118 protein-coding genes, 2 tRNA genes, 1 pseudogene and 2 riboswitches (2 of these 123 running past the window's edge) are annotated in these 111,807 nt (G+C 56.9%); of the genes and pseudogenes, 58 read left to right on the top strand and 63 right to left on the bottom strand.

Translation table 11 applies throughout. The annotated features are described in order from the left end of the window. The 3 genes from Q0802_RS09055 to Q0802_RS09045 all read left to right on the top strand — a co-directional run. On the top strand, positions 1–884 hold the 3' portion of the coding sequence (locus Q0802_RS09055) for an integrase family protein (protein ID WP_298916737.1). 208 nt of this gene lie to the left of the window's left edge; 884 of the gene's 1,092 nt are visible here — the last part of the coding sequence; its start codon lies beyond the left edge, outside the window; the stop codon is at positions 882–884. Between the two features lie 150 nt (positions 885–1,034). After that, complete coding sequence (locus Q0802_RS09050; RefSeq protein ID WP_298916734.1) at positions 1,035–1,295, top strand: hypothetical protein; 261 nt, start codon at positions 1,035–1,037, stop codon at positions 1,293–1,295. 149 nt (positions 1,296–1,444) lie between these two features. Further along, on the top strand, positions 1,445–4,531 hold the full coding sequence (locus Q0802_RS09045; protein ID WP_298916731.1) for a hypothetical protein: 3,087 nt from the start codon (positions 1,445–1,447) through the stop codon (positions 4,529–4,531). Between the two features lie 379 nt (positions 4,532–4,910). On the opposite strand, the gene Q0802_RS09040 is transcribed toward Q0802_RS09045, so the two are convergent. Continuing rightward, entirely contained in the window at positions 4,911–5,573 is a 663-nt protein-coding gene (locus Q0802_RS09040) for a hypothetical protein (RefSeq protein ID WP_298916728.1), read from the bottom strand. A 279-nt stretch (positions 5,574–5,852) separates the two neighbouring features. Here Q0802_RS09040 and Q0802_RS09035 point away from each other — a divergent pair, with 279 nt between their 5' ends. The 9 genes from Q0802_RS09035 (at position 5,853) to Q0802_RS08995 (ending at position 13,337) form a co-directional block, all read left to right on the top strand. Beyond that, positions 5,853–6,119 carry a hypothetical protein gene (locus Q0802_RS09035; protein ID WP_298916725.1) on the top strand — a complete coding sequence of 89 codons (267 nt, stop codon included), beginning with the start codon at positions 5,853–5,855 and terminating at the stop codon, positions 6,117–6,119. Beyond that, positions 6,116–7,468 (top strand): DUF4055 domain-containing protein, encoded by a 1,353-nt coding sequence (locus Q0802_RS09030; protein WP_298916722.1) that lies wholly within the window; start codon positions 6,116–6,118, stop codon positions 7,466–7,468. The genes Q0802_RS09035 and Q0802_RS09030 overlap by 4 nt, the downstream gene beginning before the upstream one ends. 2 nt (positions 7,469–7,470) lie before the next feature. Beyond that, positions 7,471–8,073, top strand: coding sequence for a hypothetical protein (locus tag Q0802_RS09025; protein WP_298916720.1), 603 nt, complete (start codon positions 7,471–7,473; stop codon positions 8,071–8,073). 153 nt (positions 8,074–8,226) lie between these two features. Then, positions 8,227–8,610 (top strand): hypothetical protein, encoded by a 384-nt coding sequence (locus tag Q0802_RS09020; RefSeq protein ID WP_298916717.1) that lies wholly within the window; start codon positions 8,227–8,229, stop codon positions 8,608–8,610. Then, complete coding sequence (locus Q0802_RS09015) at positions 8,603–8,857, top strand: hypothetical protein (protein ID WP_298916714.1); 255 nt, start codon at positions 8,603–8,605, stop codon at positions 8,855–8,857. The genes Q0802_RS09020 and Q0802_RS09015 overlap by 8 nt, the downstream gene beginning before the upstream one ends. Then, positions 8,854–9,465 (top strand): hypothetical protein, encoded by a 612-nt coding sequence (locus tag Q0802_RS09010; protein WP_298916711.1) that lies wholly within the window; start codon positions 8,854–8,856, stop codon positions 9,463–9,465. The genes Q0802_RS09015 and Q0802_RS09010 overlap by 4 nt, the downstream gene beginning before the upstream one ends. Further along, positions 9,455–10,249, top strand: a complete 795-nt coding sequence (locus tag Q0802_RS09005; RefSeq protein ID WP_298916708.1) for a terminase large subunit — start codon at positions 9,455–9,457, stop codon at positions 10,247–10,249. The genes Q0802_RS09010 and Q0802_RS09005 overlap by 11 nt, the downstream gene beginning before the upstream one ends. Continuing rightward, positions 10,233–10,946: a hypothetical protein gene (locus Q0802_RS09000; RefSeq protein ID WP_298916705.1), complete on the top strand. Its 714-nt coding sequence runs from the start codon at positions 10,233–10,235 to the stop codon at positions 10,944–10,946. Before Q0802_RS09005 ends, Q0802_RS09000 begins: the two co-directional genes overlap by 17 nt. A 396-nt stretch (positions 10,947–11,342) precedes the next feature. Next, positions 11,343–13,337 (top strand): ATP-binding protein, encoded by a 1,995-nt coding sequence (locus tag Q0802_RS08995; protein WP_298916701.1) that lies wholly within the window; start codon positions 11,343–11,345, stop codon positions 13,335–13,337. Positions 13,338–13,354: 17 nt separating this feature from the next. On the opposite strand, the gene Q0802_RS08990 is transcribed toward Q0802_RS08995, so the two are convergent. Then, positions 13,355–13,894 carry a hypothetical protein gene (locus Q0802_RS08990; protein WP_298916698.1) on the bottom strand — a complete coding sequence of 180 codons (540 nt, stop codon included), beginning with the start codon at positions 13,892–13,894 and terminating at the stop codon, positions 13,355–13,357. 78 nt (positions 13,895–13,972) lie between these two features. On the opposite strand from Q0802_RS08990, the gene Q0802_RS08985 reads away from it, so the two are divergent. Both Q0802_RS08985 and Q0802_RS08980 read left to right on the top strand, forming a co-directional pair. Further along, on the top strand, positions 13,973–14,254 hold the full coding sequence (locus tag Q0802_RS08985) for a hypothetical protein (protein WP_298916695.1): 282 nt from the start codon (positions 13,973–13,975) through the stop codon (positions 14,252–14,254). Continuing rightward, positions 14,251–14,469 carry a hypothetical protein gene (locus tag Q0802_RS08980; protein WP_298916692.1) on the top strand — a complete coding sequence of 73 codons (219 nt, stop codon included), beginning with the start codon at positions 14,251–14,253 and terminating at the stop codon, positions 14,467–14,469. The genes Q0802_RS08985 and Q0802_RS08980 overlap by 4 nt, the downstream gene beginning before the upstream one ends. 99 nt (positions 14,470–14,568) lie before the next feature. Here the strand turns inward: Q0802_RS08980 and Q0802_RS08975 are convergent. Further along, positions 14,569–14,644: transfer RNA gene (locus Q0802_RS08975), tRNA-Lys, on the bottom strand. A gap of 106 nt (positions 14,645–14,750) precedes the next feature. Between Q0802_RS08975 and dapF the strand changes: the two genes are divergently transcribed. The 5 genes from dapF (at position 14,751) to Q0802_RS08950 (ending at position 18,384) form a co-directional block, all read left to right on the top strand. Then, positions 14,751–15,584 (top strand): diaminopimelate epimerase, encoded by an 834-nt coding sequence (gene dapF / locus Q0802_RS08970; RefSeq protein ID WP_298916835.1) that lies wholly within the window; start codon positions 14,751–14,753, stop codon positions 15,582–15,584. Beyond that, positions 15,581–16,834: a tRNA (N(6)-L-threonylcarbamoyladenosine(37)-C(2))-methylthiotransferase MtaB gene (gene mtaB, locus Q0802_RS08965; RefSeq protein ID WP_298916689.1), complete on the top strand. Its 1,254-nt coding sequence runs from the start codon at positions 15,581–15,583 to the stop codon at positions 16,832–16,834. The genes dapF and mtaB overlap by 4 nt, the downstream gene beginning before the upstream one ends. A gap of 91 nt (positions 16,835–16,925) precedes the next feature. Then, positions 16,926–17,285, top strand: a complete 360-nt coding sequence (locus Q0802_RS08960; RefSeq protein ID WP_298916686.1) for an antibiotic biosynthesis monooxygenase — start codon at positions 16,926–16,928, stop codon at positions 17,283–17,285. Between the two features lie 148 nt (positions 17,286–17,433). Continuing rightward, positions 17,434–18,108, top strand: a complete 675-nt coding sequence (locus Q0802_RS08955) for a Crp/Fnr family transcriptional regulator (protein WP_298916683.1) — start codon at positions 17,434–17,436, stop codon at positions 18,106–18,108. Between the two features lie 126 nt (positions 18,109–18,234). Further along, positions 18,235–18,384, top strand: coding sequence for a hypothetical protein (locus Q0802_RS08950; protein WP_298916681.1), 150 nt, complete (start codon positions 18,235–18,237; stop codon positions 18,382–18,384). A 434-nt stretch (positions 18,385–18,818) separates the two neighbouring features. On the opposite strand, the gene Q0802_RS08945 is transcribed toward Q0802_RS08950, so the two are convergent. The 5 genes from Q0802_RS08945 to Q0802_RS08925 all read right to left on the bottom strand — a co-directional run bounded on the left by Q0802_RS08945 (position 18,819) and on the right by Q0802_RS08925 (position 23,004). Beyond that, positions 18,819–19,604 (bottom strand): cytochrome c1, encoded by a 786-nt coding sequence (locus tag Q0802_RS08945; RefSeq protein WP_298916678.1) that lies wholly within the window; start codon positions 19,602–19,604, stop codon positions 18,819–18,821. A 14-nt stretch (positions 19,605–19,618) separates the two neighbouring features. Further along, positions 19,619–20,947 (bottom strand): cytochrome b, encoded by a 1,329-nt coding sequence (gene petB / locus Q0802_RS08940; protein WP_298916673.1) that lies wholly within the window; start codon positions 20,945–20,947, stop codon positions 19,619–19,621. A 12-nt stretch (positions 20,948–20,959) separates the two neighbouring features. Next, positions 20,960–21,520 carry a ubiquinol-cytochrome c reductase iron-sulfur subunit gene (petA, locus tag Q0802_RS08935; RefSeq protein WP_298916670.1) on the bottom strand — a complete coding sequence of 187 codons (561 nt, stop codon included), beginning with the start codon at positions 21,518–21,520 and terminating at the stop codon, positions 20,960–20,962. A gap of 199 nt (positions 21,521–21,719) precedes the next feature. Next, a complete protein-coding gene (locus Q0802_RS08930; RefSeq protein ID WP_298916667.1) occupies positions 21,720–22,331 on the bottom strand; it encodes a glutathione S-transferase in 612 nt (203 codons plus the stop codon). A 40-nt stretch (positions 22,332–22,371) separates the two neighbouring features. Then, positions 22,372–23,004: an FMN-binding negative transcriptional regulator gene (locus Q0802_RS08925; protein WP_298916665.1), complete on the bottom strand. Its 633-nt coding sequence runs from the start codon at positions 23,002–23,004 to the stop codon at positions 22,372–22,374. A 63-nt stretch (positions 23,005–23,067) separates the two neighbouring features. Continuing rightward, positions 23,068–23,212: riboswitch (FMN riboswitch) on the top strand. Here Q0802_RS08925 and Q0802_RS08920 point away from each other — a divergent pair. Continuing rightward, positions 23,207–23,734, top strand: a complete 528-nt coding sequence (locus tag Q0802_RS08920; protein WP_298916662.1) for a 6,7-dimethyl-8-ribityllumazine synthase — start codon at positions 23,207–23,209, stop codon at positions 23,732–23,734. It overlaps the preceding riboswitch by 6 nt. Here Q0802_RS08920 and thiQ read toward each other — a convergent pair. Genes thiQ through Q0802_RS08905 form a run of 3 tightly spaced genes read right to left on the bottom strand, consistent with a single transcriptional unit; the run spans position 23,731 to position 26,922 of the window. Continuing rightward, positions 23,731–24,423 carry a thiamine ABC transporter ATP-binding protein gene (gene thiQ, locus Q0802_RS08915; protein ID WP_298916659.1) on the bottom strand — a complete coding sequence of 231 codons (693 nt, stop codon included), beginning with the start codon at positions 24,421–24,423 and terminating at the stop codon, positions 23,731–23,733. The two genes, Q0802_RS08920 and thiQ, sit on opposite strands and share 4 nt — an antisense overlap. Then, positions 24,410–25,966 carry a thiamine/thiamine pyrophosphate ABC transporter permease ThiP gene (locus Q0802_RS08910; protein WP_298916656.1) on the bottom strand — a complete coding sequence of 519 codons (1,557 nt, stop codon included), beginning with the start codon at positions 25,964–25,966 and terminating at the stop codon, positions 24,410–24,412. The genes thiQ and Q0802_RS08910 overlap by 14 nt, the downstream gene beginning before the upstream one ends. Further along, a complete protein-coding gene (locus tag Q0802_RS08905) occupies positions 25,942–26,922 on the bottom strand; it encodes a thiamine ABC transporter substrate binding subunit (RefSeq protein WP_298916653.1) in 981 nt (326 codons plus the stop codon). Before Q0802_RS08905 ends, Q0802_RS08910 begins: the two co-directional genes overlap by 25 nt. Positions 26,923–26,957: 35 nt before the next feature. Beyond that, positions 26,958–27,059, bottom strand: a riboswitch (TPP riboswitch). A gap of 91 nt (positions 27,060–27,150) precedes the next feature. On the opposite strand from Q0802_RS08905, the gene aroC reads away from it, so the two are divergent. Next, a complete protein-coding gene (gene aroC, locus Q0802_RS08900; protein ID WP_298916650.1) occupies positions 27,151–28,251 on the top strand; it encodes a chorismate synthase in 1,101 nt (366 codons plus the stop codon). Here aroC and Q0802_RS08895 read toward each other — a convergent pair. After that, complete coding sequence (locus tag Q0802_RS08895; RefSeq protein WP_298916647.1) at positions 28,248–28,841, bottom strand: TetR/AcrR family transcriptional regulator; 594 nt, start codon at positions 28,839–28,841, stop codon at positions 28,248–28,250. The genes aroC and Q0802_RS08895 overlap by 4 nt on opposite strands. A 145-nt stretch (positions 28,842–28,986) precedes the next feature. Between Q0802_RS08895 and Q0802_RS08890 the strand changes: the two genes are divergently transcribed. The 3 genes from Q0802_RS08890 to cobO all read left to right on the top strand — a co-directional run bounded on the left by Q0802_RS08890 (position 28,987) and on the right by cobO (position 31,029). Beyond that, on the top strand, positions 28,987–29,367 hold the full coding sequence (locus Q0802_RS08890) for a DM13 domain-containing protein (protein WP_298916645.1): 381 nt from the start codon (positions 28,987–28,989) through the stop codon (positions 29,365–29,367). Between the two features lie 72 nt (positions 29,368–29,439). Continuing rightward, a complete protein-coding gene (locus tag Q0802_RS08885; RefSeq protein WP_298916642.1) occupies positions 29,440–30,414 on the top strand; it encodes a DMT family transporter in 975 nt (324 codons plus the stop codon). Positions 30,415–30,429: 15 nt separating this feature from the next. After that, complete coding sequence (gene cobO / locus Q0802_RS08880; RefSeq protein WP_298916639.1) at positions 30,430–31,029, top strand: cob(I)yrinic acid a,c-diamide adenosyltransferase; 600 nt, start codon at positions 30,430–30,432, stop codon at positions 31,027–31,029. A gap of 49 nt (positions 31,030–31,078) precedes the next feature. Here the strand turns inward: cobO and Q0802_RS08875 are convergent, their stop codons facing one another. After that, positions 31,079–31,948, bottom strand: a complete 870-nt coding sequence (locus Q0802_RS08875) for a branched-chain amino acid aminotransferase (RefSeq protein ID WP_298916636.1) — start codon at positions 31,946–31,948, stop codon at positions 31,079–31,081. Positions 31,949–32,119: 171 nt separating this feature from the next. On the opposite strand from Q0802_RS08875, the gene Q0802_RS08870 reads away from it, so the two are divergent. The 5 genes from Q0802_RS08870 to dxs all read left to right on the top strand — a co-directional run bounded on the left by Q0802_RS08870 (position 32,120) and on the right by dxs (position 36,470). Next, positions 32,120–32,632, top strand: coding sequence for a MarR family transcriptional regulator (locus tag Q0802_RS08870; RefSeq protein ID WP_298916633.1), 513 nt, complete (start codon positions 32,120–32,122; stop codon positions 32,630–32,632). Then, positions 32,629–33,330 (top strand): response regulator, encoded by a 702-nt coding sequence (locus Q0802_RS08865; RefSeq protein ID WP_298916630.1) that lies wholly within the window; start codon positions 32,629–32,631, stop codon positions 33,328–33,330. The genes Q0802_RS08870 and Q0802_RS08865 overlap by 4 nt, the downstream gene beginning before the upstream one ends. A gap of 83 nt (positions 33,331–33,413) precedes the next feature. Next, complete coding sequence (locus tag Q0802_RS08860) at positions 33,414–33,656, top strand: exodeoxyribonuclease VII small subunit (protein WP_298916627.1); 243 nt, start codon at positions 33,414–33,416, stop codon at positions 33,654–33,656. A gap of 2 nt (positions 33,657–33,658) precedes the next feature. Further along, positions 33,659–34,528 carry a polyprenyl synthetase family protein gene (locus Q0802_RS08855; RefSeq protein WP_298916624.1) on the top strand — a complete coding sequence of 290 codons (870 nt, stop codon included), beginning with the start codon at positions 33,659–33,661 and terminating at the stop codon, positions 34,526–34,528. A 10-nt stretch (positions 34,529–34,538) separates the two neighbouring features. Further along, entirely contained in the window at positions 34,539–36,470 is a 1,932-nt protein-coding gene (gene dxs / locus Q0802_RS08850; protein ID WP_298916621.1) for a 1-deoxy-D-xylulose-5-phosphate synthase, read from the top strand. 3 nt (positions 36,471–36,473) lie between these two features. Here dxs and Q0802_RS08845 read toward each other — a convergent pair whose 3' ends face one another. The 7 genes from Q0802_RS08845 to Q0802_RS08815 all read right to left on the bottom strand — a co-directional run bounded on the left by Q0802_RS08845 (position 36,474) and on the right by Q0802_RS08815 (position 43,836). After that, the gene (locus Q0802_RS08845; protein WP_298916618.1) at positions 36,474–37,034 is read right to left on the bottom strand and encodes an exopolysaccharide biosynthesis protein; all 561 of its coding nucleotides are present in this window, start codon (positions 37,032–37,034) and stop codon (positions 36,474–36,476) included. A gap of 19 nt (positions 37,035–37,053) precedes the next feature. Next, a complete protein-coding gene (locus tag Q0802_RS08840) occupies positions 37,054–37,932 on the bottom strand; it encodes an SDR family oxidoreductase (RefSeq protein ID WP_298916615.1) in 879 nt (292 codons plus the stop codon). Between the two features lie 47 nt (positions 37,933–37,979). After that, entirely contained in the window at positions 37,980–38,759 is a 780-nt protein-coding gene (locus Q0802_RS08835; protein ID WP_298916612.1) for a carnitinyl-CoA dehydratase, read from the bottom strand. Continuing rightward, positions 38,746–40,797 carry an acetate--CoA ligase family protein gene (locus Q0802_RS08830; protein ID WP_298916609.1) on the bottom strand — a complete coding sequence of 684 codons (2,052 nt, stop codon included), beginning with the start codon at positions 40,795–40,797 and terminating at the stop codon, positions 38,746–38,748. The genes Q0802_RS08835 and Q0802_RS08830 overlap by 14 nt, the downstream gene beginning before the upstream one ends. Before the next feature lie 7 nt (positions 40,798–40,804). Beyond that, positions 40,805–41,968: an acyl-CoA dehydrogenase family protein gene (locus tag Q0802_RS08825; RefSeq protein WP_298916608.1), complete on the bottom strand. Its 1,164-nt coding sequence runs from the start codon at positions 41,966–41,968 to the stop codon at positions 40,805–40,807. 106 nt (positions 41,969–42,074) lie between these two features. Further along, the gene (locus tag Q0802_RS08820) at positions 42,075–43,091 is read right to left on the bottom strand and encodes a sterol desaturase family protein (RefSeq protein ID WP_298916606.1); all 1,017 of its coding nucleotides are present in this window, start codon (positions 43,089–43,091) and stop codon (positions 42,075–42,077) included. Continuing rightward, positions 43,081–43,836 carry a class II aldolase and adducin N-terminal domain-containing protein gene (locus Q0802_RS08815; protein WP_298916603.1) on the bottom strand — a complete coding sequence of 252 codons (756 nt, stop codon included), beginning with the start codon at positions 43,834–43,836 and terminating at the stop codon, positions 43,081–43,083. Before Q0802_RS08815 ends, Q0802_RS08820 begins: the two co-directional genes overlap by 11 nt. A gap of 106 nt (positions 43,837–43,942) precedes the next feature. Between Q0802_RS08815 and Q0802_RS08810 the strand changes: the two genes are divergently transcribed. After that, the gene (locus Q0802_RS08810; protein WP_366523310.1) at positions 43,943–44,833 is read left to right on the top strand and encodes a LysR substrate-binding domain-containing protein; all 891 of its coding nucleotides are present in this window, start codon (positions 43,943–43,945) and stop codon (positions 44,831–44,833) included. Here Q0802_RS08810 and Q0802_RS08805 read toward each other — a convergent pair. After that, positions 44,803–45,222, bottom strand: coding sequence for a glyoxalase (locus Q0802_RS08805; RefSeq protein ID WP_298916597.1), 420 nt, complete (start codon positions 45,220–45,222; stop codon positions 44,803–44,805). The genes Q0802_RS08810 and Q0802_RS08805 overlap by 31 nt on opposite strands. 50 nt (positions 45,223–45,272) lie before the next feature. Here Q0802_RS08805 and ade point away from each other — a divergent pair, with 50 nt between their 5' ends. The 3 genes from ade (at position 45,273) to Q0802_RS08790 (ending at position 48,963) form a co-directional block, all read left to right on the top strand. Beyond that, positions 45,273–47,075, top strand: coding sequence for an adenine deaminase (gene ade / locus Q0802_RS08800; protein WP_298916595.1), 1,803 nt, complete (start codon positions 45,273–45,275; stop codon positions 47,073–47,075). Next, a complete protein-coding gene (locus tag Q0802_RS08795; RefSeq protein ID WP_298916593.1) occupies positions 47,072–48,535 on the top strand; it encodes an AMP nucleosidase in 1,464 nt (487 codons plus the stop codon). The genes ade and Q0802_RS08795 overlap by 4 nt, the downstream gene beginning before the upstream one ends. A 140-nt stretch (positions 48,536–48,675) precedes the next feature. After that, positions 48,676–48,963 carry an HU family DNA-binding protein gene (locus Q0802_RS08790; RefSeq protein ID WP_298916590.1) on the top strand — a complete coding sequence of 96 codons (288 nt, stop codon included), beginning with the start codon at positions 48,676–48,678 and terminating at the stop codon, positions 48,961–48,963. A gap of 102 nt (positions 48,964–49,065) precedes the next feature. Here Q0802_RS08790 and Q0802_RS08785 read toward each other — a convergent pair whose 3' ends face one another. Continuing rightward, the gene (locus tag Q0802_RS08785) at positions 49,066–49,659 is read right to left on the bottom strand and encodes an ATP-dependent Clp protease proteolytic subunit (RefSeq protein ID WP_298916587.1); all 594 of its coding nucleotides are present in this window, start codon (positions 49,657–49,659) and stop codon (positions 49,066–49,068) included. A gap of 162 nt (positions 49,660–49,821) precedes the next feature. Between Q0802_RS08785 and Q0802_RS08780 the strand changes: the two genes are divergently transcribed. From Q0802_RS08780 to Q0802_RS08765, 4 genes are all read left to right on the top strand, one after another. Next, positions 49,822–50,691 carry a DMT family transporter gene (locus tag Q0802_RS08780; protein ID WP_298916832.1) on the top strand — a complete coding sequence of 290 codons (870 nt, stop codon included), beginning with the start codon at positions 49,822–49,824 and terminating at the stop codon, positions 50,689–50,691. A 77-nt stretch (positions 50,692–50,768) separates the two neighbouring features. After that, positions 50,769–51,458 carry an AraC family transcriptional regulator gene (locus Q0802_RS08775; protein ID WP_298916584.1) on the top strand — a complete coding sequence of 230 codons (690 nt, stop codon included), beginning with the start codon at positions 50,769–50,771 and terminating at the stop codon, positions 51,456–51,458. Then, positions 51,442–51,750, top strand: coding sequence for a helix-turn-helix domain-containing protein (locus Q0802_RS08770; RefSeq protein ID WP_298916581.1), 309 nt, complete (start codon positions 51,442–51,444; stop codon positions 51,748–51,750). Before Q0802_RS08775 ends, Q0802_RS08770 begins: the two co-directional genes overlap by 17 nt. Before the next feature lie 41 nt (positions 51,751–51,791). Continuing rightward, positions 51,792–52,271 (top strand): hypothetical protein, encoded by a 480-nt coding sequence (locus Q0802_RS08765; protein WP_298916579.1) that lies wholly within the window; start codon positions 51,792–51,794, stop codon positions 52,269–52,271. A gap of 10 nt (positions 52,272–52,281) precedes the next feature. Here the strand turns inward: Q0802_RS08765 and Q0802_RS08760 are convergent, their stop codons facing one another. Then, positions 52,282–52,911 carry a class I SAM-dependent methyltransferase gene (locus tag Q0802_RS08760; protein ID WP_298916577.1) on the bottom strand — a complete coding sequence of 210 codons (630 nt, stop codon included), beginning with the start codon at positions 52,909–52,911 and terminating at the stop codon, positions 52,282–52,284. A gap of 39 nt (positions 52,912–52,950) precedes the next feature. Further along, a complete protein-coding gene (locus tag Q0802_RS08755; RefSeq protein ID WP_298916830.1) occupies positions 52,951–53,439 on the bottom strand; it encodes a glutathione peroxidase in 489 nt (162 codons plus the stop codon). 170 nt (positions 53,440–53,609) lie between these two features. Here Q0802_RS08755 and msrB point away from each other — a divergent pair, with 170 nt between their 5' ends. The 3 genes from msrB (at position 53,610) to Q0802_RS08740 (ending at position 56,766) form a co-directional block, all read left to right on the top strand. Further along, positions 53,610–54,059, top strand: coding sequence for a peptide-methionine (R)-S-oxide reductase MsrB (gene msrB / locus Q0802_RS08750; RefSeq protein WP_298916575.1), 450 nt, complete (start codon positions 53,610–53,612; stop codon positions 54,057–54,059). Further along, positions 54,056–54,577 (top strand): peptide-methionine (S)-S-oxide reductase MsrA, encoded by a 522-nt coding sequence (msrA, locus tag Q0802_RS08745; RefSeq protein ID WP_298916573.1) that lies wholly within the window; start codon positions 54,056–54,058, stop codon positions 54,575–54,577. The genes msrB and msrA overlap by 4 nt, the downstream gene beginning before the upstream one ends. A 107-nt stretch (positions 54,578–54,684) precedes the next feature. Continuing rightward, positions 54,685–56,766 (top strand): PAS domain S-box protein, encoded by a 2,082-nt coding sequence (locus Q0802_RS08740; RefSeq protein ID WP_298916571.1) that lies wholly within the window; start codon positions 54,685–54,687, stop codon positions 56,764–56,766. Positions 56,767–56,786: 20 nt separating this feature from the next. Here Q0802_RS08740 and Q0802_RS08735 read toward each other — a convergent pair whose 3' ends face one another. The 10 genes from Q0802_RS08735 to Q0802_RS08690 all read right to left on the bottom strand — a co-directional run bounded on the left by Q0802_RS08735 (position 56,787) and on the right by Q0802_RS08690 (position 69,786). After that, positions 56,787–58,793 carry a hydantoinase/oxoprolinase family protein gene (locus tag Q0802_RS08735; protein WP_298916568.1) on the bottom strand — a complete coding sequence of 669 codons (2,007 nt, stop codon included), beginning with the start codon at positions 58,791–58,793 and terminating at the stop codon, positions 56,787–56,789. A 57-nt stretch (positions 58,794–58,850) separates the two neighbouring features. Beyond that, positions 58,851–59,897, bottom strand: a complete 1,047-nt coding sequence (gene queG, locus Q0802_RS08730) for a tRNA epoxyqueuosine(34) reductase QueG (protein WP_298916565.1) — start codon at positions 59,895–59,897, stop codon at positions 58,851–58,853. Between the two features lie 39 nt (positions 59,898–59,936). Then, entirely contained in the window at positions 59,937–60,602 is a 666-nt protein-coding gene (locus Q0802_RS08725) for a glutathione S-transferase family protein (protein WP_298916563.1), read from the bottom strand. A 55-nt stretch (positions 60,603–60,657) separates the two neighbouring features. After that, a complete protein-coding gene (mtgA, locus tag Q0802_RS08720; protein WP_298916562.1) occupies positions 60,658–61,386 on the bottom strand; it encodes a monofunctional biosynthetic peptidoglycan transglycosylase in 729 nt (242 codons plus the stop codon). Positions 61,387–61,469: 83 nt separating this feature from the next. Beyond that, positions 61,470–66,002, bottom strand: a complete 4,533-nt coding sequence (gene gltB / locus Q0802_RS08715) for a glutamate synthase large subunit (protein WP_298916560.1) — start codon at positions 66,000–66,002, stop codon at positions 61,470–61,472. Between the two features lie 13 nt (positions 66,003–66,015). Continuing rightward, positions 66,016–66,699: a hypothetical protein gene (locus Q0802_RS08710; protein WP_298916557.1), complete on the bottom strand. Its 684-nt coding sequence runs from the start codon at positions 66,697–66,699 to the stop codon at positions 66,016–66,018. Further along, complete coding sequence (locus tag Q0802_RS08705; RefSeq protein WP_298916554.1) at positions 66,696–67,130, bottom strand: GFA family protein; 435 nt, start codon at positions 67,128–67,130, stop codon at positions 66,696–66,698. The genes Q0802_RS08710 and Q0802_RS08705 overlap by 4 nt, the downstream gene beginning before the upstream one ends. Next, positions 67,127–67,576 carry a GFA family protein gene (locus Q0802_RS08700; RefSeq protein WP_298916550.1) on the bottom strand — a complete coding sequence of 150 codons (450 nt, stop codon included), beginning with the start codon at positions 67,574–67,576 and terminating at the stop codon, positions 67,127–67,129. Before Q0802_RS08700 ends, Q0802_RS08705 begins: the two co-directional genes overlap by 4 nt. Then, positions 67,569–68,267: a hypothetical protein gene (locus Q0802_RS08695; RefSeq protein WP_298916547.1), complete on the bottom strand. Its 699-nt coding sequence runs from the start codon at positions 68,265–68,267 to the stop codon at positions 67,569–67,571. Before Q0802_RS08695 ends, Q0802_RS08700 begins: the two co-directional genes overlap by 8 nt. A gap of 85 nt (positions 68,268–68,352) precedes the next feature. After that, a complete protein-coding gene (locus Q0802_RS08690; protein WP_298916540.1) occupies positions 68,353–69,786 on the bottom strand; it encodes an NAD(P)-dependent oxidoreductase in 1,434 nt (477 codons plus the stop codon). Between the two features lie 222 nt (positions 69,787–70,008). Between Q0802_RS08690 and Q0802_RS08685 the strand changes: the two genes are divergently transcribed. Continuing rightward, a complete protein-coding gene (locus Q0802_RS08685; protein ID WP_298916537.1) occupies positions 70,009–70,812 on the top strand; it encodes an undecaprenyl-diphosphate phosphatase in 804 nt (267 codons plus the stop codon). Here the strand turns inward: Q0802_RS08685 and Q0802_RS08680 are convergent. Further along, positions 70,809–71,792 (bottom strand): complex I NDUFA9 subunit family protein, encoded by a 984-nt coding sequence (locus tag Q0802_RS08680; RefSeq protein ID WP_298916534.1) that lies wholly within the window; start codon positions 71,790–71,792, stop codon positions 70,809–70,811. The two genes, Q0802_RS08685 and Q0802_RS08680, sit on opposite strands and share 4 nt — an antisense overlap. A 228-nt stretch (positions 71,793–72,020) precedes the next feature. On the opposite strand from Q0802_RS08680, the gene Q0802_RS08675 reads away from it, so the two are divergent. The 3 genes and pseudogenes from Q0802_RS08675 to Q0802_RS08670 all read left to right on the top strand — a co-directional run. Further along, positions 72,021–72,106, top strand: a tRNA-Leu gene (locus tag Q0802_RS08675). A gap of 246 nt (positions 72,107–72,352) precedes the next feature. Next, the gene (locus tag Q0802_RS24730) at positions 72,353–72,460 is read left to right on the top strand and encodes an Arm DNA-binding domain-containing protein (protein ID WP_366523309.1); all 108 of its coding nucleotides are present in this window, start codon (positions 72,353–72,355) and stop codon (positions 72,458–72,460) included. Between the two features lie 835 nt (positions 72,461–73,295). Next, positions 73,296–73,460 (top strand): annotated as a pseudogene (locus Q0802_RS08670) (integrase core domain-containing protein); the annotation flags it as partial. A gap of 140 nt (positions 73,461–73,600) precedes the next feature. On the opposite strand, the gene Q0802_RS08665 reads toward Q0802_RS08670, so the two are convergent. The 9 genes from Q0802_RS08665 to Q0802_RS08625 are packed head-to-tail and all read right to left on the bottom strand — an operon-like array spanning position 73,601 to position 78,300. Further along, positions 73,601–74,122, bottom strand: a complete 522-nt coding sequence (locus Q0802_RS08665; RefSeq protein WP_298916531.1) for a flagellar basal body-associated FliL family protein — start codon at positions 74,120–74,122, stop codon at positions 73,601–73,603. A gap of 12 nt (positions 74,123–74,134) precedes the next feature. Beyond that, entirely contained in the window at positions 74,135–74,866 is a 732-nt protein-coding gene (gene flgH / locus Q0802_RS08660) for a flagellar basal body L-ring protein FlgH (protein ID WP_298916528.1), read from the bottom strand. A 9-nt stretch (positions 74,867–74,875) separates the two neighbouring features. Beyond that, the gene (flgA, locus tag Q0802_RS08655) at positions 74,876–75,298 is read right to left on the bottom strand and encodes a flagellar basal body P-ring formation chaperone FlgA (protein WP_298916525.1); all 423 of its coding nucleotides are present in this window, start codon (positions 75,296–75,298) and stop codon (positions 74,876–74,878) included. Further along, positions 75,295–76,080, bottom strand: a complete 786-nt coding sequence (flgG, locus tag Q0802_RS08650) for a flagellar basal-body rod protein FlgG (RefSeq protein WP_298916522.1) — start codon at positions 76,078–76,080, stop codon at positions 75,295–75,297. The genes flgA and flgG overlap by 4 nt, the downstream gene beginning before the upstream one ends. A 22-nt stretch (positions 76,081–76,102) precedes the next feature. Continuing rightward, on the bottom strand, positions 76,103–76,816 hold the full coding sequence (locus Q0802_RS08645; protein ID WP_298916519.1) for a flagellar hook-basal body complex protein: 714 nt from the start codon (positions 76,814–76,816) through the stop codon (positions 76,103–76,105). 1 nt (position 76,817) lies between these two features. Continuing rightward, positions 76,818–77,087 (bottom strand): flagellar biosynthetic protein FliQ, encoded by a 270-nt coding sequence (locus Q0802_RS08640; protein WP_298916516.1) that lies wholly within the window; start codon positions 77,085–77,087, stop codon positions 76,818–76,820. A gap of 1 nt (position 77,088) precedes the next feature. Next, the gene (gene fliE / locus Q0802_RS08635) at positions 77,089–77,418 is read right to left on the bottom strand and encodes a flagellar hook-basal body complex protein FliE (protein ID WP_298916514.1); all 330 of its coding nucleotides are present in this window, start codon (positions 77,416–77,418) and stop codon (positions 77,089–77,091) included. 49 nt (positions 77,419–77,467) lie between these two features. Beyond that, positions 77,468–77,860, bottom strand: a complete 393-nt coding sequence (gene flgC / locus Q0802_RS08630) for a flagellar basal body rod protein FlgC (protein ID WP_298916512.1) — start codon at positions 77,858–77,860, stop codon at positions 77,468–77,470. A 14-nt stretch (positions 77,861–77,874) separates the two neighbouring features. After that, positions 77,875–78,300, bottom strand: coding sequence for a FlgB family protein (locus tag Q0802_RS08625; protein WP_298916510.1), 426 nt, complete (start codon positions 78,298–78,300; stop codon positions 77,875–77,877). 54 nt (positions 78,301–78,354) lie between these two features. Here Q0802_RS08625 and Q0802_RS08620 point away from each other — a divergent pair, with 54 nt between their 5' ends. Continuing rightward, a complete protein-coding gene (locus Q0802_RS08620) occupies positions 78,355–79,731 on the top strand; it encodes a FliI/YscN family ATPase (protein ID WP_298916829.1) in 1,377 nt (458 codons plus the stop codon). An 8-nt stretch (positions 79,732–79,739) separates the two neighbouring features. Here Q0802_RS08620 and Q0802_RS08615 read toward each other — a convergent pair whose 3' ends face one another. From Q0802_RS08615 to Q0802_RS08590, 6 genes are all read right to left on the bottom strand, one after another. Further along, on the bottom strand, positions 79,740–80,528 hold the full coding sequence (locus tag Q0802_RS08615; protein ID WP_298916508.1) for a DUF1217 domain-containing protein: 789 nt from the start codon (positions 80,526–80,528) through the stop codon (positions 79,740–79,742). Continuing rightward, positions 80,528–80,932 carry a flagellar biosynthesis repressor FlbT gene (flbT, locus tag Q0802_RS08610; RefSeq protein ID WP_219499313.1) on the bottom strand — a complete coding sequence of 135 codons (405 nt, stop codon included), beginning with the start codon at positions 80,930–80,932 and terminating at the stop codon, positions 80,528–80,530. Before flbT ends, Q0802_RS08615 begins: the two co-directional genes overlap by 1 nt. After that, positions 80,929–81,300: a flagellar biosynthesis regulator FlaF gene (gene flaF / locus Q0802_RS08605; protein ID WP_298916503.1), complete on the bottom strand. Its 372-nt coding sequence runs from the start codon at positions 81,298–81,300 to the stop codon at positions 80,929–80,931. The genes flbT and flaF overlap by 4 nt, the downstream gene beginning before the upstream one ends. Before the next feature lie 72 nt (positions 81,301–81,372). Beyond that, a complete protein-coding gene (locus Q0802_RS08600; RefSeq protein WP_298916500.1) occupies positions 81,373–82,629 on the bottom strand; it encodes a flagellin in 1,257 nt (418 codons plus the stop codon). Positions 82,630–82,838: 209 nt separating this feature from the next. Beyond that, positions 82,839–83,198 (bottom strand): flagellar biosynthesis protein FlgN, encoded by a 360-nt coding sequence (locus tag Q0802_RS08595; RefSeq protein WP_298916497.1) that lies wholly within the window; start codon positions 83,196–83,198, stop codon positions 82,839–82,841. Beyond that, positions 83,188–83,469: a rod-binding protein gene (locus Q0802_RS08590; protein ID WP_298916494.1), complete on the bottom strand. Its 282-nt coding sequence runs from the start codon at positions 83,467–83,469 to the stop codon at positions 83,188–83,190. Before Q0802_RS08590 ends, Q0802_RS08595 begins: the two co-directional genes overlap by 11 nt. Positions 83,470–83,599: 130 nt before the next feature. On the opposite strand from Q0802_RS08590, the gene Q0802_RS08585 reads away from it, so the two are divergent. Both Q0802_RS08585 and Q0802_RS08580 read left to right on the top strand, forming a co-directional pair. After that, the gene (locus tag Q0802_RS08585; protein ID WP_298916491.1) at positions 83,600–84,949 is read left to right on the top strand and encodes a flagellar hook-length control protein FliK; all 1,350 of its coding nucleotides are present in this window, start codon (positions 83,600–83,602) and stop codon (positions 84,947–84,949) included. Positions 84,950–84,959: 10 nt separating this feature from the next. Then, positions 84,960–85,622: a flagellar hook capping FlgD N-terminal domain-containing protein gene (locus Q0802_RS08580; RefSeq protein ID WP_298916488.1), complete on the top strand. Its 663-nt coding sequence runs from the start codon at positions 84,960–84,962 to the stop codon at positions 85,620–85,622. 17 nt (positions 85,623–85,639) lie between these two features. Here Q0802_RS08580 and Q0802_RS08575 read toward each other — a convergent pair whose 3' ends face one another. The 5 genes from Q0802_RS08575 to Q0802_RS08555 form a co-directional block, all read right to left on the bottom strand. Continuing rightward, positions 85,640–86,965, bottom strand: a complete 1,326-nt coding sequence (locus Q0802_RS08575) for an FAD-binding oxidoreductase (RefSeq protein ID WP_298916485.1) — start codon at positions 86,963–86,965, stop codon at positions 85,640–85,642. After that, complete coding sequence (locus Q0802_RS08570; protein ID WP_298916482.1) at positions 86,962–87,780, bottom strand: ABC transporter permease subunit; 819 nt, start codon at positions 87,778–87,780, stop codon at positions 86,962–86,964. Before Q0802_RS08570 ends, Q0802_RS08575 begins: the two co-directional genes overlap by 4 nt. Next, entirely contained in the window at positions 87,777–88,652 is an 876-nt protein-coding gene (locus Q0802_RS08565) for an ABC transporter permease subunit (RefSeq protein ID WP_298916479.1), read from the bottom strand. Before Q0802_RS08565 ends, Q0802_RS08570 begins: the two co-directional genes overlap by 4 nt. 28 nt (positions 88,653–88,680) lie before the next feature. Continuing rightward, positions 88,681–89,808, bottom strand: coding sequence for an ABC transporter ATP-binding protein (locus Q0802_RS08560; RefSeq protein WP_298916476.1), 1,128 nt, complete (start codon positions 89,806–89,808; stop codon positions 88,681–88,683). 81 nt (positions 89,809–89,889) lie between these two features. After that, positions 89,890–90,972: a polyamine ABC transporter substrate-binding protein gene (locus tag Q0802_RS08555; protein ID WP_298916473.1), complete on the bottom strand. Its 1,083-nt coding sequence runs from the start codon at positions 90,970–90,972 to the stop codon at positions 89,890–89,892. Positions 90,973–91,125: 153 nt separating this feature from the next. On the opposite strand from Q0802_RS08555, the gene Q0802_RS08550 reads away from it, so the two are divergent. The 7 genes from Q0802_RS08550 (at position 91,126) to Q0802_RS08520 (ending at position 99,044) form a co-directional block, all read left to right on the top strand. Beyond that, on the top strand, positions 91,126–91,830 hold the full coding sequence (locus Q0802_RS08550; RefSeq protein WP_298916470.1) for a GntR family transcriptional regulator: 705 nt from the start codon (positions 91,126–91,128) through the stop codon (positions 91,828–91,830). Positions 91,831–91,898: 68 nt separating this feature from the next. Further along, the gene (locus Q0802_RS08545; protein ID WP_298916467.1) at positions 91,899–93,296 is read left to right on the top strand and encodes an aspartate aminotransferase family protein; all 1,398 of its coding nucleotides are present in this window, start codon (positions 91,899–91,901) and stop codon (positions 93,294–93,296) included. A gap of 237 nt (positions 93,297–93,533) precedes the next feature. Continuing rightward, a complete protein-coding gene (locus tag Q0802_RS08540; protein WP_298916464.1) occupies positions 93,534–94,634 on the top strand; it encodes an ABC transporter ATP-binding protein in 1,101 nt (366 codons plus the stop codon). A gap of 120 nt (positions 94,635–94,754) precedes the next feature. Continuing rightward, positions 94,755–95,861: an extracellular solute-binding protein gene (locus Q0802_RS08535; protein WP_298916461.1), complete on the top strand. Its 1,107-nt coding sequence runs from the start codon at positions 94,755–94,757 to the stop codon at positions 95,859–95,861. A 71-nt stretch (positions 95,862–95,932) separates the two neighbouring features. Continuing rightward, positions 95,933–96,220 (top strand): DUF1330 domain-containing protein, encoded by a 288-nt coding sequence (locus Q0802_RS08530; protein WP_298916458.1) that lies wholly within the window; start codon positions 95,933–95,935, stop codon positions 96,218–96,220. Next, complete coding sequence (locus Q0802_RS08525; protein ID WP_298916455.1) at positions 96,221–97,861, top strand: ABC transporter permease; 1,641 nt, start codon at positions 96,221–96,223, stop codon at positions 97,859–97,861. A 4-nt stretch (positions 97,862–97,865) separates the two neighbouring features. Next, the gene (locus Q0802_RS08520) at positions 97,866–99,044 is read left to right on the top strand and encodes an ABC transporter permease (RefSeq protein ID WP_298916452.1); all 1,179 of its coding nucleotides are present in this window, start codon (positions 97,866–97,868) and stop codon (positions 99,042–99,044) included. A gap of 72 nt (positions 99,045–99,116) precedes the next feature. Here the strand turns inward: Q0802_RS08520 and Q0802_RS08515 are convergent, their stop codons facing one another. Both Q0802_RS08515 and Q0802_RS08510 read right to left on the bottom strand, forming a co-directional pair. Further along, a complete protein-coding gene (locus Q0802_RS08515; protein WP_298916827.1) occupies positions 99,117–100,415 on the bottom strand; it encodes a lytic murein transglycosylase in 1,299 nt (432 codons plus the stop codon). 114 nt (positions 100,416–100,529) lie between these two features. Next, positions 100,530–101,249, bottom strand: a complete 720-nt coding sequence (locus tag Q0802_RS08510; RefSeq protein ID WP_298916449.1) for a YafY family protein — start codon at positions 101,247–101,249, stop codon at positions 100,530–100,532. 79 nt (positions 101,250–101,328) lie between these two features. On the opposite strand from Q0802_RS08510, the gene Q0802_RS08505 reads away from it, so the two are divergent. Beyond that, positions 101,329–102,021 carry a glutathione S-transferase family protein gene (locus Q0802_RS08505; RefSeq protein ID WP_298916447.1) on the top strand — a complete coding sequence of 231 codons (693 nt, stop codon included), beginning with the start codon at positions 101,329–101,331 and terminating at the stop codon, positions 102,019–102,021. Here the strand turns inward: Q0802_RS08505 and rnr are convergent. From rnr to dapE, 3 genes are all read right to left on the bottom strand, one after another. Next, a complete protein-coding gene (gene rnr, locus Q0802_RS08500) occupies positions 102,018–104,273 on the bottom strand; it encodes a ribonuclease R (RefSeq protein WP_298916444.1) in 2,256 nt (751 codons plus the stop codon). The genes Q0802_RS08505 and rnr overlap by 4 nt on opposite strands. 5 nt (positions 104,274–104,278) lie before the next feature. Continuing rightward, positions 104,279–104,878 carry a TIGR04282 family arsenosugar biosynthesis glycosyltransferase gene (locus Q0802_RS08495; RefSeq protein WP_298916440.1) on the bottom strand — a complete coding sequence of 200 codons (600 nt, stop codon included), beginning with the start codon at positions 104,876–104,878 and terminating at the stop codon, positions 104,279–104,281. Between the two features lie 196 nt (positions 104,879–105,074). Then, the gene (gene dapE, locus Q0802_RS08490; protein WP_298916437.1) at positions 105,075–106,220 is read right to left on the bottom strand and encodes a succinyl-diaminopimelate desuccinylase; all 1,146 of its coding nucleotides are present in this window, start codon (positions 106,218–106,220) and stop codon (positions 105,075–105,077) included. A gap of 263 nt (positions 106,221–106,483) precedes the next feature. Here dapE and Q0802_RS08485 point away from each other — a divergent pair, with 263 nt between their 5' ends. Both Q0802_RS08485 and Q0802_RS08480 read left to right on the top strand, forming a co-directional pair. Continuing rightward, positions 106,484–108,067, top strand: coding sequence for a Hint domain-containing protein (locus tag Q0802_RS08485; RefSeq protein ID WP_298916434.1), 1,584 nt, complete (start codon positions 106,484–106,486; stop codon positions 108,065–108,067). 1 nt (position 108,068) lies between these two features. Further along, the gene (locus Q0802_RS08480; RefSeq protein ID WP_298916431.1) at positions 108,069–109,163 is read left to right on the top strand and encodes a Hint domain-containing protein; all 1,095 of its coding nucleotides are present in this window, start codon (positions 108,069–108,071) and stop codon (positions 109,161–109,163) included. Here the strand turns inward: Q0802_RS08480 and Q0802_RS08475 are convergent. The 3 genes from Q0802_RS08475 to dapD all read right to left on the bottom strand — a co-directional run bounded on the left by Q0802_RS08475 (position 109,160) and on the right by dapD (position 111,362). Next, positions 109,160–109,513: a hypothetical protein gene (locus Q0802_RS08475; protein WP_298916428.1), complete on the bottom strand. Its 354-nt coding sequence runs from the start codon at positions 109,511–109,513 to the stop codon at positions 109,160–109,162. The two genes, Q0802_RS08480 and Q0802_RS08475, sit on opposite strands and share 4 nt — an antisense overlap. Before the next feature lie 10 nt (positions 109,514–109,523). Further along, a complete protein-coding gene (locus Q0802_RS08470; RefSeq protein WP_298916425.1) occupies positions 109,524–110,390 on the bottom strand; it encodes a hypothetical protein in 867 nt (288 codons plus the stop codon). Between the two features lie 144 nt (positions 110,391–110,534). After that, positions 110,535–111,362 (bottom strand): 2,3,4,5-tetrahydropyridine-2,6-dicarboxylate N-succinyltransferase, encoded by an 828-nt coding sequence (gene dapD, locus Q0802_RS08465; RefSeq protein ID WP_298916423.1) that lies wholly within the window; start codon positions 111,360–111,362, stop codon positions 110,535–110,537. A gap of 170 nt (positions 111,363–111,532) precedes the next feature. Here dapD and Q0802_RS08460 point away from each other — a divergent pair, with 170 nt between their 5' ends. Then, positions 111,533–111,807: the beginning of a TIGR00730 family Rossman fold protein gene (locus Q0802_RS08460; RefSeq protein ID WP_298916420.1), read on the top strand. Its footprint extends 568 nt past the window's final position; the window shows 275 of its 843 coding nt (coding positions 1–275); it begins with the start codon at positions 111,533–111,535; its stop codon lies off the right edge, out of view.

The following is a 111,807-nucleotide window of genomic DNA, read 5'->3' as shown; positions in this document are numbered from 1 at the left end:
ATGCTGCATCGACAGGCATCCACACGCTGGGGGATGCGCTGGAGTCCCACATCAAACGCTCCAACGCCTCCGAAAGAACAAAAAGTGAATATCGAGCGCAGGTGCGCAACAACATGGCTGACCTGTTCAGGATGAAAATCGAAGACATCACCCTTGATCATCTTGAGGAAGTCGTGATGCGCCACAAAGGCACGGCAACCCGAAAGCACCTCGCCCAGATCATCCGAACGTCTTTTAAACGGGCCGCTGCCGTCCGCCGCTGCTTCAATGTCGCGAATGATTTGAAAGTCGATACCAAGACCTACCAGCCCGACAACTCGGTTAAGTTTGACCCGGATGAAAAATGGCCTGCGCTGGACCTTATCGAAGCAAAGCGCACCTACAATCAAATCATCGCCGCAGCCTTCGAACTGATGCTATTCACCGGCCTCCGTGCAGGCAATGTGATAACCCTCCGCTGGGAGGATATTGACCTAGAAGCGGGCAAGCTCCGGGTCGCACGTTTGAAGAACGGGCGCTTAGGTGTGTTCCCATTGGCTGACCGCGCTATCGCCTTGTTGAAGGCGCTGCCGCAGCACAGCGAATGGGTATTCCCGCAGCATGATCCGGCCAAGCACATCTACCACCCGGAACGCCTGTCCAATGGCAAGGACATTCTAAGACCCCACGATTGCCGCCGATTGTTCACAACCGCTGCCCGCCGCGCTGATCTGCCCGCCTACATCATCGACCAATTGCGCGGTGATGTGGAGAAAGGTGTTCAGGGCATCTACGATCAGGGTTCTGCATCGCATCGACATGCGAACGCAATTGCGAACCAAATTGAGATGGATTGCGGGGCAGTACCTTGTTCGAATGTTGTTCAGCTCGGCAGCAGGCGATAACGTCGTTCCGTGTCGGTGTCGCTGTGCGGCAGAACCTACTGACATGACCTTATTGCGTTTCATCAGGGGCTGGTGCCGGATCGCATGAGGGCACCCACCAGCATCATCAACAGGCCCGTGTCTTATTTGAACGTGAGATTGGAGCCGACGATGGAAAACCTCACAGAAGAAATCCGCGCTTTGCGCGACGAATTGCGGACGTTGCAGGTCAAGCAGACCTTGCCTGACTTGATGACGCCCGCCCAATGCGCCGAATACCTGAACCGTTCCGAGGAAGTGCTTTATCTTTGGCGCAAGGAACGCAACGCCGGACAGGACAGCGGCCCGCCATTCCTGCACATTTCAAGCCGGACCATTTTGTATGATCGGGAGGACGTTCTCGCCTGGGCGCGTTCTCATCGCGTTAACTGAAAAAGAGGGACGAAGCCGCTAATACCTCGTCCCTCAGTCGTTTTCATCACGAGCAAGCGAAACTATCGCATCCACAACTCGCTTATAAGTCACGCTTTGATGGAATTCGACCAGAAAACAAGGTAATAGCGTCTGTGTGAAAGAAGCAGATGCAAGTATTTACAGCGACATGCACAGGGACTGAACTCCGAAAAGTCTGGCGGAAAGGCTCTAAAGGCCCAGAGCAAGATGAAAACGCCGAAGGCTTTCGGCGTGCCAAGCAATTTGTCTATAAGAGCCATTCATTTGACGATCTCGAAAGTCTGCGAGACCTGCTTAACCGGCTCGCGGACATCCCTAACGCAGCGCTTGTTCTTGGTGAGCCGTTAATCGAAAGCGGCGGTCGAACCGGCCTAGACTTTACGGATGTGAAAACTGAGATTTGCATCGTCGATCTCGACTCGCTCGAATATGATGGAACAGCAGAAGAAGCTATACGATTTGCCCTGCCGTTCCTTCACGACCGTCAGTTTGTTTATGCGTTTTCCCAATCATCGGGATTTAAATCCGGCCATCGCCTTCGTGTTGCGTTTGAAGTCGAACCAATGGACTTAACCGAGCAACAAATCCACGCGGAACATTGGAACTCAGAACTTTCCCAGCGTCTGGGCGTTGATCGCAAATTCATTGACTATGGTATCTATAAGCCCAACGGCTTCGTTTTCACCGCAAGACCTGATCTTCGCGGTCTCGATGATCCACACCCCATTCGGGCTTTCTTTGTTGACGGTATCGCTGGTCCCGTCGATGTTCCGAAACTGCCCGACATGATCGAAATCGAAGTAGCACCTGCTGTTGCACTCGGTCAGTTGCCGACGCTCCGCTGGGATGCGAGCAATCGCCACGACTCGGTACGGAAATTCATGACCGCTTATCGCACCGCATTCCCAGAAAGCGTCTTCACGGAGTGCTGGGCCTCTTTGTCAGAGGAATATGAGCGGCTTGGCGTTCGAGTGGCAGATAGGCACGAGTTTGGTGAGCGATACATCAAAAGCCGCTTCCACAATATTCGCGGGGCGCGGCGAAAGCGGAAAGCGTTTCCCACGACGAGAGAAGAGATACCTCTCGCGCAGGCAAGTCAGACACTCAGTGACGAGATCAAGGCTTTTGTTCAGACCCGCGAGCCGGGTGTGAAAGTGATCGAGGCAGAGGCCGGTCTTGGCAAGACGCACTGGGCGCTGCACTGGCTTGGCGTAGAAACTCGGTATGAGGCCGACATCAACGGCATGTTCTTCACCGACCTATATGTGCCCAACCACAACCTATCGTCGCAGATCGAAGCTGACGCCCGCTCGCACGGTATGACCGCCTATACGGAGCTTGGTCGCGGCCAAGAATTGAACGGTCGGCCGGTCTGCACCAAGCATGAAGCCATCTCGAAGGTGCAAGGAATAGTCAAAGAGACACGCCAGACTTTTTGCGGGAACGAAATGGCGCAGTGTTCGGATCGACCTGGCTGCATATGGTGGGATCAACTGGACAAGTCGCTGACCCACGATCTGCGCATCCGCACCCATGCCCACCTTCCGTTGCAGATTGCCAAAGAACATGGGAGAAGCCGCGTTCCGAATTTCGTTGTGATCGACGAGAACTTTCTCGGCGCGCTGATCAAGCAGGGGTATGTCGAGGTCAAAGACCTGTGCGACGTGATGCGGCACGACATGGGCGAATGGCTGCTCAAGTTGGCTCAGGTCATCAAAGCGGGCATGACACTTGACCGACTGCGCGAGGCTGGTTTCACAGTTGAAGTCTGTAAGGAGTTGATCAAGACCGAAACCGCTCTTGCACCGAACGTGGAAATCACGCCCGACATGTCGGCAACCGAGGCCTTGAAAGCAGCGGGGGACTATGACGGGTTGTGGCATCGTTATGCTTCGTTCTGGCGTCGCCTGCGCGATGCTCTCGAAACTGGATCGCTCAATCGGCTCCGTGTCACACCGAACAAGAAAGGCGTCTACCTAAACTGGCGGCAGAAGATTGCGGGCATCCCTTGGGACAACCAGACAGACCGCCCGCGCGTACCGGTCTTAGTCCTTTCGGCTACTATCAAACGCTCCATGATCGAAGCCGTTCTTCCAGTTGATGAATGGGTTTCTATTGAGGTTGAGAAACACCAAGACGCAAAGGTCACGCAAATCCCGATCAACGCGTCGAAGAAATCACTGCTTTACGGCACGGGCGACCGAGTCGAGGAGTGGGATGAGACGGACAAGAAGGAAACAGCGCGGGCTGAGCAGTTCCGGGCAGATGTTGCACGCGTCTCCGAAGGACGCTATCTTTTTTCCTATAAGGCACTTAATGACGAAAACATGATGCTTGCGGGCTGGTTCAACGCTGTTGAGGGGTTGAACGATTGGGCCGGTGGCAGGATCGACATTGTGGGCCGGCCATTGCCTGCGCCGCAGGATATTGAGGATATGGCGCGCGCTATCCATCAAGACGGCGATCCAATTGTTTCCGTTACTCAGTGGTATCCCAAACGTCCGATTGCGATGGTCGGAGGTGCTGGCATGGCTTGGTGTGAACGTCATACCGATGCGCGCGTTGAGGATGTGCGTTGGGTCGTCTGCGAAGGCGCGATGATGCAGGCAGCGGCGCGGGCGAGACATGTGCGGCAAGGATGCGAGATCAGGTTGTTCACCAACATGGTGCTGCCCGTGAAGGTGGACGAGGTGCAGCGGTTCGACGATCTGCTGCCGGAGGAAATGGAATATGCCCGTGCGCCGGTTCGTGTCGCCACGCCGAAGATGGCGCAGATGCTGTTTCGCAAGTTTGAGGATATGTCACCAAACGGGATCAAACAGAGTCTCGGCGACCTGTTCGGCTGGGCTATGGAGCATCAAGCCGAGTTCATTGAGGTCAGGATGCGTGGTGACAATCACTGGCGGCGCGTCTGGATCGGTGATGGCGGTTGGCGCTACTTATGTAACCGACTTGAGATCGTCGATTGGCGAGAACCTGTTTTGAGGAAGGACGACAATGCAGCAAGGTTTGACGCCATGCAGGAAGCATCGCGGCACATGCAAGAGGTGCGTGAGTTGCAGGAATCGTTCGAACGTGAGCCGTGGCTGGATGACGACGGCGCGGTGTTCACGGGAACGGTGACGACGGCAGAAGGTTGGGAGATCGACGCCGATGCTCTTGCGGCAGAAACGCAGCCAGCAGCATGGCCGTGGCATGGCGCGCAGTATCGGTGAAACGCAGATGCGACTTGGTCGCAGTCATACCGTCACTCCTCTTAATAGTATGTATCTCTATTAACGGCAGTGACGGTATAAACTGCTGATTGCATTGCCACGATGTGGACGTGCTGAAACTGTCACTCGCGGCGGTCTATCCGTGATATGTCAACAATGCTGATATACTTTGCGTATGACCAATTGATTGGCGATCAATCGCACTGGTGAATTTACATTGTACATCAAGTGGTTGGATGGGTTCTACAACAATGCTGCAACAGTCAGTTGCGACCAAGTCGCAGATACAGATCGGCACCTTTTGGAACCCCCTTCCGCTGATACGGAAACCCGCCCCCACACTCGGAAATGTCTCAGCAAAAATCTGTGACCGCCCCGGTCAGCCCATCTTCAAAGGCCCAAACATTCCGCTTTCGACCATGGCCATGTAGGCGCGCTTCATTGCCAGTGCTGTTTCTTGGTCTACGAATAGTGATGATCTGCTGCCATGCGGCTCGCCCAAAAGATAAGGCCGCATTGTCTCCCATCTTTCGGCACGGCTTGACCAACGCCAACAGGGTAACTCCTGCTCCAGCATCAGTGGAACGGCGAGTTTTTTAGGGATCAACTTCCCGGGCAGCAGCGGTTCCGGCCACTCGCATTTAACCACAATGGGCTTTGCACCTTCTGTGTAGAATGAAACATCCAGTTCTTCGGCTGTGATGCCCGCACAATGGTGATTGATGGCAAAGGCCGAGTCGATGACCTTATCAACGCCGCCATAGGGACAAGTGATAAAGCCATGAGCGAAATAGCGAGTATGGTCCACCCCTTGATACCCAGTGCGTTCACTCGGCGTTGTCTCAGGCTGACGCTCACTATGCTTTGACACCAAAGGATGCCAAGACGGGTAACCTTCGACAACTGGGCCTAGTTCATCAACTAAGTCGAGCAACGCTTCTTCACTCTCCTTGCGCACCTCCGGCTCAAACGTCACGGGGATGAGGTATTTCTTTACACGTTCGTATCCGCTGGATGCGGCTTCATCTGCACGAAAGGCCATTGGGCTCTCCTCAGGTTGGGACTTCATGAATTTATGCTATTACGCATGAAATGACAATATCATGCGTGAAGTGAATAAATCGTGATTTTCCCGAACGCTGGAAGAGTGCATGAATGGCACGAGGTTGATCCTCAAAACAACCTCACTCCACCTGCTTTTCCGGTAACACCAGCACCCATGTTCTTCTTATGTTCGACCTGCGCGTCTCGGCTCATCGAACGGCCATCTACGCGCGTAATTCCTTTTGGGATGGCCGTTCACCCAAACGAAAGAAGAACAATGCGCATCACATTGAAAGACGACGGGATCGAAGCCTGCGTGCTGACAGAAACCAGTATTTCCTCATCGGCCAGCTTCCCAATCCCAACACCCAAAAGCACTTTGCAGACTGGCTTGCGCGAAATGCTGCGCGCGCCCGACAAATCCGATGTCACGGTCGAGAACGTTATGATCAGCCGCTATGGGGACGGTTTGTATGTCCATTCGGGCAACGGGCGATTTGCAATTCCATATCGTCACGTCTTCTCGTTGGTCCTGACGCAATGACACGGCGCACGCGATGGGATCGCCTGCAATCCCAGTATCACTTGATCCGAGACAGCCTTGAGGGCGAAGACGCTATCAAGGATCAGGGGCAGCTTTATGTGCCAAAGCCGGAGGGCATGTCGGCGCAGAACTACGCCCATTATCTTGATCGCGGCTGCTTCTACGGTGCACCGGAAATGACCCTTCGCGCCCTTGTCGGTCTTGCTCTGCGTAAAGACCCCGTTGTGTCGCTGCCGCCGCGAATTGAGCCGATGCGTTTAAACGCAACCAACGAAGCCGCGCCCATGTCGATCCTGATCGAGGATGCGGTGCGCGAAGTTATGTCTATGGGCCGCTTTGGTATACTGCTCGACTTCCCCGCCGAGGGGAACACGGCCAATACGGTTCCGCATCTTTCGACCTTCAAAGCCGAGACCATCGAAGACTTCGACACGGGATTTGTCGATGGCAAGAAAATGCTGACACGGGTGCATCTGGCTTCTGATCAAGACTTTGAAGGCGCGGACGTCATCTACGAACTGATCCTTGAAGATACGATCTACAAGTTCCGGCGGTTTATCCGGGATCAGCACAAGAACCGGGTTGATGTAGGCGACGAGATCATTCCCACTGTCAATGGTCGCGCTCTCGATTTTATCCCGTTTGTAATGGTCAGCCACGAAGGGCTGCGACCAGAGCATGTGACGCCGCCGTTCTTGTCGCTGTGCCAAGTCGCCTTGAGCCATTTCAAGAATTCCTGTGACCGGGAACACGCGATCTACCTGACAGCCAGCCCGACGCCTTGGGTTGCGGGGTCAATCTCAGCCGACAAGGTTCCAACGCAGATTGGTGCTGGCGCTATCTGGACCTTGCCCGAAGGCACGGAAGTCGGGATGCTCGAATTCCAAGGCGCAGGTGTCGCGGCCCAAAAAGAGTTGATGGGCGAGAAAATCGACACGATGGCAACGCTAGGTGCGCGCATGTTGTCGGTCACGATGAACCGGAACGAGACAATCGACACAGCGACGCAGCGTACTCGGTCAGAACTGGCGCTCTTGCATGGCGTGGTTGTTTCCGTCGAGACCGCATTGAACCGCCTTCTGCGCCTTGCTGCTGAATGGGTCGGGGATAATCCCGACGAAGCCGCTGTTACGCTGTCGCGGGACTTCATCGAAAGCAGCATGGAACCCAAGATGATCGAGCAGCAGATGAAGCTCTATCTGTCTGGGATCATCAGCCGCGCCACTCTGCATGAAAATCTGCAAAAGGGCGAGATTGTCCGCGCAGATCGGTCATGGGAAGATGAAAAGGATATGATCGAAGAAGATGGCGGGGATATTTCAGCCATCATCGGCACGCGGGATGAATAAGTGTGTTGCTCGACCCTGAATTTGGAGGTCATGCAGGCGCATCCCCGGAACACGCCCTGATCTGCGCTGTCATTCTTCGCGCCTTGTATGACCTCTTTGGGCCAGCGTTCAGTTGCTCGAACGGCGACAATGTAGACGTGACCCGCCGGGACGCACTTGCATTTTTGACGGATGCCAAAGGTGGCTGGGCGCGGCGACGCAATGAGCTGTGTGGCCTCGTTGAGCTTGATGGCGATAAACTCCGCAGACTGACCATAGATGTGCTTGAAGGCCGTGACTTTGACCCGGAGACATTCACCGGGCGCAACCCGTTCTCGCATGTCGAAAATGCTCGGAAACTTTGGACGGCGGAAGCGCATGTTCAAACCATGCGCCACAAGCAGGCCAAGCCCTCAAAACCATGCAATGTAAAAGCCAGTTATTCCTCTGTTCGCCAGACTGTCTTGCCCCTGCTCAAAGAGCCTCGCCAGTTTAAGGAGTTGATTGTCGCGACCGATGGCGATTGCAGCGATCATATGATCCGAAAGGTTCTCTCGAATGCCGTGGCGAAAGGCGAAGTCATTCGCGACAACGAGCGCAACACCTATGTTTTGGCCGCGGCATAGGAACAAGACCTTCTTCTCCGGTTTGTTGAGCTTTCACAGGCACTTATTGTGTTTCTGCATGGCCGGGAGTCGCGCTTTTCTTCACGTTCGATGAAGGGCAGGCCTCCCCTGGGCCTGCTCTTTTTCTTTGTGCGAACGTGAAAGGAGCACGAAATGTCAGAAGACCAGAATGATAAGCTGATGGAGCAGTTTATCGAACGCGCCACGCCAAAGCTGTTGGACGCGATGCAAGAGTCCCTTACGAAGCAAATCGAGGACTCCATCGGCGGACTGAAAAGTAACGCCGAAAAGCTGCTGGATGAAGTCAAAGATGCAAAACGCGAGCGTGATGCCCGCGAAAAGCAACAGGCGGAAGAATTCACACAGCTTAAAACCCTGTTGGAACGCGGCGGTTCCCCAGCCGACATTCGGGCGAACCTTGCGCCTGAACCAATCCAGCTGACCCGCGCGCAAGCCAGAGATACATCCGTATATCGCCGCGCCAAAACCCAAGCCGAAAAAGCTGGCACGACTTTGGAGATCATTTCGAATGACTGATCTCAACGAAGCTGCTGATTCCACAGCCCGTGATTTTTTGGCGGGCGTCTATCGCACGGTACGCGAGTTCGATGTGACCCTTGCGCGGAATGCCATTCTTGATTGCCTTTTCTCAGCGGAAGAACCCGACTTCATCCGCCGGGTTGGTGACCATCCGATCTATGCAGCGGACGCGCGCCGCGTGATTGGTCGGATGGCACCGCATATGGTTGAACTGGCTGGGCGCACATTGCGGGCAGCGGCATGACGATCAACTATGATCGCATCAAAGAGGCGTTGCCTGTGGAAACGGGCAAGGGCCGACGCTCCACCATCCGCGCCCGTTCGGATGTGGTCGAGGTTGTGCTTGATTGCGTTCTGCGCCGCCGCCAGTTCAAGGAGATCGCGCAACGGTGCTGTGTCGATCTGGAAAGCCTGACCCGGTTCCGCAAGCGGTTCATCACGCCAGAGGTCGAGAAGATCGTTCTGGTGGAGGCGAACAAGCTCGACTCGGATGCGCTCGACCATGAAGTCAACGCAGCCCAAGACAAGATCGAAGGCGGCATTGAAGGCATCCTCAAAGAGCAGCGGCGGCTATATCGCACCCTCAACGACATGGTCGAAGGCGACAACCTGATGGATGTGCTGGCCCCCATGATGCAGTTGCTCCGTGACCAGAACAAAAGCTACGAAAACCTGCTCAAGGTCTATTCCAATCTTCGGGACAAAACGACGATTGTGCTGGGCCTGAACGAACACCCGGACGTTCAAAAACTGATGGATGTGCTGTGGGTGGTGTTCCAAGCGCATCCCGACGCATTCGAGACTTTCCGGCAGGTGGTTCAAGAACGGCGGATTCCGCTCGATGTCGAATGATCTGGGCCTTTTCCTCCGCACTCTGCATGAGCGAGTAAAACCGGAACTTCTGCTTGAGAGGGTTGTCGGTGGCCCGCCTGATGACTGGCAGCGCAGGCTGATGAATTCCGTATCAGACATCATAATGGTGTTGGCGTCGCGGCGTATTGGCAAATCGACGACTGTGGGCGTGATGGCGGGGCAGGAATTGTTCAAGCCCGAGCATCAGGTGATCATCCTGTCGAAGACATTGGCGCAGTCCCAACTTCTGTTTTCCAAGATCGCCTACACTTGGGAACGCATGGCGCTGCCCATTGAAGCTAAGCGGCGCACGATGACTGAATTGCACCTCAAGAACGGATCGTCTGTGGTCTGTGTCCCAGCAGGGCAAGACGGTGAGCAAGCCCGTGGTTATGGCGTCAAGAATGGGCTTCTGATCTACGACGAAGCCGCCTTCATCCCGGATGCTGTCTATGGCTCAACACTCAGCATCGCGGAGGACAACGCCAAGACGATCTTGATCACCACCCCCGGCGGCAAATCGGGCAAGGCCTATGAGATGTGGAGCGACTGGGAGATGTATCCCGAAGTCGAACGCATCCGCGCCTGCTCACTCGATATACCGCGCATGGCGAAGCTGGTCGCGCGTCAGCGAAAGGTGCTGTCCAAGTTCGAATTCGACGTTGAACACGGTTTGAACTGGATGGGCCGGGGCCAGCAGTTTTTCGACTCGGCGGCGATTGCCGCTGCCTTCACAGACACCCCACAACTCAAGCTAGGAGACCTTTATGCAGGCCTTGGTTGAACAGGGCGAGGACTTGATCCTGCCCAACCCTGATCCGGCGGTCGAGATCGTCAAAGGCTATCGCAGGTTCCTCGTGGGCCTCGATATTGCGCAGGCGCAGGACCGCAACGCCTATTCCATCCTGCTCGACGAGCGGGTGCCTTACTACGATGCAAACGGGCGGCAGGAACTGACCAAGCGCCGCCGCGAGATCGTGCGGGCGGACCATCTGCCCGCCATGTCATACGCGGACCTCGCCATCGTCACCCGAAACCTGATGCTTGATCCTTCCATCGCGGGTCGAGCCTATCTCGTCGTGGATTCTTCCGGCGTCGGGCGGGCCTTCTGCGATCTGCTCGACGCGAAGTCGGTTCAGCACACCCGCGTTCAGATGGTGGCCGGTGAGAACGAGACCGAGACCAACGAACGCGGGCGCACCTTCAACAATGTGGGGCGCACCCGGCTTTTGTCGGCGTTGAACTCAGCCATCCACACAGGCGACCTGACCATCGGTAATTTCGAGGCCCGCGACCTCATGAGGCAGGAGCTTGAAAGCTTCGAAGCGGATGTAGGGGCAAGCGGGCGCGTCAAGATCGAAGGTGGCACAAAGTTCGGCCACGCGGACCTTGCCGTTTCTGCCGCGCTCGCGCTCTGGCTGTCAGATCATCGGACGATTGGCGCGTATGTGGGCGAAAGCCCCCTGCGTGGATTTTGGTAATTTTGTCAGCACGGAAAGGGCAACAGCATGGCATCCTATGAGATCGTAACAACCGAAACACCCAAGTATGACCCGTCCCGCACCACTGGCGACCAGTCAGACAAGACATCACTGATCGTCGAATGGACAGACGAACCATCAGACCGGGAGCTACGCCGCTTCGCGGACCAATACCCGCCGCACCTGTATGAAGTGTTCCACTACTGCGAAGGCTTGGGGCAAGTGCCTCGTGAGGACTGTTGGTAATGAGCCAGCACTGCCTGTGTCGCGGGCGCAGGTCGGTTCCGCTCAGGATAAGGGTAGGCAAAAGCTGAGAACCAACGAAGCGATGCAGGATTCGGCTGGACTAACGGATGCGAAAATCAGAAGAATGGGGTCAATTGTGAGGTGTAGAATTTGGAAGATTTTGATCACATTGCGACTGAGGCGGATGCCTTGATCAAGCCGGACATGCTGGCAGTTCTTGAGCGCACCAATTTGTCGGTAAATGTGCAAGGCTTTCTGCTACCAGTATTCGAGGCCCTTTCGAACTCAATGGATGGCATCGAACAGCGTTTTGATGACCAAGCCTCTCGGAAAGGGAAAATTCTCGTTAAATTCGAAAACCTAAACGATCCGGACAAAGTGCTGATCAGTGTCACTGATAATGGCGTAGGTTTGAATGACGAAAACTATAAGTCGTTTCGGACTCCTTTCAGCGGATACAAACTCAGCAAACGCGGACGCGGATTTGGTCGCTTCATAGCGTTCAAGGTGTTTTCGCGTATTCACTACTCCAGCAGGTTTGAAACATCTGCTGCCGAGGCGGCAAAGACCTTCCGCTTTGACATTTCGCAAGACGAGGAAATCATTTTTCACGACGGTGAGCCTGATTTTTCCGGTTGCGGTTTGTGTGTCGAGTTGGATGAGCCACTGGCTGATTGGTTCGAGCTTATCGGCGGACTGTCGAAGCAGGATGTAAAGGATCAAATTGGATCGCACTTTTTACCGTATTTCTTGTATCGTGGATTGCCTGAAATTCATCTGCAATTCGACGATGAAGAACCAGAGAACATCACCAGCTATTTCAAGGCAGTATTCGTTGAACATGCCGCGGGCCAGATCGACACCTCCATCGACGGCGCAACCTGCGCCCTGAATTACACGCTGACCAAGATACCCAAGACGCGACAGTTCAAAAGCCATTGCCTTCTTTTCGCTGCGGCGGACCGGATTGTTGGACACCCCCGCGACCTGTCAAACAAGTTAGGTGCCACGCACTTCGTGGATGAGGACGACAGCAAATTTATCATTGTTGCTGTCGTGCGAGGCGATGCCTTTGAGACCCGCCTGAACGACTCGCGCACCAGCTTGGACCTGCCGCCAAAGGCAGTTGAAGAAATTGTGGGCGCTGTCTGTGAGAAGATTCAAGATCGTGAGCAACAGCAGATCGAGAAGATCAAGACGGGTCAAGCCGCAGAGCTAAACCTGGCGCTCCATGAGAACCCAATACTGCGTCTGGGTTTGGGCGGGCAAACCCTCTCTGAATACGTCCAACGCAAGCCCAATAATTGGGGGGCGGAGGAATTCGTCAAAGACCTTGCCTTGCTCCGATATAGAAACACTGGCGATCTCTTGAAGCAGATTACAGAAGCCGCCAATAACCCAGACTCTTACATAGAAAATATTCAGGAACTGGCCAGTCGGATTGACGCAGGCAAGAAAGAGGCTTTGGCCGAGTATGTTTTGCATCGCAAAAGCATCATTGAATTGATCGACGCTGCTCGGAGGTTCGACGACAGCGACCGCAGAGGCTCCGAAGACGATGTTCACTCCCTGATTTTTCGTCGCTTCAGCGATAGCACCGACGTTGAATACTTCCAGCACAACCTTTGGCTCATTGACGACGCATTGGCTTTCTTGCCCTACGTTTCTAGTGATCGCACGATGCATGGCGGCGGGCGCAAGAAAGGTGACAAGGTAACGGACCTCCTGTTCTATGACGACACAATGGTGCTCGGCGATGAAGACGGTACCAGCCTGACTATCGTAGAGTTTAAGAAACCGAGTCGAAATGATTATCGGTTTGGACCGGCCAAGACCGACCCGGTTACCCAAGTGATCGAGACGCTAGAAAAGGCAATTGCGGCGGGTGGAATAACGCGAACAGACGGGCAGCACATGTCATTTGGTAATGTGGCCCGACGCCAAGCCTATATCATCGCAGATTTGACTTCGAGTTTAGTTGAAGTGCTGCGAAAACACGACTTTTCAAATGACTACAATCCCAAGATTTGGACACGCTATCGCCGGGACGGTTCGATTTTCATTCAGGCCTTCGGATATGACACCCTCGTCGAGATGGCCAAGAAGCGAAATCAGGCTTTCACCGCTGTTCTGTTAGATGAGTGACGCAAAATTAAGGTTATTCAACCCAACTTCTTTGCAGCCTTCTGTCCCTTGCGATACCATTCAATCACGGTGTCAACGCGGGCATTGGGATCGTTCTTCATGTATTTTTCGATATAGCGCACAGCGCCAGCTTTACGCCCGCTGACCAACGGGCCGCCCGGTCGATCCGGGTCGATCCATGCACTGATGATCGAATAGACCGAATCTGGGTGATGCGATGGCCATTGTTCACCGACCATGCCAATTGCTGCATGGGCAGAAGCGGGTGACAAGCTGCCCAGCGGTCCAAGATCTGTGAGTACCCTGCCAGCCACATCGCGTAGGTAAGCCGACACCCAAGTCGGTAATGGCTTTGCCGGATCGTGCCTTTCGAGGTATTCCCATGCCCGAAACGCGACCTCCCGTGAGTATCGCTTGCCGCTCGGCGCGCCTGTGGCATCGTCACTGTCCATGGGCTTTTCTGGCTGGAAGTCTTCGAGTTCCTTTTGGAAAGCTACGCTTTCTTGGGGCGTCAGCTTGTTAGGTTCACGCCCCTGTCCGCCCATATTCAACTCCATTCTGATTTGCGAATTTGTCTGCAAGCTAAAGTTCAACGATGACTTAGCGAAACAAATGGCAAAACGAAAGGAAACGCCATGATCCACAATACCGATAAAAACCTTACCCGCACTCTTGCGATACTCTCAACCCACCCTGATGAAATCGACATAGGTTTCCAAGCAAGGGAAATGCTGGTTGCAGGACACAAGCTGTGCATTCAGAACGAAGATGATCGGGAAGTTCTTTCGATCCTAATGGCAAGCAAAGAGTTTGGCTTTGCCGTCACAGCAATCGAGCAGATGGCAAAGAAGTTGCGCGAAATGCAGGCGCGATATGAAGGCCTTGCTCAAGTTGTTGCGAAGGAGATGGCAGCATGAACTGCGATCAGATACGTGCAACGACGAAGCTACAACAGCACCTGAGAGCAACGCTGAGTGACCGAGATGCCTTCTATGGCAAGCCGACACAACGTCTTGCTGCTCAGATTGCAGCGCAATTGATCGACAAGGAGCGCCAGTCACCGTGGGCGCTCTGCCAAACCATCGACCAGATCGACATTTTACGCAGCCGCCTTGTCGCAGCGAAGGTGTAAACTGCCTATTGTTGTAGAATTGTTGCAGAACCCGGAAAGGCAAGAGGATGGCCGCCCAGTAGGGCGGCCTTCATCGTCTTGATCTCTTTGGAGAAACAGTGGTGAGCCGTACAGGATTCGAACCTGTGACCCACTGATTAAAAGTCAGTTGCTCTACCAACTGAGCTAACGGCCCACTAGGCGGCTTACTTAGAAAGGTGCAGGGGGAGGGTCAAGCCCTTAATTGTTGTTTTTCAACAGACATACTGGATAGTTTTGCCGCGGCAGCTTATATGGCCGAAATGCGTAGTGATCATCAGCTCGGATTACCCTTCATGAAGATGCATGGGTTGGGAAACGACTTCGTCGTGCTGGACGCGCGCGCCCAAAATATTGATGTGACACCTGCGCTTGCACAAGCGCTTGGCGATCGCCACAGAGGCGTTGGATTTGATCAGCTTGCCGTCATTACCAACGGTGCCGAAGACCTGCATTTGACGTTCTATAACGCAGACGGATCGCTTTCTGCGACCTGTGGAAATGCAACGCGATGTATTGCACGTTTTGTCATGCACGAGACGGGACAATCGACACTCAAACTCAGTACAGATCGCGGCCCTTTGTCTGCATGTGATGCGGGCGATGGGATGACCGCCGTGAACATGGGTCAACCTCAGCTTGATTGGTCTGAGATTCCACTTGCCTCTGCAATGGATACGCTGACGCTTCCAATCACGGGATCTCCTGTCGCAACGGGTATGGGCAACCCGCATTGCACGTTTTTTGTGGATGACGTGGCAGCTGTCGATCTGGCCAGTTTTGGCAAAGCGCACGAGCACCACCCGCTTTATCCCCAGCGCACCAATGTTCAGATCGCGCAGATCATAGGCCCCGACCATATTCGAATGCGTGTTTGGGAACGGGGCGTCGGGATCACCCTGGCGTCCGGGTCATCGAGCTGTGCCACGGGCGTTGCGGCAGCGCGCAAAGGGCTTACCGGTCGCAAGGTCAGGATCGACCTGGATGGAGGCACGATCCATATTGACTGGAGAGACGACGGCGTCTGGATGACCGGACCCACGACCCATGTATTCGACGGCACTCTGACCGCCGCCTTTCTGGATGAGATTTCATGAACGCCCCCGTTTTCTCAACGATGGGCTGCCGTCTGAACGCCTATGAGACCGAGGCGATGAAGGAGCTTGCCGAAGCTGCCGGCCTCAGGAACGCGGTGATCGTGAATACCTGTGCCGTGACCGCCGAGGCCGTGCGCAAAGCCCGTCAGGATATTCGCAAACTACGCCGCACGCATCCTGATGCACGCCTGATCGTCACTGGCTGCGCCGCCCAGACAGAGCCTGAAACCTTTGCCCAAATGGAAGAAGTAGACGCGGTGATCGGCAACACCGAGAAGATGCAGAATTCAACCTGGCAAGGGCTGGCAACCGATTTCATAGGTCAAACCGAGGCCGTTCAGGTGGATGACATCATGTCTGTTACCGAGACAGCCGGTCATCTTATCGATGGGTTCGGCACCCGCAGCCGCGCGTATGTACAGGTGCAAAATGGGTGCGATCATAGGTGCACCTTCTGTATCATTCCCTACGGGCGTGGAAATTCGCGATCAGTTCCTGCTGGCGTTGTGGTCGATCAGATCAAGCGGCTGGTCGACAAAGGCTATAACGAGGTTGTCCTGACCGGCGTCGATTTGACAAGCTGGGGAGCGGACCTGCCGGCAGAACCCAAACTCGGTGATCTGGTGATGCGCATTCTGCGATTGGTGCCAGACCTTCAGAGGTTGCGCATCAGTTCCATTGACAGCATCGAAGTTGATGAAAACCTGATGCAGGCCATCGCCACGGAACCCCGGCTAATGCCGCATTTGCATTTATCGCTGCAGCACGGGGATGACTTGATCCTCAAACGCATGAAACGGCGTCACCTTCGCGACGATGCGATCAGATTTTCACAAGAGGCGCGCAAGCTGCGCCCCGATATGACCTTTGGTGCAGATATAATCGCCGGTTTCCCGACCGAGACTGAAGCGATGTTTGAGAACTCGCTGGCCCTGGTGAAAGAATGTGATCTCACATGGCTGCATGTGTTCCCCTATTCGCCTCGTCCCGGCACTCCAGCAGCGCGAATGCCTGCCGTAGAGGGCAAGGCGATCAAGGAGCGTGCTGCCCGGTTGCGAGCGGCAGGTACCACGCAGGTGGAGCAACATGTTACGGCCCAGTTGGGACGCTCTCATAAAATCCTCATGGAAGCGCCCCATATGGGACGTACAGAACAGTTTTGCGAAGTCCGTGTTTCAGAGCCACAGCCGACAGGACAGATCGTTGATCTGACGATCACAGGCGGTCGCGACAACGTTCTTCTGGCATGAACGCACGGTCTTGTGTAGCTGATCCCTAGAAATGACGTGACAATCGAAGGCGTTGATCGTTACTCTGAAAGCACCTTGTGGGAGAGGTGACTTGGAAGATCACATAGAATGGGTTCTGGAAATGAATATCCAGGACGGTAAAGGGGATGCAGTCCAGCCCCTGGTTGAAGAGATGGTTGCGGCCACTCGTGAAACTGAACCGGGCGCTTTGACTTACGAGTACTACGTGAATGCCGACAAAACGCGCTGCACCGTGCTGGAGCGCTATGCTGACAATGCGGCCGTCATGGTTCATCTGGGCAATTTCGGCGAAAAATTCGCAGATCGGTTTTTTGCGACCTTTGAGGCGGTGCGGTTCACTGTCTATGGACCTTCAAATGATGAGGTTCGCGCCGCTCTGGCCGGATTGGGTGCCACATTTGATGCGCGGATCAGCGGGTTTCATCGCTGACCTTTTTTCGATGCCTTCTGGTTTCTCTCCTCCAACAAATGCGCCATCAGAATTAACGGTGATGCCCGTTATGATTGAAACTGGCGCATGCGCAGGCTACGCTTGCCCGTCTTGACAGTCGGGTGACCGGAATTGGGAAAGGTCCGAAATGGATACAGTTACATTGCCGAACACGGGATTTCTTGCCCACGCATCCAAGAATCTGTCCGAACTCCTCGCATCGGTCGCCACAGAGGTCGCGCTGGACGAAGGAGAAGTGCTCTTCGAGCAGGGAGACATTGGAGATACGCTCTACGCAATTGTATCAGGTTCTTTGGAGTTCAGCGTGCTGTCTCGGGAAGGGCGCAAGCTTTCATTGGACGTGATGCGCCCTGGTGCATTGTTCGGGGAAATAGCGCTTTTCGATCCTGGGACGCGCACCGCAACTGTCACGGCAATCGAGAAGTCCCGTCTCAGAGGCGTCAAAAACGCTGATATGCTGCGCGCCATCCGCGAAGCCCCGGACCTGGGCATTGACATGATCCAATTGGCCGGAGAGCGCATGCGCTGGATGAGCAGCCAGTTGAATGAGCAGGTCTTCCTGCCAATGCCTGCGCGATTGGCGCGCAAGATACTCTACCTCACGGTAGATGGCTCGGACCATCTTTCGACGCTGACCCTGTCACAATCCGAGCTTGCGGAATTTGTCGGCGCAACGCGGGAGGCGGTGTCCAAGACCCTGTCACTTTGGAAACGCGCAGGGGTCATTGAATCCACGCGCGGCGGGGTTCAGGTGCTCGACCGCGACGCCCTGCAGGTCATGGCAGATTTACACCAGATTTAATTGCGGCATGTGACCCGTTTCACAGACGTTGATTCGTTTTTGCGCCATGTTGGGAGCATCAGAGGTATAGGGCTCTGATCCAACACCCCCGGCGATTTCCGGGAAAGGCACAAAAGGGATATTAAAATGGAACGGCCTAACAAGACACCAATCGACGCAACCCGCAAACCGCCAAAACCGTCTCCGGTCAAGGCGATGATTGCGTGGCTGGTAGAGACTGACCGCGAATTTCGCGTGGCTCAGTCAATGGTCGACAAAACCCACAAACGTTTCTGAAAGAAGGATTTGGCAGGTGGCTGTTCAACTCACAATCCGTATTGGAACTGTTGTGTCTCAGTTCAATTTGGGCACGATTTGCACCGCTTCACGTCATGAAAAAATCGCACGAAATTCCCACAATGTGATCCAGTTCACATACAGGGATCGCCCGTCAAGGTATTGTTAATTTATTAGCGGTGACCGGTAACGAGTATTCGCCTTGAATATCAAGGCCAGCAAGTTGGTAACGAAAAACGAATTTAACGGTATGGGACAGGGATGAGATCACGGCGAAAGAGCTTTTAGCTGCCAACTAACCGTGAAGCCTCCAACCACCCGATTCTGACTCTCCCCAGGGTCTGTCATTAGCCTTCCTTGAGAAGGTGCAGACGGAAAACCCCCCGCGCAGCAAATGCACGGGGGGTTTTTTTAATTCAGAATTTCCGAGGCGTTCAGGACGTTTCTTTGCCCTTCACAGGCGCCCAGATGCGCTTGTTGGTCAGGTAAAGCAGAACGGAGAGCAGCGTCAGGAACAAAACACCTACAAAACCGGCCTGCTTGCGCGCCATCATTTTCGGCTCTGCTGTCCACATCAGGAAGGCCGAGACATCTTCGGCGATGTGATGAAGGTCGTTCTCATGGCCATCGGCAAACTCGACGTCCTCGCCATAAAGCGGGGGCGCCATGGAAATCCAGCCTCCGGGGAAAGCCTTGTTCTCATAGAGCGTCACACCCGCTTCTTCTTTTTCCTCACCAGTATATTCGGTCAGCAGCGAGGCAATGTACTCCGCGCCACCAATGCCCTTGAAGAACTGATTGATGCCGAGACCGTAGGGGCCATGAAAACCCGCCCGCGCCTTGGCCATCAGGCTCAGATCGGGAGCGTTCTCAAGACCTGATTCCGGAAAGTGATCAGCTGGCAGCGCCGGACGGAAATCGTCAAGTTCGGCATCGAAAACCTCGAAATTCGCGGCATAGGCCCGCACCTGATCTTCAGGCAGATGGGGTCCACCTTCTTCAGCCAACGAGCGGATGGGTACGAACTTGAGGCCGTGGCAGGCGGAGCAGATTTCGGTGTAGACCTGAAGCCCGCGTTGCAACTGGTTCTGATCGTAGGTGCCAAAGGGCCCCTCAAAGGAAAAATCGAAGTCCTCGACGTGACCTTCACCACCCGCTGCCAGACCGGACGTGGCCAGCCCGAAAGCCGCCACGACACTAAGCGTAAATGTTCTGAACATGATCTTGTGTTCCTTTATTCTGCAGGCGTGGCGTCAGAGGACTTGGGATAGTGTGCCGCAAAGTCTTCTTCGATGGTTTCCGGACGGGCGAGCGGTTTTTCCATCACACCCAGCAACGGCAGGATCACGAGGAAGTAGGCGAACCAATAGGCCGATGCGATCAGAGAGAAGGTCGCATAGGGTTCTTCTGCCGGCATCGCACCCAGCCACATCAGGGCGAAGAAGTCGATAACCAGCAGCGCAAACCACCATTTGAACATCGGGCGATAACGACCCGAGCGGACGGAAGAGGTGTCAAGCCAGGGTGCCAGCGCCATAACGGCAATCGCACCAAACATCGCCAGAACACCAAAGAACTTCGCGTCGATGATACCACCGGTGAAGAAGGAGGCGATCTGCACCACCCAGACCTCGCCGGTGAAGGCACGCAGGATCGCGTAAAATGGCAGGAAGTACCATTCAGGCACAATGTGTGCAGGTGTCGCCAGCGCATTGGCCTCAATGTAGTTATCGGGGTGTCCCAGGTAGTTCGGCATGAAGCCGACAACGGCGAAGAACACGGCCAGAATAACCGCCAGGGCAAAGAGATCCTTGATCACGAAGTAAGGCCAGAAGGGCAGCGTGTCTTTTTCCGCTTCTTCCTTCGATGTGCGGCGCACTTCGACGCCGGTCGGGTTGTTGTTGCCCGTAGTGTGGAAGGCCCAGATGTGCACGATCACGAGACCTGCAATCACGAAGGGCAGAAGATAGTGCAGCGAGAAGAAGCGGTTCAGCGTAGCGTTATCCACCGCTGGTCCACCCAGAAGCCAAGTCTGCAATGCTTCACCAATGAAGGGGATTGCGCCAAAGAGGCCGGTGATAACTGTCGCGCCCCAGAAAGACATCTGACCCCATGGCAGCACGTAGCCCATGAAGGCAGTGCCCATCATCATCAGGTAAATCAGCATGCCGATGATCCATGTGATCTCGCGCGGGGCCTTGTAGGACCCGTAGTAGAGACCACGGAAAATATGGGCATAAACCGCGATAAAGAACAGCGAAGCGCCGTTTGCGTGCATATACCGCAGCATGTAGCCGCCATTCACGTTGCGCATGATGTGCTCGACCGACGAAAACGCATGATCGACGTGCGGCGTGTAGTGCATCACCAGCACGATGCCGGTGACGATCTGCAGCGCAAGACAGAAGGTTAGCACAATGCCCCAAATCCACATCCAGTTGAGGTTCTTGGGGGTTGGGATCATCAACGTATCGTAGAGAAGACCAACTACGGGCAGGCGCGAGGCCAGCCACTTTTCACCGTTTGACTTCGGCTCATAATGGTCGTGAGGAATTCCAGCCATCTGATGTCTCCCTTAACCGAGTTTGATCGTGGTTTCGTCCACGAATTCTGCGACAGGCACCGGCAGGTTCGTCGGTGCAGGCCCTTTGCGAATACGACCGGATGTGTCGTAATGCGATCCGTGGCACGGGCAGAACCAGCCGCCAAAATCGCCTGCATCTCCCAAAGGTACGCAGCCCAGATGCGTGCAAACACCCATCATCACCAGCCATTCGCCGGTCTCGTCGAGAGCGCGGTTTTCGTCAGACGCATCAGCGTCACCGCTCAGGTTCGCGTTTTCCGCTTTCTGGTCGGGAAGATCACTCAATTCGACATCGCGCGCGGCAGAGATTTCTTCCTCGGTGCGGCGGCGAATGAACACCGGCTTGCCCAGCCATTTCACGGTCAACTGCGTGCCGGGCTCGACATCGCCAACGTCCACACGGATCGAGGCAAGGGCGCGCACGTCCGCGGAAGGGTTCATTTGGTGGACCAAGGGCCAAACGGCCGCTCCGGCGGTGACGGCACCGGCTCCGGCGGTCGCATAATAAAGGAAATCCCTCCGGGTGCCTTCGTGATCTTCTGCGTGGGACACGGGTTTACTCCATTTCCAGGGCCAATGATCGGCCAAAAGTCAAACTGGCCGCGAAAAACGCAGCCTTACTCATGCGGGTATGTAGCGTTGTGCTGACGCGCCGTCCAGTGACCAAACACGCGCAAACCGTCGCAGGCATGCCCAGAATTCGCGAATTCCATGCGTATGTTGCGTTGAAATCATCATTCGCCGCGCGAGTCTATCCCACAGGGGGCAATGTCGCCTGCATCGACGCCCGCGAATCGAAGTTTTCGTGCCATTTGGCCAGAGCGTCGTTGCCCGCCCGCCAGTTCCGCGCGCCATGCCGAAAATCGACGTACGAAAGCGCGCAGGCTACCGAGATGTGACCCATGTCTATAGGACCCGACAGGTGGCTCATCCAGCGTGCGTTCAAAACGGAGATCGCACGCGACACCTTGGTCCACTGCGCCTCGATCCAGTCGCCATATTGCATTTCTTCAGGACGCAATCGCGCCTCATAGGCCATTGAAACCGCGGAATCCATGATACCGTCTCCCGTTGCCTCCAACGTGAGGGTCTCCCACCGCGATGTGCCGGTCGGATACATCCTGCCGCCGTAAAGATCGTTGAGAAAAGCGGTGATCACCCGGCTGTCATAAAGTGTCGTGCCGTTGTCGCGCACCAGCGCCGGGATACGGGCCAGCGGATTGCTCGCCGCCAGCCCTTCATCCGTTGCGAAAGCGGTCGAAGTCACATCCGAGATTTCAACCTCATCTGCCCTGTCCAACTCATGGAGCAAAACGACAACTTTTCGCACGAATGGCGACGCAGGGGAGTGGAAGAGTTTCATCGGCATTTCCTTTCGCGGGTTTCAGGCGACCCTAGCAGAGCTATTGGCCCTGTCCATTGGCGGCCCGCATCAGGGCTGCCAGAACGGCAATGTCGGTACCTTGACCATAGGCTTCCACATGATCGGCAGCACGTTCGCGGACGTCATCGGGCTTGTTCTGGTTGAGTTTCCAGGTGCCATCAACACCCGTGACCTTCATACGGCAGGGCACAATCGCCCGCATCATCCGGTCCATGACGCCGTCTGACATCTTCGATGTGGTCCATGGCGCTTTAGGCAAAAGACGTTCTTCGAAAAAAGCCGTCTGGCGATCGAGCAGATTATGCAGTTCGTCCTGCGGGCGCAACGCCAGCATTCCAGTCAGATGCACGGCCACATAATTCCACGTCGGCACCTGATCAATCACGCCGTACCAATCGGGTGACACGTAGCTGTCAGGCCCGGATACCGCGATGCGCGCGGGCAAATCGGCCTCTTTCAAGGCCCGCGCAATCGGATTCGAGCGCAGCAAATGCAACCAAACCGTCTCCCCATCCTCGTCCAGCAGAAACGGAATATGCGACAGCCATGGCCCCTCTGCCCCGCTGACCGCCAGCACACCAAAGGCGCGTTCGCGCGCGTATTCAAGGTTGGCGGCATCGTCATGAGTGTGGAAAACGGAGTTCGGGTGCATCGACCTGCCTTTGATTTGTGTTGCATTTTCTCTTGCAGGCTTTGGCGCGGCTTGGCAAGTTACGGTCATTCTCAGGGCGGGGCGAAATTCCCCACCGGCGGTATGCAGCAACAGGCTGCGAGCCCGCGAGCGGCCTCTTGCGAGGTGACAAGCAGATCTGGTGAGATGCCAGAGCCGACGGTCATAGTCCGGATGAAAGAGAATGCGAAAACGCCGGGCCAGTGTGCCTTGTGTGATCGTGATCGCCTTGGGTGGACGTGTCTGGACCAAAAAGGAGATCATGATCATGACACACACCCGTTTCGCCTTCGTCAAAGCGCAGTGGCACGCGGATATCGTGGACCGCGCCTATGATGGATTTACCCAGGAAATACCTGCCTCACAGGTCGAGGTTTTTGACGTACCGGGGGCGTTCGAGATGCCCTTGATGGCCCGCGATCTGGCCGCCACCGGTCACTATGACGCCGTGATCTGTGCCGCGTTTGTGGTTGATGGCGGCATCTACCGGCATGATTTTGTGGCACAGTCCGTCGTGGACGGGTTGATGAGGGTCGGTCTGGATACAGGCATGCCGGTTTTATCCGTTTCACTGACACCGCATCATTATCAGGAAACTAATCACCACAACGCGATCTATCGCGCCCATTTTGTGACCAAGGGCAAAGAGGCCGCATCAGCGGTACTCGGGATTTTGAAAGCACGCGCGTCATTGCGCGCCAAGGCGGCCTAGCCGAGGTAGGCGCGCAGGGCTGGCGGCGGGTTCTCAAGCAGCGCCGCCGCCGGTTGCGGCGCTTCAGCCCGCCCGCCTTCGACAAAAATCACGTCATCGGCAATGCGCCGCACATCCTGCGGGTCATGGGTTACCATCAACAGGGTGGCACCTGTCTCATTGCTCAGATCATGCACAAGATCGAGCATTTCATGCCGCAGGGCGGGCCCCAAGGCCGCAAAGGGCTCATCCAGCAGGATCACTGGCCGATTTTGAACCAGCACGCGGGCCAAAGCGGCACGGCTTTGCTGGCCGCCCGAAAGTTCCCCCGGTTTTCGGTCTACCATCTCGCGCAGGCCCACTCTCTCCAGCGCCTTACCGATGCGGTCCTGATCGCTTGCCGACAATTTCAGGTCCGGCCGAATGCCAAGCCCGATGTTTCTGGCGATGCTGAGATGCGGGAACAGGTTGTTATCCTGAAACAGCATCGCAATCGGACGTTCGCCCGGCGCAGCATGGGTGATGTTTCGCTTCTGCCACCATAGTTTGCCACCGCGTAGCGGCAAAAACCCTCCAATCGCACCAAGCAGGGTGGACTTTCCGGCACCCGAAGGTCCGATCACGGCGGTTTTACGTCCCGGCTCGACGCTGAAATCGGCCTTCAGGGCAAAATTCCCCTGAGACATCACGACATCTTCAAGCTTCAGCACGCCAGCGGCCTCCCTTGTCGCAGAGCCAGAAAAGCCCCAATGCCATCGCGAGCAGCAGCAACGCCGCGCCGGCGGCGGCCTCGGTACGATACGCGCCCATCAAGCGGTACATCTGCAACGGCAGTGTTGCCCGGTCCGGGTCTGCGAAAAGGGCGATGACGCCAAGATCCCCGACCGATAACGCGCCGGTCAGACCCGCAGCAAAACCGATTTGGGCGCGCAACCGCGGCAGCACCAACCACCGCCAGGCGGACCAACCGCGCAGGCCCAAAGAGCGCGACAGACGGTCGAAGGTAACCAGCGTGTCCCGCATCGGCGGCACAAGTATCCGCAGGGCAAAAGGCAGCGCCATCATCGCATTGATCAGCGCCGTCACCGGCAGGGCCAGAGGTACCGGATCGGCAATCGGATTGATCAGAATGAACCAGCCGGTACCGATCATCAGGGGCGAGGCGGAAAGACCGATCAGCCCGATGGCTTCGGCGCCACCTGCCCTGCGCGTACTGATCCATCCGGCCATCGGCAGTGCAATGATCAGCAGGGTAAGGATACTGAGCACCGCAACACCAAGCGAATTCCCCGCCGTTTTCCACACAACCGCAGGCATTTCCGGCAGACCTTGCAATCCGGCCAGAACAATCGCCAGAAGCGGCAGCAGCAGGAACGCGCTGCCCAATGCGATGACAATTGCGTCCAGAACCTGTTGCAGGCCCGACCGCGCATCCCAGCGTTGCAGGGTGCGATCCAGACCGGCGCCAAGCGGGAAATTCGGGATAATCCACAGCGCGATCAACGCAGCCCCCCCGGCAAGAAAAAGTTGAATAAGCGACAGCAATGCCGCGCGGGCGAGGTCAAAATCAAACCGGAACGCCTGATAGATGGCCAGTTCGATGGTTGTCGCACGCGGCCCGCCGCCCAGCGTGAGGGCCACGGCAAAACTGGTCAAACAGATGACGAACACCAGCGCTGCCGCACCGGGCACGATTTGCACGAGCAACGGGTATTCTAGGGTGCGCCGGATCATCCGCGGCGGTAAGTTGAGCTGGGCGGCCAACCGAAACCGCTCGGCTGGGATGCTCTGCCAGCCTTGCAGCAGGAGCCGCGTTGCCAGTGGCAGATTGAAAAAAACATGGGCCAGAACCACGCCGTGCAGCCCGTAAATTGAAAGCGGGGGTACCCCAAAATAGCCCAAAGCGGCATTTGCCCAGCCTGATCGGCCAAAGACAGTCAGGAGCCCCAGCACCGCGACAATCACAGGCAGGATGAACGGGGCTCCCAACAGGGTGATCAGAAAACCGCGCCCGATGAACCGTCGCCGGGCCAGCGCCCGGGCCAAGGGAATGGCGCAGAGCACCGAAATCAGCGCCGACAGGAGTGCCTGCACCACCGTAAAGCGGATCGCGGCCCATTCGGCAGGTCCGATGCCGCGACCAACCTCGGCACGTAAGCCAATGCCCAGAAAGGACAACAGGACCGCCACGACGACAAAGCCGCCCGCGACGATCCCGGTAGTGCCGATTACTGGCTGAGCGCGCTGCGCCATGTCTCAATCGCTTCAGCCTGCAGGCTGGCTGCTTCTTCTTCCGAATAGAAGAGGACCTTTTCCGGCAGGGCCAGTTGCGCCCAGCCTTCGGGCCACTGGTCCTTGGGCAGCGCTGACGGCAGGGACCAATTGGCTGTTGGGATCATCTGCTGGAAATCCTGCGACAACACATAGGCCATGAAGGCGTCGGCCAGTTCCGGCTGGTCGGTCTGGGCGATCTTGCCCACGGTCTCAACCATAAAATAGTGACCTTCGGGGAAGATCGCGGCCTTCTTGGTGAAATCCTCTTCGGCGAACATGTGGTAGGCGGGCGAAGTCGTGTAGCTCAACACCATGTCAACCTCACCATCGGTGAACATGCCGTAGCTGGCGGACCAGTCTTTCGTCACTGTGAGGATTTTAGGGGCAAGTTTTGTCCAGACATCCGCGGCTTTTTCGCCGTAAACGGCCTGAACCCAGAGCACCAGCGCCAGACCGGAGATGGACGTGCGCGGGTCCTGGATGACCAGTTTCACGTCATCAGACATCTCCAGAAGCGCGTCGAAACTCGCGGGCGGCGCATCCATCGTTGTCTCATTGTAGATGAACGCCGTGTGGCCGTAGTTGAAGGGCAGGAATGTGTTATCCGTCCATTCGATCGGCAATGTCAGAGCGCCGTTGTCCTGACCGTGTGGCGCAAACAACCCCGTCGCGCGGGCCTTTGCGGTCACGTCGGAGGTCAGGCCAATGACGACATCCGCCTTGGTGCGCTCTCCTTCGAGTAGCAGGCGCGGCAGCAGATCGCCGGTGGCAAATTGCAGTTCGCAGTTGCAGGTTTGCTCGAACCCGGCTTCGATCTTGGGGCCGGGACCCCATTCGGAGGTGAAATAATCACCCGCATAAACGGTCAGCACCGGGGTGTCGGCCCCGGCTTGAGTGGCCAGCAACAGGCTGGTGACAAGAAGAGTTCTTCGCATGATCAGTCCTTTCAAATGCGTCGAACGGCGAAAGAGGATGATCAGCTCACCTTCCCTCCGCCGGTCTTAACCGGTTCAGGTTCTACGGGTCCGCGCATATGCACATCTCAGCCGGAAAGGCCCCCCGAGGTAGGGCGACAGGTAGTGCGGTTGCGCGGGATTGGCAAGCGATAAGCTCTTGAGGCGACCCGCCTGCCCCGCTAAGCACCGGGATCAAAGGAGCGTTTCATGTCGATCAACAGCTTTGGCCACCTATTCCGCGTCACCACATGGGGTGAAAGTCACGGACCTGCGCTGGGGGCGACCGTGGATGGATGCCCGCCGGGTATCGCCATTGATGAGGCAATGATCCAGCAGTGGATGGACAAACGCAAACCCGGCCAGAACAAATACACCACGCAGCGGCGTGAAGCGGATGAGGTCAAAATCCTGTCCGGCGTTTTTGAGGGTCAGACCACAGGCACGCCGGTGCAACTGTTGATCGAGAACACCGATCAGCGATCCAAAGATTACGGCGACATCAAGGAGAAGTTCCGCCCGGGTCATGCAGACATCACGTATTTTCAGAAATACGGGCTGCGCGACTATCGCGGCGGTGGGCGCTCCAGCGCGCGCGAAACGGCAGCGCGGGTTGCGGCCGGGGGGCTTGCGCGCGCAGCGATGGCAGCGATGGCACCAAACGTTGAAATCAAGGGGTACATGACCCAGATGGGTCCGCATCAGATCGACCGGGCGCGATTTGACTGGAACCAGATCGACCAGAACCCCTTTTGGGTCCCGGATGCGCAGGCCGCCGCGGATTGGGCCGACTATCTGGACAAGCTGCGCAAGTCAGGAAGTTCCGTCGGCGCGATCATAGAGGTTGTGGCACGCGGTGTGCCCGCCGGGCTGGGCGCGCCGGTCTATGGTAAGCTAGACACGGATCTGGCAGCGGCAATGATGAGCATCAATGCGGTCAAGGGCGTCGAGATTGGTGAAGGCATGTCCGCCGCGATGCTCACCGGTGAGCTGAACGCCGATGAGATCACAATGGGTCCGGATGGGCCTGAATATAGCTCCAACCACGCGGGCGGTATTCTGGGTGGTATCAGCACAGGTCAGGACATTGTCGTGCGCTTTGCGGTCAAACCAACATCCAGCATTCTGACCACGCGCCGCACGATCACCAAGTTGGGCGAAGAGACCGAGATCATCACCAAGGGTCGGCATGATCCATGCGTGGGTATCCGCGCTGTTCCGGTTGGCGAAGCGATGATGGCCTGTGTTCTGCTCGACCATATGCTGCTGCATCGCGGTCAGATCGGCGAGAACCGCGGACACATTGGTTAGGCGCCATCCATTTCCAACAGGCGTCTGATGCTGTCAACGCTTTGCTCGACGATGCCCAGCGGCATGCGGGAACGAGCCAGCACGCGCAGCCCGATGTATTGGGTCAACAGGACATTGGCGATGGCGCGACGCTCGACGTCCGGTATTCCTGCGTGCAGGGGAGAATCGTTCATAGCCGCTTCCAAACCTTCGCGAATGCCACTCATGCCCTTTTCGACCGCTGCCGCGATATCCGGATCAGACATTTCATAGCCCGCGGCCGCAGAGCACAACAAACACCCGCGCGTATCGCCTGCTGCCACTGCCGCGCAAAGAGCGGCGAAAAGGCTGAGAATTCTATCACGACCATCCGGCACGGAGCTATCCGTGAGACAGGCTTTGGCCGCACCGACAGCTTCGTCCTCGTAATGGGCAAGCACCAGAAGAAAAAGCGTTTTCTTATCCTTGAAGGCTTTGTAGAGGCTGCCGCGCGTCAACCCCATGCCATCGAGCAAGTCAGGCAGTGACGCTTCCAGATAGCCTTTTTCCCAAAAGACATTGGCGGCCTTTTTGATCGCGTCATCTGTCTTGAACTCTCGAGGCCGTGCCATTTTTTACTCCTGTGCGCCAGCATCAATATAGTTCGGAACCAATCGTTACACAATTCACGCAAACGTGTATTGTACTAAATGGTTCCAAATCCTAACTTGCCGCTATCACAAACCGCAACAGCCTGAAAATAGAAAGACTGGTTCCATGAAAATCATCCTCAACGCGTTCCTTGCTCTCGGCCTTACTGTCCTTGCAGCCTTTGGTGCCGCTGCTGAAACTTCCGGCAGTTTCATCGGTAAAAGCGACCACATTACAACCGGCGGTGTAACGGTCGTGAAAAACGCCGATGGTACCGCAACGGTGACTCTGGACGAAAAATTCTCGCTGGATGGCGCGCCTGACCCACGCGTGGCCTTCGGTAAGGATGGCAGCTATGCACCAGAAGCAGATCTGGGCGTGCTGCAAAATCTGAACGGCAAACAGGTCTACACCGTGCCTGCTTCCGTAAATGTAGATGACTACAATGAAATCTACATCTGGTGCCTGAAATTCTCGGTTCCGCTTGGCGTCGCAGCCCTGAACTGAGAATAAAGGAGGATCAAGCGTGGCATCCCTTGCGCGCTTGATCTTTCACCACCACGGGCGCAAGAGAGGCCCATGGCCCAAGACCTCACTCAAAATCGCCCCGGCCGCGCTATTGCTTTAAAGCTCTGCGCGGTTTTTCTGTTCATGGTGATGGCGGCCATCATCAAAGGTGTTTCAGGCGAAGTGCCGCCCGGTGAGGCGGTGTTTTTCCGGTCCTTGTGCGCCATGCCCATCATTGCGATATGGCTCTGGCAGCGCGGTCAGCTCCGTGAAGGATTGATCCCTTCCAACCTCATGGGCCACGTCTGGCGCGGGGTTTTCGGGACCACCGCCATGGGCCTGACCTTTGCCGGGCTTGGTCTTCTGCCGTTACCTGAAGTCACGGCAATCGGATATGCGTCGCCCATGTTCACAGTGCTTTTCGCGGCTGTATTGCTGGGCGAGAAGGTCCGGATATTTCGCCTGTCTGCGGTCGGCCTCGGGCTTGTCGGCGTCATGATCGTCATGGCACCACGCCTGAGTGTCGGATCTGATGATCTGTCACAAGCCGCGACACTGGGGGCCATCATGGTTCTGGTGGCCTCGATCTTGCGGGCCCTCGTGCAAATCCACGTCAGACGGCTGGTCAAGACCGACCACACGGCGGCGATTGTCTTTTACTTCTCCGCCACGGCAACTTGCCTTGCCCTGTTCTCCGCGCCCATCGGGTGGGTTGTCGATCACCCATCTTTTGTCTGGGTCTGGCCGGACAGATCGGTATTTATTTGGCTGGTAACTGCAGGGCTCGTGGGCGGGGTTGCGCAAATCATGGTCACCTCGTCCTATCGTTTTGGCGGCGCTTCCATGCTGGCACCTTTTGATTATGCCTCGATGATCTTTGCCAGCATCATCGGTTATGTGGCGTTTAGCGAAGTCCCCACCGGTCCGATCATCCTCGGTGCCACCCTTGTCATCGCGGGCGGCGTGCTGATCATTTGGCGAGAACGTCAATTGGGGCTGGACCGCAGCAAATCCAAGCCCAATATGCCACCTTCAGGTGCCCCCTAACCAGAGGATCAGGAAATGAGCGACCCAGAGACCCACAAGGAAAAGATGAAAGAAGTGCAGGCCAAGCACCGCGCAAAGGTTGCCGAGTTACAGGACCCGGAAAAGGGGCTGGTGCTGGTACATACGGGCAACGGCAAGGGAAAGTCTTCCAGCGCTTTTGGTGTGGTCATCCGCGCGCTTGGATGGAAGCAGAAAGTGGGCGTTGTCCAGTTTATCAAAGGCAAGTGGATAACCGGAGAACGGCGGTTTTTCGACCAGTTGGGCGATGTGACCTGGCATACGATGGGCGAAGGGTTCACCTGGGATACGCAAGACCGGGAGCGCGATATTGCGGCGGCCCAGGCCGCATTTGGCAAGGCTGTCCAGATGATGGAGAGCGGGGATTATGACCTGATCGTGCTGGACGAGATCAACATCGCCCTGCGTTACGACTATCTCGACGTGGCACAGGTCATCGAAAGCCTGAAAGGCCGTGACAAGCGCACCGGCGTCATCCTGACTGGTCGCAATGCGAAGCCTGAGCTGATGGAATTTGCCGATCTGGTCACCGAAATGACCGAGGTCAAACACCCTTACAAGGCCGGGATCAAAGCGCAGCGCGGCGTCGATTTCTGACCCCGGTCAAGGACTTCGGCAGGCGGCATTGCCACCCGCCAATGAACTTTCAGGCACGTACCAGTTTTTCGTAGCTTTGGGCGATTTCGCGGGTGATGCTGCCGACCTCGAAGTTATAGTCGCCAATCTGACCCACGGGAGTGACTTCTGCCGCCGTACCCGTCAGCCAGCATTGCTCGAACCCTTCCAGTTCTTCGGGCATGATGTGCCGCTCATGCACCTTGATCTGACGATCCTTTAGCATGCCCACAACGGTCTGGCGGGTGATCCCATTGAGGAAACAGTCGGGGTCCGGCGTGTGAACTTCACCGTCCTTGACGAAGAAAATATTCGCCCCCGTGGCTTCGGCAACATAACCGCGATAGTCGAACATCATCGCATCAGAGCACCCTTTCGCCTCCGCCGCGTGTTTTGACATGGTGCAGATCATGTAAAGACCGGCGGCCTTGGCATGGCTGGGGATCGTCTCGGGGCTGGGGCGCTTCCATTTGGAGATGTCGAGCTTGGCGCCCTTCATCTTGGCATCCCCGTAATACGCACCCCATTCCCAGGCAGCGATCGCCAGTTGCACCGGATTGCGCGCGGAGGCTACCCCCATGTCTTCACCAGCCCCGCGCCACGCGATGGCGCGCACATAGGCGTCCTGCAGCCCACTTGCGGCCAGAACTTCGACCTTTGCGGCTTCGATTTCGTCCACCGTGTAGGGGATTTCGAAATCTATCATCTGTGCTGATCGGATCAGGCGTTCGGAATGTTCACGGCTTTTAAAAATCTTGCCGTTGTAGGCGCGCTCACCCTCAAAGACGGACGAAGCATAGTGCATTGCGTGCGTCAGAATATGGACATTGGCCTCGCGCCATTCGATCATTTGGCCATTCATCCAGATCTTGCCGTCGCGGTCATTGTAAGCGCCTGCCATCGTCTTTCCTTCCCTAGGTTTGCCGCCAGATTTGCATTTATTGCGCCAGATACGTCCGATACGGACATAATATTGCGCAAAAGATGCGATTCGATAGCCGTTCACTCTTGGAATGTCAACAACACTGACATATACTGGCTCAAGTTGATTATTGTATTTTGAGGCAAACCGATGGCAGACGGGCGATCAACAACAGCCCAAAGCGGTGAAAACCTTCTGTTTTTGACCGACGAGCAGCTACGGCAGGGTATTGAGGCAATGTTTTTTGCCTACCGCGGATTTACGGCTGATCCAGACCGTATCCTCAGCGATCTGGCCTATGGTCGTGCGCATCATCGCGCCGTGCACTTCATCAACCGCGCGCCGGGCACGACGGTTAATAACCTGCTTAATATACTCGGCGTGACCAAACAGTCGCTCAACCGCGTCCTTCGTACGCTCATCGAAGATGGACTGGTTGAAAGCAAGGTCGGTAAAGTGGATAAACGCGAAAGGCATCTGTTTCTGACCGAGGATGGTCAGGCGTTGGAGCAGAAGCTGTCAGACGCCCAACGCGCGCGGATGCGGATGGCATTCAGAGATGCCGGACCCGAAGCCGTCGCAGGGTTTCGAACGGTGTTGGAGGCGATGATGGACCGGGAAATGCGTTTTGCGTACACGCGGCTGAGGGACAGCGGCACATGAGTGATATGGACGCCCATCTGCTGATTGTAGATGATGATGAGCGCATTCGGACATTGCTGCAAAAGTTTCTGATGCGGAACGGGTTTCTGGTCACGGCAGCACGCGACGCGGAACACGCACGGCGCATTCTGTCCGGTCTGGATTTCGATCTGATCGTTCTGGATGTGATGATGCCGGGCGAAGACGGGCTGACCCTGACCAAATCTCTGCGAGAATCCCGTGCCGTGCCGATCCTGTTGCTGACGGCAAAAGGTGAAACCGGCAATCGGATCGAAGGATTGGAAGCGGGTGCGGATGATTACCTCGCCAAGCCCTTCGAGCCAAAGGAGCTGTTACTGCGCATCAATGCAATCCTGCGCCGGATGCCCGAAGCGCCCGCCGATCAGATTGCGCCCAAGGTGCTGTCGCTTGGGGCCATTCGCTACGATATGGAGCGTGGCGAGATGTGGCAGGGCGAAGAACTTGTGCGGCTGACCGCCACAGAGATGCAGTTGATGAAAATCTTCTCTGCCAGTTGCAACGAACCGATCAGCCGCGCCAAACTGGTCGAGGAACTGGGGCGCGATCGCGGACAAGCGCAGGAACGCGCCGTAGACGTTCAGATTACCCGGCTGCGGCGCAAGATCGAGGAAGACCCCAAGCAACCGCGCTATCTGCAAACCGTGCGGGGTGCAGGATACATGCTGGCACCCGAATAACCCGACATTGTTGACCGGACGGACTGGCAACGCCCGCACTTGGGCGCTATGGTCTGCAACGACTTTGGAACAGGAAAGCGGCAATGACGGACACGCCCGTAGGTGAAATGAGTTTCGAACAAGCGATGGCCGAGCTGGAAAAGGTTCTGGGCCAGCTCGAACGTGGCGATGTGGCCCTGGATGAGAGCATCGCCCTTTATGAACGTGGCGCGGCGCTGAAGGCCCGCTGTGAAACCAAGCTCAAGGAAGCTGAGGAAAAGGTTGCCGCCATCACATTGGATGGTGACGGAAACGCGGCAGGCACGACACCGGTCGAAGGGCTCTGAGCATGTTTGCCGACCGTCTGAGCGCGTCTGCTCAGGCCATCCAAAAGCATTTCGACCTTGTTCTGGCAGCCCTGGACAATGTGCCTGTGGTGGACGCCATGGCCCATGCGACCCATGGCGGTAAGCGGTTGCGTGGTTTTCTGGTACTTGAAAGCGCCCGCCTGCATGGCATTGACGCGACCCATGCCATCTGGCCTGCCACCGCCATTGAAGCGTTGCACGCCTATTCGCTGGTGCATGATGATCTGCCGTGCATGGACGATGATGACATGCGACGGGGGCGTCCGACCGTGCATAAGAAATGGGATGAAGCCACGGCCGTTCTGGCAGGGGATGCACTTCAAACCCTCGCCTTTGAACTCGTGAGCCGCGCCGAGACCAGCGCCAAACCATCGGTGCGCGCAGATCTGGTGTTGCGTCTGGCGCGCGCCAGCGGTGTGCAGGGTATGGTCTTGGGCCAGGCATTGGACATTGCGGCGGAAACAGCAGCAGAGCCTCTGACCCTGGCCGAGATCACGACACTCCAGCAGGGCAAGACCGGTGCCTTGATCGAATGGTCGGCGACGGCTGGTGCCGCAATGGCGGAGGCCGATACAACCCCTCTGCAATCCTATGCACGCGCTCTGGGGTTGGCGTTTCAGATCGCAGATGACGTGTTGGATGTCACCGGAGACAGTGCAACCGTGGGCAAGGCGGTGGGCAAAGACGCCAGTGCCGGCAAAGCCACCTTTGTTTCGCTCCTGGGGCTGGATACCGCACGTCAAAGGGCCGCTGACCTGATTGATGAAGCCTGCGACAGCCTGGCGGGTTACGGAAATGATGCCAACACACTAAAAGAGGCTGCGCGTTTCGTTGTAACGCGCGCGCATTGAGAGCTTTGCTATGACGTCAGACAGACCGGACACACCTTTGCTGGACACGATCAATCGACCGGCTGACATGAAACAACTGTCGGATCGGCAGTTGACACAACTGGCCCGTGAATTGCGGTCGGAAACTGTCTCGGCGGTATCCGTCACCGGCGGGCATCTGGGGGCAGGCCTGGGCGTGGTGGAACTGACCGTTGCGCTGCATGCTGTCTTTGACACGCCACGCGACAAGATCATCTGGGATGTCGGCCACCAATGTTATCCGCACAAAATCCTGACCGAGCGGCGCGACCGCATTCGTACGCTGCGCATGAAGGATGGCCTCAGCGGTTTTACCAAGCGCAAGGAATCTCCCTACGATCCTTTTGGGGCGGCACATAGCTCCACCTCGATTTCTGCCGCTCTGGGCTTTGCCGTTGCCCGCGATCTGGGTGGCGTTGTGCCCGAAGGTCTGGGTGATGCGATCGCCGTGATCGGTGATGGGTCGATGAGCGCTGGCATGGCCTATGAAGCGATGAACAACGCGGGCCACCTGAAAAAACGGCTGATCGTCATTCTGAACGATAATGAAATGTCCATCGCGCCGCCCGTGGGGGCGATGTCCACCTACCTCAGCCGACTTTATGCCGAAGAACCCTTTCAGGACTTTAAGGCTGCTGCCAAGGGGGCGGTGAGCCTGTTGCCCGAACCCTTCAGAGAAGGGGCCAAACGCGCCAAGGATATCCTCAAAGGCATGGCCGTTGGGGGCACGCTCTTTGAACAACTGGGGTTTTCCTACCTAGGCCCCATTGATGGGCACGATATGGATCAGCTGCTGCCGGTGTTGCGCACCGTGAAGGCGCGGGCGACCGGACCCATCCTGATCCATGTATTGACCAAGAAAGGCAAAGGCTACGAGCCCGCCGAGACCGCGCGTGACAAGGGGCATGCGACCGCCAAATTCGACGTGATCACAGGCGAGCAGAAAAAAACTCCCTCCAACGCGCCAAGCTACACGCGCGTTTTTGCCGACAGCCTGCTACAGGAAGCCGCCGAGGATGACAGGGTTTGTGCCATCACGGCTGCCATGCCCGATGGCACCGGCCTGAACCTTTTTGCCGAAAGATATCCCAGCCGATGCTTTGATGTGGGCATCGCGGAGCAGCACGGCGTGACTTTTTCTGCCGGGCTGGCGGCGGGCGGCATGAAACCGTTCTGCGCGCTTTATTCGACCTTTCTACAGCGCGGGTACGATCAGGTGGTGCATGACGTGGCCATTCAACGCCTGCCTGTGCGCTTTGCCATTGACCGTGCCGGATTGGTCGGGGCGGACGGGGCCACCCATGCCGGTGCCTTTGACGTCGCCTACCTCGCCAATCTGCCGGGTTTTGTGGTGATGGCCGCCGCCGATGAGGCGGAGCTGAAACATATGGTGGCGACCGCCGCCGCCTATGATGACGGGCCCATCGCCTTTCGCTTTCCCCGCGGTGAAGGTCAGGGCGTGGAGATGCCAGAGCGCGGCACACCGCTTGAGATTGGCAAGGGGCGGATCATCTCTGCGGGCGCACGCGTTGCACTCTTGTCTTTTGGCACCCGTCTGGCGGAAGTCGAGAAGGCAGCAGAAGCCCTGAGGACGCGAGGGATCACACCGACCGTCGCAGACGCCCGTTTTGCCAAACCGCTCGACCGGGAGTTGATCCTGAATCTGGCCGCAGAACATGAAGCGCTGATCACCATCGAAGAAGGCGCGGTGGGCGGTTTCGGCAGCCATGTGGCGCAGTTGCTTGCCGAAGAAGGCGTCTTTGACACCGGTCTGAAATATCGCTCCATGGTGCTGCCGGACATCTTCATTGATCAGGCCAGCCCGGCGGACATGTACGCCGTCGCCAAACTGAACGCTTCGGATATTGAGAGCAAGGTCCTAGACGTTCTGGGAGTGGCTCAGATCGGTGAAGCGCGGGCCTGAGCTTCACCCCATCGCTGCACTCACCAGCAATACCGCCCCCAGCGGCACGGCAACCATGCCGATATAGCCAGCAATGACGAAGTATCCGTCGCGAGCAAAAAGGCCAAATGCGAAAAGCCCGATTGTCGCAGCCGCCAGCGATGTGACCCCGGGCACCAGTTCCAACGCGGGCCAGCCCAGCGGAATGACAGCGCATTGCGCAAGGATCAGCATACGCATAGGTCCGCGGGTCAGGTACTGGAGCCTGGGGTGGGAGTTTCGGTCAATCCAGCTGGCAGGCCCGCGCAACCATTGCACGGCGCGCTCCAGAGCAGATCTTGATATCTGCATCGCCATGACCTTCTCAGGCAACCAAAGCTGGTACCCCATCAGCGCCTGAAGCGCGAGCATGACGATGATCGCGGCACAGATCGTCGGAATACCGGGCACACCGGAAAGAGGTGAGACAAGAAAAAGTGCGACCACCAGAATGACTGGCGTAATGGTACGGTCCCCGATCTCAGACACGATTTCCTGCACCGCCACCTTCTCATCTGTCGCGGCGTTATCCACCGCATCCAGCAAATGGGTCAGCGGCCAGTCATCATATGTCCGAAACGTCCCGATCTTGCAGTTCCTCTTGCAGCAAAGCGTTCAGCCCAACCCGGTAGGTCGGGTAAAGCAGTTGAACACCCAACGCCTGTTTGATCCGATCGTTCCGCACTTTTTTGCTCTCCGCGTAGAAGCTGCGCGCCATCGGGGTCATCTCCGCGGTCTCGAAATCCACTGCGGGCGGCAGCGGCAGGCCAAGCAATTCGGCAGCATAGGCAATCACGTCTTCCGGCGGGGCCGGGTCATCATCGCAAAGGTTGTAGATCGCGCCGGGATCGGGTTTCGCCAGTGAGGCCTCCAACACCTGCGCGATGTCCTCAACATGGATGCGCGAAAACACCTGACCTTTCTTGATGATGCGCCGCGCCGTGCCTTTACGGACCTTCGCAAAGGGGCCGCGTCCGGGGCCGTAAATCCCCGCAAGCCGGAAAATATGCAGCTTGAGATCGGGGATTGCCTGCCATGCAGCTTCAGCCTCGACACGGGCCTGACCGCGCTTGGTCGATGGTGTCAGGGCCGAGGTTTCATCGACCCATCCCCCCTGATGGTCGCCGTAAACACCGGTTGTCGAAAGATACCCGACCCAATCCAGATGCGCGGCGGCGGTCGCAATGTCGGATCGCATTTCTGCAAGTGTCGGATCACCCTGCGGTCCCGGTCCGGCAGAAACCAGCAGCGCATCCGCCTGCGCCAGCATGGGGCCAATATCAGTGCCGGGCCAGATCACCGGGTCAACACCTGTGGCGGCGATCTCAGACGCTTTGGCATCGCTGCGCGTGGTGCCGATGATACGCCAGCCCTGCGGGATCAGACGCGCAGCCAGGGCGCGGGCGCTGAAGCCGTGACCAATTGAAAGAAGTGTCTTTGTCATATGCCCAAGGTGGACGTCCCGGCCACAAGGTTCAAGCACTCAGCGCGTTAACGGCCTTTCCAAACGGGATCACGCTTCTCAGCAAAGGCGCGCGCACCTTCCATCTGATCCTCAGAAGCGTACAGCCGATCCACCGTTGGCAACTGGCGTTTGGTAATGCGATTCATGCTGTCCTGAAACTTGGAGTCCTCAGCGTCGCGCACGATCTCCTTGATGGCCGCGTAGACCAGCGGCGGACCCGAGGCGAGAAGTTCCGCCAGCGCCCAGGCGCGCGCCATCAGATCCGCGGCAGGCACGATCTCGTTGATCAGGCCCCAACCCTTGGCCTCCTCGGCATCAAACCAGCGCCCGGTCAGCAGCAGTTCCATCGCAATGTGGTAGGGGATGCGCTTGGGCAGCTTGACCGAGGCCGCATCGGCCACCGTGCCGGAGCGGATTTCGGGCAGCGCGAAAGTGGCATGATCCGCCGCCAGGATCATATCCGCGCTCAGCGCCAGTTCCAGCCCACCGCCGCAGGCGATCCCGTTCACCGCCGCAATGACGGGTTTGTTCATGTCGCGCAATTCTTGCAACCCGCCGAAGCCGCCCACGCCGTAATCCCCGTCAACAGCGTCCCCTTCTGCCGCCGCTTTCAGATCCCATCCGGGGCAAAAGAACTTTTCGCCGCCGCCGGTCAGAATGCACACGCGCAGCTCTGCATCATCGCGAAAATCGGCGAAAACCTCGCCCATGATGCGGGAGGTTCTCAGATCAATCGCATTCGCCTTTGGCCGGTCGAGCGTCACCTGCAAAATTGCCCCTTTTCGGGTTGTCTTAATCGGCTCCATCAGGCTCTCCTTGCGCGTTTGTGTCAGGGGTCATGGTGATCAGCGCATCCGCAACCACGGCGCGGTCAGCAGTGCAGATAAGTGGGTTGATCTCAGCCTCACCGATCCGTTCGGCATGTGCAATAACGAAGCTTTGCAGGGCCATCACGGCCCGCGTGATCGCGGTCAGATCGGCAGCGGGCCTGCCACGAAACCCAGTCAGCAACGGGTAGGTTTTCAACCGGGTCAGGGCCGCCGTCACATCGTCTTCGGTCACCGGCAAAAGCAGCGACGTCGTGTCCTGCCAAAGCTCGGTCATCACACCGCCCGCGCCGAGGGTCAGCACAAACCCGTGTGCTGCATCGCGTGTCACCCCGATCAGCAATTCGGCAACACCGCCTTGCACCATTTCCTCGATCAGAAAACTTTGGGCCTTCATGCGCTGCGCCGTGACGGCAAGCGCATCGTGAGTGAGGTTCAACATCACGGCACCGGCTTCTGATTTATGGGCGATGCCTTGCCCTTTCAGCACCAGGGGTGCCGCCAGATCAGAGGCTACCGCCACGTCGCCGGCACCATGCACAGCGACCGCGCGCGGCGTGTCGGCCCCGAACCCGCGCAACAGCTCTTTTGCGTCGGCTTCACTTAAAGGGGCGACGGTCCGATCATGCCCTGGCACAAGCGGCGGCATCCGGTGCGGCGCGCGCATCTGGGCCGCGGCTTCAGCCGCATTCATCGCCTCGCGCAGACCACATAAGGGCGTAACGCCCGCCGCCATCAAGTCGCGGGCAACCTCGCGCGGCATCAGTTCCGGCAGCGTTGCCACCACGGCGACGGGCTGGCCACCGCGCTTTCGGACGGCGATTGCGGCCTGGGTGGCACTTTGCCAATCGCTCGCATCCGTATGGGGATAGTCGATAACGATCAGGGTCAATCCCACATGCCTCGCGGCCATCGGCAGCCAGGCGGCGGTCATCTTGTCAACATCCCCCCAGACATATGTGTGATAGTCCAAGGGGTTGGATAGGGAAACCATCGGCCCAAGAGCCTCTAAGAGGGCAGATTCCTGATCATTGGTCAGGGCCGGGAATGTGAGGGCAGAATGCGCGGCGGTATCGGCGGCCAGACTGGCCTCACCCCCGGAACAACTGATGCAGGAGAGCGCATTTGAGGTCAGCGGCCCGTTGCAATGCAAGAGCTTCAGCGTCTCCAGAAAGCTGGGCAAGTCATGCAGGCGCGCGATCCCCAACCGGTCCAACAAGGCCTGCGCGCCTGCGTCACTACCCGCAAGAGAGGCCGTATGCGATATCGTGGCGTTGCGTGCCTGGTCGGACGCGCCGACCTTGAGCGCGATGAGTGGTACGGATTTTTCCTGCGCCTTCATCGCCAGATCATGCCACTGCCCCGTGTCACCAAAACCTTCGATGTGCAGCCCGATGGCGGTGATGCGTGGATCGTCCAGCAGGGCCATGGCAATTTCCGCCTGACGGGTCTGCGCCATGTTCCCGCAGGTCACCATGCAGGCAATGGGCAGAGCCCGGCGCTGCATGGTCAGGTTGATCGCAATGTTGGAACTTTGGGTCAGTATGGCGACACCGCGCGGGACAGGGTCGCAGCCATGCTGATCCGGCCAGAGCAGTGCGCCGTCCAGCGCATTGATGAACCCATAACAATTGGGCCCGAGGATCGGCATGTCCCCGGCGGCATCAACCAGTTGCCGTTGCAGCGTGGTGGCGTTTCCGTCTTCTGCGGCGGCTTCGGAAAAGCCCGAGGCAAAGCACACCGCCCCGCCCGCGCCCATGGCCGAAAGGGCCGTCACTGCCTCAACGGTTGCCTGCCTATTGACGCCGATAAACACCGCATCCGGCACATCAGGCAGGTCGCTGATCTTGGCAACCGCCTTGACCCCTTCGATTTCGATCTCGCGCGGATGCACCAGATGCAGCCCGCCATCGAAGCTCATTTTTTGAGCCTGCAAAATGACCTGCCGACACCACGCGCCCCCGCCAATCACGGCGATGCTGCGCGGGCGCAACAGGCGCGTCAAATCCTTCGCCATTGTGCTCTCAGGCCCCAAGCGCGCGCAGCAGATCGCGGCTTATGATATGGCGCTGAATTTCCGAGGTTCCGTCCCAGATTCGCTCCACCCGCGCGTCACGCCAGAACCGTTCCAGCGGGTAGTCGTCCATCAGCCCCATGCCGCCATGAATCTGGATGGCCGCATCCGTGACCCGCGCCAGCATTTCGGAGGCATAAAGCTTCGCACTGGCAATCTCGCGGTTCGCGGGCAAACCTTTGTCCAGCCGATCCGCCGCGGCGAGTGTCAGCAAATCCGCCGCATCAATCTCGGTAATCATATCGGCAAGCTGAAAGCTGACGCCCTGAAACTTGCCGATCTTCTGGCCGAACTGTTCGCGCTCCGCAGCATAGGTCAGCGCATAGTCAAAGACCCGCCGCGCACGCCCCACCGACATGGTCGCCACGGTGATCCGGGTCGCATAAAGCCAGGTGTTCATCACCTCGAACCCGCCATCGACCGCGCCCAGCACTTGGGTGTCCGGCAGACGGCAATCGTCAAAGTCGAGGATCATGTTCTTGTACCCCCGGTGACTGACCGATTTGTAGCCCTCGCGAATGGTAAAGCCCGGCGTGTCGCGATCCACCAGAAAGGCGGTGATGCGTTTCTTGGGGCCCTTGCGGGTCTGATCCTCACCGGTGGCGATGAAAACGATGATGAAATCGGCGTGATCCGCACCGGAAATGAAATGCTTGGTGCCGTTCACAACCCAATCGCCGCCCTCTCGCACGGCGGCACATTTCATTCCCCGCACATCCGATCCGGCCCCGGGTTCGGTCATCGCCAGCGCGTCCATCCGCTCGCCGCGCACGGCGGGCATGAGGTAGCGCTCGACCTGTTCGCCCTCGCAGGCCATCAGGATGTTCTGCGGGCGGCCAAAAAAATGGTTGAGCGCCATGGACCCGCGCCCCAACTCCCGCTCCACCAGCGCAAATTCCAGATGGTTGAGCCCTGCGCAGCCCACCGTTTCAGGGAAGTTGCAGGCGTAAAATCCAAGCTCGATGGTCTTGCGCTTGATCTCCTGCGCAATCTCCTGCGGCACCTCACCGGTGCGCTCGACCAGCGCTTCATGAGGATAAATTTCGTTCTCCACAAATGACCGGACCGTATCCGCAATCATCTGGTGTTCATCGGTCAGACCGTAGTTTGTCATGGGGATTCTCGTGTGGTGTCAGGGAAAAGCGGCGATCTGCCCGCCTATCTTCCCAACCGGCGCGTGCTTGTCCAGCGCGTCAGATCATCCACAAAACGGCAGAGCATCACGTGTACATCTGCTTTTTGCGCGCGCGGGTTTCATCAGTGGCCTGCGCTGATCCATCGTGATAGCTGCCGAACCAGCGGTCCCACGGCATCTCTACAGTGCCATAATTGCATTCGAAATAACGGTGATGCAGCTGGTGGAAAAACACGCCTGCCTTGGCCTGTCGTTTGTCACCAACGATGATCTCCTCAAAGCCGGAGTGCGAAAAGACAGGATGCGTGGATTGCACATAGCCATGAAACAGCACATGCAGCGGATGGCTGGGCACCACGAAATGGATCGCGAAATTCGTATAGAACAACAGATGTTCGATGGGATGCATCGAAATGCCGGACCAGGGGCCCACGTTGACGTTGCGGTGGTGCAGCGCATGCGCCGCCTTGTAAAGCGGCGGCCAGTGCAAGAGCCGGTGCACCCAGTAGAAATGAAAGCTCGACCAGATCGGCAGCAGCACGAAAAACGCCACAAACCAGACCGGATTGCCGGGAAAAAGCATCACAGGCGCATAGCCATTGGCCATCGCCCAGAACACCAGCACCTGCGCGGCGGTCCAGAGCGTGATGCCGCTGGCGATGTGCCAGAACATATTGTCATGAACCTGATTGCCGAAGGTGAAGGTGCCGTTGTTGCGCGCCTGATCGCGCGGGTCGTATTTGGTCTTTTCCCCCTGACCTTTGCGCATGATCAGCCAGTAATGCAGGGTGCCTGCGCAGATCACCTGCGGGACCAGATTGGCCAGCCAGACCTTGATCACCCCCCCCCAAGCCAGCACCTGCATCTCGGCCAGTTCGGGTAGAATCACGAAATATGCGGCGAGCGCCAACACGAAACACAGCGTGGTGGTGGAAATCTCCAGCCAGAAAGCGGCGTACCAACGGAAAATCGCGGCCGGTCTGGGGGGCCATTGAAACAGCGGGTTTTGCGCCAGCGGTACCTGCGGGCGGAAGTTCCAGCGACCTGCCTCCCGTGTTTCGGCGCTGTCGGGAAGGCCAGCGGTTCGGGCATCATTGAGCATAGCTTGACCCTTCTTCGTCCAGGATGGCTTTGAGTTCGGCCAGATGGCGCGCGTCCTGTTCGGGATAGTCCTCCAGTTCCCGCGCGGTCTTTTCGGCGATATCATCCGGCAGCACCCGCAGCGGCTGGCCGGTTTGCAGCGCCATGATGTAGGTCATGCAGGCCCGTTCGAAATAGTAGAGCCGGTTGAAGGTGTCGGCCACCGTATCACCGATGATCATGATCCCGTGGTTGCCCATGATCATGACTTTTTTCTTCGGGTCATCAAAGAGTTGCGCACAGCGCTCGCCTTCTTCTTCAAAGGCCAAACCACCATAGTTTTCATCAATCACGTAGCGGTTGAAGAAGGTGCAGGCGTTTTGGTCGACGGGCGGCAGGCGGCTGTCGGCCAGTGCGGCCAGCGCCGTGGCATAGGGCGAATGCACATGCATGGCGCAACGCGCATGGGCGCAGTGCCGGTGCAACCCGCCATGTAACCCCCAGGCCGTTGGGTCCGGAGCATCCGGCCCTTCCATGCTTGCCGGGTCATTGGCATCCACCACGATCAGATCAGAGGCCTTGATCCGCGAAAAATGCATCTGATTGGGGTTCATCAAGAACCGGGTGCCGTCTTCGTTGATCGCAAGGCTGAAATGATTGGCCACGGCTTCATGCATGTTCAGCCGCACCGTCCAGCGAAAGGCGGCGGCGAGATCCACGCGTTCCTGCCAATGATCCATATTGGCGCGCAATTCGGTGACAGACATAAGGGTCCTCCGGGGTCGTTCGATGGTATCACAACACCCAACCGGCTTGCTTGACCAACGAAAAAATCGTAGCTCACGCATAAGTAAAGCTACTGAATGGGTTATGATGGCCGATTTACCGCCTTTGAACTGGCTCCGCGCCTTTGAAGCTTCCGCCCGGAACCTAAGTTTCACCGGGGCCGCGCGCGATCTCAACATGACGCAAAGCGCTGTGAGCCAGCAGATCAAATCGCTCGAAGGCTTTCTGGGTCGACCGCTCTTTCACCGCCGGGCGCGGGCCTTGGAACTCACGCAAACGGGGGTCAGCTATCTGCCGGTGGTCCGGGACGCTTTTCGCACGCTAGCGCATGGCACCCGCGCGCTGACCCGCAACGAAGGCGATGCGTTGCAAATCCAGTGCAACCTCACCTTTGCCATTCAATGGCTGGCCCCGCGGCTGGCACGGTTTCGGCAGGCACATCCGGAGGTGCAGATCAACATCTCCACCGAGCTTTGGGAAGCACGGGACATGGCCGAAGGGGCGGATGTCGAAATCCGCTACTCGCTGCGCCCGTCGGATCAAGTGCATGCAGAGCTTCTGGCGACTGACCACTATTACCCCGTTTGCACGCCGGGCTATCCCGTCACGTTGGCAACGCTGGCGGACCAGCCGCTTTACGATTGCTCCAACATGATGGGCACCTGGGCTGTCTGGGCTGAGGAGCAATCGCTCGATTGGCCGGACCCGCCGGTCACCTATGCAACCACCTATTCCGTCCCACTTTCAGTGGCCATAACGGGGGGCGGCATGGCGCTTGGTCACGACGCCATTGTCGCGGGTCTGATGGAGGCCGGACATCTGATCGCGCCTTTTGCGCACCGCGCCGAAATGCAGGAAGCCTACTATCTGATCCGTGCCCCACGTGCTCAGGCGATGCCTGCAGCCGAAGCCTTCACAAGCTGGCTGAAGGCAGAACTGGCCACGTTCTACAAGGGGCGGCTCGGCACCCAGGCGTAACCATCGTCACACAGGATATAGGCTTCGCGCAGCCCGTGCGGTTTGTCCGTCGCCTCTTGAAGGATCATCGCGCCCAGCGCATGCGCCCGGGCAACCGCCTCGTCGGGGTCGGTGTCGTAGAATCGGATTTCAACGCCAGCACCGCGCGGCGGGTTCTCCGGCAGGATGTTCAGCAGCGGATTGGCGCTGTAGGTGCCGTCGCTGTGCAGCTGAAAAACCTCGTCACCATAGGTGATGATGGCGAAATCATTGCTCAGACGGTGCACCCCGACGTCGAATATCGTTTGCAGAAAGGCAGAAGCGGCGCGGACATCGCGCACCAGCAGGTTCAGACCGATCCCGCGCAGGCTTTTGCCGAAATCCTCGGCGGATACGGTTTCATAGTCCATCAATGCAGCTCCCCGCTTGAACATCCCCAAATCCCGTGGCACCTAGGGACATGACGCATGCTCCTTTTCCTTCATGGCCCGATACCGCAGCACAGCTCATTGAGGTGGCGACCGGGCGTACCCCTGCTGACACCGTGATAAAAGGCGGTGTGTGGGTCAATGTCCATACGCGCGAAATTCTGCCCGGTTACGACATTGCCGTGGCGTCAGGGCGTATTGCCTGCGTTGTGCCGGATGCTGCGCATTGCACCGGCCCCGAGACGCAGATCATCGAGGCACAGGGCCGCTACATGATCCCCGGTCTATGCGACGGGCATATGCATATCGAAAGCGGCATGTTGACCCCGGCGGAATTTGCGCGCGCCGTGATCCCACATGGGACCACGTCGATGTTCACTGATCCGCACGAGATCGCCAATGTTCTGGGTCTGGAAGGCGTGCGCATGATGCATGACGAGGCGCTGATGCAGCCGGTGAATATCTTCACCCAGATGCCCTCCTGCGCACCGTCCGCGCCGGGGATGGAGACCACAGGGTTCGAGATTACGGCAGAGGATGTGGCAGAAGCCATGCAATGGCCGGGGATCATCGGATTGGGCGAGATGATGAATTTCCCCGGCGTGTCGAACGCTGATCCGAAGATGCTGGCGGAAATCGCCGCCACCCAGAACGCAGGCAAAACAGTGGGCGGACATTATGCCTCGCCCGATCTGGGGCCTGCCTTTGCGGGCTATGTGGCGGGCGGTCCGGCGGATGATCATGAAGGAACCTGCCAGGCTGACGCGATCGCGCGCATGCGGCAGGGGATGCGGTCGATGATCCGACTGGGCTCAGCCTGGTATGACGTCGAAACCCAGATCACCGCAATCACCGAAAAGGGCCTCGATCCACGCAACATGATCCTGTGCACCGATGACAGTCATTCCGGCACTTTGGTGAATGACGGGCATATGAACCGCGTCGTGCGCCATGCAATCGACTGCGGCTGCGACCCGATCGTCGCGTTGCAGATGGCCACGATCAATACCGCCACGCATTTTGGTCTGGAACGCGAGATCGGCTCGTTGACGCCCGGCAGGCGCGCGGATGTGATCCTGACGTCGGACCTGAAAACGCTGCCCATTGAAACCGTGATCGCGCGCGGTCAGATCGTGGCCGAAAACGGCGCCTGTCTTGTCGATTGCCCGCACTACAATTGGCCTGACACCGCGCGGCAGACCGTGCGCATGGGCAAGATGCTTGCGGCGGATGATTTCGCCATTCCCGCGCCAACCGGGGCGAATGCCGTGCGGGCCAACGTCATCGGTGTGGTCGAAAATCAGGCGCCCACCAAAGCCCTGCAATTTGAACTGCCGGTGACGGAAGGCCGGGTACAAGCCACTGGCGAGGTCTGCCAGATCGCCCTGGTCGAGCGCCACCGCGCCACCGGGTCGGTCACAAACGCCTTTGTGTCCGGTTTCGGCTACGACGGCCCCATGGCGATGGCCTCGACCGTGGCCCACGACAGCCACCATATGATCGTGGTCGGTACAGATGCCGATCACATGGCCATGGCGGCCAACCGGCTGGGAGAGGTTGGCGGCGGCATCGTGATCTTCAAGGACGGCATTGAGCTCGCCCTTGTCGAACTGCCCATCGCTGGCCTGATGTCCGACAGCCCCGCCACGGAGGTGGCCGCCAAAGCCGACCAGATGATGCGGGCCATGCGCGACTGTGGCTGCTCCCTCAACAATGCCTACATGCAGCACTCGCTGCTCGCCCTTGTGGTGATCCCCGAGCTGCGCATCTCTGATCTTGGATTGGTCGATGTGCGCAGCTTTGAATTCATTCCAGTAATTGAGCCCCTTTCATGACAGATATCCTGACGCCAGACGTCCCCGAAACAGAAGAATTCCGCGATGCAAAAGCTGCCGTTGCAAGGCTTGAAGAGCTTTACAATCAGGCCACCGAATTCCTATGCAAACACTTCATCAAAGCTATGGCCGAAGGCGCGCCCGCGTCTCGTGTTCGCGCCTTTTATCCCGAGGTGCTGTTCAAAACATCAAGCTACGCGCAAGTCGATACGCGCCTCAGTTACGGGCATGTCTCCGCGCCCGGCAGCTTCCGCGCCACCATCACCCGGCCTGATCTCTTTCGGCACTATCTGGTGCAGCAGATTGGCCTTTTGATCGAAAACCATGACCAGCCGGTCAGCATCGGGGCGTCGACCACACCGATCCCGGTGCACTTCGCTGTTGCCAACGACAGCAGCATCACGGTGCCACAGGAAGGTGCCGCGGAATTTACCTTGCGCGATATCTTTGACGTACCGGATCTGAGCACCACCAATGATGACATCGTGAACGGCACCTATGTCTCACCCGATGGCATCGGGCCACTGGCACCCTTTACCGCCCAACGGGTCGATTATTCGCTGGCCCGTCTGGCGCATTACACCGCAACCGATCCGGTGCATTTCCAGAACCATGTGCTCTTCACCAACTACCAGTTCTATGTCTCCGAATTCGAGGCCTATGCGCGCGAACAACTGGATGATCCATCCTCCGGCTATACCGCATTTGTCTCAACAGACAATGCCACCATCACGGGTGGCGATCAGCCCCTTGCAGCCGCCATCAAGACACCGCAGATGCCCACCTATCACCTCAAGCGCGCTGACGGGTCGGGCATCACGCTGGTCAACATCGGGGTTGGCCCCTCGAATGCCAAAACTGCCACGGATCACATCGCGGTGCTGCGGCCCCATGCGTGGTTGATGGTCGGACATTGCGCCGGGCTGCGGAATTCGCAGGCACTGGGTGATTTCGTGCTGGCCCATGCGTATTTGCGCGAAGATCACGTGCTGGACGACGATCTGCCCGTCTGGGTGCCGATCCCGGCGCTGGCCGAAATCCAGATCGCGCTGGAACAGGCCGTAGCTCAGGTGACTGCACTCGAAGGCTATGAGCTCAAGCGCATCATGCGCACGGGTACGGTGGCCACCATCGACAACCGCAACTGGGAGTTGCGCGACCAGTCCGGCCCGGTGCAACGCCTCAGCCAATCGCGCGCTGTCGCTCTGGACATGGAAAGTGCGACGATCGCCGCCAATGGCTACCGGTTCCGGGTGCCCTATGGCACGCTGTTATGCGTCTCCGACAAACCGCTGCACGGTGAGTTGAAGCTGCCGGGCATGGCCTCGGATTTCTATAAGACACAGGTGGCGCGCCATTTGATGATCGGGATTCACGCAATGGAACGGTTGCGCACAATGCCGCTGGAACGTATCCATAGCCGGAAATTGCGCTCCTTTGAGGAGACTGCCTTCCTCTGACGCCCGAAAACCCCACAAAATAGGTTAATTTTGCATGTTTTTCCTTGCATTGCTCTACTAATCGTTGTGTTCATACACAACATCCGGGTAGATTTCGGAAATGAGGCCCAACTGTTCGGGCAGCGAAGGAGAATAAGAACATGGCAAAACCAATGACAAAGACGCAACTCGTCGCGGCACTGGCCGAAGAGATGGGCGCGGACAAGAAATCTGCAGGTGCGGCCCTTGAAGCCGTATGCAACCTGATCACACGTGAAGTTTCAGGCGGTGGTGCCGTTACCCTGCCTGGCGTCGGCAAAATCTACTGCCGCGAACGCCCTGAGCGCATGGTGCGTAACCCTGCCACCGGCGAGCAATTCAAAAAAGACGCGGACAAGGTGGTCAAGATGACCATCGCCAAAGCGCTTAAAGACAGCGTGAACGGCTAATCGCCAATCACGCTTGACTACAGGGGGTCGCGCGAGTCGCGGCCCTTTTTTATGCGGGGTGTCCAAGCGAGGGACATCGTAGCCCCTCGCCTGGTACCACCGTTATCTCAGTTCGTTGATCGACGAGATCACCTTGCCTACCAGCCCGTAATCCAAGGCTTCCTGCGTGGTCAGCCAGAAATCGCGGCGGATGTCCTCTGCGATCTTTTCCGGCGTCTGACCCGTGGCTGCGGCAAAGAGCGCATAAAACCGTTCCGTCATGATCCGGATCTGCTCGGCCTGGATCATCATGTCGGTGGCCTGCCCGCCAATCCCGCCGCGTGGTTGATGCAGCAGGAACCGCGTATTGGGCAGGCAGTACCGGTTTTCCGGGGCCGCACCGATAAAGATCAGCGCCCCCGCGCTGGCCACCCAGCCGGACCCGATGGTGCGAACGGTGGGGCGGATGAATTTGATCACGTCATGCACCATGTCGCCGCTCTCCACATGGCCACCGGGCGAAGAGATATAGACGTTGATCGGATCGTCGCTTTCCTCCGCCAGCGCCAGCAGGTGGGTCACGGTGCGCTGCGCGAGCTTGTCATCGATCTCACCGGTGATGATCACATTTCGGCTTTTGAAAAACAGCGCCTCGATCCGGCCATCACCGGATTTGTCGGGCTGCTTGCTGGTATCATCGAGCATCTTTTCGGACATGGGGTCTCTCCGCAAATTAAACCTATGCGGGAAGTGTAGCGGGGCAGGCCGGATTGTCCATCGCGCTCGGGTCATTGATAAAAACGCCCCGCCAGCACCTTGCCCTCGTTGGAGAATTGCGAAATGTTCGCCCCGGCAGGCAAAGGCGTCGGAAAGGCCCCCATGGATATTCGCGCGATTCTGGCTGGGCTTGCCTTTGCCCTGATGTGGTCTTCGGCCTTCACCTCCGCGCGGATCATCGTCGCCGACGCCTCTCCGCTGGCGGCACTGACCCTGCGCTACCTTGTGTCGGGGCTGCTGGGTGTCGCCATTGCCCGCGCTTTGGGTCAGTCGTGGCATCTGACACCTGCGCAATGGCGCGCCACGATCATCTTTGGCATCTTGCAAAACGCCGTCTATCTGGGGCTGAATTTCGTGGCGATGCAGACCATTCAGGCCTCCGTCGCGGCCATTATCGCCTCGACCATGCCGCTTCTCGTGGCGCTGGCGGGCTGGGCCTTTCTGGGCGAACGCCTCAAACCCCTGGCGGCCGCCGGGCTGGTTGCAGGGACCCTTGGCGTCGGATTGATCATGGGGTCGCGCATCACCGGAGGTGTCGATCTGATGGGCCTGCTGCTTTGTGGGATCGGTGTGATCGCCCTGACCATCGCAACGCTCGCGGTACGAGGGGCGACATCGGGGGGTAATTTTCTGATGATCGTGGGTCTGCAGATGCTCGTGGGCTGCGCGGCGCTTGCCCTCGCAACCGCAGTTTTCGAGACACCACAGGTGACCCCCAGCTGGCCCCTTGCCGCCGCCTTCCTTTATACCACGCTCGTACCGGGGCTGGCGGCCACCTTCGTGTGGTTCTGGCTGGTCAACCGCATTGGGGCCACACGCGCAGCGACCTTCCATTTCCTCAATCCTTTCTTTGGCGTGGCCATTGCGGCCCTTCTGCTGGGCGAGGCATTGGGCGCGCAGGACGTATTGGGCGTGGCCATCATCACTCTGGGGATTCTGGCGGTTCAGCTATCGCGGCAGAGCAAACGGTGATTTTCGGCTATCCAGCGCCGGATTTTTGTGGCTAGCCTGCATATCAGACCCAACATGGCCAGAAATGCAAAGCCCAGATGACCTCGCCAGACACACCTCAATCCTATGCTTTCGTTCTGGTTCCCGGCTATTCGCAACTGGGGTTTGCCTGCGCCCTCGAAGCCCTCAGCCTTGCCAACCGTCATCCCGACGGGCGGACCTATTACAGATGGCGTCTGCTCAGCGAGACCGGCGAGGCGGTGCGCGCCTATAACGGGGTCACAACGGCGGTGGACGGCCCGCTGACCGAGTTGGCGCGTGATGAAACCATTGTCATTTGCGCTGGCGAAGACGTCGGCAACAGCGCCAGCAAAAAACTGATCAACTGGCTGCGCCGCGAGGTGCGCCGCGGCATGGATTTCGGCGCTTTGTCCTCCGGCACCTATGTGCTGGCACTGGCCGGTCTGGTGGCGGGCAAACGGGTGACAACCCATTGGGAATATCGCGCGGCTCTGACGGAAATCCTGCCGGATGTGATCATGGAAGACGCGATATTTTCCATCGACGGTCGGGTTTTTACCACTGCGGGTGGGGCCGCGTCGATGGACATGATGCTGGAGCGGATCAAGGCCGATTACGGGACCGAGCTTGCGACATGGGTGGCCGACCAGATGGTCTATACCGATCCGCGCCTGCCAGATCATGCCCAGCGCATGGCCTTGCAGCCGCGCTCGGGTACGCAATGCCAAGCTCGCCATGGCCATGCAAATCATGGACAACAATATTGAAGACCCGCTCAGCCCGGATGAGATTTCGCAGATCGTCGGCGTATCAACCCGGCAGCTCGAACGGCTCTTTGCCAAATACGCAGGCATCTCGCCCAAACGCCACTACCTGCGCCTGCGGCTCGAAAAAGCCCGCGATCTGTTGCGCCAGACCGATTTCTCGGTAACGGATGTGTGTGTTGCCTGCGGGTTCAAATCGCTCTCACATTTCTCCAAAAGCTATCGGGCGGCCTATGGCATCAGCCCGGGCCTTGACGGCGGCACCGCCAAGCTTGTCTGGAAGGGCGGGGTTTAGGGTCAGAATCCTAGGCCAAACCAAACACTGCGGAGGATCCGATGGGTATCGATGACGGCATCACGTCCCTTTGGGCACAACGGCTCGGCCTGCTATTCTTGCGGGTGAGCACGGGCTTCCTGCTGGTCTGGGTCGGGCTCAACAAGCTTGTCAAAGCCACGACACCCTTTGCGCTGCGGCGCAATATCGAGATTGATGAAACCACGGGAGCCTTGCTGGGCACTGCATTCGGCGGCTTTCAGGTGATCATCGGCGTGCTGTGCGTCATCGGCCTGTGGCGCAAATTCGCCTTGCCGGTTCAGGCGCTGATCCATGGCTTCACGGCGGCCAGCGTCTGGTGGGCGATCATCGATCCTTACCGGTGGTACATCAGCGGTGTGGATCGCATTGTCTTCAATTCGCATGTGTTCTACCCGACGATCATCACCTTCGCAGCCTGCGTGCTGCTGATCGTGTTTCGGCGACAGGACACGCTTGCGGTTGACACGCTCCGGTCCCGCAGGTCCGCCAAAACCGCCTGATCCGAAGGTGTCACCGTTTTCTGAAAGCCGTGACCAGGCCACGATCCTTCGCGTGATCTCCTTTTGCCCCGGCCCCATAAATCGGCATGTCGGAGGTCTCAAACCCCTCGATGCGATTTGACAGGAACTCGAATTTGTCGGCAAAGCCCCGTTCGCGGTAATGTTCGGTTTTGATGGTCAGCACAAAGAGCGCCCCATGACCCGCCACCCGTATCAGCTCATCCAGCGCTTCGGGCCCCACATGCCCGTGGGTGAAGGTTCCGGCACTGACCACGGCGTTGTAGCTGCCATCGGCAAAGGGCAGCGTTGCGGTCAGATCGCCCTGGATGGTCTGGCGGTATATATTCTTGCCACGTGCCACGGCGAGCATTTCGGCGGAAAGGTCGAAAGCATCGAGTATGCAATCTCCTGATTTGAGAATTTTTTCCGCCACCAGCCCGGTACCAGCTCCCGCGTCCAGAACAGGCCCGCGCCCACCCATCGCCCAGAACAGCTGCGCCACATGATCTGGCATGATGAAATCCATCTCTGCCGCGAATGTCTGGTCGTAGGTCTCTGCCCAGCCTGCATATAGCGCCTTGTTGTCCTCAGGCGTTTCGAGCGCATAGGCATTGTCGAGACTATGTTTCTTTTCTGGCATCGCCCCGATCCTTCCTGTGCCTGACCATTGAGATTGGTGTTATTGCAGCAACTGCTCGATTTCGCGGGTGATCCGGGCTGATTGCGGTCTGACGGTTGCACCCCAGGTGCCCACGACGTCACCATTTGGTCCGATCAGCACCTTGTTGAAATTCCAGCGTGGGGTGAACCCGGTCTCCGCTGCCACCTCGCGGTAAAACGCATGGGCCGTTGGGCCTTTGACACCGGTAATATCTGTCATCGGCAGATCGAGGCCGAAATTCATCTCGCAGAACTCCTTGACCTCTTCGGCACTCCCCAGCTCCTGTTGAAAATCATCCGAAGGCACCGCCAGAACGACCAACCCGCGTTCTCTGTACTTGTCATAGAGCGCCTGCAACCCGTCATATTGCCCGGTGAACCCGCATTGTGACGCAGTGTTCACGACCAGCACAGGACGTCCGGACCAATCGCCCGTGTTCAAAGTGCCGCCATCAATGGAGGCAAAGCTATGATCCGAGATATCAGCGATGGTGCCTGTGGCGGCCATGATCCCGAAAACGGCTGCGATGATCTGTTTCATGAAAGGCTCCTCAAGCGCGTGTCTGTCAATATAGGTCGGTTTCGATCAAAGACACGTGAAGCGGCCCCCAAGAGTTTCCTCTTCCATTCAGATGTTTTTGTCCCATTTATATAGTCAAAGATCAAAAGGAGCATGCCATGCCCACATATGAGAAAACCAAGGAGGCGATTTCCAGACTATCGCCGGAAGAGTACCGCGTGACACAGCAGGACGGCACTGAACGCCCGGGTACCGGCAAGCTGCTGGGCAATAAGGAGCCGGGCATCTACGTGGACATCGTCTCCGGCGAACCGCTGTTTGCCTCTGCTGACAAATACGAATCCGGCTGCGGCTGGCCAAGCTTCACCAAACCGATCGAGCCTGCGCATGTCACGGAATTGCGCGATGCCTCTCTGGGCATGGTGCGCACCGAGGTCCGCTCAACCCATGGGGACAGTCACCTGGGCCATGTCTTCCCCGATGGTCCCCGCGACCGCGGCGGGCTGCGCTATTGTATCAACTCCGCGAGCCTGCGCTTTGTGCACCGCAACGACATGGAGGCCGAAGGCTACGGGGCCTATCTCGATCAGGTGGAGGACGTCGCATGAGCCATCAACGCGCAGTGCTGGCGGGCGGGTGCTTCTGGGGGATGCAGGACCTGATCCGCAAGAAACCCGGCGTGATCTCGACCCGTGTGGGCTATACTGGTGGCGATGTGGCCCATGCAACCTATCGCAACCATGGCACCCATGCCGAAGGGATCGAAGTGATCTTTGACCCCGCGCAACTCAGTTACCGCGATCTTTTGGGGTTGTTTTTCCAGATCCACGATCCGACCACGCCCAATCGGCAGGGCAATGACAGAGGGCTCAGCTATCGCTCTGCCATTTACTATGTGGATGAAAAACAGCAGCAAATCGCGCGCGAAACCATCGCTGATGTTGAAGCGTCAGGCCTTTGGCCGGGCAAAGTGGTGACCGAAGTGGAGCCTGTGGGCGCATTCTGGGAAGCCGAGCCCGAACATCAGGACTATCTCGAACGTATCCCCAACGGCTACACTTGCCATTTCCCGCGCGCGGATTGGGTTTTGCCCAAGCGTGATGGCAGCGTGGCAGCAGCGGAATAACCAGACTTTTTGCCCGCGCGTTTTTTTTCGCGCGGGAAACCTATCAGCATAAAGACGATTTTAAGGGTCTCTATTTAACACATCTGGTGTTGAAGCAGGAGAATCCCATGCCATCCTTTTTTGGTTCGAAGAAAAAGAAGTCAAATTCCTCTGATGAGACCACGATCCTCCTCGCGGCGCTGAATGACAGCCACGCCATCGCATGGTTCGACCCACAAGGTGTCGTGCTAGATGCTAACCCTTTGTTTTGCAATATTTTTGGCTATGCGAAAGATGAAATCGTCGGCCAGCCTCATGCAAAATTTCTTGCAGCGGGTGGCGCACCCGATCCGCAGGGTGCCGGGCTCATTGTCAGTGTCGCGCCCGGTGAGGCATCTGCCGAAACCGTCCAGAGAGTCGCGAAGGACGGACGTGAAATCTGGCTCTCTGCGACCTATCTGCCGATCACTGACGGGACCGGCAAGTTGGTCAAGGTGATGAAAATCGCCCACGACATTACTGAAAGCGTCAAGGCTTCCTCTTCCGAGACTGCCCGCCTGCTCAGTCAAATGGACGCACTTTCACGCGAACAGGGCAAAGTGGTCTATGATCTCGATGGTACCATTGTCGAGGTGAACGATAATTTCCTCAACATTCTGGGATATTCCGAAGGCGAATTGATCCAGCAGAACCATCGCAAGCTGCTCAACCCGATATTTGCAAAGACAGATGACTACAAGAAATTCTGGGCAGACGTTTCCGGCGGGCAGTTTCTGTCTGGTCGCTACGAACGATTTACCAAAGAAGGTGAGCAGAAATGGCTGCAATGCAGCTACGCACCCATCCTGGACAACGACGGCAGACAGACCGGAATTGTGGAGTTTGCAACAGATGTATCGCAACGGCGTCGATCCAACGAACAGGTCGACGCGATCAGCCGGGTGCAGGCCTGTATCGAATTCAAGCTCGACGGTGAAATTCTGGCTGCCAATCAGCTGTTTCTGGATGCGGTCGGCTATACTCTCGATGAAGTGAAGGGGAAACATCACCGTATTTTTGTCAGTGACGAGGACGCCAAGGGTGAGGAATATGCGGCCCATTGGGAGCGTTTGAAAACCGGCGAGATCATATCCGGTGAAATTAAACGGCAACGCAAGGATGGCCGGGATATCTGGCTGGTGGCTTCCTATAATCCAATCCTCGGTCCGGACGGGAAACCTTACAAGGTGGTCAAATACGCTCAAGACATCACCGAGAGACGGCGCGTGGTGGAGGAACTTCAGCTGGCGATGAAGCGTTTGGCCAAGGGTGATCTCAGCACACCGATCACCGAGCGGTTCCCCGAAGAATACGCAGCCCTGAAGGCCGATTTCAACGATGCTCAGGATCATCTGAAAGCCAGCATTCAGGCCGTGCTGCAAAGCAATCAGAAAATCAGTGAGGGAACGACTGAAATCTCCAGCGCGTCAGATGAGTTGAGTCGCCGAACGGAAAGCCAGGCATCCTCCCTTGAGCAATCTGCTGCCGCGATTACACAAATGGCGGCTTCGGTAAAATCAACCGCCGAGATCGCCGAAAACACGCGCGATGTGGTTGATAAAACCAAGACGCGTGCTTCCGCCGGTTCTGGTGTGATGACAGATGCGCGTAACGCCATGGATGCGATTTCATCGAGTTCGTCGGAGATATCAAAGATCACTGAAGTTATCGACGACATCGCATTTCAGACAAATTTGCTTGCCCTCAATGCAGGTGTTGAAGCGGCACGCGCCGGTGAGGCCGGTCGAGGGTTTGCGGTTGTCGCGTCGGAAGTGCGCGCTCTGGCGCTCAGGTCTTCGGAGGCCGCCACGCAGATCGCCAAACTGATTTCGACCTCCGTCGATCAGGTGAAAGAGGGCGTGGATTTGGTCTCGAAAACCGGGGAATCCCTATCGGAGATCGAAAATTTCGTTGCAGATCTTGCAAATATGGTTGGTAACATCGCCGCGGCAGCGTCGGAACAATCCAGTGGGTTGGGTGAGATCACGTCTGCCATCGGCAGCCTCGATGACGTCACCCAAAAGAACGCCGCGATGTTCGAAGAAACAAATGCCGCCACTCAGCTTCTGGCCAATGAGGTCACGTCGCTCGGGCAGATTACCTCTTCTTTCAAGATCGACAGCAGCGGGTACATTGATGAGACAGAGGCATCCGCTCGTTTGGCGTCATAAACAGTACTCTCGCCCTGAATTCAGGCGTCTGCAACCCGCGGGCGTCCTGTTGCAGATACGGTGATCACGGCTTCCACAAAGACCTCGCGGGCTTCGACGCCTGCGGTGCGCACTTCTTTCTCGACCGTGATCTGGATGTCGGCAGCGCCTGCGGCGACCGCCTGATCCCTGGTTTGCGAACGTAGGATCTTTTCCAACAGAGCTATCGCGTCATCCTGAGTTGTGAAATCCTGTGGCCCTTCATCCAGATGGACCCGGTATTTGCCCTCACCTGGCGTGGTCACAGTCCCGCTGCGCCGCATTGTCACCCGTCCGACAACCGCTCCGATGGCATTGGCCACATTGGCATGCTCCGGCAAGATCACTTCCGCACCCACGGCAAGTCCCACGGCCGGATAATAGCTATGAGCTGACGCACCGAGGCCCACAACCGGCACATTCAGCCCGCTATCGACGCGCAACAGATTTCGATGTTGCGACAGACCGCGTTGCATCAGCGCATGTCGGGCAAGGTCTTTTGGCGATCCTCCGAAAGTTTCGGCTTCCTCCGCAAAGCCGGTTTCCAGCAGCGCCAGAACGGTTTGTTGGGTAAGCTGGTCTACAATCATTTGCGCCATGACATCTGCATTGGGTGCCAAAACATTCCCGGACCCGGTACGTTTGCGTGCAATAAGGCGCAGCGCCTTTTCAGCAGCCACGGTATCCCAGTCAGAGGTTTTGCCCAGAACATGGCTTGCATCCGATGGCGTGATGCCGGCGATCTGCACGATGCCGCGCTCAATTAGCCGATTAAGGGCGCTTCCTTCGATACGCGCGCGCAGAATATCGCCAAGGGGGTGCACATCAGAACCGATACGCTCCAGCAACACTTCTTCTCGGGGGGCCAAACCCTTGTGTGCCTGACCGGAAAGGGCGCGCACAAACCGGGCGTCATGATCGCCCGGCACAGCGTTGCGCAGCTGCAGATCCAGAGTGTAGTGAACCATATCCGCAGCTTCTGTCGCGAGCAGAGAAATAGGCACAACGCGCCGAGGCCCAAGCTCAATACCGCCGGTCAATCCTTCAACCAAAACCCGAACGTCACTGTCGCCGCCCAATCCCGTGGTGCGCATCTTCACCGCTTCAACCATGGTCCGGTACGGGCCGACCTGTGCGCCCGCCGGATCAATGGTCGGTTTGCCGTTTTGCAACACCGCAATATCCGTCGTGGTACCCCCAATATCGCTGACAAGCGCGCGATCCGCCCCGGTCAGCCACCGCGCGCCAACGATGGAGGCGGCCGGGCCACTCAGGATTGTCTCGATGGGGCGCGCGCGCGCCTGTTCCGCCGAAATCAGGGCGCCGTCGCCGCGCACCACCATCAGCGGGGCTGTGACACCAAGCGCGGTCAGTTGTTCTTCGGCCCGTCCGATCAGCCGGTCGATCATCCCGATCAACCGCGCATTGAGAACGGCCGTCAGGGCGCGTTTCGGCCCGTTCAAACGTGCAGACAACTGATGCGACGATGATATCGGCACACCGCTGATCTCACTTACCAAAGCGGCTGCACGCAGCTCATGTGCCGGATTGCGTGTGGCAAATTGCGCCGCAACGGCAAATCCGCTGACGCCGCCCTGATGCGCGCTCAAAAATGCAGTGATCGCCGCCTCGTCCAGGGGCTTGGCCTCTGCTCCCGCATGATCATGCCCACCTTCGCAGACCAGATAGGGGTCTCCATTCAGCGCGTCACGCAATCCATGGGCGGCAAGGTCCCTTTCGCGGAAACCGATGTAGATCAGACCGACGCGCCCGCCCTGTCCTTCGACGAGGGCATTGGTGGCCAGCGTCGTCGACAGCGAGGCCATGGAAATCTCGGCCGCCTGACACCCGGATCCTTCCAGCACCGAGGAGACCGCCTTGCCAATGCCAATCGCGAGATCCGCCCGCGTTGTCAGGGATTTGGCCGTCGCGATAACCTCTGTCTCGTCGCGGATCAGCACCGCGTCCGTATATGTCCCGCCCGTATCGACGCCCAAAACCAAAGCCATTCACGTTCTCCAACCGCTCAGAGCGATGTAAATGATTTCACTGCTCTTGCCAGCACTTTAGCAACATTGATCGGCATATTGCGCCACCGCCCAACGGGCGGCTTCGGCCACGGTAGGGTCAGGGTCGCGGGTCAGCTCGGCAGCAACAGGGACAAGCGCGGATTGACCAGCATTACCGATGGCATAAAGCACATTGCGCACGAACCTGTCGCGCCCGATCCGCTTGATGGGTGAGCCGGAAAACAGGGCGCGAAACCCTGCGTCATCCAGCTGTGCAAGCTCTGCCAGATGCGGAGCGGTCAGTTCCGGGCGGGATGATAACCGCATGTCACGTGCGGCCACGGCGAATTTGTTCCAGGGGCAGACCGCAAGGCAATCATCGCAACCGTAGATGCGGTTGCCCATCTGACGGCGCAGATTTTCCGGCACCGGTCCTTTATGTTCAATGGTCAGGTAGGAAATGCAGCGCCGCGCATCCAGCCGGTAAGGCGCGGGGAACGCATCGGTCGGGCAGACATCCAGACAGGCCCGGCAGGATCCGCAGTGATCCACTTCCGCCGCATCAGCCTCCAGATCAATCGTTGTGAAAATCGCGCCCAGAAAGGCCCAATTGCCCCAGTCGCGACTTACCAGATTGGTGTGTTTGCCCTGCCAGCCCAGCCCCGCAACCGCCCCCAACGCCTTTTCGGGCACCGGGGCCGTATCGACGAACACCTTGACCTGCTCATCCTTGCCAGCCTCGTCCAGCAGCCAACGCGCCAGCCGTTTGAGACGTTTTTTCACCACATCGTGGTAATCGCGCCCCTGCGCATAGACCGAAATAGCACCGCGTTCCGGATGGTTCAGGATGTCCAGCGGGTCATGTTCAGGCGTGTAGCTTTCGGCCAGCATGATCACCGATTTCGCCTCCGGCCATAAGGCCGCAGGATTGCCGCGCCAATGCATCCGCTCCGCCATCCACCCCATCTGGCCGTGGTAGCCAGCTGTGATGAAATCCTTCAACCGGTCCGGCAGATCAGGCAGGGCGTCGGGTTTGCAAATCCTGCAGGCGACAAAGCCCACCGCATCGGCCTCGGTGATCAGGCGCTGTTTCAGATCGGTCATGGCGCAGCACGGGTCGCGTGGCGATCCCGCTGGTCTGGCTCAGAAATCCAGATCATTGTAGTGCTTGGGCGGCGGGAAACCCGACACCTGATCGGCCAGAATGGACCGGAACGCAGGCCGGGATTTGATCTTGGCGTACCAGTCCTTGACCACGTCGGAACGGTTCCAGTCCACGTCCGAGATGTAATCCAGCGCGCTGAGATGAGCGGCGGCGGCGAAATCCGCCAGTGTCATGACGTCGCCTGCCAGCCAGCGCCGGTGATCGAGCAGCCATGTCATGTAATCGAGGTGATATTTGATCGCCTTGGCACCGGCCTTGACGTTGGTGCTGTCGGGATAGCCTTGCCCGGTCACTTTCTTGTTCACGCGCTCGTAAAGCAGCTTGGACGTGACCTCGTTGTGAAACTTGTCGTCAAACCAGCTTACCAGACGGCGCACTTCCAGCCGGGCCACCGGGTCCTTGGGCATCAGGGCCGGATCGGGGCGTGTTTCTTCAATGTATTCGCAGATTGCCGTGCTTTCGGCCATCATGATCCCGTCAAGTCGCAGCACCGGCACCTTGGCCGCAGGGTTGCGTCGCAGAAAATCGGCATCCGCCTCCCAGTAGCGTTCCTCGACCAGTTCCACCTCGATCTTCTTCTCCGCAAGGCTCAGGCGCACCTTGCGGCAAAAAGGGGAGAGAGGGACATGAAACAGTCGCGCCATGGGATCATCCGGATTTTGCGTGGTTGCTCTTCAATGCCTGCATCAGCGCGTGGATTCAACTCTCGAAACACGCGGAGCGGCCGTCTTTGCTGATTGTTGCCGCACCGGACAGGATCGCACGGGTTCTTTTACGAACGAAATCAGTAGGTTTGCTGGCCGAGCGTCTCTTTGGGTCGGGCAGGATGGCCGCAAGGCGCGCGGCCTGAAGATCAGAGAGTTGCGCCGGGCTGACCCCAAAGTAATGCTGAGCCGCTGCCTTCACGCCAAAGACACCTTCGTCGAATTCCGCCACGTTGAGGTAGACCTCGACGATGCGTGCCTTGGGCCAGAGCGCCTCAAGCACCGGTGTCAGCAAGGCCTCGAGCGCTTTGCGCGTGTAGTTGCGCCCGTGCCAGAGATAGACGTTTTTCACGGTTTGCTGGCTGATCGTCGATGCGCCCCGGTTGCCACCTTCGGCGATGGCGTCCTTGATCGCGGGCAGATCGAACCCCCAGTGGTTGCAGAAATTTGCATCCTCAGCCGCGACGGCGGACCGCGCCATGGCAGGCGCGATGGCCGTCAAGGCGACCCAGTTGTGATCAATCCCGCCAAGGCGACGCGATTCGGCGAACATGTAAGGCGTGGTGATCGGATTGAGCACGCGACCCAGAGCAATCAGAGCAACAATCACGATCGCAACACCAAAAATTGCCCGCCACAAGTAGCGTAGCCAGCGGCCCGGGGAGGGTTTACGCTTGGCAGTGGATTTGCGCGGTTTTGCCGTCTTCTTTCTGCTCTTTGCCATATGCCAGCTATAGGCGCGTGGCGATGTTTTGTGAACCGTGATAGATCAGTCAGCGCCGGGCTTCTGGAGCCCGGCAACGCGTATTATTCGGCGGGAACGGCCTCGTTTTCGATGCTCAGTGGTGCGGGTAGATGCACCAGCATTTCCTTGGGGCAGATCTGGAGGAAGTGTTGCTTCTCGCTGTCCCAGTGCTGCAAGATATCCGACGCACGACGGCTGCCGGTTTCCGACAGATGCGCCTCCAGCAATTCCTCCAACTCGCCCAGCCAATGATCAACCGTGACGGGGCAGGTCACCAGCGTCTCCATGTTCATCAGGGCTGGCGCGCGGCCCTCTGGGTCATAGAGATAGGCCATGCCGCCCGTCATCCCGGCCCCGAAATTGGCCCCGATATCGCCCAGGATCACCGCAACCCCACCGGTCATGTATTCGCAGCCGTTCGACCCGCAGCCTTCGATCACCACCTTCGCGCCTGAATTGCGCACCGCAAAACGTTCTCCGGCCCGTCCGGCGGCAAAAAGATAGCCATCCGTCGCGCCGTAAAGCACCGTGTTGCCGATGATGGTATTCTTTGCCGCCTCGATGGGCGAGGCCATGGGCGGGCGCACCACGATCATACCGCCCGAAAGCCCCTTGCCCACGTAGTCATTGGCGTCGCCCGAGACTTCCAGCTTCAGCCCCGGCGCGGCAAAGGCCCCCAGCGACTGGCCAGCGCTTCCGGATAGTTTAACCGTTAAATGATCCGGTTGCAGCGTGTTGCGCATGCCAAACTGCTTGACGATATGGCTGGATGTGCGCGTACCAACCGTCCGATGTGTGTTCTGCACCGCGTAGGATAGCTGCATTTTTTCGCCGTCCTGCAGGAACCGCGCGGCATCGCGCACAATCTCCGCATCCAGCGTATCAGGCACCGCGTTGCGCGCCTTGGCACGGTCATAGACAATATCCGCCGCCCCATCGACGGTGATCAGCAGCGGGTTGAGGTCCAGATCGTCCAGATGCGCCGCCCCCCGGCTGACCTGCGCCAGCAAATCCGCCCGCCCGATCACGTCATCAAGGCTCCGCGCGCCGATGCGTGCCAGAATTTCGCGCACTTCGGTGGCATAGAAGGTGATCAGATTGACCACCTTATCCGCAGAGCCGGTGAACTTGTCGCGCAGCCGTTCATCCTGTGTGCAGACCCCGACCGGGCAGGTGTTGGACTGGCACTGGCGCACCATGATGCAGCCCATCGCGATCAGCGCCGCGGTGCCGATGCCGTATTCCTCGGCCCCCAGCATCGCGGCCATGACGATGTCGCGGCCCGTGCGCAAACCACCATCGGTGCGCAGGGTCACGCGTTCGCGCAGGTTGTTCATCGACAATACCTGATGCGCCTCGGTCAGCCCCATTTCCCAGGGCAGGCCCGCGTATTTGATCGAGGTCGCAGGCGAGGCCCCGGTACCGCCATTATGCCCGGATATCAGGATGATATCGGCCTTGGCCTTGGCCACCCCGGCAGCGATCGTGCCCACACCGGAGGAGGCCACCAGCTTCACCGTCACCTTGCAACGCGGGTTGATCTGTTTGAGGTCGTAAATAAGCTGCGCCAGATCTTCGATAGAATAAATATCGTGGTGCGGCGGCGGGCTGATCAGCGTGACGCCTTTGGTGGAATGGCGCAGCCGCGCGATCAGATCGGTCACCTTCATGCCCGGCAATTGCCCGCCTTCGCCCGGTTTGGCCCCTTGGGCCACCTTGATCTCAAGCTCTTCGCATTGGTTGAGGTATTCTGCCGTGACGCCAAATCGGCCAGAGGCCACCTGTTTGATCTTGGCAGAAGGGTTGTCGCCATTGGGTTCCGGCACGAAATGCGCGGGGTCTTCGCCACCTTCGCCGCTGTCGGACTTCGCGCCAATCCGGTTCATCGCCACGTTCAGCGTCTTATGCGCCTCCGGCGACAACGCGCCAAGGCTCATGCCCGGCGTGACAAAGCGTTTGCGGATCGAGGTGATGCTTTCCACCTCCTCAATCGGCACCGGGTTGCCCAAGGGTTTGATGTCCAGCAGATCGCGCAGATGAATCGGCGGGTTGCTTTTCATCTTGGCCGAATATTGCTTCCACATTTCGTAAGACGCGCGGTTGCAGGCCTGCTGCATCATATGCATCGAGGTCGCTTCCCAGGCGTGGGTTTCGCCCGATTGGCGCGATTTGTAAAAACCGCCGATGGGCAGCACGGAGGCCGGTCCGGCCCAGGCTTTGCGGTGCACTTCTTCGGCTTTTTTCTGAATGCCGGTGATGCCGATGCCCGAAATCCGGCTGGTCATGCCGGGGAAATACTCTGCCACCATGGCCCGGCTCAGACCCACGGCCTCGAAATTCAGCCCTCCCCGATAGGAGGAGATCACCGAAATGCCCATCTTTGCCATGATCTTCAAAAGGCCCTGATCAATGGCGATGCGGTACCGGTCGATGGCTTGCGTCAGGCTCATGTCCAGCAGGCCGCGCTCGATGCGGTCGGCCAGTGAATCCTCGGCCAGATAGGCGTTGACGATGGTGGCCCCCGCACCAATCAGCACGGCAAAGTAATGCGGGTCGATGCATTCGGCGGAGCGCACGTTGATCGACGTGAACGTCCGCAGCCCCTTGCGCACCAGATGGCTATGCACGGCGGATGTGGCCAGGATCATCGGCATCGCCACTTTGCCTGCGTCCGACATCTGGTCGGTCAGCACGATATGCCCGGCACCGGAGCGCACCGCGTCTTCGGCCTCCGTCCGGATGCGTTCAAGCCCCGCGCTCAGGTCTTCCTCCCCGGGTGTGAAGGTGCAATCGAGCGTTACCAGATCGACGTTGAAGTGCGAGAGCAATTCCTCGAACTGCGCATTGCCCATGAAGGGGCTGTCAAGCGTCAGGATTTCGGTCTGGCTGCTGTCTTCATCCAGCACGTTCTTGAGGTTGCCGAACCGGGTTTTCAGGCTCATCACCCGGTATTCGCGCAAGCTGTCGATGGGCGGATTGGTCACCTGGCTGAAGTTCTGGCGGAAGAAATGGCTGAGCGGCCGGTATTTGCCCGAAAGCACCGCCGAGGGCGTGTCATCGCCCATCGAGGCCAGCGTTTCCTTGGCATCTTCCGCCATGGGGGCGAGGATTTGTTCCAGTTCCTCAATGGTATAGCCCGCCGCGACCTGCCTGCGGCGCAGGTCCGCCCCGGTGAAAAGCGGCGTTTCGGTCACATGGTCCAGCGCCTCTTCGAGGTCATTGATCTTGCCCACCCAGTCACCGAAAGGCTGCGAGGCGGCCAGTTTGTTCTTGATCTTCTTGTCGTGATAAAGCGCGCCGTCCTTCATATCGACCGCCAGCAACTGCCCCGGTCCCAGTGCGCCTTTTTCCACAACGCCCGCCTCATTGAGCGGCACCATGCCGGCCTCCGATCCCGCGATCAGCATGCCGTCTTCGGTTACCACGTAGCGCATCGGGCGCAGCCCGTTCCGGTCGAGCCCCGCGCAGACCCAGCGCCCGTCGGTCATCGCCAGCGCGGCCGGTCCGTCCCAGGGTTCCATGACCGAATTGCAGTAGGAATACATGTCGCGCCAGGCCTGCGGCAGTTCAATGGCCTGTTTCGACCAGCTTTCCGGCACCAGCATGGTTTTGGCCATCGGCGCGTTACGTCCCGCGCGCACCAACACTTCGAAGACCGCGTCCAGGGCTGCGCTGTCGGACGATCCGGCGGCAACAATCGGTTTGATGTCTTCCGCCATCTCGCCAAACGCGCCCGACGCCATGCGGATCTCGTGACTTTTCATCCAGTTGAGGTTGCCCTTGAGCGTGTTGATCTCGCCGTTATGGGCCAGCATGCGGAAAGGCTGCGCCAGCCACCACTGCGGGAAGGTGTTTGTCGAATAGCGCTGGTGGTAGATCGCAAAGGCGCTCTCGAACCGCGCGTCCATCAGGTCGGGGTAGAACTCCGCCACCTGTTCGGCCAGCATCATGCCCTTGTAAATGATCGACCGGCAGGACATCGAGGCGATGTAGAGCGCCGGCACCTGTGCGACCAATGCCGCTTTTTCGATGCGGCGGCGGATCACGTACAGCTCCCGTTCGAATGTGTCTTCATCGACCCCTTTCGCGTTGGAGATCAGAATTTGCTCGATCTCGGGCCGTGTGGCATTTGCCTTCTCGCCCAGGCAGGAGATATCCACCGGCACGTGCCGCCAGCCGTAAATGTAATAGCCCATGCGCAGCACTTCGGTTTCTACAATCGTCCGGCAGGTCTCCTGCGCGCCGAAATCCGTGCGCGGCAGAAACACCTGACCCACAGCGATCATCTCATCCTCGCGCGGATCGTGACCCGTGCGCTTGACCTGATCGTAAAAGAAATCGACCGGGATTTGCACGTGAATGCCCGCCCCATCCCCGGTCTTGCCATCCGCATCCACCGCGCCACGATGCCAGATCGCCTTCAGCGCCTTGATGCCGTTCTCGACCACACCGCGGCTTTTGCGGCCATCAATGGACACCACCAGCCCGACCCCGCAGGACGAATGCTCCTCGGACGTGTCGTACAACCCATTCTCGGACAAGTAGGCGCGTTTGGCTTCTTCGCGGGCCACCCAGGCGTCATCATATTTGGTCATGGATCAGGTCCTTTCAGTTCGGGGCATAGCGGACGGTCAAGGCCGCGCATCCGTAAAGCGGTGTCTTGGAGAAAAATCCCGGCTCTCCGGGATAGATGAAGTCGACAGGCGAGCCGTCATAGGAATAGGAGCCGTTCTGATCGCGCCCCTCGCGCAGTCCGGTGAAAAAGCGCCGGTGTTTTTCCGAGATATACTCGTATCCTTCGGCTTCCCAGATCATGGTACCATCTGCCGCCGTGACACGTACCGCGTATTCCGTGCGCATCAGCGGTTCACCGTCAATTTCAATGCCGCGCTCGACAATGCGGTCGGCGCCGACAACTCGGCTGATGCCCTCGGGACTGCTCAACTGGAAATCAAACGTATCCACGCCGTCACGCAACAGGTCGGTGAAACTGGCAGGGTCTTTTGCAGGCAGCACAATCTGTTCGCGCAGCACCGGTGAGAATTCGTAACTGTCGATCCATTGCGTCTCGTAGTCGATTTTTGACAGGTAGATCGGCCCGTCCGGGCCCAAATCAATGGACCATTGATCGCCCGCTGCCTCGCCTTCGCAGGTCCAGTAGTTGGTGACCTCGCAGCTGCGGTTCTGCACGGTCAGGAATCCGGTACACCCCTCGGGTGGGTAAAACCGGGAGCCATCCGCCATTGCGGCCTGGCCAAGACAGATCAAAAGGAGCGCTGCGAAAACTCTCATGTCTCGTCGCCTTCGCTGCCCTCGAACATCTCAAGGGTCTCGCGCGTATTCAGACGCCGGTGATCACCTTTCAGCCCATAGCCCTGCGGGCACATGTCGCTGAAAAATTCCAGCTTAAGCCGGGCCCCCGCTGCCTGCTCGAAAAGGCCCGCAGCCAGATGACGCGCGCCATCATGTTTGGTTCCATACCAAAGGGTTGACCCGCAGGTGCCGCAAAAGCCGCGCTCGGCCCACTCCGATGACTGAAACGACACCGCCGGGCCGTCGATGACCATGCCCTCTTGTTCGGTCGCGATCGAGATGAACATGCCACTGGTGTGCTGGCGGCACATGTCGCAGTGGCACGCCCGCAAGATGGGTTTTGGCGCATGGGCTTGCACTGTTACGGCACCGCAGAGGCAACGCCCGTTTATGATCGACGGGCCGGTCATACGCTGTCCAACCGATCGAATTTTGCAACGCAGTCTGCGCGCGTCAGCTGTCGTCGTTCCCCTGCGTAGGCAAAGCTGTCTGGCTTGTGGTCGATGAATATTTCGTGGGTCATCTCAAAACCATTCGGGTCGTCAAAAATACCCAAAGGTATGTCCAGCGTTCCGGAAAACTCATTTTCGGCTGTCATGCGGAAATAAACGCCAGAGCCACATTCGCGGCACCATGCCCGCTCCGCCCAGGGTGTGGATTGGCGGGTTACGATGTGTTCGACCCCCTCCCATGTAACGGCATCCTCTGGCACGCTGACCTCCAAAAGGGCGGAGCCAGTCCAGCGGCGACACATCTGGCAATGGCAGGCGCTGATCGTCTTTGGCACCTCTTTCGCGACAAAGCGCACAGCGCCGCACATGCACTGGCCCGAACGGGTATCTGGGGCCTCACTCACAGCCGTACTCCGATAAGGTGGCCAGAAATCCGCTGTCTCCGGGCCGGGCAATGGCGCGGGGGGCAAATTCAAAAACCTCTTCGTTGCCGCCCATGACACTGCGCGACCAGCGGCCCTCGATCATGAGATCCCGGTCTTCCGCGATCAGAACATCGACTTCGAACGACAGCCCTCCCTTGCCGACTTCGCGCTCGAACAGCCGACGCGCCTTGTAGAAGGTGTAGGTTTCACCGCTGATGACTTCGGTCGCCCCGGTTTTTTCGGTGTTGCCGGTCAGGATGTAGGGCTGACCCTCTATAATATTGGTGGTCAACCGGAATTCACCGGATGCATCATGTCGGCCGGTTTCCAGCAGGGCCGCGCGGCTCATGGCCGCTCCGGTTCCAGGAACCAGTTCCAGTGTCAGCTTATTGGACTCGTGGGTCTGCCACTTGAAAAATCCCCAATCGCGGTCATAGCTCAGGGTGCCAAGCGGCTTGCCCCGCCGATAACTCACAGCTTGCCAGGTTGCGTTGCTGCATTGCGAAATCGTTGTTGTTGTGCAGCCGTTTTTGTGGACCGTCGCCACGGGCTGGCACCCTTCCGGAACTTCGGCCAGACCCTGTGCAGCCGCGGCTGAGGCACCAAAGGACAAGAGAGCGCTCAGCGCTGCGCAGACTGTCAGAACCGCATGTCGCCCCGAATAGGTCATAATCGATGTCCTTTGCATCTTTCCGCAGGCCTCGCCCCGGTGCACAGCCTGTGCACCGCCTGTGCATGGTCTGTGCACGTCGGGATCACTCCGCTGCCACGGCCGTCGCCGCGCCAAACCGGTCGAGGATCGCCTCGGCACAATCACGCCCGTCGCGAATCGCCCATACCACCAGAGACGCACCGCGCACGATGTCACCTACCGCATAAACGCCGTTGAGATCGGTGGCGCCTGTGGTGAAAGCCGCCTTGATCGTGCCCCAGCGCGTGATGGGCAGTTCGGGCTGATCCCAGAGCGTCGGCAGGTCTTCGGGCTCAAACCCCAGCGCCATGATCACCAGATCGGCGTCTTCCACGTAGTCGGCCCCTTCGATCACTTCGGGAGCCTGACGCCCGGTGGCATCCGGCGCGCCGAGGCGCATTTTCTGCACCATGACGCCGGTCACGGGATCGCCTGCAAATCCTTTGGGCGCGGACAGCCACTCAAAGATGACGCCTTCCTCTTCGGCGTTCTGCACTTCGCGTTGCGAGCCGGGCATATTCGTCCGGTCCCGGCGATAGAGGCATTTGACCGATGTCGCGCCCTGCCGGACAGAGGTGCGCACGCAATCCATCGCCGTGTCGCCGCCGCCGATCACCACGACGCGTTTGCCATTGGCGTCAAGCGCACCGGAATCGAACTCGGGCACCGCATCGCCAAAGCTCTTGCGGTTGGAGGCCGTCAGAAAATCAATTGCGCGCACAAGACCGGCCGCGCCCACGCCCGGCGCTTCGATTTCCCTTGTTTTATAGACACCTGTGGCGATGATCACCGCGTCGTGCCGGGCCCGCAGATCAGCAAAAGAGATGTCCTCACCCACGTTGGTATTCAGCTCAAAAACGACGCCGCCTGCTTCAAGCTGCGTGTTACGGCGCATAACCACGTCCTTTTCCAGCTTGAAGCCGGGGATGCCATAGGTCAGCAATCCGCCCGCGCGATCATAGCGGTCGTAGATTGTGACCTGCACACCTGCGCGACGCAGCACATCTGCCGCCGCCAGCCCGCCCGGTCCGGCCCCGATAATGCCGACTGATTCCGTGCGTTCCTGTGTGGGCGCAATCGGCTGAACCCAGCCCTCTTCCCAAGCGGTATCGGTGATGTATTTTTCCACCGCTCCAATGGTGACGGTGCCGTGGCCGGATTGTTCGATCACGCAATTGCCTTCGCACAGTCGGTCCTGCGGGCAGATACGGCCGCAGATTTCGGGGAAGGTATTGGTCGCCTGACTGACCTCATAGGCCTCCTGCAAGCGCCCTTCGGCGGTCAGGCGCAGCCAGTCGGGGATGTTATTGTGCAGCGGACAATGGCTCTGGCAATAGGGCACACCGCATTGGCTGCATCGGCTGGATTGCTCTGCGGCCTTGGCTTCAGCGTACTCCGCGTAAATCTCGTTGAAATCCTCCCGACGTAGATCGGCGGAGCGTTTCTCCGGCATATCCCGCCCGACAGTGACAAATTTCAACATGGATTGTTCCGCCATTGCCCAATTCCTCCACAAAAGTCCCGAACCGCACGCTTACGCCAATCGCGATTGGAAATAAAGTCATCTGTACTGACCTATAATGAATAAGTTTGACGCTGCAAAGCAGCATATACCTTGAAATCGCCGGAATATAACTCCGAATCGGTCCTAATTCGACTCTTTCCTTTTGATTTCCTGTGCTTATACCACTCGATATTCAACCCGATTGGACAATGCCGGATGACTCTTTTTCAACTATTTATGGTTGCAGCGATACAGGGCTTGACGGAATTCCTGCCGGTCAGCTCATCTGGACATCTTGTACTGTTGCCTGCGCTGACAGGTGGCCCGGATCAGGGTCTTGCGATTGATGTGGCGGTGCACGTTGGCACGCTTATTGCCGTGGTCTTGTATTTCCGCGCGGACGTCAAAATCGCCCTTTTGGGCGCGGGCCGTCTTGCACGCGGTCGGGTCGATACCCAGGGTGCCTTCTTGGCGCTCTGCCTGATCCTCTCAACGATCCCGGTGATTGTCGCGGGCTTGATCATCAAGTTAACCGGCCTTGATGAGGCGATGCGATCGGTCGCAGTCATTGGCTGGACCATGTTGCTTTTTGGCCTAGTGCTCTTTTGGGCGGACAAGATCGGAACCACTGAAAAGACTTCTGAGGCGTGGAGCATCAAGGATGCGATGATTATGGGGCTAGCGCAAATACTGGCTTTGGTACCTGGCACTTCGCGATCCGGAATCACGATCACCGCCGCGCGCCGCCTGGGCTATGACCGAGAAAGCGCAGCGAAGCTGTCAATGCTGATGTCGATCCCCACCATCCTGGCATCGGGCGCACTATTGAGCCTCGACGTCATCCAGCAGGCCAATTGGGCGATCGCGCGCGACGGGCTTATTGCGGCTGCCTTCGCCTTTGTCGCAGCACTTGTGGCTTTGTCACTGATGATGCGGCTCCTGCGCAGCATCAGCTTCACGCCTTACGTGGTCTATCGGGTACTCTTGGGCGTCGTTCTTTTGATCTACGCCTACGCCTAAGTGCGCAGATTTTTCGCAGAGTCCTTGATCGCATCATATTGACCCGAGGGGCGGAAACGCCACAGGTAGTCCGGTAGAACCGAGGCCATGGTCACGGGTTGAATGCCAAGCTCGGCGAAACCCTTTGCTTCTTCACCAACCACATTGTCATTTGTCAGATTGCGCACCTGATCGCGTGTGATCATCGAATTTGTAAAGAGGCCAAGACTGATCGTTTGCATCATATCAAACCCGAACGCCATGATCCGCGCCACGAAGAATGGCATGTTCGCAACAAGGCGCCGGCGGTGAATAATCTCCAGCATCCGGTGCATCAGGCCGCGAAAGCTGTCGACCTCGGGGCCGCCCAGTTCATAGACGCCGGGCTCAACACTTTCGGTCAATGCCAGCTCTGCCGCCTTCGCGACGTCGTCAACATATACAGGTTGGAAATTCGTATCCGCTCCAACGACCGGCAGGATCGGTCCAAGGCGGGTCATGGATGCAAACCGGTTAAAGAACTGGTCTTCTGGTCCAAAAACAATGGACGGTCGCAGGATCACCGCTGTGGGCATCTCGTTTAAAACGCCTGCTTCACCCTCCGCCTTTGTCCGTGCGTATTCACTGCCCGATTCCAAATCGGCGCCAATTGCAGACAAATGGACCAACTTGCCGACGCTTTCTTCGGCAGCGATCCGGGCAACACGCGTAGCACCCTCTGCCTGGACTGTGTCGAATTCGTTCCTGCCCGCTTCAGCCAGAATGCCGACGCAATTTACCACCGCATCAGCACCCGACATAACCGATCGTACAGAGGCGTCATCTCGTATATTACAAAGGACAGGTTCGACCTGTCCAACCGCACCATAGGGCTTCACAAAGATTGCCTCATTGGGACGTCGTACGGCCACACGGACGCGCCAACCTGCTTTGGCCATCCGCCGTGCGATGTATCGCCCGACAAACCCAGAACCCCCATAGATCGTAACGAGTTTAGTCATGTACTGCCCCAAATGACGCCTTCGTTCTGGATGTACCTCTGTGCAAGCTTTGAAACAAGGTGGAATTCGCGCACCCTTTGATCAACTGACCATTGTATATGAGAACAGAGGGCACATTTTGCATCAGATCAGGTCGAACATCTCGCCGCTCTCAGCACCTGAGCTTCTAGCGGAATTTCCGTTTGACACCTCGCAGACTTGGGCTTAAACGCAGACTTCACGACACCGGCCCAGGTGGCGGAATGGTAGACGCGCTAGCTTCAGGTGCTAGTGTCCGTATGGACGTGGAGGTTCGAGTCCTCTCCTGGGCACCAATTCTCCGGAACATAGATACTCTTAAAGATCCATTTTCATGGACTTTTTTGCGTTTTGGAGATAGGCTTTTGACCATAGCTGAACGCTCGATACCCCCAATGGCACTAACAGACCTGAAAATCAGTAAGGCAAAAACTGAGGCAAAGCCCTATAAGCTGTCTGACGGAGGTGGACTGTTCGTTTTGATGTAGCCAAACGGCTCCAAACTCTGGCAACAAAAATACCGGCATCTGGGCAAAGAGCGCTTGTTGTCGCATGGCCGATATCCTGATGTGACCCTCGTGCAGGCCCGTCAAAAGCGAGACGAGGCGCGTTCACTCTTGGCCGAAGGTGGCGGTCCAAAAGCGGATTGAACAGATCGAAGCGGAAACGCAAGCGTGCACCACATTCCTGTTGGTGGCCGAAGAATACATCCAGCAGTCATATGACCGGGAGCTGGCTGACGCCACCATGCGCAAGAAAATCTGGTATACCCATACTTTGGTCGAGCCCTTGCACCATCGACCCATCAACGAAATCAGTGCTGCCGAAATCCTGCTCTTGCTCAAGAAGGTCGAACATAGCGGACGGCGCGAAACCACAAAGAAGCTGCGCGGGACCATTTCTGCCGTATTCCGCCTCGCAATAGTAACTCTGCGGGCAGAGAACGATCCTACACTGGCTATCAAGGGGGCACTGCTGCCAGTGAAGGTGACCAACCGAGCCGCCATTACCCATGAGAAGGTCTTTGGGCAGTTCCTGCGTGACCTTGAGGCCTATTCGGGGCAGGCTCATCAAAGATGCTCTACTGTTCCAGATACGAGTACACAAATGAGGTTTCGGCGATGCGGCGAACTCCTCCGGTCCGGTCGTTCACCCGTTTCGATCCGGGCGGATTTCAAACCAACCTTCGCCGCAATACGTTTCAACTATCTATCCGCGATCTCGCCCTTCTTGAAGAACCCATGGCTCACAATGTACCGGGCACGCTGCCGCTCAGGTGCGGCGAACAGTTCAATCGTCGCGTTCACATGCGCCAGATCGTGCTTCGCATGTGCGACTACGCCTCGAATGCTTAAATCTGGCCCAGTATCTCGGCCCGCTTCTCTGTCAGCGTGTGAACAATCAATGGTTTCGACATGCCGCCATTCCACACAAGATCTCGCCAGCCATCCAGATGGCAATTTGGTGCATTTGCTACCTAAGACCGAATTGCTCAACGGTGAAATCTTCTATTCGCTCCGTGAGGCCCAAATCATTATCGAAAGATGGAGGAACCACTACAACACCAAGCGACCACACAGTGCTTTGGGCTACCGCCCGCCTGCGCCTGAAGCCATCGTCTTGATGGACCAAAGGCCAATCATGCACTAACTTTCAATTTGGACCACTCAAGTGGGGCTGCTCAACCAAACCTTGCCAGGTCCTCGTTTGAAAGGCCGAATAACTCAGGAGGAGAAGGCGACCTGCAAATAGAATACTTCAACACGGTGGCGGCTACCGAATTCTCTCCACTAGTAATCTTGGCGCGCAATTTCGAAAATTAGCACATCATGGCCGATTTCCGGTCCCAACACATTCTGAACGACTTTACGCAGATTGCGTCTTACTACATCGAGATTATCAGTATTTGCAAATTCACCATTGAAACCCCCGACGGTCGCATGATCAAACAGGACGCGCAAAATTTCATCTCTGAGCTTGGGCTCTTTTTCCAGGACCTCTTCCGCGTATCCCTGTGTCACTTCTAGACTAAGAGTCATGACAACCAATGCAGATACGCGCTCTTTATCGACCAAAGGAATCACAAACTGGTTCGGTAATCGAACATACTCCATGCCATCTGTAGCAAGTTCATCGGAAGCCGCCTGCTCGTGTTCATCAGCGCTTTTTTCTACGGATTTCTCATGTTCCGCCCCTTCTTCTTTCTCCACAGCGACATCCACTGGTTCCGGAGGTGGTCGCAGAAAGATACCCGCGCCCACGCCGGCCCCCGACCCAACCAGAAGCATCACAATTGGCAGTAGTTTTTTCATTGAGGGCTACTCCTAGAATGGCAAGACGCCGTCGAGAACCTGTTGGCCCAACCGCGGCTGTTGAACGTCAGAGATTTGGCCACGACCACCATATGAGACGCGCGCAGTCGCAATCTTATCGTATGTTATTTCGTTCTGTCTGGAGATATCTTCTGGTCTGACATAACCAGTGACCAGCAACTCTCGCATCTCAAAATTCACCCGAAGTTCCTGACTGCCTGCAATGGACAAAACCCCATTTGGTAGTACGTCGACAATTGTGGCTGCAATTCGTAGGGTGAGTTTCTCATTTCTCTTGACTGAACCATCGCCCGACGAACTACTGCTTGAATTGATAGACACAGCTTCTGAGGTCGATGCTCCCTCTGGCAGTCTTTCATCAATCCGTTGAGGCAAGCCAAAGAGACCTGGAATACCAAGGCTTTCTGAGCCCGAACGAGAACGGTCTGTCGCGTTCGAAATTTCCGCCTCTTCATCAATTTCAATCACAACCGTCAGGATATCGCCCTGCTGAACAGCGCGACGGTCACCCAAAAGCGATTGTCGCGCCCCCGACCACAGTGACGCTCGTTCTGTTGGGCCCTTTGCGTCTGCACGCAACGGTAAGCCAGGCGACATCATTGCATTGTGCTCGGTGGTTTCTGCTGCGGATGTAAACGATGGCGCTTTGCCCAAATGATCCATGCGGCCACAAGCTGTGACGAGCACAAAACCAAACATCATTGCGTAACAGGGAACTTTCATATGAAACCTCTAATTCTGAACTTGCACGGAGCCGTCGGGTTGAATTTGGCCGAATAGCGTTGCGCGTGATGTCAGGTTCATGATCCTGACTCGATCTCCAACGCCACCGCGTTCCAGTGAACGGCCCTCAGTAGTAATGATCAGACCCGCGGTCTGAAACCGCAGCGATACGATTTGATTGCGTGTCACTAAGGCCGGCGGCCCGATGCTATCGACATGGATGGGTCTTCCCGCGTAAAGCGTCGTTTTCGCTTCTTGACCAATCACATCGACAACGCGATCAAAGCCGTTTGCCACATGACCAGGTTTGGTGCCAACGTCCACCTCTGTGATGATAGAATTGGCGCGGATGGTGCGGGTTGGAACGACGACCTCTGCAAAAACAGCAGATGAAGAGATCATCCAGACTATGAACGCGAAATACCGGGTCATCGGATTTGCGTCGTTGCGCCCATCATCTGATCAGCCGCTGAAATAACCTTTGCATTCATCTCGTATCCCCGCTGGGCCTCGATCAGTTCCGTGATTTCACGGACAGCGTCGACAGAGCTGTCCTCAAGATATCCCTGACGAACCGTTCCCAACCCATCCTGCCCGGGCGTCGATACTAGGGGCGGGCCGGATGCCTCGGTTTCACCAAAAAGATTGCTCCCTAGGGCCTCCAGACCCTTGGCATTTGTGAAACCCGTCATGTTGAACTGGCCAAGTGACTGGGCGTCAGGAGAATCTGTAAAATATGCGAAAACTTCGCCGGAGGCGTTGATCGAAATGCTGCGCGCGTCATCCGGAATAACGATTTGAGGCTCAACGGGGAAACCATCGGAAGTCACTATGAGTCCTTCACCATTTCGTTTCAGCCCACCGTCGCGCGTATATGCCGTCAGGCCGGACGGGAGCGTTACCTCAAGGTATCCTTGACCCTCAATTGCAAGATCAAGATCACCCCCTGTTGCACTCAAGGAACCTTGTTGGAGTTGCACCGAGACAGCAGCGGGTCTCACCCCCAACCCGAGCTGCACCCCGGTGGGCATAACCGTGCCATCCGTCGCGCTGATCGTGCCGGGGCGCGTCATTTGTTGGTAATGAAGATCCGCAAATTCAGCGCGACGGGCATTGTAACCAGTTGTGCTCATGTTTGAGAGGTTGTTGGAAATCGTTTCGACCCGCATTTGCTGGGCGCTCATTCCGGTTGCTGCAATTTTCAGGGCGCGCATTTGGCACCTCCTTTACTGGTACTTATTGAGACATCGACCTAAGGGCCTGGCGTACACGTTCGTCTTCAGCTTCAAGGAAGCTTGCGCCAAGTTCGTAGGCGCGCTGGACTTCGATCATCCGGGTAAGCTGGGTCACAGAATCCACATTTGAGTTCTCTACGAACCTTTGAAGAACACGAGCTTGTTCGGCAGGTTCATATCCATCATCGGCACGGAACATCACACCGTCTTCCCGCACCATCCCTTGTGGATTTGTTGGCAGAACCACGCCAATCTGACCAACAGGATTGCCTTCGCTGGAGATTGTGCCATCAGCTGAAACCGCCACATCTGCCGCTCCGGGCGGCACAAAGACCGGGGCACCACCAGCATCCAACACGCGATAGCCATCGTAAGTCACGAGGTCGCCATTGGCATTTGGTGAAAACGCACCTGAGCGCGTCAAACGTTCACCGGAAGGGGTCTCCACCAGAAAAAATCCATCCCCCTCTATCGCAAAATCAAATGTTCCACCCGTCTGGGTCAAAGCACCTTGCTGAAAAGAGGTTTGACGCGTGTTGCCCTGACCCATCGAGAGACTGGACGCACCGTCAATGGATTTCACATATTCCGAAAAAACCAGACCTTCCTGCCGATATCCTGTGGTTGCCGCATTCGCGATATTGTTCGCGACAATGCGCATTTCCCGCAAGAGCCCGGACTGGCGCGTCAATGTGGTGTAGCCGGCATTCTCCATTTTATCCTCCGATAATCAGGGGCACGATACGGTCGTGAAAAAAAGACACCAAAGTTTGCGTCATGAAACCCATGGACATCCAGAAAACGATCACGATCGCAGCCAGCTTGGGCACGAATGTAAGTGTCATCTCCTGGATTGATGTAAGTGCCTGAACCAGGCCAATCGAAACACCGGTGATCAGCGCGGCCGTCAAAATGGGGATCGAGATGATCACGGCAATCCAAAGACCCTGCCGAAGCGTGTCGAAGAATAGAACTTCATTAAGCATATCAGACCGGCATCCGCAGGATTTCCTGGTAGGCTTCGACAACCTTGTTCCGCACGCTAACGGCGGCTTCCACGGCAAGCTCCGTTTGAGCGAGGGCCTGTACCAAGGCATGTGGGTCTGCATCGCCTATCATTGACGCTTTTGCAGTTTCTTCGCTCTCTTTCAGTGTCTGGGCAAAATCAAGCGCGACTTTACCCATTGATTCCATCACGCTCGGGGTTTCATCGGGCGTTGGCTCGGTCGCGGGCCGTGCCTGTGCATAGCTTTCGATAGCGACCGACGGGCGCGCGTTGGTGAACTTCTGAATTGCTGAAACAGCTTTCATATCCATTCTGGATCTCCTTGTAGTCGAATGGCAGTTTCACTGCCGATTATGAAGTTTACTTCCTGAGTATATCCATCAGCCCTGAAGACATTTTTCGTGTCTGTTCAAACACTTTCAGATTTGCCTCGTAGCTCCGCTGCGCTTCGCGCGCGTCGCCTAGTTCGATCATCAGATCGACATTTGAACCATCAAAATAACCCGTTTCATCGGCCATTGGATGAGAAGGGTCATAGACTCGTTCCAACGTCGTTCGATCAAGACGAACGCGACCGGTTTCAACCGAAGAAACACCACTGTTCGCATTGAATGATGTCTCAAAAGAAACCAGCTTGCGCCGATAGCCGGGTGTGTCAGCATTTGAGATGTTCTCAGCGAGATGGCGCAAACGTGTTGCCTGGGCTTTCAGCCCGCTGGAGGTTACGGTCAGCGCTTTTGCAAAATCGTTCATGATACGTTCTCCCCTTAAGATCGCCGCAATGCGGTGCGAAGGATACCAAGAGATGATTTGTAGATTGCCAATGCCCGGTCATGCTGCCGCTTTGCATCAAGAGATTTCAGCATTTCACCTTCCAACGAAACCGTGTTCCCATTGGGTGACGCGATTGCATCTTCGTCCACGACTGCTTGAGCAGCGTTGCCCGCGCTGACCCCATTCAAGTGGAGCGCACGAGTCGCCAACTGACCGGGTGCATTCTTGCTCGACATGTTGTTTCGATATGAGTCGGCGAAAGGCGCGAGATCGCGCGCCTTATATTCAGGCGTATCCGAGTTCGCGACATTTTGCGCCGCAACCGCCTGCTTTTGTCCTGCATGCATCGCCATCGCATGCGAAATCCTGAAGACTTCCAAATTTTTAAACATCGGGGCTTCTCCCTCGTGCAGTTTCATCAAGGCTTAACTGTGATTCCTTTAGAAAGAGTGTGCGAACCAAAAAGGATTGCCATGAACAAGCCCTTGCCCTTTGACGGACTGACTGCTCAGATTACAGATCTCAATCCTGTAAGGGCTATTGGTCGCGTAACTCGCGTGGAGGGCGGCGTGATACACGTGTCCGGTCTCGCAGGAAAAGCCCGCATTGGCGATCTGGTCGTTGTTTATCGACGAGGAGAACCGCTTTCAGGTGAAGTGCTGCAACTGGACGATGATCTCCTTGTTTTATTACCCGATCAAAGTCCCGAAGGCGTTGCCTTGAATGATCGAGCTGCCCTTCTGGAGGCTCGAGGAATCGCCCCGTCGGACGCCTGGATCGGTCGGGTCATTGATCCATTCGGCAACCCGCTTGACGGGAAACCGCTGTTGCGGGGTGCTTTGGCCCGTGCGCTGCGCCGATCACCGCCGGATCCCGCCGGCCGCCGCGGTTTGGGCGAACGCCTCAATACCGGGATGGCTGGACTAAATACCATGTTGCCAGTGGTCCAAGGCCAGCGAATCGGACTTTTCGCAGGGTCCGGTGTGGGCAAATCCAGTCTATTGGGTCACATGGCCCAAAACATGACTGCAGATGTCGTAGTGATTGCCATGATCGGTGAGCGTGGCAGGGAACTGCGGCAATTCATCGAGCAGGTGCTGGGTCCCGATGGTTTGGCGAGGGCAATTGTTGTTTGTGCCACATCCGATCAATCACCATTGATACGACGTCGGTGCGCTTGGGCTGCTATGTCCGTTGCAGAGCACTTTCGCGATCAGGGTCATTCTGTCTTGTTTTTGGCTGATTCCATTACACGATTTGCCGAAGCCCACCGCGAAGTCGCAGTGGCTGCAGGCGAGGCGCCGGTCCTTCGCGGATATCCGCCCTCAACGGCTCATCTGATTATGTCATTGTGTGAGCGGGCTGGTCCGGGCCAATCAACACAAGGTGACATAACCGGCGTGTTCAGTGTTTTGGTTGCGGGTTCCGACATGGATGAGCCCATCGCCGATATCTTACGCGGTGTTTTGGACGGGCATGTCATTTTGGACAGAACAATAGCAGAACGCGGGAGATATCCAGCGATCGATGTATTGCGCTCTGTTTCACGCAGTTTGCCTGAAGCGGCAACCGAAGCGGAGAACACCCTAATTTTGAATGCCAGACATCTTTTGTCGGTCTACGATCAAAATGCGATGATGATACGCGCGGGCCTATATTCGACAGGCAGCGATCCTGAAATTGATGCGGCCATGCAAATCTGGGCAGAGCTGGATGGGTTTTTAGCTAAAATAGAGAGGCAAAGCGTTGCGAATAGCTTCACACAACTGGACCTCATCCTACGACGGGTCCGCAGCGCTGCGAGCGGCGGCCATATTGGCAAAAACCCCCGACCGCCGTCAGCGGCATAAGGGAAAGATCAAGCTTGCAAAAGAGTCAGAGCAATTGACGCGGAAGAAGTGGATGAATTGAAGGCAGCCAATTGAGATCTCACAATGAACTTTGTGATCACATCATCAATTGCGTCTGGATCAGCAAACTGTTCCAAATCCGCGCTGCCGAAAACTGATGTCGCGCGCTGCTTGAATACAGTCAGCTGCTGGTCGATATCTACCTGCCCGAAAGATTCGGGTAAATTCAACGCTTTCTCAAATAATGAACGCAATGGCGGTTGCCCCATTATCAGGAACCACTTGGTGTCGTTGGACACATCAGATTCGGCTAGCTCCGCCAGTTCTCTTTGGGCAAAAAGAGCGATGCGCATATTGTCATCTTGCTCGCCGGTTGCCACTTCAAAACTATTAGCCCGGAACTTTTCAATTATCTCCGCCGCAAACCCGTCGAGCTTCAGTCTAGATTCCTCACCGGGGCCCAGTCCGAACGCTTTAGAGAAGTCAGCGTAACGCTGGTCTGAAAACCTGTTTGCAAGGGAATCTTCGTTGGTCGTTCCTTCATCCAGAATCTTTTGGATGAAGTACTTGTTGTTGATGTCATCTTGCAGCCCGAACGCGCCCAACGCCACTTCTAATACTTGTCGATCGGCAACCAACTCCTCAGCGGTCTTGATCTCACCAATTTTCTCAGCGAAGTTATCCGTGATCCGATTTAACTGTGTTGATTGGCTAAACGCCTCGAACTGCACGTCATAGGTACGCTGCAGAAACCGCCAGCCCGAAAGGCCAGTTGTTGGAATGACGGGTGTAAACATCAGTGTGGCCTGGCCGCCAGCAACCTGTCCTCTCGCGGAAGCAAGGCTCTTAGCGCCTTCAAGGCGCGATAGTGCTGCTTTTCGACCAGTCCTCGCGTCGCTTCGGCAAGAACATTCCGGCTATCGGAGTCGGTGAAGACTTGGCTCAATTCTTCGATCTGCCGCAAGAGCGGCAAATGCGCTTCATCTGGGCTCTTGTCACCTGAAAGCACCAGCTGCATCGCAAAACAAGCACGACGTACCGGAGTTTTGGCATCTTCAGGGTGGATCGCATCACGCAGACGAAGGATATTGGCGTCGGGCGTCATGATTGCGAGCCTGCTGCGTCGATCCCCGTTTTCTATGACAACGCCATTGATCAGAACGCGTTCTTTGGGGCTAAGCTTTAGGACGAGGCCACTCATGCGCTACCCCCCTTCGGTTTCAAACCACCCAAAATTATCGCATTTATTTCCAGTAGCGGCACGGCTGTATCCTCTTTGCGCAGAACTTTCTGCGTATGAATGCGTGTGAAGTCAGCGAGATAGACGATGCGTGCACGCAACTCGTCAGGTAGAAGATTGTTCTCATCGATTACATCAATCGCAAGTGCTGTCCACAGCTTGTTGTTCTCGTAGAGTGCTTCGGCCAGTTTGGGAAAATCATCAGATTCAATGGCCTTCTTCATTCTATGGGAAATTCTTGCGATGACTTCGTATTCGGCGCTGCGCGCTGTTCTTATTGGTGCTGCTGCTGGCGCATATGCACGGTGTGCCTGGGCTGAAGCGTTCACGAAACCACCTTCACAAAAATTCAATTCTTGACGGTCTCAAGGGCGCGAAATATCGCGCCCTTGAAAAGTCGCTTAACGGAAGAGCGACAAGATTGTCTGCGGTGCCTGGTTGGCAATCGACAGAGCCTGAACACCCAGCTGCTGCTGTGTCTGCAGAGCCTGAAGCTTGGCCGAAGCCGCTTCCATGTCAGCGTCGACCAGAGCACCAATGCCCGAGGTCAGACGATCAGTCAGTTTTCCAACGAAGTCTGCTTGAGTTTCGATGCGCTTACCGCTGGAGCCGAGAACCGCAGCCGAGTCAATCGACGTCTGGATCAAGCCTTCGATAGCACCCAATGCCGCTGCCGCGCCATCTTCGGAGGTCACATCAAAAGAGTTGAGCAGAGACAGCTTGCCACCGATTGACGTGTTGCCGTCGTCTGTGGCTCCGGTCAATTTCTGCATGTCGGCCGCTACAATCGCGTTCGCAGCACCGCCCGCCGCTTTGTCATTTGACGCATTGATCTGACCAGCAGTTGTTGCATCGGCTGAGAAAGTGATTTCTTTCCCCAGTGTATCAGCCGCGAAGTTCAATGCAGTGATAAGCCTGTCCTGAATATCCGCGACCGTATCGCCGTCATTCACGCTGACAACGATTGAGTCAGCCAGAGCGGTCCCCTCGAGCGAGTCAATTGAGAACATCACGCCGGCAGTAGCATCAGCGGCCAGAACTGTATAAGCAGCGGCTGGCGCGGCTCCAACAGCAACTGTGTTCGCTGTCATTGCGTTAGCGGCCGTACCAGTACCAGCTGCGCTGAAGACGCCTGCTGTCGTTGAAAGATCCTGCTTGACAACGTCAATGTTCGAGGACGTCACACCCGTAGCCGAGCGATCCAGCGACGAAAGAATACTTGAAGTGCCACTTTCGGCGTCATAGCCAGCGTTTGACAGAAGGTTGAGACCATTGAACTGCGCCGCTCCGGCGATGGACGAGATTTGATTGGTCAGAGCTTCGATATCTGTCTGAATCTTGGCACGGTCAACGTTATCTTCTTGCGAGTTAACAACCTTACCTTTGATCTCGGTCAAAAGATCAGTGATGCTCTCCGCGGCATTGAGAGCCACTCCCACTGTCGATTGTCCCAACGCCAGAGAGTCGGAGATCGCTTCAAAACCAGAAACGTCAGAAGACATGACTTTGGAAATCGCCCAAACAGCAGCATTGTCCTTGGCGCTTTCAACAGTTTTACCTGTAGAAATTTCGCTTTGGACCTTGCCCAGGTTCATGTTGATGGACTTGAGGGTTTGCAGCGCAACCATTGCGCTGTTGTTTGTAAGAATGCTCGACATGAAGCATGTTCCTTTGATCAATCACGCTTTGCGTGGATTAAGCCCCAACGAAAACCGCTGGAGCGAAACTGTCTTTCTGACCAATGCAATCGCCGTTGTATGACGATGCGCCACCCGACCTCGGATGCACAGCCTACATGCCAAGGGAAAGGCTAACGAGTGCTTAAATCGAGTAGTTCCAGTTGTTCTGTTTTTATACAAATGCGAAGTCAGGCTCTCTTTTCCAAAACCCCATCGGACGACATATCGATGGTTTTGCGCGTGCCATGTTCGTCGTATGTATCAAGGGAGCTACGTACGCGGCGCAATGCGGCAAGCCGGCGTGAGACAGAGCGAATACCTTCAAGTGCGTGATCGAGGAGCGCCTGGTTGCGTTTGATTTTGGAATTCAGCTCTTGCAGTGACTCTGCGGAGCCTTCTTCAAGCTGCGCCAACTCTTCGATGAGCGCCTCTTTTCTTTCCAGCAATCGACCAACTTCATCGATGTTGCCATTCAGCAAGGCAGAACGCTCAGCGTCCAAGACATCGTCCAATGCCTCAATAACTTCGTCGAAAACTTCATGCTTCATCCTGTTTCTCCTTCAGGGCTTGAAATAGTGATTCGGTTAGGCCGATTCCACCGGCCTTCACCATTTGCATGGCTTGTTCCTGAACCAGAAAAGACCCGAACTGATCTTCTCCAGAGCCGCCACCGAAATGATCGCTGGTCTTGCCTAACCCCGCGGATTTCAACATTTCTGCAAGAAAACTCGCTTCAAGTTTCTCCGCGGCTTCACGCAATGCCTGATCTCGAGTCGACACAGGCATTGAAGAAGGTGCGATGGGCGTAACGGCAGCCATATGGGTGTCTCCAATTGCATCTATTTTTTCAGAACATGCGCGAAATCGGTAAAGATGCAGTAACTATCATCGGTCATAAGGCACCTGAAACGTGGAAGAACTCCCGGAGAGGCCTGTGCTAGACATTCCTATGTTACAACCGACGCCGAAGGCGGATAGAGCTGAGACGTCGAATGCCGCAAAAGCGGCGACAACGCCCAAGAATAGTGGCCAATCTGATTCCGATTTTGAGACGGCCTATGCGGATGAATCCGTTAACGAAGCCAGTACGGCTTCCGAAGAGGTGAACGATCCGGACAAGAACGCTTCGAACGAAGCGAAGGCAAACAACGAGGAAACGGCGGAAACCGGCGACGATTTGCCAAATCCCGGATTTGGTGACTTGGAAAAAACTGAGAATGATCTGGCCGCTGCCGCGCAGCCTGCAGACAAGAGCCCATCTCAAACGCCGGAAAAGAAACCAGGAACAGACACGTTGGAAGCGGCTTTCGCGCAACAGGTGAAGGATGTGAAAACATCTGAGGGAACCGTTGCTGCACCAAGAGAATCTGGGTTGAGTGAGCAATCCTTAAGCAAACCAGCTGACGCAAAACCCTTGGTGAACTCTGCAAACGCAGGTGCGGCGAATGCAGTAACTGGTGAAAAACAGGCTGCCAAAGGCCTCGACCAGCAAACCGCCGTAAAACTTTCTGAAACCGCTGCACCAAGCGCGGAAAGTGGCCAGACAAAAACCACCCTGGCCGCAGTATCGACAACACAGCAACCGCAGCAGGCAGCACCTGGCGCGAACCTAATGGCGAAGACCGAAAGCATCTCAAAACCGAAGTCTGAACTACGGCTAAAGGGTGATGAAGAGCCGAGGGTCGCGCCAACGGGTGAGGCATCGCAACCTAAACCCAACGCTAAAAATCCGCTCTCAAGTGTGAGTACGACGCCAATTCCAGTCGCTCAATCAACGACGCAAATCTCCGCCCAGGCTGATTTGTCCGGGTTGGAACTGACGGCACCTGCTGCTGATCTTGACTCTCCTGCGCTCTGGGACGCGCGCGGATCATCACCTGCCGCTCTGGCGCAAGCGCTCTCACGTCCCGAAACGCCAGCCATGATTGGTCGGCAAATGGCGGAGTTTCTGCAGCGGTTGCCCGACAGGCCCGTTGAACTATCTCTCAATCCCGAAGAGCTGGGTCGCGTGCGTTTGAGCATTTCAGTCGCCGAGGGAGGTATAACCGTGAGCGTTCTCGCGGAACGACCCGAAACTCTGGACCTGATGCGCCGCAACATCGATCAATTGGCCCGTGAATTCCAAAATCTTGGCTACGAAAATATCGGTTTCGCATTCAATGAAGGGCAAAGTGGCGAAAGTTCGAAGGGTGACAGCACGGAATTTGGTTCGAACCACTCGAATAGCGCCGGCGAAGAAGAAATGAACGTTGCACCGACCACGTTGGTGGCAACTTCTGGCGTGGACATGCGACTTTAAGGAGCGGCAAATGGAAGTGACAAATTCTCCAGCGACACAATCAGCGGCGGCTGCGGCTTCATCGGCTCCAGCGGCTGCGATTCTCTCATCCGATTTTGAAACGTTCCTGCAGATGCTGACCGCGCAGGCGCGCTATCAGGATCCTTTGGAGCCAATTGATTCATCAGAATACGCCGCTCAGCTCGCGCAATTCTCGATGGTCGAACAGCAGGTTCTCTCAAATGATCTACTTGAGGCACTGGGCAATCAACTTGGCGCCAGCAATATCGCGCAAATGGCGGGATGGATCGGCATGGAAGCCAGAACAACCGCGCCTATTGCGTTTGACGGTGCACCCGTCACGATCATAGCGCGTTCTGAAACCGGGGCCGATGAAGCATATTTGATTGCTTACAATGCAAATGGCGAAGAAGTACAACGTCGTCAGATAACAACGGGTACAGCACCGGTTGAATGGACTGGAACCAAAGACGATGGGTCGGTTTTTGACTCCGGCATGTACAGTTTCGCGGTGGAAAGTCGCGCAGTTGGCAAAACAATTGGCACGACGGCAGCGGAGACTTACACCCGCATCACTGAAGCACGCAGGCAGGGGACTGAAACAGTCTTTGTTCTGCAGGGCGGCTCCACTGTGACCTCAAACGATATCGCAGCACTGCGCGATCCAGTCTAATCCAACGGTCCTGTTAGCTATAGATCGGACACCATCAGGCCAGCGTAAACTGGTGGCATGATGACCCGGCGGTACCGGCCAAAAGGAAATCTGGTAAGATGTCGGCGCATCGCGAGAGGGTAGTTTTCAGGGGTTTTCCCGAGGATCAACTCGGCCAAAAGTTTACCTGAAAACGTACTCATTGCCACGCCATTGCCATGATAGCACATACCAGCCCAAATGCCGGGCTGGTCTGGAAGCTCCCCAACGAATGGCAATCGGTTGCGCGCAAGAGAAACCATGCCAGACCAACTGTGATGTGAGGCAACACCGGCCCAAGCCGGAAACATCTTTTCGAAATCGCGTCGCACCTTACGGCGTGCACGCGCTTCTGCATGAGATCCTGATAGCAAGCCGCCCCGCATACCAAAAAGAAACCGACGGTCAGGCATCAATCGAAAATAATGTAGGAGATTGCGCGTGTCGTAACTCATTTGTTCAGAATGCCAACCTTGTGCCGAGATCTCGTCAATCGTGAGCGGTCTGGTGACAAGGACAGTCGATTGCCCCGGCATATACCGTCCAGCCAACCAATCGGGCAGGTTTTCTGATGAATAACCGTTCGTAGCTACGATCACCTGCTCTGCGAGGACATCTCCGTTTACCGAAGCAAGCCGCCACTGAGATGCGGCTTTTGACAATGTGTGGACGGGGCTGTTGTGGAATATCAACGCTCCGAAACGCTCGGCCGCGTTGCTCAAGCCTGTCAGATACTTGGCAGGGTTCAACGCAAAACCAATCGGATTGGTGACCGCACCGAAAAACGGACCCGCCAACCCGGCCTCACCAAGCGCCTCTTTTTCAATTACTTTTGGCGAAACACCATAGTTTTCTTCAACGGTGGCAGCGTCAATCTTCAGTGAATCCATATGTTTTGGTTTATGCGCCAGCACAGTCTCTCCGTTGGAGTGACGATCAACGTTCCAATTGAATTCATCGATTAAATCCGAGACCAACGCCACAGCAGCCTTTTCGGCGCTCCGGTAGGCCAAGCGCTCAGACTGGCCAAATTTTTTGTCGAGTGCCGCATCATCGATTTTGCCACCACCGAGACAGCAAAATCCGCCGTTGCGCCCGGACGCGCCCCATCCGGGAAAATTTGCCTCCAGAACGGCAACTCTCAAACCGTTGCGCGCGAGGTGCAAAGCGGCGGAAAGGCCGGTAAAACCAGCGCCGATAATCGCAACATCTGCGCGGTACTCACCAAGCAGCGCGCCTCGATCCGGAAAGGTACACGTCTGGTCCCACCAGCATGTCTCTCTCGGTCCTGCGCCATAAGTGTACTCGGGGAAAATGCGGTTCATGCCGCCCGGGCCGCTGCCTGTTCTTCCCGCTGCTGACGCAGACTATTGCGCTTTGATACCAGTGAGGCCGAAATTACCCCAACGGTGACAATGCCAATCATGATCGTCGACAGTGCATTGATCTCGGGCGACACACCCAACCTCACAGCGGAGAATATCTTGATGGGCAACGTTGTCGCAGAGGGGCCTGCGGTAAATGAGGCGATCACCAGATCATCTAGACTGAGCGTAAAGGCAAGTAGCCAGCCCGAGATGACGGCGGGCGCTATGATCGGCAAAGTGACCAATCGGAAGGCGTCAAAGCTGGAGCAGCCAAGATCGAGTGCCGCCTCTTCCAACGAACGGTCGAAGGTCATCAACCGAGAAGAAACAACGACCGAGACATAGCACATCGAGAATGTGGTATGTGCCAGAACGATCGTCAGCACGTCTCTGTCGAGGCCAATCCCGATGAAAAGTAGCAACAAAGACAAACCCGTGATCACCTCTGGCATAACCAGCGGAGCATAAATCATGCCTGAAAAGACCGTACGCCCCAGAAAACGGCCACCGCGCACCAACACATAGGCTGCCATTGTCCCCAGAACGGTCGCGAAGGTAGAAGAAAGGACTGCCACCTTGATCGTGACCCAGGCGGCATCCAGAAACGCCTCGTTTTGCAAAAGCTCTCCGTACCATTTGGTGGAGAACCCAGCCCAAACCGTCACCAGTTTGCTCTCATTGAACGAGTAGATGACGAGAATGACCATCGGCAGATAGAGAAAGGCGAAACCAAGTGTCAGCGAGGTGACATTGAACCAACTCAGCCTGTTCATGCCTCTTCCTCCGCCTGGCGTTGTTGGTTTCGCTGAAAAAGAATGATTGGGATGATCAGGATCAGCAGCAGGATCACGGCCACGGCGCTGGCGACCGGCCAGTCACGGTTGTTGAAGAACTCCTCCCAGAGGACCTTGCCGATCATCAACGTGCCGGAACCACCCAGCAAAGACGGGATCACAAATTCTCCGAGTGCGGGGATAAACACGAGAAAGCTGCCAGCAATGATGCCATTCTTTGACAGCGGGATGGTCACAAGCCAAAACGCCTGCAACCGCGAGCATCCCAAATCCTCGGCCGCTTCGATCAGAGAGCCATCCAATCGATCCAGTGCTGAAAAGATCGGCAGGATCATGAAGGGCACGTAGGTGTAGATGATCCCGATGTAGACGGCCGTATTGGTGTTGAGGATCATCAAAGGGTCAGAGATTATGCCCGTCCAGAGAAGGAACTGGTTGAGAAACCCCTCTTGGCTCAGGATGCCCATCCAAGCATAGACCCGGATCAGGAAAGACGTCCAGAACGGCAAAATAACCAGCATCATCAGGGTTGGTCGCCATTCCTCCGGTGCCCGTGCCATGGCATAGGCAATCGGATAGCCGACCAGTAATGTCAGAAAGGTCGAGATCGCAGCGATGCGGAGCGAACTTGCGTAGGCGCGCCAGTAGAGATCGTCCGACGCCAGGAACGCGAAGTTCTCGAAATCCAATGCCGCAAAGAACGGACCAAATCCATCTTCCAAGGTCGGTGTATAGGGCGGAATGGAGAGCGCGATATCCGATAGCGAAATCTTGAAAACGATGATGAAGGGCACCAGGAACAAGGCCAGCAGCCAAACATAGGGCACCGCGATCAAGGCAAATCTCTGCATTATGAGGCCTCTCTGTCGCGAAGCATATTCATTGTTCCAGCAAGACTGCGGCGGTGGCTGTCCAGGAAATCCAAACCGGGTCTTCCCACGTGAACCCGCGTCGCGAAACACGCCGAGTATTCGCGGTTTGCGCCTTGATGATCTGCCCGCCCGGCAATTCGACGTGATAAGTTGACAGATTGCCCAAATACGCGATGTCAAGCACTTTGCCTTCGACGGCATTCACAGCATCAGCGGGTCGTTCGGCGCTGATGGTCACTTTTTCAGGACGTATCGCCAGATGACAGGTCTGCCCATCAGAAAGCGGCAGTTCCGACGCTGCCGTGAAAGGCTCCTTGTCAGCATCCCAAACGACATCAAACCGTCCTTCACCAGACGCCTTGGCGGTACCTTCAATAATGTTCACATCCCCAATGAAATCAGCGACATAAACAGAATTCGGGGCTTCATAAATGCGTTCTGGAGTCGCGACCTGAATGACACGCCCCTCGTCCATGACCGCAACCCGGCTGGCCACAGTCATCGCTTCTTCCTGATCATGAGTGACGATCACAAAGGTTGTGCCCGTCTTTTCCTGGATGTCCATAAGCTCGAACTGCGTTGCCTGCCTGAGCTTGGCATCCAGCGCCCCGAGTGGTTCGTCGAGCAACAGCAGCTTCGGGGCCTTCGCCAGACTGCGCGCGAGGGCGACGCGCTGCCGCTGTCCACCGGAGATCTGATGCGGTTTGCGACGGGCAAACTTTTCCAATCGCGTGAGTTTGAGCATCTCTGCGACACGGTCATCAATATCGTGTTTCGGCATGTCCCCCCGGCGCAAACCAAACGCGATATTCTCATAGACACTCAAATGGGGGAAAAGCGCGTAAGACTGGAACATCATGTTCACGGCCCGCTTGTTCGGCGGGACTGGCGCAATGTCCTGACCCGCCAATTCAATCGTTCCATCGGTTGGCGTTTCAAACCCGGCCAGCATCCGCATCATCGTTGTCTTGCCACAGCCGGATGGGCCAAGAAGCGCAAAGAATTCCTGCTCGAAAATATCCAGCGTCAGGTCGTCGATCGCGGTGAATTCGCCAAAACGCTTGGTCACTCGGTTGAAACGGATAATCGGTTTTTGGGAAGGGTCGTCCCAGGGGGCAAAGACGGCTTGGGTCACGTCAGGTCCTTCTTTTACCCGGATGCCGGGCTGATGCAAAAAGGGCGGAGCATGATGGCTCCGCCCGTTCTGATGTTCCGATCAGGTACCGGATTTGATCTTGGTCCAGAGGCGGGTGACTGTCCGCTGCACTTTCGCGGGGTATGGCGTCGTCGTGTAAAGATTGGCCAATGTCGCCTCGTCAGGGTAAATCGCCGGGTCGCCGATCACATCCTCCGCCAGCATCGGTTGCGACGCCTCATTGCCGTTCGCGTAATAAACATAGTTGGACGCATCCGCCATGTTTTGCGCGTCCATAATAAAGTTCAAGAAGACATGGGCGGCTTCGGGGTTCGGCGCATCTACAGGGATAGCCATTTGGTCAAACCACATCAAAGCCCCCTCTGAAGGAGCATTGTAAACGATTTCCACGCCATTGTCGGCTTCTGCCGCACGATCACGCGCCTGCAGAATATCTCCGGACCACCCGAATGCCACGCAGATATCACCGTTGGCCAAGGCGTTGATGTATTCAGAGCTATGGAACTTCTGCACATAAGGACGAATTGCCGCCAATACGGGTTCGGCCTTGGCGATGACATCGGGATCGTGACTGTCGGGGTCTTCGCCGATGTATTTCAAAGCAGCGGGGATCATTTCTGACGGAGCATCAAGAAAATGCACGCCGCACTCCGACAGTTTTTCCATGCTCGCAGGATCGAACAGCAGGTTCAGCGAGCCAATTGGTGCATCAGCCCCCAGCAATTCCTGAACCTTGTTCACATTGGCACCGATCCCGGTAGTGCCCCACATGTAGTTGATCGAATAAGCGTTGTCCGGATCGTATTGTGCGGTCCGCGTTTCCACGGTCTCCCACATGTTGCTGAGGTTCGGGAGCTTTGACGCATCCAGTTTCTGGAACGCGCCCGCAGCGATCTGGCGTTGCAGAAACGTGCCTGACGGCACAACCACGTCATAACCAGATCCGCCCGCCAGCATTTTTGTTTCCAAAACCTCGTTGCTGTCAAAAACATCGTAAATCAGGTCAATCCCGGTTTCGGATTCAAACTTCTCCAAAAGCGCTTCGTCAATGTAGTCGGACCAGTTGTAGACGCGCACTTCCTCAGCCAGTGCCGTTGTCGTGCAAAGCGCCAGTAGGGCGCTGCTCGTCATGAGCTTGTTCATATCATACTCCCGTTGATACCGACCGGGTTCATCCCGGTTCGGATGAATTTGATCAAGTTTTGCCTAATTCGGCAAGATGCTTTATGCTTTCATGCGAACTCAACCTGTGCAAGGCATGTGCCTTGTATCACTTTCGAAGACGAAAGACGGCCTATGCAATTGCTCAGAAATCAGGCATCACACGCCCCGTTACCTGGCGCCAAGCAACCTGCGCATCAGCATGTTTATGAGAAACTCCGCACACGCATCCTGTTCGGAGATCTTGCACCTGGGCAGGCCGTCACGATCCAGGGGCTGGTCGAAGAACTCGGCGCTGGTATGACGCCAGTGCGCGAAGCTATTCGACGACTCACGACCGATGGCGCATTAAAAATGATGGGGAACCGTCGGGTCATTGTGCCGGAGTTGACCGGGAATTGCATTGAACAACTTGATTTCATGAGACAATCCCTTGAACCGGAGTTGGCCCGTTTGGCCACTCTTCGCGCTGATGACCTACTTTTGGCGGCCCTGAAAACGGAAGATGACGCGCTCAATTCGGCTATTTCTAAAGGTGATATTCCTGCTTATCTGACCCGGAACTACCGCTTTCATGCAGCGCTCTATGCCAGCGCCAAAGCACCGATCCTGTATGAGACCGTTGATCGGCTGTGGTTGCGATTTGGACCTTCCCTGCGTGTGGTCTGCGGGCGGTACGGAACACAGAACCTGCCCGACAAACACGCAGATCTTTTAGAGGCGCTGAGCAGGCGCGACGCAGAGGGTGTGGCGGCTGCCATGGCTGAAGATGTGCATCAAGGCATGCGCCAGATTCGTGCTGCACTCGATTCAGATGGCGACATCAATCGATTCGATTGACACCAAATAATTTGATCATATTCTGATCGAAGAGCCTCGTCTCGTATTTTCCAACTCGCAGGTGTCCCATGTCCGCCATCACCAACCATATGCCAACCGCCGAACTGCAAGCGCTGGATGCAGCGCATCACATGCATCCTTTCACCACCAACGATGAGTTGGCCGCAAAAGGTGCGCGCGTGATCACCCGGGCCAATGGCGTCTATCTGACAGATAGCGAGGGCAACCAGATCCTGGATGGGATGGCCGGTCTGTGGTGTGTCAATATTGGGTATGGTCGGCCCGAGATGGCCGAGGTTGCAGCCCGCCAAATGATGGAACTGCCCTATTACAACACGTTTTTCATGACCACACATGTACCGGCAATCGCTTTGGCGCAGGAAATCGCAAAGCTAGCGCCGGAGGGTCTGAACCATGTCTTTTTCGCAGGATCGGGATCAGAGGCAAACGACACCAACATCCGAATGGTGCGCACCTATTGGTCTGAAAAGGGCAAATCCACCAAAACCAACATCATCAGCCGCAAAAACGCCTATCACGGCTCCTCTGTCGGATCAGGATCACTTGGTGGCATGAGCTACATGCACGCCCAGGGTGGAATGCCCATCCCCGGCATTCATCACATCAATCAGCCCGATTGGTGGGCCGAAGGTGGTGAAATGGCGCCCGCTGACTTTGGACTTGCCCGCGCCCAGGAACTCGAAACGAAGATTCTGGAATTGGGCGAAGACACCGTGGCCGCCTTTATCGCGGAACCAATCCAGGGCGCCGGAGGCGTCGTGGTTCCACCGGAAACCTATTGGCCCGAGATACAACGCATCTGCGACAAGTATGAAATCCTGCTGATCGCCGACGAGGTGATTTGCGGGTTCGGCCGGACTGGTAATTGGTTTGGCAGCCAGACAATGGGGTTACGCCCTGATATCATGACAATCGCCAAGGGATTGAGCTCAGGGTACCAACCCATCGGCGGATCCATCGTTAGCGACGAGGTGGCCGAGGTCATCGGTGCGACGGAGTTCAATCACGGCTACACTTACTCCGGTCATCCGGTCGCCGCTGCCGTTGCCTTGGAAAATCTGCGCATCCTGCAGGAAGAATCGGTGCTTGATCATGTCCGCAATGTCGGCGCACCTGCTCTTATGGCTGGTCTCGAAGAGCTCGCCGATCATCCGCTTGTCGGCACTGTCTCGATCAAAGGTATGATGGCATCCCTGCCTCTGACCCCCCACAAGGAAAGTCGGGCCAAGTTTGCCGGGGCTCCCGGAACAATCGGTTACATGTGCCGCGAACGGTGCTTTGCCAACAATCTCGTCATGCGTCATGTCGGGGACCGCATGATTATCTCACCGCCCTTGATCATCGGCCAAGCAGATATAGAAGTTTTCATGGCCCGCGCCCGCAAGGCGCTGGATGAAACCTATGCGTTGGCCAAAGAGGAAGGCCTGCTAAAAGCAGCGTCCTAAACGACCTTCTTCGATGTACAGATAGAGCAACGGAGCGCTCATTGGCGGATCAATTGGCCCGTCAGCTCCGTTTGTACCGCCAATCGGGCCAATTTTCTTCCCAAGCACAGGTTTTCCGCCTTGAATCGGGCGAAATAAGCCCAGCGCATTGTTAACTGCTTGCGTTTTGCAGGCGCAATCGTGTTAGCTTCGCAGCAATCAGCGCGGAAAACCGCCGGAAAAAACGGGGAGCCTCTTTTGGCCGATACTTCAAACGTCGACGCGTTCGTTGAGTTCGAGCGTGTTCAGAAAAGTTATGATGGCGAGAATCTCGTCGTTAAAGACTTGAACCTCGCCATGCCCAAAGGCGAATTTCTGACCATGCTGGGGCCTTCGGGGTCAGGAAAAACCACCTGCCTGATGATGCTGGCAGGGTTTGAGACAGCCACCCACGGCGACATTCGGTTGGACGGTGTCTCCATCAACAACATCCCGCCGCACAAACGCGGCATCGGGATGGTTTTCCAAAACTACGCGCTGTTTCCCCATATGACGGTTGCCGAGAACCTCTCGTTCCCGCTGGAAGTCCGCAAAATGGGGAAATCGGACCGAGAAGCCAAGATCAAGCGGGCCCTCGACATGGTTCAGATGGGCGCTTTTGCCGGGCGCAGACCGACGCAGCTTTCCGGAGGGCAGCAACAGCGGATCGCCCTTGCCCGCGCCCTGGTGTTCGAACCAGAGCTGGTTTTGATGGATGAACCCTTGGGCGCGCTCGACAAGCAACTTCGCGAGACCTTGCAGTTTGAGATCACCAAGCTTGCTCATGATCTCGGTATCACCGTGGTCTATGTAACCCACGATCAGACCGAGGCCCTGACCATGTCAGACCGGGTCGCCGTTTTCGACGATGGACGGATTCAGCAACTGGCGCCACCAGACAAGCTGTATGAGGAACCCGAAAATAGCTTCGTGGCCCAGTTCATCGGCGAGAACAACACGCTTGAAGGTGTGGTCAAGGAAATCACGAACGGTGTGGCCTTGGTTGAACTCGATGGCGGCGAGGTCATTGATGCCAAACCCGTGAATGTGTCGACAGCAGGTGAGAGAACCCGCGTTTCCATCCGGCCGGAGCGGGTCGAATATAACAAGGACCGTCTGAGCGAAGACGCCCATACGCTGAAGGCCGAAGTGCTCGAGTTCGTCTACATGGGCGACATCTTCCGCACACGGCTCCGCGTTGCAGGTACCGATGATTTCATCATCAAGACACGCAACGCTCCGGATGTGGAACGACTAACGCCCGGCCAGCAGATCGAGATTGGTTGGCTGCCGCAAGATTGTCGCGCATTGGACGCTTAGCTTCCGATGCGCACGACCTGTCGTGCGTCCAACCAGAGGCACGATCAAAAGTGAGGCTGTGGCCAAGCCCGTTGCCGCAGGTCTCAAAACCAAAACGGGCACATAATTGGGAGATTATGAATGAAACTGACCAAGACGCTTTTGGCATCCACCGCACTGACAGTTGCGGCTGGCATGGCCGTCGCCGATGGCCACATGGCATCGGAGATGACAATTGTCAGCTGGGGTGGCGCTTACTCGAACTCGCAACAGCAAGCGTACCACAACCCCTACGCTGAAAAGACCGGTGTCGAAATTATCAACGACGAATCCTCTGCTGAGGCGGTGGCCAAACTGCGGGCCATGAACGAAGCGGGCAATGTGACATGGGACGTCGTTGATGTGGTTGCAGCCGACGCGATCCGCCTCTGCGATGAAGGTCTCGCAATGGAGATCGACCCTGACGAGCACCTTGCCGCCGCACCCGATGGCACTTCTGCCGAGGATGATTTCGGTGATTTGCTGGTGTCCGACTGCTTCATCCCACAGATCGTGTATTCCACAACTTTCGGATACCGGACCGATATGGTTGGTGACACGCCACCAACATCTGTTTGCGCTGTCTTCGACACCGAAACCTATCCGGGCAAGCGGTCGCTTGAAAAGCGCCCGATCAACAACATGGAATGGGCGCTGATCTGCGACGGTGTTCCAAAAGACGAAGTCTACGACGTATTGGAGACTGCCGAGGGTCAGCAACAAGCGCTCGATAAGCTCGCCACCATCAAGGACGATGTTGTCTGGTGGTCTGCCGGTGCGGACACACCTCAGCTGCTCGCCGATGGCGAAGTTGTCATGGGTTCCACCTACAATGGCCGTCTTTTCTCTGTGATCGAAGAGCAGAAGCAACCTGTTGCGATGCTTTGGGATGCGCAGGTGTTTGATCTGGACGGTTGGATTATTCCCGCCGGTTTGAGCGACGAGCGCAAAGCACGCGCCCTGGATTATATCTACTTCGCCACAGACACCCAACGTCTTGCGGATCAGGCCAAATACATCAGCTATGGCCCGGCACGCGCGTCGTCCGCTCCATTGGTTGGTCAGCACGCTGATCTGGGTATCGACATGGCGCCCCATATGCCGACAGATCCCGACAACGCCAAGAACACGTTCCTTTATAACTACGAGTTCTGGGCAGATTATCGCGACGACATCGACGCGAAATTCCAGGCCTGGCTGGCTCAATAAACCCGATTAGGGGCTGATACTATCGAAGAGGGCTACGCGGCCCTCTTCCCCAAAATGACAAGGGACGCATCATGCCCAAAGGTTACATCATTGCGCACGTCACTGTGACAAACCCGGACGCCTACAAGGAATATGTGGTCAGGGACACGCCAATTCTCAAAAACCTTGGCGGCAGCTTCGTGATCCGGGGCGGACAATCGCAGGTTGTCGAAGGTGAAAGCCATGACCGGCATGTTGTCATCGAATTCCCCTCTTACGCGCAGGCGCTCGCCGCTTACAATGACCCTGAATATCAGGAGGTCGCCGAGATCCGCCGCCGTAATGCTCAAAGCACCATCATTGTCGTAGAGGGCGCATAGATGACGGACACAGCTGAACACACCGGCCCGATGATGGCTGCCGACGGGACGACATTGAAATCGAGCTTGAACAGAGCGCTGCGCCGCCAAAAGCTGCGGGCTCTGGGACTGATCGCACCGCTTTTGATCTTTGTATTGGTGACCTTCATCGCCCCGATCGCCGACATGCTTTTTCGATCTATCGAAAACCAGATCGTCTCAGAGACGTTGCCGCGCACGACCGCCGTGTTGGCTGAATGGGATGGGGATAGCGGCGAAATTCCGTCGCCCGAAACATTTGAAGCGCTCTACAAGGACATGTTTGTCGCGAAAGAGCGAAAACTACATACGCGTCTCGGTTCTCGGCTGAATTACGAACTGACGGGAGTGTCGTCACTTTTCCGCAAATCCGGTCGCAAGATCGAGGACATGGGCGAGGTCTACCAGGATCAGTTTGAAGACTTTGACAAATTCTGGAAAGACGGTGAAAACTGGAATGCCCTGATGGGGTCCGAGGACTGGTTGCAGGCTCAAAATGCCTGGGACCCGAAATCCGGCGACAAACAGCCTCCTTTTGAACTGAATGAGGCGATCAGCGGGCTGCTTCCCGAAACCTCCGAAGCATTCCAAACGTACGCTGATTTCGTTCAGAATGAAGATCAGAAAAACCTCGCCAAGCAGGATCCGTGGGCGCTGATCTATTCCGCGCTTTACAATGATATTTCTGCGGGCGCCGATGTCTCGGGCTATAGCGGTCCGGGGTCGGCTGAATTGCTGGCGGCAATGGGTGCTGCCACCGAATTCGAAACCGTCGACTACGCTGCCGCCTTTGAGGAGGTCGACAAGGATTGGCATGATGTCGAGGTTTGGCAGACAATCCAGACCTACAGCCCCGAATTCACCTCCGGGTACTTCCTCAATGCGGTCGACATGAAAAAATCTCCCGATGGCGCGGAGATGCGCCCGGAGAATGAGCAGCTCTACATCAAGCTCTTCATTCGGACATTGTTCATGTCACTGGTCATCACCGGCAGTTGCATTCTGCTCGGCTACCCGGTCGGTTGGATTCTGGCGAACCTGCCCGCCCGAACGGCCAACCTGTTGATGATCCTGGTGCTCCTGCCGTTTTGGACATCGCTGCTGGTGCGCACCTCCGCGTGGAAGGTCATGCTGCAACAGCAGGGTGTCATCAACGACACGCTGGTATGGCTTGGCGTTGTTGCTGATGACAGCCGACTGGCACTCATCAATAATCAGACCGGCACAATCATTGCGATGACGCATATTCTGTTGCCGTTCATGATATTGCCCCTTTATTCGGTCATGAAAACGATCCCGCCGAGCTACCTGCGCGCTGCAAAATCACTGGGGGCGACGAACTGGACCGCCTTCTGGCGGGTCTATTTCCCGCAATCGGTGCCGGGCATTGGCGCGGGGTCCATCCTCGTTTTCATCCTGTCGATTGGCTACTACATCACACCCGAACTGGTTGGTGGCACGACGGGAACGTTCATTTCCAACCGGATCGCCTATCACATCTCAAGTTCTCTGAACTGGGGTCTGGCGGCCGCATTGGGAGCCATTTTGCTGGCTGTGGTGCTGGGTCTCTATTGGGCCTACGACCGGATCGTCGGCATTGATAACGTGAAGCTGGGGGGCTAGGACAATGGCTGCACTCACACCCATTTCCCGAACGCCAGTGTCGTTCTACGTGCCGGTTGTCGCTGCCGCAGGTGCTGTTGCCGGTCTCTTTGTGGGCACAGCGCAGGGCAGCTCATTTCTCGGTATCATCATCGGCGCCTTGCTGATGAGCGCTCTGGCATATGTCATGACGCAGGTGGTTAAATTGGAAAAACCATCTCGCTGGGCGCTGGTTGCGGTCCTGGCGATCGCCGGGTTCGCCATGGGGGGCATCGCGGCGGGCATCATTGGCGGGCTCTTTGGCTGGTTCTTCGGCTGGTTCAGTTTCTGGCTCTATGAAGGGCGATACCGTGCCTATGTGGCACCCTATCTCACGCCCGAACAAGTGTTGTGGCACTACAGCTTCCGAGTCATTTGCGGCGCGATTCTGATCTTTCTGATCACGCCCATCCTTGTGGTGATGCCGCTGAGCTTCAATGCCGAAGATTTCTTTACTTTCACACCGGAGATGCTGCGGTTTGACCCGGCAGGATATTCGCTGAAGCACTACGAAGACTTCTTCACCAATTCAGACTGGCAGAACGCACTGGCCAACTCGGTCAAGATTGCCCCCATGGCAACGCTTCTTTCGGTCAGCTTTGGAACGCTTGCCGCCATTGGTCTGAGCCAACCGCATGTGCCTTTCCGCCGCGCCATCATGGCCATTCTGATCTCACCGATGATCGTACCTTTGATCATCTCTGCGGCGGGAATGTATTTCTTCTACAGCCGCATTGGTCTGCAAGGGACATACATCGGCGTCGTGTTGGCGCATGCTGCTTTGGGCATTCCCTTTGTCATCATCACTGTCACCGCAACTCTGGTGGGCTTTGACAACTCCCTGACGCGGGCTGCCGCGAACATGGGGGCAGGGCCGGTGACCACCTTCTTTCGGGTGCAAATGCCGTTGATCCTGCCCGGCGTGATTTCGGGTGGGCTTTTTGCCTTCATCACCAGCTTTGACGAAGTGGTTGTTGTGCTCTTTGTGGGCTCTGCCGGTCAGAAAACGCTGCCATGGCAGATGTTCACCGGGTTGCGCGAACAGATCAGCCCTACGATCCTCGCTGTTGCCACCATTCTTGTGATCGTTTCGATTGCGCTGCTGACCGTGGTGGAGATGCTGCGACGCAGGTCGGAACGCTTGCGCGGTATGTCACCCGGCTAAGCGCTCCGCTTCAAACTCGTGATTCCGCTAGATATCTCGGCCGCATTCGTTCGGGGCGTGCGGCCGAGACATTCAGCGAAGGCGTTTCAGCAAACTCAGCGACGCATACCCGTCCGGTGCCAGCCCCTTGCTGCGCTGATACGCGCGGACGGCTTCGATTGTTTTGGGACCGATCTTGCCGTCCACACCCTGCGTGCTGAACCCCGCCCGCGTCAGACGTTGCTGCATCTCTTTGCGTTCCGAAAAGGTCAGCGCCCGGTCACCTCTGGGCCAGCTTGCCTTGATCGCAGGGCCGCCCTTGATCCGGTCGCTCAAATGCCCAACGCCGATCACATAGGCATCCGCCGTATTATAGCGCTCGATCACACTGAAATTCTTGAATATCATGAAGGCGGCACCCTGCCCGCCTGCTGGCAGCAGAATGGAAGCATTGCCATAGTTCGGCACGGCGCGCCCGTTTACGCCCACAACGCCCAAACGGGCCCATTGGCCGGGTGATTTGGTCGTTTTCCGGTTCGCCTGGGCGTAATTGAACCCGCGCGGCAGTTGCACCTCAACGCCCCAGGGTTGCCCTTTGACCCACCCAAACCGCGCGAGATAAGCGGCAGTCGACGCCAACGCATCGGAAGGATCATCCGACCAGATGTCACGCTTGCCGTCACCGGTAAAATCCACCGCATAGGCCAGATAGGACGTGGGAATGAACTGCGTGTGCCCCATGGCCCCGGCCCAGCTGCCGGTCATATTGCGCGGGCTGGTGTCGCCATTCTGAATGATCTTCAGCGCGGCGATCAGTTGTTGTTCAAAAAACTTTCCGCGCCGCCCGTCATAGGCAAGCGTTGCGAGAGATTGCACAATGTCGTTGCTGCCACGGTATTCTCCATAGGCGCTTTCCAAGCCCCAAACCGCCACAACGACTTCTTTTTCGACACCGTAGCGTTTCTCGATGGCGTCAAGTTTGCGGTTATGTTTGCGCAACGCCGCCTTGCCGTTACGAATACGGGTGTCAGATGCGGCGCTATCGAGATACTCCCAAATCGTCTTGGTGAATTCCGACTGATTCCTGTCCCGTCGAACGACGTCAGGATCATATCGCACGCCTTTGAAAGCGGCGCGTAGCACATCCGCGCGAATGCCATGCGCCCGTGCGCGCCGTTCAAATCCACTGATCCAGCGGGCGAATCCAGGATCAGAAGCCGTTTTGGTCACAACGGGAACTGGTACAGCCGCCAAATCAGAGGGTCGTAGTTTCGGCCTTAGCGCCTGATTTTGAAGGGCGATTTTGCTAAGCCCTGGCGTTATGTCCTGCGCCGGCCTCAATACGGGCCGTAGTGTTTGCGCCGACCCAAACGCACTTGCCTGAATGCTCATCAAACCAGTTGCCACAGCAACTATGCCAAACGTCTTCCACCGCATGATATGCCCTACTGCTGCTTTTTTGTTATTAAGAACAGTGTAGCGCGAGTTGGGCAAATTCAAAAGAATTCAATCAGAGGTTCTGCGATCAATTGCCGACGCATCAATGTAGCACCGTATTATGTCAAGATGCTCGCGCAACATCGGCACCCGTCTTGGGCGGAAGCTGTTGTCAGTGCGTTGCAGATCACGCATCCGATCAAGGCGGAAGGTTCTGAAATCCTTGCGTAAATGGCACCACGCCATCAGCACGTTGGTCTTGTCAAGATAGACCAAACCCAGCGGATCGACCTGCCGTACGGTCTTGGCCCCTTGCCCATCGGTATAGTCAAATTTCACGCTGACTTCATCCCAGGTGGCAGATCGCAGGGCGGCCACATCGATCTCTATCTCTGGCGGGCGGGTGAATCGGTGAGCATCCAGCACGGCATGTTGCAACCGGTGGGCCTGTCTTGGCGGCACTCTGGCCTTGATCTTCGCAAGTGCGGATCTGGCCGCTTTGGCCAGCGCCGGGTCGCCGATCACCGCAACATCCCGAAGGCCCAGGACCAGCGCTTCAAGTTCGTCATCTTCGAAGCCAAGGGGCGGCAAAGTGGCGTCCTCAATGAGGGTATACCCGAAACCAGCCTCCCCATCGATGACGGCACCCATGCTGCGCAACGCGTCAATATCGCGATAGATCGTACGTTCGGACATGTGCATTTCATCAGCCAATTGCGTGGCCGTGACGGGCGGCGGCAAGCGTCGCAGGGTTTGCATCATTTGGAACAGGCGGTGAGTGCGGCTCATGAGATCATCTTATCACATCTCCTGACATAAATTGACAGGATAGAGAGATAACTTTGCATCAGAACAAAAGGAGCACGACATGATTACTTTGCTGACCTATCCGCCTGCCTTCGGACAATTCTCCGGCAGCCCTTTCTGTACCAAGGCAGCTTACTTTTTGAAGGTCTCCGGTCTGCCATGGCGGCGTGAAGATACGCTCGACCCGCGCATGATGCCGCACAAGAAATTGCCCGTGATCCGGGCCGACGATCAGTTGATTGCCGACAGCGATATGATCCGTGCTTATCTGGAATCAAAAGGAGCCACATTTGACGAAGGCCTGTCTGAAATCGACAAAGCCACATCGCGCGCATTTATCCGAATGGCCGAAGAGCATATCTACTTTCATATCCTCCTTGACCGCTGGGCAAATGACGCGCTTTGGCCTCAGATCAGAGACACCTATTTCGGGTCGGTTCCAAAGATTCTGCGGGGCCTCATTTCTGGCAAAATCCGCAAGGAAGTTCTGAAGGGCATGCATGCACAAGGGCTTGGCAGGTTGACCGAGGCCCAGAGATTGGCCCGATTAGAGCCCGATTTGGAGGCGATTTCGACCCGGCTTTGGCAAAACCGCTTTCTCTTTGGCGACAGGCCGACGGCGGCGGACGCTTCGGTCGGACCAATGTTAAGCGCGGCCGTCGCAAGCCCCGGCCACACGCTGCTATCAAATCGTGTCGAGGAAAATGCGGTGCTGATGGCCTATATCGAGCGGATTGAGGAAATGCTCGACTAACGACGGCTGCGCTTGACCTTGCGTTTGGTCTTGTCCGCTTTACGCTTGGCCTTGACGCTTCGGCGTCGGGGCGCACGTCCGGCGGGCGATCTACGACCCTGCGGTATGGCGTCGCCTTCGAGCGCCAGCAGCTCCAAGGCGATGCCCCCCGTCACGGGTGCCGCCTCAGCCAGGCGCACGGTAGCCCGTTGACCCAAACTGATGATCCGACCCGTATCCGAGCCCATCAAAGTATTTGCCTCGGCATCGTAATGAAAATATTCGCGTCCGATTGAGCGCATCGGAATCAACCCATCAGCCCCTGTTTCATCGAGCTTCACAAAAACACCAAAGCGGGCAATGCCGCTGATCCGACCTGTAAATTCATTTCCAATACGTTCGCTCAGATAGGCGGCCATATAGCGGTCAATTGTGTCACGCTCTGCAATCATCGACCGGCGTTCGGTATCGGAAATATGCTGGCCTGCCGCTTCAAGCGCGTCGTAATCTTCGGGGCGAAGCCCGTCCTTGCCCCATCCATGTGCCGCGATCAACGCACGATGGACGATAAGGTCCGCATAGCGCCGAATGGGAGAGGTAAAATGCGCATAGCGCGCCAACGCCAACCCGAAATGCCCGAAATTCTGCGGCGCATAGTAAGCTTGCGTCATCGAACGCAAGGTCGACATATTGATCAATTCGGCATCGTCTGATCCCGCCGCATCCTTCAACAGCCGGTTGAGATGCGCGGTTTTCAACACCTGACCTTTTGCGAGATTGTAGCCGCTGGCGCGCGCCGTTTCCCGCAGGGCATCGAGCTTCTCAGGGCTCGGTTCTTCGTGCACCCGAAACAATAGCGGGATTTTCTTGGCGATCAGCGTTTCTGCCGCTGCGACATTGGCCAAAACCATAAACTCTTCGATCAGACGATGCGCATCCAGCCTTTCCTTGAAATTAACCGAAACAACCTTGCCGTCTTCATCCAGCTCAATGCGCCGCTCCGGTAAATCCAGGTCAAGGGGCTGGCGCCGTTCCCTAGCGGCGACCAGTGCCCGGTAGGCGGCATAAAGCGGCCGGATAACAGGCTCTAACAGGGGCCCGCACCGCTCATTGGGCGATCCATCCATGGCTTGCTGCACTTCTTCGTAATGCAGCGACGCCGGTGACCGCATTAGGCCGCGGTGAAAGGAATGGGACAGTTTGTTGCCATCAGCGTCCAACTGCATGCGCACAGCGATGCAGGCACGCGGCACCCCGTCGTGCAACGAACAAAGATCACCCGACAGGCGGTCTGGCAGCATCGGTACAACGCGGTCCGGGAAGTAGGTGGAATTGCCGCGTTTCCGCGCTTCCCGGTCAAGGGCTGACCCCGGCGTCACGTAGGCCGCGACATCGGCAATGGCGACCCAGATGATATGCCCACCCTTATTGTCCGGATCATCATCCGCATGTGCGTAACACGCATCATCATGATCGCGTGCGTCCGCCGGGTCGATGGTGATCAATGGCAGATCCCGCAAATCTTCGCGGCCCTTCAGGTCGACGGGCTTGGCCTGGTCTGCCTGCGCAATCGCCTCATCCGGGAAGCTGTCCGGTATGCCATGCTGATGAATGGCGATCAGGGAGACCGCTTTTGCCGCAGAGGGATCGCCCAGACGCGATACGATACGCGCCCGCGGCAGGCCCATGCGCACCTTGGGACCGGCGAGCTCTGCTTCCACCAACTCGCCATCTTTTGCGCCATGGGTCGCATCAGCCGGGACATGCCATTCTTTGTCGGATCCTTTGTCAACCGGCAGGATGCGCCCGCCTTCTGCGGTTTTTCGAAAGACACCGAGGATATGTTTCGGATTGGCACCAATTCGCCGGATAAGGCGCGCCTGATAGTTATGATCATCCGCCTTGACGAGCGTCAAACGCGCGAGGATCCGGTCACCGGCCCCCAATGCGGGGTCAGAAGCGCGCGGCACAACCAGCACAACCGGTTCGACACCTTCGCCATGCCATTCCATCGGCTTTGCAAAAAGATCGCCGTCCGCGTCCTGTTCCGTTACCTGCAAGACACTCACTGGCGGCAATCTGTCAGGGTCCTGATAGCTGCGCTTACGCTTTTCCAGATGGCCGTCGGCTTCCAATTCTTTCAGCACACGTTTGAGATCAATGCGCGCAGCACCCTTGATGCCAAAGGCCTTCGCGATATCGCGTTTGGCCGTCAGCGTTGGGTTTTCGCTGATCCAATCAAGAATTTCCGATTTCGTGGGGATGCGGTTCATAAACCTCAGGTAGCACGCGCTTTAGGTGCCGTCATGCGCAAATCGTGCGCGGTGTCCACATCACGTAATTTTTCGATATAGGCAACGCGGGCGTCCGGCATTGTGCCCAAAGTATCTGCAAGCGCATGCTCGCTTGACCAACGCACATTTACGAATAAGTCCGGCGGGATAGGCCGCGTCCTTTTCAAGCCGATCAGCCAGTATCCTCCGTCAGGTGCTGGTCCAAAAACCGCATCAGATTGCCCAAGTGTTTTGAACGCATGCATGATGTGATGTCGATGAATACCAGGAATATCCGCACCAATGATGCACACCGGCCCTTTGACGGGTAGCTGAAAGGCGCGGGCCATCCGGTCACCAAGATTGCCACGTCCTTGGGGAACACGCGGCAGATAACCGGGCCAAACACGGCTTTTCAGGCCCTCCCTGTCAGGGCTTACCGCCAGTAGAATTTGCCATCGCGGGTCCCGCAGCCGCCGCAGCAGCGCGCGCGTCTGATGCCGAAACCACCAGGCGGCAGGCACCATGCCAATATCACGCCCCAGACGTGTTTTTACGCGGCCCGGACGCGGTTCTTTCAACATAACGACAAGCGTCCGTCTCACGAAAATATTCCCATGCCTCGGCGAGAAATTCCGATTTCATCGCAAGCGCTAGACCGGGAACCACCCACACTGTGCAATTGGTAGCACCAGACCCCGTCCAATGCGCCGGGCGCCAGACTATCTTGTGCTTCGATGGCGATTGCGCGGCGTGACGTAGCGCTGTTTGGAACGCCAGCCATGCACTCGCGTCGTAAACTCATACAAAGTAATCCGTGAGGATACGTGCGTAGATGGATTTGAGTTGGTGGATATGAGCAACCTCAACGTGCTCGTCGACTTGATGCATGGACTGGCCAACGAGACCGAACTCCACAACGGCACAATGGTCCTTAATGAACCTTGCGTCCGACGTTCCGCCGGAAGTTGACAGGGTCGGTGTCTCACCGGTTTCGGACGTCACCGCAACCGCGACAAGTTCCGAGAGAGGTCCCGGTGGGGTCAGGAAACTCTCACCGGAAATCTTGATCGTCAGATCGGTTGCCACGCCAAATTCAGTCTCTATTTGGGCGATCTCGTCACTGATCCAGCGGCTGAGCGAGGCACCGCTATGTAGATCATTGAACCGAATGTTGATTGCTGCGCTGCATTCTGCGGGGATCACATTGGTCGCGGTATTCCCGGTGTCGACGGTAACAACCGCCAATGTCGAAGGGTCAAAATGATCCGTGCCGGCGTCGAGTTCGTGACTGGCAAACCGGTCCATCAATCGCATCATCGCGGGCAGCGGATTGAGCGCCCTGTGAGGATAGGCAGAATGGCCCTGTTTGCCGATGACTTTCACCCAGGCGGTCATCGATCCACGGCGACCGATCTTCATCATTTCGCCCATCTTGTCCGGACAGGTCGGCTCGCCGACGAGGCACGCGGTCATGCGTTCGCCCACCGCCTCCATATGTGCCAACAGGGCGGTCGTGCCATCGAGCGCCTCACCTTCTTCGTCACCGGTAATTGCCAGAATGATCGCCCCGTCGGGAGGCGTCGTCCTGACGTAATCCACAGCTGCCGCCGCAAATGCCGCGACACCTGATTTCATGTCCGTCGTACCGCGCCCAAACATGATACCGTCGTCAATCTCGGCGCCAAAGGGTGCGTGGGTCCACGCGTCAATGTCGCCGACAGGAACAACATCCGTATGCCCGTTGAAACCAAACGTGCGGGGATGCGCTTTTTCGCCCCACCGGGCAAAAAGATTGCGAATGCCGCCCCGATCCGCCCAAGCACAATCGAACCCGACTGAGCTCAGCAGATCGTGCAATATATCCAGCGCACCGTCGTCGGCAGGGGTAACGGAGGCACAGCGCACGAGGGCAGCGGTCAACGCAACAGGATCGGTGTCAGACATGGGGCGACCTCCTCACAATTTTCAAATCGCGTATCAGGTTTGTGACTAATTCGCAGCAATGCCAAGAGGATCATCCAAGAAAAACTTAACAAACGCACGATGAGCGTGTTAACGAAGGTTAACAATAACCCGAGGCAGGGCATCCGCAGTCTGGTCACCATAAAAATGGGACCACGCGCACCAAATGATACTTGAACGTTTTTCCGGCAATTCGGAGCGTTCGGTTGCTGCTTTGCTTCGGACGAGGGTACGGGGCAAATAATATGGTCGCAGCATCCAAGCTGCCAGTCCAAACAGTGCGTGAAGGCGTTGATGCGACGGATATGGCTGAAGCCATTTTTGGCAATGGCGTACGGGTCGAAAGCGCCTCTTACAATGGGGATATAGACAGCGCCGGAATCTATTCCGATGGCGACACCATATCCCCAACGGCAACGCCCGGAGATAGCGGCGTGATCTTGTCCACCGGGAACGTGGAACGTTTCACAAACTCCAGCGGATCATCAAATCAAAGCAACAGCACGTCCAACAATACAACGGGACAGAACAACAATTCGCAATTCAATGCGGCTGCCGGTACCAACACGTTCGACGCAGCTTACCTGGATGTCGATTTCGTGCCTGATCACGACAAAATGACCATCCAGTTCGTCTTTTCATCGGAAGAATACCCCGAATTCCAGAATTCGATTTATCAGGACTTCGTTGGTGTCTGGGTGAACGGAAGCCAGGTCGACATGGACGTCGGCAATGGCGATGTCGATCCCGGAAACGTAAATACATCTAATAATATCAATATGTTCATCGACAATCAGAACGATGACTACAATACCGAGATGGACGGTTTCACGATCACTTTGACGTTGACCATGAACGTTGTGCCGGATGAGGTAAATTCCATCCGCATCGGTATCGCCGACGTCTCTGACAACCGCTACGATTCCAATTTGTTGATCGCGGCAGACACAGTGCAAACCGAGCTGATCGCAATCTCGGACAACGTTCGGGTTTTTGCCGACGGCACCAAAACCATCAACGTTTTGGACAACGACATCAACGAAGGCCCCGGCACGTTGACGATCACGCACATCAACGGTCAGGAAGTAACGGCCGGCGATACGATTACGCTACCCACAGGCCAGCAGGTGACGCTGAATGCTGACGGGACTTTCAGCGTTGCAGGCGACGGGGACGAAGAAGACTTCAACTTCACCTATTCCATCGCCAATGATGACGGAACGGACGTCGGTTTCGTTAACGCCACGTCTGTGCCGTGTTTCGTGGCCGGAACCATGATCAAAACGACACGCGGCAACACTATGGTTGAGCGTTTGAAGCCCGGCGACATGGTGATTACCAAAGATGATGGCCCGCAGCCGTTGCGCTGGATCGGGACACGCACCGTGGCGGCAATGGGCAAGTTTGCTCCCATACACATCCAACCGAGCACGTTCGGTGAGCACGGCCATGTACTTGTGTCACCGCTTCATCGCATTTTGATCCGTGATACCGCCGCCGAGCTGCTTTTCGGGGAGGTTGAAGTCCTTGTCTGCGCGCGGGATCTGGCAAACGGTCGTTCAGTTTGCAGGCGCGAAGGCGGAACGGTCACCTACGTGCATTTGATGTTCGATCGTCATCAGGTGATCTTCTCCGAGGGGCTGGCTACGGAGAGTTTCTTGCCCGGACCCCAAACGACCGATGTCTTTGAAAGCGAAATCGTTGACGAAATCTGCGCTATTTTTCCTGAAATAGACCCTGACACTGGCCAAGGATACAGCACGGCCGCACGCCGGACACTCAAGAAATTCGAAGCAGAATTACTATGTGCAACCGGGTTGGCAGCTTAAGATGGGCTGGCTCGCAATTGCCGACCACAAGGAGCGCCGGTTCTCCCTGCGAGGGGTTGGCCATGACCGTCAGGATCGGCGGCGTCACCCTGAAGAGAATGCCTATCTTCTGACCCGCGGCAGCCTGACGTTCGAAACGCGAACGACCGCAGACGAACGGCCGCAAAAACTGCTGGGATACGACTATGGTTGGCCAGACCAGCGAACACTAATGTTCCAGGCGATTCCGGGCGGCGGGATATCATTGGTTCAGGTTCAGGGCGAGAACATCGCGCATGCCGCCTTGCAACACAGCCTGCCCGCCCGCACCGATATTCTTCGGGTCACTTTCTCCTGGGACGCACAGAATGATTGGGCGCGACTGACAATTGAACGACCAGAAGAACACCAGATTACTTCGGTTTCGATTGCAAATGTCAGGCCCATGGCATTGCAGGACTTGCGTGCGATGTTAATGGGTCATGAAAGAGGCATGTTAGCAAAAGAAATTATTTTCGCGGCGCTATCCGACCAAATCGAACCGGTCGGGCCTATGCCGTCGCTGTCACCAAACGCGCCAGTTGCCACGCCCCAGGGTTATCGCGCCCTGGGAGATTTGAAACGCGGTGACACAGTTTACACCCGCAGTGGTGACATCGTACCTGTGCTTCACCGAATTGATCGGACCGTTCCCGCACGTGGCAGCTTTGCACCATTGCGTCTGCGTGCTCCTTACTTTGGCCTGATGCAGGACCTGGTTGTGACGCCCGAACAACGGCTGGTGATTGACGGCTCAGAAGTGGAATACCTGTTCGCTCAGGAGGCGGTGCTCACACCGGCTCGACATCTCGTTAATGGCTTCGCGGCACTGCCAGAACTGCCCGGCCCCACTCAGAGGTACTCCCAGCTCATCTTGCCAGGACATGAGGCGATGATTTTAGCAGGAACTGCGCTTGAAAGTCTCTACATTGGCCGTTTGCGCAGAAAATCCGATCTTTTACCGGCGACGCTTTTGAGTCCCTTTGACCGGAGCACTCTGCCGGAGCATGGCCGCACAGCCTTCAAAGTTCTGAAATGGTTTGAAGCCATTCATCTCGCGCGGCAACGCGCGGCTTAGTCCGCGTCTGCTTCGGGATGGGTCCCATAAAATGGCTCCATCTGCGCGATGATGACGGCATTCTCATCCAACGCGCGCTGCATCAAATCGCGTTCGTCTTCACCGATTTCATGTCCTTCGGCAAGGCGTTCGTCCAAGGTGCCGTAGCCGGTGACATCCAGCGGCGCAGTATCCGCCTGTTTTAACACGGCAACCGTTTCGCGAACCGCCTCGGCCTCATCAATACCGCTGGCAAAAACAACCAATCCGGCGCCGGTCGCCTTTTTCGGCAGACCGTCGCCTTCCTTGCGCCCAATCTGAACGACAAGCGTGAATACCTGCTGACGGGAAGGTTTCTTTTCTTTGGCCATGGCCAGCTTGTTAGGGCTTGGCGAAGGGCACCACAACGGCTTTTTGTGACAACTGATCAGGCGCCCACCCCGAATAGGGCTTCCACTCGACTGTCATCTCATAAAGATGACGAACGCCCGCGAGAATTGCGGTGCGCACATCCGACTTCATCCGCACGTAACGTTCGGCCTGTTCTTCCCAACGAAAGGCCATGCGGCCTTTTGCGTCGCGCGTGATGATCGAATCCAGCAATATCAGGGCGGTACAGCCTGCGTGCCCGGCGTGATCCGGATCAAGGGAAACAAGTTCGACCACCTCTCCCGGAAACCAGCCGCCGTATTCCGAGAGGATACAGCTGCCTTTCAGACAGTTTTCGAGTGCCGTGCGGTGCACGTCACGGGTTTCTTTTGGACCTGCCAGGCAAACCAGATCCCGTATCTCTGGTGACATCGCTCGCGCGATGACCTTCATGATGCGGATCAGATCATCACCGTCATAAGTCAGCAGATCGCGCCCTTCGGGAATTTGATCGAGATTGACCCTGCGCGTCGAATGCGCCCACCGAAAACCATTCATCAGGGCGGCTCGGATCGGTGAAGGCGCCTTGCGATAGTGTTCCTGAAACGCATCCCAGTTCCAAAACAGATCATCCTCGCCCGCACCGTTTTGCAACCGATCCGCCAGCAGCAACGCCGTGGCCGTCAGGAATGCATCAAAACCTTTGTCCGGGAGCGCTGCAATCAGGAGCAGGTCAGCGTGAATATCCTTGGCATCACGCGATGATAATTCGCAATTCTGTTCAAAAATGATGCGCCGCAATGTCGGTTTGTGGGACGCGCCCAGCCGATCTGCCAATCCCCCGAAACCAGTGGCCGCGACCGATCGCAGATCAGACACCACTTGTATCGTTTGAAAGGATATCGGGACAGAGGCAAGGCGCATGCAGCCTGCCTAAAGAGACAAACGGGCCGGATTACATCGCGCTACGGACCTTTCGCGGGAAATACTGGGGCAATGGTGCCCCAGATATTAAAAATGTCTTTAATCCCGCAGCAACTCGTTGATCGACGTCTTTGAGCGCGTCTGGGCATCGACTTTCTTGACGATCACCGCGCAATAGAGGTTCACACCATTCTTCGACGGCATCGAACCGGCAACCACGACTGAACCCGCGGGCACTTCTCCGTAGGTGAATTCACCGGTTTCGCGGTCAACAATTTTGGTGGACTTGCCAATGAAGACACCCATGCCCAGCACCGATCCTTCGCGCACAATGCACCCCTCGACAACTTCGGACCGCGCGCCGATGAAACAATTGTCTTCGATGATCGTGGGCCCTGCCTGCATGGGCTCCAGTACACCGCCAATACCAACACCACCCGACAGATGCACGTTCTTGCCAATTTGCGCGCAAGACCCGACGGTGGCCCAGGTATCGACCATCGTGCCTTCATCGACATAAGCGCCGAGGTTTACAAACGAGGGCATCAAAACAACGCCGGGGGCAATATACGCGGATTTCCGGACCACACAGCTTGGCACCGCCCGAAACCCTGCCGCCTGCCATTGGTTTTCACCCCAACCAGCGAACTTGCTGTCAACCTTGTCCCACCAGCCGCCAGCCTGTGGGCCACCAGCCTGAATTTCCATATCCTTGATGCGGAACCCCAGCAGAACCGCCTTTTTGGCCCATTGATTGACATGCCAATCGCCGCTTTCCTGCTTTTCTGCCACACGCAGCGTGCCACTATCGAGAGCCGCAAGCGTGTCTTCGATCGCTTCGCGGGTTTCCCCTGTTGTCGCGGGGGTTATGCTGTCTCTGGCCTCCCAAGCGGTTTCGATGGCAGTTTCAAGCTGAGCGTTGGACATCGGACTTCCCCCAAGGAAAAATTTTACATTGCAGCGCCTATACAAGCCCCATGGCAGGCGTGCAATCATTCAAGAATACGACAGGGCGCCACCTCAATACGTCAAAGCCATTGCATCTTGCGGCGTGACGTGGCCCCCTGCTCTCAAATGAGTTCCCGGAGTTACCGAATATGAACAAGCCTCGCCACCCCCTACGTGACGCCCATACAGATCGCGACGCAACCAAGGAGGTGCCTGATACGCCGCAAACGCGCGCGCCAGCGTATCGGCTCGCCTTTGCTGACGAGGATTTCATGTGCCGCGAGGAATTGCGGCCCGTTCGCCTGCAACTGGAGTTGCTGAAACCCGAAATGATGCTGGATGCTCATAACATCACCAGCACCATCGTTCTTTTTGGGGGTGCCCGTATTCCCAGCCCTGCCGAAAAGGAAAAAGCACGTACCAA

It is taken from the genome of uncultured Roseobacter sp. (genome assembly GCF_947495275.1).
Taxonomy (GTDB): Bacteria; Pseudomonadota; Alphaproteobacteria; order Rhodobacterales; family Rhodobacteraceae; genus Roseobacter.
Note: the sequence above shows the minus strand (reverse complement) of the source record. Positions and strands in the feature narration are given on the sequence as shown.

Excerpts from the sequence above, each read along its gene's own strand:
- Q0802_RS08955 (WP_298916683.1), top strand. The coding sequence starts at position 17,434 with ATGGATACAGTTACATTGCCGAACACGGGATTTCTTGCCCACGCATCC.
- Q0802_RS08550 (WP_298916470.1), top strand. The coding sequence starts at position 91,126 with ATGCAATTGCTCAGAAATCAGGCATCACACGCCCCGTTACCTGGCGCC.
- Q0802_RS08565 (WP_298916479.1), bottom strand. The coding sequence starts at position 88,652 with ATGCAGAGATTTGCCTTGATCGCGGTGCCCTATGTTTGGCTGCTGGCC.
- Q0802_RS08530 (WP_298916458.1), top strand. The coding sequence starts at position 95,933 with ATGCCCAAAGGTTACATCATTGCGCACGTCACTGTGACAAACCCGGAC.
- Q0802_RS08625 (WP_298916510.1), bottom strand. The coding sequence starts at position 78,300 with ATGAAACTGCACGAGGGAGAAGCCCCGATGTTTAAAAATTTGGAAGTC.
- Q0802_RS08505 (WP_298916447.1), top strand. The coding sequence starts at position 101,329 with ATGATTACTTTGCTGACCTATCCGCCTGCCTTCGGACAATTCTCCGGC.
- mtgA (WP_298916562.1), bottom strand. The coding sequence starts at position 61,386 with ATGGCAAAGAGCAGAAAGAAGACGGCAAAACCGCGCAAATCCACTGCC.
- Q0802_RS08870 (WP_298916633.1), top strand. The coding sequence starts at position 32,120 with ATGGCAGACGGGCGATCAACAACAGCCCAAAGCGGTGAAAACCTTCTG.
- Q0802_RS08865 (WP_298916630.1), top strand. The coding sequence starts at position 32,629 with ATGAGTGATATGGACGCCCATCTGCTGATTGTAGATGATGATGAGCGC.
- petB (WP_298916673.1), bottom strand. The coding sequence starts at position 20,947 with ATGGCTGGAATTCCTCACGACCATTATGAGCCGAAGTCAAACGGTGAA.
- dapE (WP_298916437.1), bottom strand. The coding sequence starts at position 106,220 with ATGTCTGACACCGATCCTGTTGCGTTGACCGCTGCCCTCGTGCGCTGT.
- Q0802_RS08810 (WP_366523310.1), top strand. The coding sequence starts at position 43,943 with ATGGCCGATTTACCGCCTTTGAACTGGCTCCGCGCCTTTGAAGCTTCC.
- Q0802_RS08620 (WP_298916829.1), top strand. The coding sequence starts at position 78,355 with ATGAACAAGCCCTTGCCCTTTGACGGACTGACTGCTCAGATTACAGAT.
- Q0802_RS08735 (WP_298916568.1), bottom strand. The coding sequence starts at position 58,793 with ATGGCTTTGGTTTTGGGCGTCGATACGGGCGGGACATATACGGACGCG.
- Q0802_RS08860 (WP_298916627.1), top strand. The coding sequence starts at position 33,414 with ATGACGGACACGCCCGTAGGTGAAATGAGTTTCGAACAAGCGATGGCC.
- Q0802_RS08475 (WP_298916428.1), bottom strand. The coding sequence starts at position 109,513 with ATGGCCAAAGAAAAGAAACCTTCCCGTCAGCAGGTATTCACGCTTGTC.
- Q0802_RS08830 (WP_298916609.1), bottom strand. The coding sequence starts at position 40,797 with ATGGCGAAGGATTTGACGCGCCTGTTGCGCCCGCGCAGCATCGCCGTG.
- Q0802_RS08545 (WP_298916467.1), top strand. The coding sequence starts at position 91,899 with ATGTCCGCCATCACCAACCATATGCCAACCGCCGAACTGCAAGCGCTG.
- flgA (WP_298916525.1), bottom strand. The coding sequence starts at position 75,298 with ATGACCCGGTATTTCGCGTTCATAGTCTGGATGATCTCTTCATCTGCT.
- Q0802_RS08950 (WP_298916681.1), top strand. The coding sequence starts at position 18,235 with ATGGAACGGCCTAACAAGACACCAATCGACGCAACCCGCAAACCGCCA.
- ade (WP_298916595.1), top strand. The coding sequence starts at position 45,273 with ATGACGCATGCTCCTTTTCCTTCATGGCCCGATACCGCAGCACAGCTC.
- Q0802_RS08535 (WP_298916461.1), top strand. The coding sequence starts at position 94,755 with ATGAAACTGACCAAGACGCTTTTGGCATCCACCGCACTGACAGTTGCG.
- Q0802_RS08555 (WP_298916473.1), bottom strand. The coding sequence starts at position 90,972 with ATGAACAAGCTCATGACGAGCAGCGCCCTACTGGCGCTTTGCACGACA.
- Q0802_RS08780 (WP_298916832.1), top strand. The coding sequence starts at position 49,822 with ATGGATATTCGCGCGATTCTGGCTGGGCTTGCCTTTGCCCTGATGTGG.
- Q0802_RS08785 (WP_298916587.1), bottom strand. The coding sequence starts at position 49,659 with ATGTCCGAAAAGATGCTCGATGATACCAGCAAGCAGCCCGACAAATCC.
- Q0802_RS09005 (WP_298916708.1), top strand. The coding sequence starts at position 9,455 with ATGTCGAATGATCTGGGCCTTTTCCTCCGCACTCTGCATGAGCGAGTA.
- Q0802_RS08710 (WP_298916557.1), bottom strand. The coding sequence starts at position 66,699 with ATGAGAGTTTTCGCAGCGCTCCTTTTGATCTGTCTTGGCCAGGCCGCA.
- Q0802_RS08485 (WP_298916434.1), top strand. The coding sequence starts at position 106,484 with ATGGTCGCAGCATCCAAGCTGCCAGTCCAAACAGTGCGTGAAGGCGTT.
- Q0802_RS08570 (WP_298916482.1), bottom strand. The coding sequence starts at position 87,780 with ATGAACAGGCTGAGTTGGTTCAATGTCACCTCGCTGACACTTGGTTTC.
- Q0802_RS08755 (WP_298916830.1), bottom strand. The coding sequence starts at position 53,439 with ATGGCCGCCACAGGCACCATCGCTGATATCTCGGATCATAGCTTTGCC.
- msrA (WP_298916573.1), top strand. The coding sequence starts at position 54,056 with ATGAGCCATCAACGCGCAGTGCTGGCGGGCGGGTGCTTCTGGGGGATG.
- Q0802_RS08790 (WP_298916590.1), top strand. The coding sequence starts at position 48,676 with ATGGCAAAACCAATGACAAAGACGCAACTCGTCGCGGCACTGGCCGAA.
- Q0802_RS08580 (WP_298916488.1), top strand. The coding sequence starts at position 84,960 with ATGGAAGTGACAAATTCTCCAGCGACACAATCAGCGGCGGCTGCGGCT.
- queG (WP_298916565.1), bottom strand. The coding sequence starts at position 59,897 with ATGACCGATCTGAAACAGCGCCTGATCACCGAGGCCGATGCGGTGGGC.
- Q0802_RS08600 (WP_298916500.1), bottom strand. The coding sequence starts at position 82,629 with ATGTCGAGCATTCTTACAAACAACAGCGCAATGGTTGCGCTGCAAACC.
- Q0802_RS08740 (WP_298916571.1), top strand. The coding sequence starts at position 54,685 with ATGCCATCCTTTTTTGGTTCGAAGAAAAAGAAGTCAAATTCCTCTGAT.
- Q0802_RS08765 (WP_298916579.1), top strand. The coding sequence starts at position 51,792 with ATGGGTATCGATGACGGCATCACGTCCCTTTGGGCACAACGGCTCGGC.
- Q0802_RS08680 (WP_298916534.1), bottom strand. The coding sequence starts at position 71,792 with ATGACTAAACTCGTTACGATCTATGGGGGTTCTGGGTTTGTCGGGCGA.
- Q0802_RS08815 (WP_298916603.1), bottom strand. The coding sequence starts at position 43,836 with ATGTCTGTCACCGAATTGCGCGCCAATATGGATCATTGGCAGGAACGC.
- Q0802_RS08725 (WP_298916563.1), bottom strand. The coding sequence starts at position 60,602 with ATGGCGCGACTGTTTCATGTCCCTCTCTCCCCTTTTTGCCGCAAGGTG.
- aroC (WP_298916650.1), top strand. The coding sequence starts at position 27,151 with ATGTCGATCAACAGCTTTGGCCACCTATTCCGCGTCACCACATGGGGT.
- flgG (WP_298916522.1), bottom strand. The coding sequence starts at position 76,080 with ATGCGCGCCCTGAAAATTGCAGCAACCGGAATGAGCGCCCAGCAAATG.
- Q0802_RS09040 (WP_298916728.1), bottom strand. The coding sequence starts at position 5,573 with ATGGCCTTTCGTGCAGATGAAGCCGCATCCAGCGGATACGAACGTGTA.
- Q0802_RS08895 (WP_298916647.1), bottom strand. The coding sequence starts at position 28,841 with ATGGCACGGCCTCGAGAGTTCAAGACAGATGACGCGATCAAAAAGGCC.
- Q0802_RS08945 (WP_298916678.1), bottom strand. The coding sequence starts at position 19,604 with ATGTTCAGAACATTTACGCTTAGTGTCGTGGCGGCTTTCGGGCTGGCC.
- Q0802_RS08985 (WP_298916695.1), top strand. The coding sequence starts at position 13,973 with ATGATCCACAATACCGATAAAAACCTTACCCGCACTCTTGCGATACTC.
- flgC (WP_298916512.1), bottom strand. The coding sequence starts at position 77,860 with ATGAACGATTTTGCAAAAGCGCTGACCGTAACCTCCAGCGGGCTGAAA.
- Q0802_RS08645 (WP_298916519.1), bottom strand. The coding sequence starts at position 76,816 with ATGGAGAATGCCGGCTACACCACATTGACGCGCCAGTCCGGGCTCTTG.
- Q0802_RS09035 (WP_298916725.1), top strand. The coding sequence starts at position 5,853 with ATGCGCATCACATTGAAAGACGACGGGATCGAAGCCTGCGTGCTGACA.
- rnr (WP_298916444.1), bottom strand. The coding sequence starts at position 104,273 with ATGAACCGCATCCCCACGAAATCGGAAATTCTTGATTGGATCAGCGAA.
- Q0802_RS08590 (WP_298916494.1), bottom strand. The coding sequence starts at position 83,469 with ATGGCTGCCGTTACGCCCATCGCACCTTCTTCAATGCCTGTGTCGACT.
- Q0802_RS08855 (WP_298916624.1), top strand. The coding sequence starts at position 33,659 with ATGTTTGCCGACCGTCTGAGCGCGTCTGCTCAGGCCATCCAAAAGCAT.
- Q0802_RS08640 (WP_298916516.1), bottom strand. The coding sequence starts at position 77,087 with ATGCTTAATGAAGTTCTATTCTTCGACACGCTTCGGCAGGGTCTTTGG.
- Q0802_RS09020 (WP_298916717.1), top strand. The coding sequence starts at position 8,227 with ATGTCAGAAGACCAGAATGATAAGCTGATGGAGCAGTTTATCGAACGC.
- Q0802_RS08690 (WP_298916540.1), bottom strand. The coding sequence starts at position 69,786 with ATGGCGGAACAATCCATGTTGAAATTTGTCACTGTCGGGCGGGATATG.
- Q0802_RS08615 (WP_298916508.1), bottom strand. The coding sequence starts at position 80,528 with ATGTTTACACCCGTCATTCCAACAACTGGCCTTTCGGGCTGGCGGTTT.
- Q0802_RS08770 (WP_298916581.1), top strand. The coding sequence starts at position 51,442 with ATGGACAACAATATTGAAGACCCGCTCAGCCCGGATGAGATTTCGCAG.
- cobO (WP_298916639.1), top strand. The coding sequence starts at position 30,430 with ATGAGCGACCCAGAGACCCACAAGGAAAAGATGAAAGAAGTGCAGGCC.
- Q0802_RS08905 (WP_298916653.1), bottom strand. The coding sequence starts at position 26,922 with ATGCGAAGAACTCTTCTTGTCACCAGCCTGTTGCTGGCCACTCAAGCC.
- mtaB (WP_298916689.1), top strand. The coding sequence starts at position 15,581 with ATGAACGCCCCCGTTTTCTCAACGATGGGCTGCCGTCTGAACGCCTAT.
- Q0802_RS08805 (WP_298916597.1), bottom strand. The coding sequence starts at position 45,222 with ATGGACTATGAAACCGTATCCGCCGAGGATTTCGGCAAAAGCCTGCGC.
- Q0802_RS08480 (WP_298916431.1), top strand. The coding sequence starts at position 108,069 with ATGGGCTGGCTCGCAATTGCCGACCACAAGGAGCGCCGGTTCTCCCTG.
- Q0802_RS08835 (WP_298916612.1), bottom strand. The coding sequence starts at position 38,759 with ATGGAGCCGATTAAGACAACCCGAAAAGGGGCAATTTTGCAGGTGACG.
- Q0802_RS08820 (WP_298916606.1), bottom strand. The coding sequence starts at position 43,091 with ATGCTCAATGATGCCCGAACCGCTGGCCTTCCCGACAGCGCCGAAACA.
- Q0802_RS09030 (WP_298916722.1), top strand. The coding sequence starts at position 6,116 with ATGACACGGCGCACGCGATGGGATCGCCTGCAATCCCAGTATCACTTG.
- Q0802_RS08825 (WP_298916608.1), bottom strand. The coding sequence starts at position 41,968 with ATGACAAACTACGGTCTGACCGATGAACACCAGATGATTGCGGATACG.
- Q0802_RS08925 (WP_298916665.1), bottom strand. The coding sequence starts at position 23,004 with ATGCACCCGAACTCCGTTTTCCACACTCATGACGATGCCGCCAACCTT.
- Q0802_RS08890 (WP_298916645.1), top strand. The coding sequence starts at position 28,987 with ATGAAAATCATCCTCAACGCGTTCCTTGCTCTCGGCCTTACTGTCCTT.
- flbT (WP_219499313.1), bottom strand. The coding sequence starts at position 80,932 with ATGAGTGGCCTCGTCCTAAAGCTTAGCCCCAAAGAACGCGTTCTGATC.
- Q0802_RS08510 (WP_298916449.1), bottom strand. The coding sequence starts at position 101,249 with ATGAGCCGCACTCACCGCCTGTTCCAAATGATGCAAACCCTGCGACGC.
- Q0802_RS08585 (WP_298916491.1), top strand. The coding sequence starts at position 83,600 with ATGTTACAACCGACGCCGAAGGCGGATAGAGCTGAGACGTCGAATGCC.
- Q0802_RS09045 (WP_298916731.1), top strand. The coding sequence starts at position 1,445 with ATGCAAGTATTTACAGCGACATGCACAGGGACTGAACTCCGAAAAGTC.
- Q0802_RS08665 (WP_298916531.1), bottom strand. The coding sequence starts at position 74,122 with ATGAAAAAACTACTGCCAATTGTGATGCTTCTGGTTGGGTCGGGGGCC.
- dxs (WP_298916621.1), top strand. The coding sequence starts at position 34,539 with ATGACGTCAGACAGACCGGACACACCTTTGCTGGACACGATCAATCGA.
- Q0802_RS08920 (WP_298916662.1), top strand. The coding sequence starts at position 23,207 with ATGCGAAAACGCCGGGCCAGTGTGCCTTGTGTGATCGTGATCGCCTTG.
- Q0802_RS08795 (WP_298916593.1), top strand. The coding sequence starts at position 47,072 with ATGACAGATATCCTGACGCCAGACGTCCCCGAAACAGAAGAATTCCGC.
- Q0802_RS08520 (WP_298916452.1), top strand. The coding sequence starts at position 97,866 with ATGGCTGCACTCACACCCATTTCCCGAACGCCAGTGTCGTTCTACGTG.
- Q0802_RS08695 (WP_298916547.1), bottom strand. The coding sequence starts at position 68,267 with ATGACCTATTCGGGGCGACATGCGGTTCTGACAGTCTGCGCAGCGCTG.
- Q0802_RS08575 (WP_298916485.1), bottom strand. The coding sequence starts at position 86,965 with ATGAACCGCATTTTCCCCGAGTACACTTATGGCGCAGGACCGAGAGAG.
- Q0802_RS08875 (WP_298916636.1), bottom strand. The coding sequence starts at position 31,948 with ATGGCAGGCGCTTACAATGACCGCGACGGCAAGATCTGGATGAATGGC.
- Q0802_RS08685 (WP_298916537.1), top strand. The coding sequence starts at position 70,009 with ATGACTCTTTTTCAACTATTTATGGTTGCAGCGATACAGGGCTTGACG.
- Q0802_RS08595 (WP_298916497.1), bottom strand. The coding sequence starts at position 83,198 with ATGAAGCATGAAGTTTTCGACGAAGTTATTGAGGCATTGGACGATGTC.
- Q0802_RS08910 (WP_298916656.1), bottom strand. The coding sequence starts at position 25,966 with ATGGCGCAGCGCGCTCAGCCAGTAATCGGCACTACCGGGATCGTCGCG.
- Q0802_RS08990 (WP_298916698.1), bottom strand. The coding sequence starts at position 13,894 with ATGGAGTTGAATATGGGCGGACAGGGGCGTGAACCTAACAAGCTGACG.
- dapF (WP_298916835.1), top strand. The coding sequence starts at position 14,751 with ATGCGTAGTGATCATCAGCTCGGATTACCCTTCATGAAGATGCATGGG.
- Q0802_RS09000 (WP_298916705.1), top strand. The coding sequence starts at position 10,233 with ATGCAGGCCTTGGTTGAACAGGGCGAGGACTTGATCCTGCCCAACCCT.
- Q0802_RS08980 (WP_298916692.1), top strand. The coding sequence starts at position 14,251 with ATGAACTGCGATCAGATACGTGCAACGACGAAGCTACAACAGCACCTG.
- Q0802_RS08930 (WP_298916667.1), bottom strand. The coding sequence starts at position 22,331 with ATGAAACTCTTCCACTCCCCTGCGTCGCCATTCGTGCGAAAAGTTGTC.
- Q0802_RS09015 (WP_298916714.1), top strand. The coding sequence starts at position 8,603 with ATGACTGATCTCAACGAAGCTGCTGATTCCACAGCCCGTGATTTTTTG.
- fliE (WP_298916514.1), bottom strand. The coding sequence starts at position 77,418 with ATGGATATGAAAGCTGTTTCAGCAATTCAGAAGTTCACCAACGCGCGC.
- Q0802_RS09010 (WP_298916711.1), top strand. The coding sequence starts at position 8,854 with ATGACGATCAACTATGATCGCATCAAAGAGGCGTTGCCTGTGGAAACG.
- Q0802_RS08705 (WP_298916554.1), bottom strand. The coding sequence starts at position 67,130 with ATGACCGGCCCGTCGATCATAAACGGGCGTTGCCTCTGCGGTGCCGTA.
- Q0802_RS08760 (WP_298916577.1), bottom strand. The coding sequence starts at position 52,911 with ATGCCAGAAAAGAAACATAGTCTCGACAATGCCTATGCGCTCGAAACG.
- Q0802_RS08515 (WP_298916827.1), bottom strand. The coding sequence starts at position 100,415 with ATGAGCATTCAGGCAAGTGCGTTTGGGTCGGCGCAAACACTACGGCCC.
- Q0802_RS08525 (WP_298916455.1), top strand. The coding sequence starts at position 96,221 with ATGACGGACACAGCTGAACACACCGGCCCGATGATGGCTGCCGACGGG.
- Q0802_RS08840 (WP_298916615.1), bottom strand. The coding sequence starts at position 37,932 with ATGACAAAGACACTTCTTTCAATTGGTCACGGCTTCAGCGCCCGCGCC.
- flgH (WP_298916528.1), bottom strand. The coding sequence starts at position 74,866 with ATGAAAGTTCCCTGTTACGCAATGATGTTTGGTTTTGTGCTCGTCACA.
- msrB (WP_298916575.1), top strand. The coding sequence starts at position 53,610 with ATGCCCACATATGAGAAAACCAAGGAGGCGATTTCCAGACTATCGCCG.
- dapD (WP_298916423.1), bottom strand. The coding sequence starts at position 111,362 with ATGTCCAACGCTCAGCTTGAAACTGCCATCGAAACCGCTTGGGAGGCC.
- Q0802_RS08775 (WP_298916584.1), top strand. The coding sequence starts at position 50,769 with ATGACCTCGCCAGACACACCTCAATCCTATGCTTTCGTTCTGGTTCCC.
- Q0802_RS08885 (WP_298916642.1), top strand. The coding sequence starts at position 29,440 with ATGGCCCAAGACCTCACTCAAAATCGCCCCGGCCGCGCTATTGCTTTA.
- gltB (WP_298916560.1), bottom strand. The coding sequence starts at position 66,002 with ATGACCAAATATGATGACGCCTGGGTGGCCCGCGAAGAAGCCAAACGC.
- Q0802_RS09050 (WP_298916734.1), top strand. The coding sequence starts at position 1,035 with ATGGAAAACCTCACAGAAGAAATCCGCGCTTTGCGCGACGAATTGCGG.